94 protein-coding genes, 1 tRNA gene and 1 pseudogene (2 of these 96 running past the window's edge) are annotated in these 115343 nt (G+C 52.6%); 43 read left to right on the forward strand and 53 right to left on the reverse strand.

What is annotated here, in order from left to right; genetic code table 11:
* On the forward strand, positions 1-273 hold the 3' portion of the coding sequence (locus H4F65_RS03860; protein ID WP_010276841.1) for an FMN-dependent NADH-azoreductase. Its footprint begins 333 nt before the window's first position; 273 of the gene's 606 nt are visible here — the last part of the coding sequence; its start codon lies beyond the left edge, outside the window; its stop codon occupies positions 271-273.
* Between the two features lie 77 nt (positions 274-350).
* Here the strand turns inward: H4F65_RS03860 and H4F65_RS03865 are convergent, their stop codons facing one another.
* Positions 351-584 (reverse strand): YnbE family lipoprotein, encoded by a 234-nt coding sequence (locus H4F65_RS03865; RefSeq protein ID WP_010276838.1) that lies wholly within the window; start codon positions 582-584, stop codon positions 351-353.
* 15 nt (positions 585-599) lie between these two features.
* On the reverse strand, positions 600-3191 hold the full coding sequence (locus H4F65_RS03870) for a YdbH family protein (protein ID WP_010276835.1): 2592 nt from the start codon (positions 3189-3191) through the stop codon (positions 600-602).
* A gap of 372 nt (positions 3192-3563) precedes the next feature.
* On the opposite strand from H4F65_RS03870, the gene H4F65_RS03875 reads away from it, so the two are divergent.
* The 3 genes from H4F65_RS03875 (at position 3564) to H4F65_RS03885 (ending at position 8149) form a co-directional block, all read left to right on the forward strand.
* Entirely contained in the window at positions 3564-5117 is a 1554-nt protein-coding gene (locus H4F65_RS03875) for a methyl-accepting chemotaxis protein (protein ID WP_010276832.1), read from the forward strand.
* A gap of 367 nt (positions 5118-5484) precedes the next feature.
* Positions 5485-7038, forward strand: coding sequence for a methyl-accepting chemotaxis protein (locus H4F65_RS03880; protein ID WP_010276829.1), 1554 nt, complete (start codon positions 5485-5487; stop codon positions 7036-7038).
* A gap of 118 nt (positions 7039-7156) precedes the next feature.
* Positions 7157-8149: a 2-hydroxyacid dehydrogenase gene (locus H4F65_RS03885; RefSeq protein ID WP_010276827.1), complete on the forward strand. Its 993-nt coding sequence runs from the start codon at positions 7157-7159 to the stop codon at positions 8147-8149.
* Positions 8150-8182: 33 nt separating this feature from the next.
* Here H4F65_RS03885 and H4F65_RS03890 read toward each other — a convergent pair whose 3' ends face one another.
* The 4 genes from H4F65_RS03890 to H4F65_RS03905 form a co-directional block, all read right to left on the reverse strand.
* Positions 8183-8473: a putative hemolysin gene (locus H4F65_RS03890; protein ID WP_039319826.1), complete on the reverse strand. Its 291-nt coding sequence runs from the start codon at positions 8471-8473 to the stop codon at positions 8183-8185.
* A 278-nt stretch (positions 8474-8751) separates the two neighbouring features.
* A complete protein-coding gene (locus tag H4F65_RS22215) occupies positions 8752-9567 on the reverse strand; it encodes a lipid II-degrading bacteriocin (RefSeq protein WP_010276821.1) in 816 nt (271 codons plus the stop codon).
* Between the two features lie 978 nt (positions 9568-10545).
* Positions 10546-10818 (reverse strand): colicin immunity domain-containing protein, encoded by a 273-nt coding sequence (locus tag H4F65_RS03900; protein ID WP_010276816.1) that lies wholly within the window; start codon positions 10816-10818, stop codon positions 10546-10548.
* Positions 10815-13199: a colicin-like bacteriocin tRNase domain-containing protein gene (locus H4F65_RS03905; protein WP_010276813.1), complete on the reverse strand. Its 2385-nt coding sequence runs from the start codon at positions 13197-13199 to the stop codon at positions 10815-10817. The genes H4F65_RS03900 and H4F65_RS03905 overlap by 4 nt, the downstream gene beginning before the upstream one ends.
* Before the next feature lie 469 nt (positions 13200-13668).
* Here H4F65_RS03905 and ttcA point away from each other — a divergent pair, with 469 nt between their 5' ends.
* The gene (gene ttcA / locus H4F65_RS03910; RefSeq protein ID WP_010276810.1) at positions 13669-14604 is read left to right on the forward strand and encodes a tRNA 2-thiocytidine(32) synthetase TtcA; all 936 of its coding nucleotides are present in this window, start codon (positions 13669-13671) and stop codon (positions 14602-14604) included.
* A gap of 121 nt (positions 14605-14725) precedes the next feature.
* On the opposite strand, the gene H4F65_RS03915 is transcribed toward ttcA, so the two are convergent.
* From H4F65_RS03915 to H4F65_RS03925, 3 genes are all read right to left on the reverse strand, one after another.
* Complete coding sequence (locus H4F65_RS03915; protein WP_010276808.1) at positions 14726-14902, reverse strand: hypothetical protein; 177 nt, start codon at positions 14900-14902, stop codon at positions 14726-14728.
* Between the two features lie 493 nt (positions 14903-15395).
* Positions 15396-16379, reverse strand: a complete 984-nt coding sequence (gene zntB, locus H4F65_RS03920) for a zinc transporter ZntB (RefSeq protein WP_010276805.1) — start codon at positions 16377-16379, stop codon at positions 15396-15398.
* A 123-nt stretch (positions 16380-16502) separates the two neighbouring features.
* Entirely contained in the window at positions 16503-18119 is a 1617-nt protein-coding gene (locus tag H4F65_RS03925; protein WP_010276801.1) for a peptide ABC transporter substrate-binding protein, read from the reverse strand.
* Between the two features lie 165 nt (positions 18120-18284).
* Between H4F65_RS03925 and mpaA the strand changes: the two genes are divergently transcribed.
* On the forward strand, positions 18285-19004 hold the full coding sequence (mpaA, locus tag H4F65_RS03930; protein ID WP_010276800.1) for a murein tripeptide amidase MpaA: 720 nt from the start codon (positions 18285-18287) through the stop codon (positions 19002-19004).
* Positions 19005-19083: 79 nt separating this feature from the next.
* Complete coding sequence (gene tpx / locus H4F65_RS03935; protein WP_010276796.1) at positions 19084-19587, forward strand: thiol peroxidase; 504 nt, start codon at positions 19084-19086, stop codon at positions 19585-19587.
* Between the two features lie 49 nt (positions 19588-19636).
* On the opposite strand, the gene tyrR is transcribed toward tpx, so the two are convergent.
* The 4 genes from tyrR to H4F65_RS03955 form a co-directional block, all read right to left on the reverse strand.
* The gene (gene tyrR, locus H4F65_RS03940; protein ID WP_010276795.1) at positions 19637-21205 is read right to left on the reverse strand and encodes a transcriptional regulator TyrR; all 1569 of its coding nucleotides are present in this window, start codon (positions 21203-21205) and stop codon (positions 19637-19639) included.
* Positions 21206-21341: 136 nt separating this feature from the next.
* Entirely contained in the window at positions 21342-22886 is a 1545-nt protein-coding gene (locus H4F65_RS03945; protein WP_010276792.1) for a M20/M25/M40 family metallo-hydrolase, read from the reverse strand.
* A gap of 159 nt (positions 22887-23045) precedes the next feature.
* Positions 23046-24089, reverse strand: a complete 1044-nt coding sequence (locus H4F65_RS03950) for a YcjF family protein (RefSeq protein WP_010276789.1) — start codon at positions 24087-24089, stop codon at positions 23046-23048.
* Positions 24086-25483, reverse strand: a complete 1398-nt coding sequence (locus H4F65_RS03955) for a YcjX family GTP-binding protein (RefSeq protein WP_010276784.1) — start codon at positions 25481-25483, stop codon at positions 24086-24088. The genes H4F65_RS03950 and H4F65_RS03955 overlap by 4 nt, the downstream gene beginning before the upstream one ends.
* Positions 25484-25771: 288 nt before the next feature.
* On the opposite strand from H4F65_RS03955, the gene H4F65_RS03960 reads away from it, so the two are divergent.
* From H4F65_RS03960 to H4F65_RS03980, 5 genes are all read left to right on the forward strand, one after another.
* On the forward strand, positions 25772-27514 hold the full coding sequence (locus H4F65_RS03960; RefSeq protein ID WP_010276782.1) for a ShlB/FhaC/HecB family hemolysin secretion/activation protein: 1743 nt from the start codon (positions 25772-25774) through the stop codon (positions 27512-27514).
* Between the two features lie 11 nt (positions 27515-27525).
* Positions 27526-28041 carry a toxin-activating lysine-acyltransferase gene (locus H4F65_RS03965; protein WP_010276778.1) on the forward strand — a complete coding sequence of 172 codons (516 nt, stop codon included), beginning with the start codon at positions 27526-27528 and terminating at the stop codon, positions 28039-28041.
* 27 nt (positions 28042-28068) lie between these two features.
* Positions 28069-35868: a hemagglutinin repeat-containing protein gene (locus H4F65_RS03970; RefSeq protein ID WP_010276773.1), complete on the forward strand. Its 7800-nt coding sequence runs from the start codon at positions 28069-28071 to the stop codon at positions 35866-35868.
* Between the two features lie 12 nt (positions 35869-35880).
* Positions 35881-36363, forward strand: coding sequence for a hypothetical protein (locus tag H4F65_RS03975; RefSeq protein WP_010276770.1), 483 nt, complete (start codon positions 35881-35883; stop codon positions 36361-36363).
* Positions 36364-36506: 143 nt separating this feature from the next.
* Positions 36507-37061 (forward strand): hypothetical protein, encoded by a 555-nt coding sequence (locus tag H4F65_RS03980; RefSeq protein ID WP_235436232.1) that lies wholly within the window; start codon positions 36507-36509, stop codon positions 37059-37061.
* A 92-nt stretch (positions 37062-37153) separates the two neighbouring features.
* Here the strand turns inward: H4F65_RS03980 and pspC are convergent, their stop codons facing one another.
* The 3 genes from pspC to pspA all read right to left on the reverse strand — a co-directional run bounded on the left by pspC (position 37154) and on the right by pspA (position 38489).
* Entirely contained in the window at positions 37154-37519 is a 366-nt protein-coding gene (gene pspC / locus H4F65_RS03985) for an envelope stress response membrane protein PspC (protein ID WP_010276762.1), read from the reverse strand.
* The gene (pspB, locus tag H4F65_RS03990) at positions 37519-37743 is read right to left on the reverse strand and encodes an envelope stress response membrane protein PspB (protein ID WP_010276759.1); all 225 of its coding nucleotides are present in this window, start codon (positions 37741-37743) and stop codon (positions 37519-37521) included. Before pspB ends, pspC begins: the two co-directional genes overlap by 1 nt.
* An 80-nt stretch (positions 37744-37823) precedes the next feature.
* Positions 37824-38489, reverse strand: a complete 666-nt coding sequence (gene pspA / locus H4F65_RS03995) for a phage shock protein PspA (RefSeq protein ID WP_010276756.1) — start codon at positions 38487-38489, stop codon at positions 37824-37826.
* Between the two features lie 225 nt (positions 38490-38714).
* Between pspA and pspF the strand changes: the two genes are divergently transcribed.
* Positions 38715-39704: a phage shock protein operon transcriptional activator gene (gene pspF / locus H4F65_RS04000; protein WP_010276752.1), complete on the forward strand. Its 990-nt coding sequence runs from the start codon at positions 38715-38717 to the stop codon at positions 39702-39704.
* A 71-nt stretch (positions 39705-39775) separates the two neighbouring features.
* On the opposite strand, the gene H4F65_RS04005 is transcribed toward pspF, so the two are convergent.
* The 3 genes from H4F65_RS04005 to parS form a co-directional block, all read right to left on the reverse strand.
* Positions 39776-41293, reverse strand: coding sequence for a cellulase family glycosylhydrolase (locus tag H4F65_RS04005; RefSeq protein WP_039319821.1), 1518 nt, complete (start codon positions 41291-41293; stop codon positions 39776-39778).
* Between the two features lie 382 nt (positions 41294-41675).
* A complete protein-coding gene (locus H4F65_RS04010) occupies positions 41676-42164 on the reverse strand; it encodes an RES family NAD+ phosphorylase (protein ID WP_010276746.1) in 489 nt (162 codons plus the stop codon).
* Complete coding sequence (gene parS / locus H4F65_RS04015; protein ID WP_010276743.1) at positions 42161-42601, reverse strand: type II RES/Xre toxin-antitoxin system antitoxin; 441 nt, start codon at positions 42599-42601, stop codon at positions 42161-42163. The genes H4F65_RS04010 and parS overlap by 4 nt, the downstream gene beginning before the upstream one ends.
* A 171-nt stretch (positions 42602-42772) precedes the next feature.
* Between parS and sapA the strand changes: the two genes are divergently transcribed.
* The 6 genes from sapA (at position 42773) to fabI (ending at position 49105) form a co-directional block, all read left to right on the forward strand.
* Entirely contained in the window at positions 42773-44461 is a 1689-nt protein-coding gene (gene sapA, locus H4F65_RS04020; protein WP_010276740.1) for an ABC transporter substrate-binding protein SapA, read from the forward strand.
* Positions 44458-45423, forward strand: a complete 966-nt coding sequence (gene sapB, locus H4F65_RS04025) for a putrescine export ABC transporter permease SapB (RefSeq protein WP_010276736.1) — start codon at positions 44458-44460, stop codon at positions 45421-45423. Before sapA ends, sapB begins: the two co-directional genes overlap by 4 nt.
* Positions 45410-46300: a putrescine export ABC transporter permease SapC gene (gene sapC / locus H4F65_RS04030; protein WP_010276734.1), complete on the forward strand. Its 891-nt coding sequence runs from the start codon at positions 45410-45412 to the stop codon at positions 46298-46300. The genes sapB and sapC overlap by 14 nt, the downstream gene beginning before the upstream one ends.
* 16 nt (positions 46301-46316) lie before the next feature.
* Positions 46317-47309, forward strand: a complete 993-nt coding sequence (sapD, locus tag H4F65_RS04035) for a putrescine export ABC transporter ATP-binding protein SapD (protein WP_010276732.1) — start codon at positions 46317-46319, stop codon at positions 47307-47309.
* Positions 47309-48124 (forward strand): putrescine export ABC transporter ATP-binding protein SapF, encoded by an 816-nt coding sequence (gene sapF, locus H4F65_RS04040; RefSeq protein WP_010276730.1) that lies wholly within the window; start codon positions 47309-47311, stop codon positions 48122-48124. The genes sapD and sapF overlap by 1 nt, the downstream gene beginning before the upstream one ends.
* Positions 48125-48316: 192 nt before the next feature.
* The gene (gene fabI / locus H4F65_RS04045) at positions 48317-49105 is read left to right on the forward strand and encodes an enoyl-ACP reductase FabI (RefSeq protein ID WP_010276729.1); all 789 of its coding nucleotides are present in this window, start codon (positions 48317-48319) and stop codon (positions 49103-49105) included.
* A gap of 70 nt (positions 49106-49175) precedes the next feature.
* Here the strand turns inward: fabI and H4F65_RS04050 are convergent, their stop codons facing one another.
* The 4 genes from H4F65_RS04050 to H4F65_RS04065 form a co-directional block, all read right to left on the reverse strand.
* A complete protein-coding gene (locus H4F65_RS04050) occupies positions 49176-50159 on the reverse strand; it encodes an FAD:protein FMN transferase (protein WP_010276727.1) in 984 nt (327 codons plus the stop codon).
* A 115-nt stretch (positions 50160-50274) separates the two neighbouring features.
* On the reverse strand, positions 50275-53151 hold the full coding sequence (locus H4F65_RS04055) for a flavocytochrome c (protein ID WP_010276725.1): 2877 nt from the start codon (positions 53149-53151) through the stop codon (positions 50275-50277).
* 345 nt (positions 53152-53496) lie between these two features.
* Positions 53497-55863: a glycoside hydrolase family 31 protein gene (locus tag H4F65_RS04060; RefSeq protein WP_010276722.1), complete on the reverse strand. Its 2367-nt coding sequence runs from the start codon at positions 55861-55863 to the stop codon at positions 53497-53499.
* Between the two features lie 34 nt (positions 55864-55897).
* Positions 55898-57208, reverse strand: coding sequence for an MFS transporter (locus H4F65_RS04065; protein ID WP_010276719.1), 1311 nt, complete (start codon positions 57206-57208; stop codon positions 55898-55900).
* A gap of 320 nt (positions 57209-57528) precedes the next feature.
* Between H4F65_RS04065 and H4F65_RS04070 the strand changes: the two genes are divergently transcribed.
* On the forward strand, positions 57529-58599 hold the full coding sequence (locus H4F65_RS04070; RefSeq protein WP_010276714.1) for a LacI family DNA-binding transcriptional regulator: 1071 nt from the start codon (positions 57529-57531) through the stop codon (positions 58597-58599).
* Here H4F65_RS04070 and H4F65_RS04075 read toward each other — a convergent pair.
* Positions 58590-59492, reverse strand: coding sequence for a LysR family transcriptional regulator (locus H4F65_RS04075; RefSeq protein ID WP_010276710.1), 903 nt, complete (start codon positions 59490-59492; stop codon positions 58590-58592). The genes H4F65_RS04070 and H4F65_RS04075 overlap by 10 nt on opposite strands.
* A gap of 171 nt (positions 59493-59663) precedes the next feature.
* Between H4F65_RS04075 and H4F65_RS04080 the strand changes: the two genes are divergently transcribed.
* From H4F65_RS04080 to H4F65_RS04090, 3 genes are all read left to right on the forward strand, one after another.
* A complete protein-coding gene (locus H4F65_RS04080; protein ID WP_010276708.1) occupies positions 59664-61976 on the forward strand; it encodes an FdhF/YdeP family oxidoreductase in 2313 nt (770 codons plus the stop codon).
* Between the two features lie 347 nt (positions 61977-62323).
* The gene (locus H4F65_RS04085; RefSeq protein ID WP_010276705.1) at positions 62324-64258 is read left to right on the forward strand and encodes an exoribonuclease II; all 1935 of its coding nucleotides are present in this window, start codon (positions 62324-62326) and stop codon (positions 64256-64258) included.
* A gap of 59 nt (positions 64259-64317) precedes the next feature.
* Complete coding sequence (locus H4F65_RS04090; protein WP_010276701.1) at positions 64318-65235, forward strand: aldo/keto reductase; 918 nt, start codon at positions 64318-64320, stop codon at positions 65233-65235.
* A 36-nt stretch (positions 65236-65271) separates the two neighbouring features.
* Here H4F65_RS04090 and H4F65_RS04095 read toward each other — a convergent pair whose 3' ends face one another.
* A complete protein-coding gene (locus H4F65_RS04095; protein ID WP_010276699.1) occupies positions 65272-65775 on the reverse strand; it encodes an Lrp/AsnC family transcriptional regulator in 504 nt (167 codons plus the stop codon).
* Positions 65776-65846: 71 nt separating this feature from the next.
* Between H4F65_RS04095 and H4F65_RS04100 the strand changes: the two genes are divergently transcribed.
* Together H4F65_RS04100 and H4F65_RS04105 are read left to right on the forward strand one after the other, a co-directional pair.
* Positions 65847-67028: an MFS transporter gene (locus tag H4F65_RS04100; RefSeq protein WP_010276697.1), complete on the forward strand. Its 1182-nt coding sequence runs from the start codon at positions 65847-65849 to the stop codon at positions 67026-67028.
* Positions 67029-67354: 326 nt separating this feature from the next.
* On the forward strand, positions 67355-69418 hold the full coding sequence (locus H4F65_RS04105) for a carbon starvation CstA family protein (RefSeq protein ID WP_010276693.1): 2064 nt from the start codon (positions 67355-67357) through the stop codon (positions 69416-69418).
* Positions 69419-69614: 196 nt separating this feature from the next.
* On the opposite strand, the gene araD is transcribed toward H4F65_RS04105, so the two are convergent.
* A complete protein-coding gene (gene araD / locus H4F65_RS04110; protein WP_010276689.1) occupies positions 69615-70310 on the reverse strand; it encodes an L-ribulose-5-phosphate 4-epimerase in 696 nt (231 codons plus the stop codon).
* 334 nt (positions 70311-70644) lie between these two features.
* Here araD and osmB point away from each other — a divergent pair, with 334 nt between their 5' ends.
* Positions 70645-70860 carry an osmotically-inducible lipoprotein OsmB gene (gene osmB, locus H4F65_RS04115; RefSeq protein WP_010276685.1) on the forward strand — a complete coding sequence of 72 codons (216 nt, stop codon included), beginning with the start codon at positions 70645-70647 and terminating at the stop codon, positions 70858-70860.
* Between the two features lie 57 nt (positions 70861-70917).
* Here osmB and yciH read toward each other — a convergent pair whose 3' ends face one another.
* The 4 genes from yciH to H4F65_RS04135 form a co-directional block, all read right to left on the reverse strand.
* A complete protein-coding gene (yciH, locus tag H4F65_RS04120; protein ID WP_010276683.1) occupies positions 70918-71253 on the reverse strand; it encodes a stress response translation initiation inhibitor YciH in 336 nt (111 codons plus the stop codon).
* On the reverse strand, positions 71250-71993 hold the full coding sequence (gene pyrF, locus H4F65_RS04125) for an orotidine-5'-phosphate decarboxylase (protein WP_010276680.1): 744 nt from the start codon (positions 71991-71993) through the stop codon (positions 71250-71252). The genes yciH and pyrF overlap by 4 nt, the downstream gene beginning before the upstream one ends.
* Before the next feature lie 182 nt (positions 71994-72175).
* Positions 72176-73345 carry a lipopolysaccharide assembly protein LapB gene (gene lapB / locus H4F65_RS04130; RefSeq protein WP_010276677.1) on the reverse strand — a complete coding sequence of 390 codons (1170 nt, stop codon included), beginning with the start codon at positions 73343-73345 and terminating at the stop codon, positions 72176-72178.
* Positions 73346-73357: 12 nt separating this feature from the next.
* Positions 73358-73663 carry a LapA family protein gene (locus tag H4F65_RS04135; RefSeq protein ID WP_010276674.1) on the reverse strand — a complete coding sequence of 102 codons (306 nt, stop codon included), beginning with the start codon at positions 73661-73663 and terminating at the stop codon, positions 73358-73360.
* Positions 73664-73914: 251 nt separating this feature from the next.
* Between H4F65_RS04135 and H4F65_RS04140 the strand changes: the two are divergent.
* Positions 73915-74860 (forward strand): annotated as a pseudogene (locus H4F65_RS04140) (sugar-binding transcriptional regulator).
* A gap of 81 nt (positions 74861-74941) precedes the next feature.
* Here H4F65_RS04140 and H4F65_RS04145 read toward each other — a convergent pair.
* The 9 genes from H4F65_RS04145 to pgpB all read right to left on the reverse strand — a co-directional run bounded on the left by H4F65_RS04145 (position 74942) and on the right by pgpB (position 84824).
* Positions 74942-75940, reverse strand: a complete 999-nt coding sequence (locus H4F65_RS04145) for a sugar phosphate isomerase/epimerase family protein (RefSeq protein ID WP_010276669.1) — start codon at positions 75938-75940, stop codon at positions 74942-74944.
* Positions 75941-76039: 99 nt separating this feature from the next.
* Positions 76040-77530, reverse strand: coding sequence for an FGGY-family carbohydrate kinase (locus H4F65_RS04150; protein WP_010276668.1), 1491 nt, complete (start codon positions 77528-77530; stop codon positions 76040-76042).
* 2 nt (positions 77531-77532) lie between these two features.
* Complete coding sequence (locus tag H4F65_RS04155; RefSeq protein WP_010276665.1) at positions 77533-78477, reverse strand: transketolase family protein; 945 nt, start codon at positions 78475-78477, stop codon at positions 77533-77535.
* Positions 78470-79300, reverse strand: coding sequence for a transketolase (locus H4F65_RS04160; protein ID WP_010276663.1), 831 nt, complete (start codon positions 79298-79300; stop codon positions 78470-78472). The genes H4F65_RS04155 and H4F65_RS04160 overlap by 8 nt, the downstream gene beginning before the upstream one ends.
* A 141-nt stretch (positions 79301-79441) precedes the next feature.
* The gene (locus H4F65_RS04165) at positions 79442-80539 is read right to left on the reverse strand and encodes an ABC transporter permease (protein ID WP_010276661.1); all 1098 of its coding nucleotides are present in this window, start codon (positions 80537-80539) and stop codon (positions 79442-79444) included.
* Between the two features lies 1 nt (position 80540).
* The gene (locus H4F65_RS04170; RefSeq protein WP_010276658.1) at positions 80541-82094 is read right to left on the reverse strand and encodes a sugar ABC transporter ATP-binding protein; all 1554 of its coding nucleotides are present in this window, start codon (positions 82092-82094) and stop codon (positions 80541-80543) included.
* The gene (locus H4F65_RS04175) at positions 82094-82726 is read right to left on the reverse strand and encodes a DUF2291 family protein (protein WP_010276656.1); all 633 of its coding nucleotides are present in this window, start codon (positions 82724-82726) and stop codon (positions 82094-82096) included. Before H4F65_RS04175 ends, H4F65_RS04170 begins: the two co-directional genes overlap by 1 nt.
* Before the next feature lie 44 nt (positions 82727-82770).
* A complete protein-coding gene (locus H4F65_RS04180; protein ID WP_010276654.1) occupies positions 82771-83712 on the reverse strand; it encodes a D-ribose ABC transporter substrate-binding protein in 942 nt (313 codons plus the stop codon).
* Between the two features lie 335 nt (positions 83713-84047).
* Positions 84048-84824 carry a phosphatidylglycerophosphatase B gene (gene pgpB / locus H4F65_RS04185; protein WP_010276652.1) on the reverse strand — a complete coding sequence of 259 codons (777 nt, stop codon included), beginning with the start codon at positions 84822-84824 and terminating at the stop codon, positions 84048-84050.
* A gap of 292 nt (positions 84825-85116) precedes the next feature.
* Here pgpB and ribA point away from each other — a divergent pair, with 292 nt between their 5' ends.
* A complete protein-coding gene (gene ribA, locus H4F65_RS04190) occupies positions 85117-85710 on the forward strand; it encodes a GTP cyclohydrolase II (RefSeq protein WP_010276651.1) in 594 nt (197 codons plus the stop codon).
* Positions 85711-85781: 71 nt separating this feature from the next.
* Here the strand turns inward: ribA and H4F65_RS04195 are convergent, their stop codons facing one another.
* A complete protein-coding gene (locus tag H4F65_RS04195; protein WP_010276649.1) occupies positions 85782-87416 on the reverse strand; it encodes an ABC transporter substrate-binding protein in 1635 nt (544 codons plus the stop codon).
* A gap of 295 nt (positions 87417-87711) precedes the next feature.
* Here H4F65_RS04195 and H4F65_RS04200 point away from each other — a divergent pair, with 295 nt between their 5' ends.
* Positions 87712-88242, forward strand: a complete 531-nt coding sequence (locus tag H4F65_RS04200; RefSeq protein ID WP_010276646.1) for a hypothetical protein — start codon at positions 87712-87714, stop codon at positions 88240-88242.
* A 2-nt stretch (positions 88243-88244) separates the two neighbouring features.
* The gene (locus H4F65_RS04205) at positions 88245-88676 is read left to right on the forward strand and encodes a putative T6SS immunity periplasmic lipoprotein (protein ID WP_010276643.1); all 432 of its coding nucleotides are present in this window, start codon (positions 88245-88247) and stop codon (positions 88674-88676) included.
* A gap of 70 nt (positions 88677-88746) precedes the next feature.
* Here the strand turns inward: H4F65_RS04205 and acnA are convergent, their stop codons facing one another.
* Together acnA and H4F65_RS04215 are read right to left on the reverse strand one after the other, a co-directional pair.
* Positions 88747-91419, reverse strand: a complete 2673-nt coding sequence (gene acnA, locus H4F65_RS04210; RefSeq protein WP_010276641.1) for an aconitate hydratase AcnA — start codon at positions 91417-91419, stop codon at positions 88747-88749.
* 296 nt (positions 91420-91715) lie between these two features.
* Positions 91716-93020, reverse strand: a complete 1305-nt coding sequence (locus tag H4F65_RS04215; protein WP_010276638.1) for a dicarboxylate/amino acid:cation symporter — start codon at positions 93018-93020, stop codon at positions 91716-91718.
* Between the two features lie 854 nt (positions 93021-93874).
* Here H4F65_RS04215 and gstA point away from each other — a divergent pair.
* Entirely contained in the window at positions 93875-94483 is a 609-nt protein-coding gene (gene gstA / locus H4F65_RS04220; protein ID WP_010276635.1) for a glutathione transferase GstA, read from the forward strand.
* 38 nt (positions 94484-94521) lie between these two features.
* On the opposite strand, the gene pdxY is transcribed toward gstA, so the two are convergent.
* The 5 genes from pdxY to anmK form a co-directional block, all read right to left on the reverse strand.
* A complete protein-coding gene (pdxY, locus tag H4F65_RS04225; protein ID WP_010276633.1) occupies positions 94522-95382 on the reverse strand; it encodes a pyridoxal kinase PdxY in 861 nt (286 codons plus the stop codon).
* A gap of 84 nt (positions 95383-95466) precedes the next feature.
* On the reverse strand, positions 95467-96744 hold the full coding sequence (tyrS, locus tag H4F65_RS04230) for a tyrosine--tRNA ligase (protein WP_010276628.1): 1278 nt from the start codon (positions 96742-96744) through the stop codon (positions 95467-95469).
* A gap of 234 nt (positions 96745-96978) precedes the next feature.
* Positions 96979-97662 carry a pyridoxamine 5'-phosphate oxidase gene (pdxH, locus tag H4F65_RS04235; protein WP_039315824.1) on the reverse strand — a complete coding sequence of 228 codons (684 nt, stop codon included), beginning with the start codon at positions 97660-97662 and terminating at the stop codon, positions 96979-96981.
* A gap of 107 nt (positions 97663-97769) precedes the next feature.
* Positions 97770-98087, reverse strand: coding sequence for an MliC family protein (locus tag H4F65_RS04240; protein WP_010276620.1), 318 nt, complete (start codon positions 98085-98087; stop codon positions 97770-97772).
* A gap of 97 nt (positions 98088-98184) precedes the next feature.
* Positions 98185-99297, reverse strand: coding sequence for an anhydro-N-acetylmuramic acid kinase (anmK, locus tag H4F65_RS04245; protein ID WP_010276618.1), 1113 nt, complete (start codon positions 99295-99297; stop codon positions 98185-98187).
* A 349-nt stretch (positions 99298-99646) separates the two neighbouring features.
* Here anmK and H4F65_RS04250 point away from each other — a divergent pair, with 349 nt between their 5' ends.
* Positions 99647-100114: an outer membrane lipoprotein gene (locus H4F65_RS04250; protein ID WP_010276614.1), complete on the forward strand. Its 468-nt coding sequence runs from the start codon at positions 99647-99649 to the stop codon at positions 100112-100114.
* A gap of 131 nt (positions 100115-100245) precedes the next feature.
* On the opposite strand, the gene slyA is transcribed toward H4F65_RS04250, so the two are convergent.
* Both slyA and H4F65_RS04260 read right to left on the reverse strand, forming a co-directional pair.
* Positions 100246-100683, reverse strand: a complete 438-nt coding sequence (gene slyA / locus H4F65_RS04255) for a transcriptional regulator SlyA (protein WP_010276609.1) — start codon at positions 100681-100683, stop codon at positions 100246-100248.
* Positions 100684-100910: 227 nt separating this feature from the next.
* Positions 100911-101150 (reverse strand): DUF1289 domain-containing protein, encoded by a 240-nt coding sequence (locus H4F65_RS04260; protein WP_010276604.1) that lies wholly within the window; start codon positions 101148-101150, stop codon positions 100911-100913.
* A gap of 289 nt (positions 101151-101439) precedes the next feature.
* Between H4F65_RS04260 and gloA the strand changes: the two genes are divergently transcribed.
* Both gloA and rnt read left to right on the forward strand, forming a co-directional pair.
* Positions 101440-101847 (forward strand): lactoylglutathione lyase, encoded by a 408-nt coding sequence (gene gloA / locus H4F65_RS04265; protein ID WP_010276601.1) that lies wholly within the window; start codon positions 101440-101442, stop codon positions 101845-101847.
* Positions 101848-101993: 146 nt separating this feature from the next.
* The gene (gene rnt, locus H4F65_RS04270; protein ID WP_010276594.1) at positions 101994-102665 is read left to right on the forward strand and encodes a ribonuclease T; all 672 of its coding nucleotides are present in this window, start codon (positions 101994-101996) and stop codon (positions 102663-102665) included.
* Between the two features lie 103 nt (positions 102666-102768).
* Here the strand turns inward: rnt and H4F65_RS04275 are convergent, their stop codons facing one another.
* Complete coding sequence (locus tag H4F65_RS04275) at positions 102769-103119, reverse strand: Grx4 family monothiol glutaredoxin (RefSeq protein WP_010276591.1); 351 nt, start codon at positions 103117-103119, stop codon at positions 102769-102771.
* Positions 103120-103460: 341 nt separating this feature from the next.
* On the opposite strand from H4F65_RS04275, the gene H4F65_RS04280 reads away from it, so the two are divergent.
* Positions 103461-104312 carry a C40 family peptidase gene (locus H4F65_RS04280; RefSeq protein ID WP_010276589.1) on the forward strand — a complete coding sequence of 284 codons (852 nt, stop codon included), beginning with the start codon at positions 103461-103463 and terminating at the stop codon, positions 104310-104312.
* Between the two features lie 100 nt (positions 104313-104412).
* On the opposite strand, the gene cydH is transcribed toward H4F65_RS04280, so the two are convergent.
* Positions 104413-104502: a cytochrome bd-I oxidase subunit CydH gene (gene cydH / locus H4F65_RS04285; RefSeq protein WP_014915740.1), complete on the reverse strand. Its 90-nt coding sequence runs from the start codon at positions 104500-104502 to the stop codon at positions 104413-104415.
* Positions 104503-104891: 389 nt separating this feature from the next.
* Here cydH and purR point away from each other — a divergent pair, with 389 nt between their 5' ends.
* Positions 104892-105917, forward strand: a complete 1026-nt coding sequence (gene purR / locus H4F65_RS04290) for an HTH-type transcriptional repressor PurR (protein WP_010276588.1) — start codon at positions 104892-104894, stop codon at positions 105915-105917.
* Positions 105918-106245: 328 nt separating this feature from the next.
* The gene (cfa, locus tag H4F65_RS04295; protein WP_010276585.1) at positions 106246-107397 is read left to right on the forward strand and encodes a cyclopropane fatty acyl phospholipid synthase; all 1152 of its coding nucleotides are present in this window, start codon (positions 106246-106248) and stop codon (positions 107395-107397) included.
* 59 nt (positions 107398-107456) lie between these two features.
* Here cfa and H4F65_RS04300 read toward each other — a convergent pair whose 3' ends face one another.
* On the reverse strand, positions 107457-108092 hold the full coding sequence (locus H4F65_RS04300) for a riboflavin synthase (protein ID WP_010276583.1): 636 nt from the start codon (positions 108090-108092) through the stop codon (positions 107457-107459).
* 248 nt (positions 108093-108340) lie between these two features.
* On the opposite strand from H4F65_RS04300, the gene H4F65_RS04305 reads away from it, so the two are divergent.
* The 6 genes from H4F65_RS04305 (at position 108341) to H4F65_RS04330 (ending at position 114678) form a co-directional block, all read left to right on the forward strand.
* Entirely contained in the window at positions 108341-109714 is a 1374-nt protein-coding gene (locus H4F65_RS04305; RefSeq protein ID WP_010276581.1) for an MATE family efflux transporter, read from the forward strand.
* 160 nt (positions 109715-109874) lie between these two features.
* Positions 109875-109951: transfer RNA gene (locus tag H4F65_RS04310), tRNA-Val, on the forward strand.
* A 281-nt stretch (positions 109952-110232) separates the two neighbouring features.
* A complete protein-coding gene (locus H4F65_RS04315; RefSeq protein ID WP_010276578.1) occupies positions 110233-111786 on the forward strand; it encodes an L-lactate permease in 1554 nt (517 codons plus the stop codon).
* 46 nt (positions 111787-111832) lie between these two features.
* Positions 111833-112552 (forward strand): (Fe-S)-binding protein, encoded by a 720-nt coding sequence (locus H4F65_RS04320; RefSeq protein WP_010276574.1) that lies wholly within the window; start codon positions 111833-111835, stop codon positions 112550-112552.
* A 9-nt stretch (positions 112553-112561) separates the two neighbouring features.
* Positions 112562-113983, forward strand: a complete 1422-nt coding sequence (locus H4F65_RS04325; protein WP_039319809.1) for a LutB/LldF family L-lactate oxidation iron-sulfur protein — start codon at positions 112562-112564, stop codon at positions 113981-113983.
* The gene (locus H4F65_RS04330) at positions 113983-114678 is read left to right on the forward strand and encodes a LutC/YkgG family protein (RefSeq protein ID WP_010276568.1); all 696 of its coding nucleotides are present in this window, start codon (positions 113983-113985) and stop codon (positions 114676-114678) included. Before H4F65_RS04325 ends, H4F65_RS04330 begins: the two co-directional genes overlap by 1 nt.
* Positions 114679-114757: 79 nt before the next feature.
* Here the strand turns inward: H4F65_RS04330 and H4F65_RS04335 are convergent, their stop codons facing one another.
* A protein-coding gene (locus tag H4F65_RS04335) for an aspartate/glutamate racemase family protein (RefSeq protein WP_010276564.1) crosses the window boundary here: on the reverse strand, positions 114758-115343 show its 3' portion. It continues 113 nt past the right edge of the window; only the last 586 of its 699 coding nucleotides appear in the window; its start codon lies beyond the right edge, outside the window; the stop codon is at positions 114758-114760.

Here is a 115343-nt window from a genome sequence, read left to right on the forward strand (position 1 = left end):
GTTGCCCGTGCTGGCGTGACGTTCCGCTACACCGAGCAAGGCCCAGAAGGTCTGGTGAAAGGTAAACGCGCTATTGTATTAACCAGTCGTGGCGGCATTCATAAAGGCACACCAACCGACCTGCTGGAACCGTACCTGCGCGTCTTCCTAGGCTTCCTTGGTCTGACCGATCTTGAGTTCGTATTCGCAGAAGGTTACGGCTACGGCCCGGATGTGGCGCAGAAAGCCACCGAAGCGGCGAAAACCCAGCTGTCTCAACTGGTCACCGCATAAAGAATCGTTGTTTATAACGGATGATTGTTTATAACGGATCATTGTTACCGACCTTGCCATTGGTTTACTTGGCTTGATTATTGCGCGCCTTCCGGCGCGCTTTTCTTTATCTCATCGCCAGCCGCATTGTCCGACCTTTCCAGCAACTGCGTCGCCTCTTTATCCGCTTTGATGTGAATCTCATGCTCGATCTTCACGTTCATATTGATGGTGATCGGTTCTTTGGGCGCAGCCACTTCGATACGCGGCACGCACCCCGTCAGGAAAGCGACCGTGCAACCTACCGCCAGCAATGTCTCGCACTTGTCCATTGTTCTACCTTGAATTTATTCATTGGCCTGCTGCTCCAGCGTATCCCGCAAGTTATCGCCAAAACGCAAGCTGCGCCATAGCTGGAAGATATTCTCCTGATGGCGATAGTTAAGAATCACCTGGCGTTTCGCGCTGAGCTGCGGGTTTTTCCCCTGCACCTGCGACGTTAATGTCAATTCGCCCTGATTATTCAGATCAAGCGTGGCATAAGAACGCCCAATCTCCAGATAGCGCAGCCAGCCAATCGCTGCCCCGCCTGCCAGATTTTTACTCGCTAACTCATCAGCCAGTTGGTTATCCAGCCGCAGCGTCAGAAAACCATCATTGGTAATTCGTCCGCCTTCAATCAGCATGGTCGGGTGATTAAAATTCAGTGGAAGCGTACCGCTCACGCGCCCAGACAGGGCAAACTGCTTTTGCTTCAGCACCGTAATGAGTTCGCTGAGATTCACGCTCTTCACGGTGAACAGCGCGGGTTCCCGCTGTGGCCAACGCAGCGTGGACAGGCCAATATGCCCATCTAATACATCCATATCGGCCTGAGACATAACCAGAGGTTGTCGTTCACTGTACGGGTAAAACCCCTGGAGATCGACGCGGATATTGCTCATCCGAAACAGGTTATCCAGCACGTCAATTCGCAGCGCAACAGGCTGTTTGACGCCCAATTGCCAACGCTGATCTTTCAGACGGTAAGGCAGGACAAAGTTGACGCCGCTCACCTCACCATCCTGTAGCCACAACCCGCCGTTTTTCACGACCCAATGTCCGCCCGCGCTGAATCCTTCTTTACGTGCAGCAGAGAATGCCGCCTGCGCGTAAAACTGTCCGGCGCGGATGTTCATTTTTAACAGCGGAGAAAGCAAAGGCTGAAACACTTTAAGCGGCTGTGTAGGCCACCACGCGCCGCCGCGCAATCTCTCCCCATCCCAACGGCCGCGCAGCCTGACCGGCCCGATATCGTCAGCCTGTAGCTGCCCCTGTAGCTGGAAATCATCCGGGCTACGCCCCTGCATCGCCAGCGTTAGCAACGAAGGCGGCAAGTAGCCTCCGTTGCTGAAGTGCGCCCGTTCGGAAGCCAGTTGTAGCGCGCCTTGAAAATGTTCACCTGAACGATCGCGCTGCCACCGGATCGGCTCAGTGATCGTCAGGCGGGGCTGATGCACCGTCACAATGCCATAGCCTAACTGATCCAAACCGCTCGACAACTGGGTGACTTCAATCAGGGTATCCTGCCACTGGCCTCGGCCGGCCACGTCCCACTGACCTTTCAACGGCGGTAGCTGGCCATTGCCCCAATAACGCCATTGCCACTGCCCTTGATCCGGCAAGAAATCCTGTGCCTGACCGTCAAGGTGCAGGCTGAAACGCCCCCAGTATGCTTCCCGCGCCTTCACAATCGCCTGTAGTCGCCCATTCACGCCCGTTGTACTGATTCGGACGCCCGCCAGCGGCCAGCGTGCTTCTTCAAGATAAATTTGCGGCGCAGGCGTTCCCCAGGCACGCAGCAGCGCCCCGGGTAAAAGAGAAAGTTCGGGATTGAGAATAGAGCCCTGCAATACCCCCGGCAGCGTCGCCGTCAGGGAGAGTGCGGGTAAGTTTGCCTGCCCGGTAAGCTGAAAGCGCAATTCGCTGTTGAGCAGGCCGATATTGCCCGGTCCCAGCACCAACACGGCGTTCGCCTTGCCATTATGCCCTTGCGTCAGCATGTTCAACCGCGCGTTAATCGTGGTGGCATCCAATCCTTGCCGCCAGTGCTGTAATGTCATAGCAACCTGCCCGGAGAGCGGCTGATCGGCATAAGGCCAGCGCCAGACGCCGTTAGTCACCTGAATGACCTCATCCGTCAACCGCCACGGCAGCGATATCAGCGGCGTCTCATCATTCGCCGCATGCAGTACCAGCTCACCCGCTTGATGATGCCAGTCCAACAGGAGCGAAAGCGGATCCGGCGTTTGCCCTGAATCCAGTTTTCCGGTGAGCCGTCCCTGCACCGGTGCAGCATCCAGCGTATCGGCCAGTTCCATCTCACCACTGACTTGCAGGCGCACGAACCCTGCCGGCGTGGAGAGCATGCTCTCATGCAGGGTCAGACGTTTCTCGTTCAGTTCTGCCTTAAACGCCAGTTGATCGCCCTGATAATCCAGCGTTTGTTGTCGCTTGCCGTCGCTGCTGAGTCGCAGCTGTCCGGCGTAATCCTGCCAGGGCTGTAGCGTAAACGTCTTCACCTGAATATCGGCAGCAGGCAATCGCTGCTGCCATTGCGCCAACTGCGCCGCTGGCTCAGTGCTGCTGCTTGCTGGCACATATTGCAGGCAGTCGCTGTTTAACGTCACGGCATCAATATCGACATGCCATCGCCAGCTATACCAACGTAGCGTCATATTCCGTACGTCAACGAGCGTGCACTCCCCGGCCATAAGTCTGAACCCTGCGCTATGCAGCCCACCGCCCTGCCAGCCAGGCGTCCCATTCACGGTCAAAGACATCTCCGTCGGGAGCCAAATGTTGGCAAGGCGCGGTAGCCACTGCGGCAATGCTCGCCAGGAAAGGAACAGCAATACGGCGAACAGAAAAGCCATTGAAAGTGCACGTTTTTTAATCATTAGCGCGAGTTAATCATCCTGTTCAATAGCGGTAAAAATTCGTCCTGTATGACTCTGTCGATTATTCATTCACAAATCGCTCTTTTTGTTAACAAACAGTCCCATCTAACTCACATTTACTACTATTGTGCATACGTACTCATTACCCTTTCGTGGTAAAATGTTTAATTGAGGTTATATTTTGTAATAAATCACGTTATCTCATCATGAACAAAGCGTTTACGGGTGGATATCAGGATTATCTCCTTCTGCCCGACCGCCTTAAAAAAAGCAATGAGCGACCTGAACCATTACCGCTATCCGCTGATTTATTGTCGTGGGTATGCCTCATGTTAAATCAGTATTCGGACACAGCATATCAAGGACTGCTTTATGCGTAATAACACCCCTGTAACCGACCGCCAACTCCCTCTTTCTGAAAAAACCAGACTCATGTCGGTCACCACGCCAGAAAGCCACATTACCTACGCAAACAAAGATTTTATTGATGTCAGCGGCTATACCACTGATGAGCTGATGGGGCAGCCCCATAATCTTATCCGACACCCGGATATGCCACCAGCCGCCTTCGCAGATATGTGGAAAACGCTGCGCGCGGGCAATATCTGGACGGGGATTGTGAAAAATCGGTGCAAAAATGGCGACCATTACTGGGTAAAATCCAGCACCACACCGCTGAGAAAAGGCGGTGAAATTGCCGGTTATATGTCCGTACGGACCGCCGCCTCGCCCGAAGAGATTCACCAGGCTGAGGCACTCTATGCCAGTGCAAACGAAGGTAAACTGAAATATCGCACCTTCCATCATGGCCTGCTTATTTATACCGGGCCATTGCGCATACTGAGTCTTTTTAAAACCATGCCGCTACGCTGGCGCATCCGCAGCTATTTTCTGCTCTTTAGCCTGATTCCGCTCATCGCCGCCTATTCCGTGTTGGCGGGAACGGCATTGGCTTCCGTACTCTTCCCGCTGCTTATCGCCTGCTGTTTTGTCAGTGGCGAGCTTCTGGTGCACCATGTTGCCCGTCCTATCGAGCAAATTCTGGCTCAGGCCATGCGTTCCGCCGCCGGGCAGGCGGACAACCTGACGCAGCTTAATCGCGTGGATGAAATTGGCATGTTAATGCGCGCGGTAAATCAGTCCGGTATGAATTTCCGCACCTTCGTAGACGATGTGAACACCAATCTGAGCGAGCTGAAAAACGCCTGTAATGAAATCGCGCAAGGCAACCATACGTTGGCACAGTGCTGCGAGGAAACGGAGGAAAGCCTGCAACAAACCGCCGCCTCCGTGGAACAGTTGACTGCAACAATAAAAAGTAATGCGGAAGCCTCGCTTCAAGCCTCACTCTATACGCAGGATGTGAATCAGGCAGTAAACTCTGGTGAGCAGGCTGTCAGCCAGGTCTCCGATACGATGGAGACGATCACCCGTTCCAGTGAACGGATTACGGATATCGTCAGCGTGATGGATAATCTCGCGTTCCAGACCAATATTCTAGCCGTGAACGCTGCTGTTGAAGCTGCCCATGCCGGAGAACAGGGTAAGAGCTTTGCGGTGGTCGCCAGTGAAGTACGTTCGTTGGCGCAGCGCAGCGCCTCTTCTTCCAGCGATATCTCGACCATTATTGACGAAACGCTGAATAGTATTCGTACCGGCGAACAGCAGGTTTCACACACACATAAATCCATGAGCAATATTCTGCTGCAGGTTCAGCACGTCACCAATTTGATGAATGAGATCAGCCTCGCAACGCAGGAACAATCTCAGGGGTTAGATCAAATTAATGAAGCGGTAAACCGTATCGATGAGCTCACGCATCAGAATACCGCGTTAGCCAGTCAGTCGCATTCGGCCACCGATCATCTGCAACAGCAGATATCAAGCATGGTGCAGGCAGCCTCTGTCTTCAGCCTTTCCCGCTAGCTAATCTCATCTTCACGGGCGCTCACATCAGGGCGTCCGTTTCCCTGTTTACTCGTCATTTTTCCCTTTCTTCAACATCCGTTGGCCACAGTGCAAATTCGCAGAGTCATAATATACTTAACAAATGAATGTTTTTGATCATCGGCGCATGCTCTGGCAGCAAGCTGGGTTAGGCGACGACTTCTCTAAAGAAAAATAACGATTTCCTAAAGAAAAAATAACGGACGAAACTAGTAAGAATATATAAGTCTACTCGCTAAGTATTTCGTGAAGATTGCCGTTAATTAAATAGCACTCATCGCTTTCCGTTAGTTAATGGATCTAAAAACATTACGTTTATGCTTGCTTATACTAAAAGGATCAATAAATGCGTAAGAATTTTCCGGTCAGTGATATTCAGTATTTATTAAATGAAAAAGCCAAGCTGATGTCGGTTACCACCACCGATAGCCATATCACTTATGCCAATGACGATTTTATTGATGCCAGTGGTTACGACTTTGAGGAAATCCTCCACCAACCTCACAATATCGTGCGCCACCCAGACATGCCCCCACAGGCGTTTGCCGACATGTGGGCCACGCTGAAGGCAGGTAAAATCTGGACGGCCGTCGTCAAGAACCGCCGCAAGAATGGCGATTACTACTGGGTAAAAGCCAGTACGACACCACTAATGAAAGAAGGAAAAATAACAGGATATATGTCGGTACGGACCCGAGTTTCACAGGAAGAAATTCGGCAAGCTGAAGCGCTTTACCATCAAATGAATGAGAATAAATTAAAGAACCGCCGACTCTTTCAGGGACTGCTGATTTATAAAGGACCGCTAAAACTTCTTAGCTTATTTAACGTTATTCCCGTACGTTGGCGGATAAGAAGCTACGTATTCCTTTTCATGCTATTCGCACTACTTTTCTTACTCGCTACCCTCCCACTCACTACACCGCTATTAGTTTTTGTTTTGGTGCTACTCACTGGCGCGGTAATAACCAGTGAATTATTAGTTCAACACCTGGCAAAACCACTGGAAAAGATTCTACGCCAAGCTATTAATTCCGCATCTGGACAGGCTGATAATGCGTTTCAACTTAATCGCGTGGATGAAGTTGGCATGTTATTACGGGCCGTCAATCAATCCGGCATGAATTTCCGCACGTTTGTCGATGATGTCAATGGCAAGCTGGCCGAACTGCGCCACGCCTGCGGCGAGATTGCTTCCGGGAATTACACGCTAAGCCAGCGCTGTGAAGATACCGCGCAAAGTTTGCAATCCACCGCGTCATCAATGGAAGAACTGACAGCGACGATTCAAAGCAACGCCTCGGCTTCACAGTTGGCAACACGCTGCGCGAACGATGCCAATCAGGCCGTCGATGCCGGTGAGAAAGCGGTGAGTCAGGTCACGGACACCATGGCGGTCATGACCCGTTCCAGTAAAGAGATTACCGACATCATCAGCGTGTTGGATAATCTGGCGTTCCAGACCAACATTCTGGCGCTCAATGCGGCAGTAGAAGCCGCTCACGCCGGAGAACAGGGCAAGAGCTTCGCCGTGGTCGCGGGAGAAGTCCGTATTCTGGCACAACGTAGCGCCGCTGCCGCCAAAGACATCGCGGCGATTATCGATACCACAATCGCGAACATTCATACCAGCGATAAATTGGTCAACCACACCAGCCAGTCGATGAACAATATATTGACTCAGGTGCAGCAGGTAACGCAGCTTGTGAATCAAATCAGCCTGGCGACACAAGAGCAATCGCAAGGGCTGGGGCAGATTAACTCGGCGGTGAACAACATTGATGAATTGACGCGCCAGAACACCATTTTAGCGACACATTCCAGTTCTGCCATTAACAGCCTGGAACAGCAGATCTCCACAATGTCCGAAGCTGTATCAGTTTTCAGCACGTCTCGCTAACATCGTTCTACGCTATTCTTGCCTCTCAATTTCAAACCGTTATTGTCAGTCAGGTAACGGTTTGTCACCGCACGATTTTCTGATAGCTTAACCTAAGGATTTTTCGGAGAAACTATCAATGAAACTGGCAATTTACAGCACGAAGCAGTATGACCGTAAATATCTGGAACAGGTCAATCAGCAGTTTGGCTATGAGCTAGAGTTTTTTGATTTTATGCTGACATCACGCACCGCAAAAACCGCCGCAGGCTGTCAGGCCGTCTGCATCTTTGTGAACGATGACGGTGGGCGCGAAGTGTTGACCGAACTGGCTGCGTTGGGCATTAAAACGCTGGCGCTGCGCTGTGCAGGCTTTAACAATGTCGATTTGGAAGCCGCTAAGGAGCTGGGTATCAGCGTGGTACGCGTTCCCGCGTATTCCCCCGAAGCCGTCGCCGAACATGCAGTCGGCCTGATGCTGACGCTTAACCGCCGCATTCACCGTGCCTATCAGCGTACTCGCGACGCGAACTTCTCTCTGGAAGGATTGATTGGCTTCAATATGCACAACCGGACGGCGGGCATTATCGGCACCGGAAAAATCGGCATCGCCACCATGCGCATCCTGAAAGGCTTTGGCATGCGACTGCTGGCCTTCGATCCCTACCCAAACCCGCAGGCCTTGGAATTAGGGGCGGAGTACGTCGATCTAAAAACGCTGTATGCCAATGCGGACGTCATCTCCCTGCACTGCCCGCTGACGCCGGAGAATCATCATCTGCTGAATCAGGCGGCCTTTGCACAAATGAAAAACGGCGTCATGATCGTCAATACCAGCCGTGGTGGACTAATCGACTCACAGGCCGCTATCGACGCGTTGAAGCAACAGAAAATTGGCGCGCTGGGTATGGACGTTTATGAAAACGAGCGCGATCTCTTCTTTGCCGATAAATCCAACGATGTGATTCAGGACGATATTTTCCGCCGCTTATCCGCGTGCCACAACGTGCTATTTACCGGGCATCAGGCGTTCCTGACGGAAGAAGCGCTAATCAGCATTTCCCAAACCACGCTACAGAACTTGAAAGACCTCAGCCAGAACGCGCCTTGCGCAAATCTGGTTACCTCTTAAGTTTTCCTGCGGCAGTGCTGACTGCCGCAACACTCACCCTGCCGGGCAACTTCCATTCATCAGCGATTGTTCGCTACAACGCTTACCGTTGGCTAACTGACAGGCTCCCACGCTCGCACCATCAAGCTGCCGGGAGATCGCCATCGTTCCACCAATCAACGTACAGTTAACGTCAACCGGCGAACTGCTTTTCAGCAACACCACGGTGCTCGTGTCATCATTTTGCGTGGCGTTTTGCTGAGTTGCGACAGTGTTCTCACTATGATTACTGCATCCTGCCAGCAGGAGCGCAGCGGCAGTACATAGCCATGGCAATAGTTTCATGTTTTGGCCTCGGATCGGGTGGAGCGAAAGTGCTGATACCACGTTTGGCATCAACACCTGTCGAATAGATTTTTCAGACGAGGACTATATCTATCACAAATCACATCAGTCAACACCTGTTACCGTTGATTCATAGCCAGAACTTCTATAAAAAGTCGATATAAATAATAATGATGTTTTGATAAAAAAACTGAATATTGTAACCATCATCACAATATTCAGTCTATTGATCATCAGAATAGCGATATGATTTTGCTGATTCGTTTTAAATTAAATGATTATTTCTTTCCATTTTCCTTGATCTTCAGTTCACCTGGGATTCTGATTTCATAGGGTGTACCCGATAAATTATTAAGCACACCTGTTGCCCACTCTCCTAATGCACCTCGATGTGTACTTGGATTCGCATCATAAGTGTCATTATATGACCGGATAACGCCTTCATACTGCCATGTTCCGTCGGATTTAACATTAAGAACCCCTTCCGTTCTCATAGTTATATTCCCGAGATATGCAGCCACAGAATAACCATCCAGCGCTGTATTACGAACGAAATCGCTTCCAATATCAAAACGACCCACATTTTTTCCATTTAATAAAGACATGATAGGTGGTATTTGTGACACGTTAATATTAAAACCAACATCATTTATATTTATAGACCTTTCCACGCCATTCCCAAAAAGATAATGGTCAAAAGCCTCAAATGGAGCAGTTACACCGCTTAATATCTCCCCAGAGCGAGGAAGACTATCTTTCAGGTCATTAAAAAATTCCAACCCAGTTTCTGCCAATTCAATTTCAAAATCTTCTAATATTTTATCTTCATAGCCAGTTTCAATGGTGCAATCGCTTTTAGGATAAGAACAACACGTCAAAATGTATTTTTTCTCCTGTTTTTCACTTAGAAACGATCCATCAGATTGGTCTACCTCACCGCTGGAAATTAAAGCAACACAGGAGGAACATGCACCAGCACGGCATGAATAAGGTAAATTAACACCTTGCTTCTCAAATTCATCTAAAATATATTTATCATCAGGAACTTCGATTTCAGCGCCCGTAGTTACATCTTTAACTTTATAAGTAGCCATTTTTATTCCTTTCATTTTTAACAGTTAAAATTATTTAATCGCGTGTGAATCCTCCTTGAGCGCTCACATCTGAACCGCCTTTTATTTGTACAGTAAAAACCAGTATCTTTATTAAATTAATTCATGAACATCGCGAGGGTTTTCGCTCAATAGATGGTGATAGTCACAGCGCGATAAATACATTACGCTTAATAACTTTTCTCTTATTTTAAAGTGATTTACCAATCAGGTAGTTTGTCGATTAGTACAAAAGACTAATCAACCTATATTACTAAGCGAGTGAACAAGAGGAATATAAGACTGTTTTTTATGAAAGCAGTATTACTACCCTTTTAAAAAATCCACCAGATGATTTTATTAAACCCTCATGAATCATTTTAATCTCATTACCTATTATTTACATTCCATTCATTTCTTTTCAGACACTGTTGCTAACAGTCTCTCCTGAAAAATCCACACTGAATATTTTCAGTCACATTGAATTATTTATAACCATCACTCTTTTACTGTGATGTTACCTGCATGCTTAAGAGTTGCAGAAGGTAGGAAATTTCCACGGGAATAACTGGGCATTCTGCGGCGATGATCAGTAATACTAGCAGGAGAAGGCAAACGCTCTACATTGATTTCCAATTAAGCACCAGCCACTGCACCGGGGAATACACAGAAGGTTTTAGGTATCTGCTACTAATCTTGCAGATCATTAAGGTCCGTGCCCCCCCGTTAAATGATTAATATCAACACTCACGTTATTACTCCTGCATGCCTATTTGTCGGATAGACCCGAAAGGGAAAATACGAATCGCTGCCCATGTGAATAAGCGCTTTATTGCTAAAGTGCTTATCGGCACAAACAAAAAAGCCCTCCGAAGAGGGCCGATACCAAATTTGTGGTATAAAAAACCGGAGCAGCTTTTTAAGGCATACTCCGGTATCTTTGGGGAATTTAGCGCGTATCTTTCTTACACGCAAGAGATATCAAAGAAGTTTGAATTTTTCCAACGTGGCTTTTATTTCTTTTCTTAAACTAGCTTCGTCGAATTCGTAATTATCACGATCCGATTCTGGATTATAGCAATCAGCCAAGCAAAAAATACTAGACGACGCTTCATCTACTTCTTTCCCATCGATTGACAACCGATTAGCATCCCTTTCTTCTTTCCACATGAGAATGTAAGAATCTGAGAAATTATCAGCATTAATTTTAGATTCAACAAAATCCCTCGCAAAATCAATAAGTTTACTACTCATCTTAACACCCCATTATTAACGTAGTTTTTATACTGCTGAGAATCAACATCCAACTTCCAACCGGAAATAAATTTATTATCCTTATCCATGACAACAACATTATTCGTCTTCGGGTTAAAGAAAACCCTTGAATCCTTCACAAGTAGATATGTCCCTTTTTCAAAAGTTTCTTTTCCCTCTAAGTGTGTAATAATTGCATCTCTAAATTTAGTCAGTGTTTCACTATTTTTTCTGGTATCAACAATATCAAAATCTTTGGCATGTTTAAGATACTTTTTGTCCAGTTGCTTACGAGTAAACCGATCTGAATCCAAGGGATCGTTAAACACCACATAAATCGGTTCAACTCCGCTGCCATCTGCTGTCGGTGTCCAGATGATATAATCATCGAACTCCACCGGCTCTGCAACTGGTGTTACCGTAACTGTGATTTTATCAACAGGTTTAACATCAACACCAGTATTCAGTAATGCTTTATAGTCAGGTGCAATATTACCCGTATTACCGACATTTCCGGTCGGAGGAAACGCTGGGTTTTCCAGTACAAGGCGAGATGGAACACCATCAATTTCTGCGCTAAAAATACCCGTATTTTTGTCATAACTCCCCGCTACACCTCTGACACTCGAAGGGATTCGCAGACTACCCGCTTTGAATGCCCGAAGAACCCTTTCTCCATTCCCATCAGAAAATGCCAGACGAATGGGAAGATCCAGACTTCCATTTTTCTTGGCTAAATCGTCCAAGTTAGTAGGAGATTTATATCCCGGAATGTCTTTTACTGGGATGGAAAATAAAATATCGACATCCTTCCCAATAATCTTACCGCTGCCAATCATCCCTTGTGGATTATATGAAAAAGAGGCTAATGCCCCAGAAGGAACATTTTGGGAAATAGATGCAGTAGTTCCAGATGTAGCAGCATAAAATGCTGACAACAGTGTACTAAGTTGAGTTTGCACTGTGCCAAATGTTGATACATTAACCCTGTTGCGTTTTATTTCTTTTTCTTCGGCAAGCGTTCGCTCCGTTTCAACCTGAAGCCGATTATTCTCAGCAAGCAATTGCTCAGCCTTAGCCAGATCAGAACGAGCCTGGTTCAGAACTTGACTATCCTGTTCCAATGCATTGTTTACCCTGAAATACGCCTGATGCAAATTATTCATATCCTGCCATAAAGCAAGATAAATAGGATATCCCGGCCCTCCAGTTATACCTGCACTTAACAGTCCCCTATTTTGATTATAAAAATTGTCGCGATTTTTCGCAGCTGTATTCACCTGTTCTTGGTAAACCGCAACAGTTTTGGTTTTTTCGGAAATGGTTTCCGTAGAGCTTTCTTTAAGCTGTTGAGCAAAAGAGAGCACTTGACGGATTTCAGTTAATTTTCGCTCTGCCGCTGCAACAGGATGTCGCAACAACCACTCCTGATCACGGCGTTTAGCTTCTTCAACCTGCTTTTTCTCTTCCTCGGCGGTGACAATTTTTGAAAGAGACACGTACACAGGTTCATGATCGCTGCCAAAATCAATAAATGCATGATGCGTATCAGCTACCGGCGAGGAAAGGAAAGAAGATACCTGAATATCATCTTTTACTTTCGGCGGATTCTGTGCCAAAGCTGGTTTGGTATTATCGACTTTGATTTGGAATGCAGGCTCACCAGCAATAATTTTCGCCGAATACACGCCAGGTACTGCCGTTTTCTCCGCTTTAACCACGGGAATATTCGCGACTGGTGCATTCGTCGTGGGCTGAGTAAGAGCCAGTTGACGCTGGGAAAGTTCGGTATTAATCACACTTTGTGCCAGTAAACTGGCGGGAGCTGTTGGCAATGATTTGATTTCACTGACAGGCAAACTGCTGACGAAACCTGCAGGCATTGCTGTAACGTTATACCCTTTATTTAATACTCCCTGTTGAGCAGCTAACTGGGCTAAAGCCTGCTGATGTGCTTGATTGTATATAGAATCGAGACTACTGGGAGCGGTACTAGAGGGCCACATTCCGGCGGCAGTAACACCAAATACCCGCCCAACGACCGGAAGTGATCTGCCAATCACTGCACTGAGTGCTGCAAGTTTAGTGTTAATTGCTGCTCTGACATTTGCGAGTTCAGTCTCAATTGCCGCCGTATTTATTGTGAACCCTAGCTTTCCATAAAGAGGATAAACCTGCATCGGTATAGCGACTGCCAAATAAGGATTTACGATAGCTTGCTTTTCTGGGTTTTTACTAAAATCAACGGCAGAGCCACCTTTATCATTGTTCCTGTCATTACCCCCCTTGCGGTCATCGTTCGCCGGTGAATCCCAACCACCGCCACCATCAACGGTCATTGTATCTCCATCGTTTGGAGCATATAAACGGTACTTAATCATTGAAGTTCTCCATCAGAAAATCGCATTACTGTTTTTTTATACAGTAATGCAATTATAGAGGCTTCTCTGAACTAGCTAAAGCATTCGCCTAATTTCATAAACACAGTTAATAAACTGATTTTAAAAATCTATTTTATCAATCTGTCCCTGAATGGTCTGCATCATCTGAGCATTCAGCGCGTCAACCTCCCGCGTCGTGTTCTCCATATCCTTTCACAATTCCCTTAGTTAGACCTGCACTGGAAGCGCTTCAATCTCAAATGAAAATCACGGGGAACAAGCGCGCAAAGGTGAGCAAAAAATTAGCTACTCTTTCTCATCCATCGGGTAATTCTGTTACCGCTGTAAAACGATCTGGCATTCGTCGCCGTAATCCGTACCATACACGCCATGATCGTGCAGACCGTGTTGGCGTCTGCGCTGAACCGTTTTCCATCCGCAACGCCTTTTGCAACGAGCACAGATAAAAATGTTAGAAAATCAACAAATTAACCAAAAACAGCAATACAATCTCAACAAATTGCAAAAGCGCCTGCGGCGTAACGTCGGCGAAGCTATCGCTGATTTCAATATGATCGAAGAAGGCGACCGCATCATGGTGTGCCTGTCCGGCGGGAAAGATAGCTTCACCATGCTGGAAATTCTGCGCAATCTGCAACAGAGTGCGCCGATTAACTTTTCTCTGGTTGCGGTGAATCTGGATCAGAAGCAGCCGGGGTTCCCGGAGCACGTTCTGCCGCAATACCTTGATAGCATTGGCGTGGAATACAAGATCGTCGAAGAAAATACCTACGGGATTGTGAAAGACAAGATTCCAGAAGGGAAAACCACCTGCTCACTGTGTTCACGCCTGCGCCGCGGGATTCTGTATCGTACCGCGACGGAGCTCGGCGCAACAAAAATCGCCTTGGGTCACCACCGCGACGATATCCTGCAAACGCTATTCCTGAATATGTTCTACGGCGGGAAACTGAAAGGCATGCCGCCGAAGCTGATGAGCGACGACGGTAAGCATATCGTCATCCGCCCTCTCGCCTACTGCCGTGAAAAAGATATCGAACGCTTTGCTGAAGCCCGTCAATATCCGATTATTCCGTGCAACCTGTGCGGGTCGCAGCCAAATCTGCAACGTCAGGTGATTAAAGACATGCTGCGCGACTGGGACAAACGCTATCCTGGCCGCATTGAGACCATGTTCAGCGCCATGCAGAACGTTGTGCCTTCTCATCTTGCCGATCATGCGCTGTTCGATTTTAAAGGTATTCGTCACGGTAGCGACGTGGTGGACGGTGGCGATCTGGCTTTTGACCGTGAAGAACTGCCGTTGCAGCCCGTTGGCTGGCAGCCGGAAGATGACGACGACGTGCCATCAGTGACCCGCCTTGACGTGCTGGAAATAAAATAAGTGCGACATTCTCGTGAGGGAATGGTATTGCCGTAAAGAATAGAGACACGGTGGTAAGAAGCAGCGGTTGCTGTTTCACCACCGTGTTTTTTATTGCCGTTTTCTGTTACGTAGAGTGCCGTTATCGGTCTTGCGGTGGTTCAATGACAGGTTCGTGTTCCGGCCCTGTCGGTGGCGGGTCAGGAATGGGCGGTGGATCGGGAAGCGGATGCGGTATCGGATCGTTCGGTATAATGGGAATCGGTTCAACCGGAACCGTGTCAGCTTGAAGATAATCCGTCGCGTCTTGAGTGAGCATATTTTCCTCCTCGGTGTTGGATAATGTTAAGGCAAATCCAGCTACTGAAGCAGTACAGACATGCGTTACGGCTGGTCAAACAACGCTAGCGCGTCTCTTTAAGCGTAGTAAGCTAATGAATAAAATGCCAAAGGCATTTTATAACGTCGCTTGCGACGGCCCGAAGGGTATGGCGCGTTAGCCCACCATAATAAAATGCCAAAGGCATTTTACAACGTCGCTTGAAGGGTGACGGAAAAGGTCAGGATCGAGGGGCAAAAAAAAGCCGACAAAACTGTCGGCATGGTGTGAATCAATTGTGCTATGCAGTAATTCAAAAAAGGAAGTAAGACAATATGGAGCGCAACGCCCATCGCTTGACGTTGCATTCACCTGCGGGAATGATAGTGCCGCACAATAGGGTAAAAAATGTTGATATCGCTCAATTTACGCGTGGTTTTTTAGCCGTTCACAACAGTTTGTGATTATCTGCGCATCCACTCACCGTAAGTCGTTATAGCCATTTACTGCGTTTTAACCACCATGCAACGCCGCCTACCAATATCACCAACATCAGGCAGAACGTGAAAAAACCAAACGGTGCATCGCCGCCGGGAATTCCCCCTAAGTTGACGCCAAATAAGCCGGTTAAGAACGTCGTCGGCAGGAAAACCATCGCCAAAAGCGACATCGTATAGGTACGGCGGTTCATCGCTTCGGTCATCAACGCGGTGATTTCATCCGACAGTACCGTGGTGCGCGCAATACTGGCATCCAAATCCTCCAGCCCGCGCCCTAATCGATCGGCAATTTCCTGCATTCTGCGGCGATCGTCATCCTGCATCCAGGGCAGTTTCTCGCCGGAAATCCGCGAGAATACATCGCGCTGTGGCGTCATATAGCGACGTAATACGATAAGCTGTTTACGAATCAGCGCCAGCTCGCCACGCGGCGGAATTTTTTGCTCCAGCAAATCCTCTTCCAGATCGATGATTTTCTCATGCAAATCATCAATAAACTCGCTGGTATGATCGGTCAACGATTCCGCGATAGAGACCAGCCAGCTTCCGCTATCCGTCGGGCCATTGCCTTCTTTCAGGTCGGTGAGAATCTCGTCGATAGCCAGAATCTTACGGCGTCGGGTAGAAATAATCAGTTTGTCGGTAATGAATACCCGAACGGCCACCAGTTGATCCGGCCGCGCATTGGCATTTAGGTTAATGCTGCGCAGCGTGATCAGTGTACCTTCACCCAAACGCGTGACTCTGGGACGAACGCTTTCCCCCGCCAACGCATTGCGTACGCTATCCGGCACCAGCATTGTTTTATTCAACCAGCGCACGCTGGCAGGCAAGGTTGAATCCAGATGTAACCAGCAGGGTTTCTCGCTGTTAACCACATCCTGCTCACCAATCGGAGTCACGCCCCCCTTTCCATCCAACTGATACGCATGAACCGCACCGCTGTGTTGCAACTCTTTTCCTGCCAAGGATTCCACGTCTTGCCTCCAACGGTTTTGCTATCAGTTCTGTTGCTATCAGTGTTGTACTCTGCCAGAAGGAGCGACCATCACGATCGCCCCTACTTTATTGCCACATCATTCGATGTATTACTACAGTACTTAATGCTTTTCGATGTAAAGCATGTGGCTGTATGCCACGTCTTCCGGGTTAGTAATCGGATAGCCCTTCACCCACGGTTTGATCAAGCGCCCGTTGGTGTATTGATAGATCGGCGCAATCGGTGCTTCATCCATCAAAATCTGCTCTGCCCGGTTGTAGTCCGCATTCAACGCCTGCGGGTTAGTCTGATTACCCGCTTCATCCAGGACACGATCGTAATTCGCATTTTTAAAGCGCGCGATATTCCCGCTGTGGTGCGACGCCAGCAACGAAAGGAATGTCGATGGTTCGTTGTAGTCACCGACCCAGGACGCTCGCACGACATCAAAATTGCCGCTGTTGCGGCTGTCGATATAGGTTTGCCACTCTTGGTTGGACAGACGCACGTCTACGCCCAATGTCTTCTTCCACATGGAGGCCACGGCAATCGCGATCTTCTGGTGGCTTTCCGACGTGTTGTACAGCAGCGATAATTTCAGCGGATTATTGGGGCCGTAACCCGCCGCTGCCATCAGCGCTTTTGCCTGCGCGTCCAGTTCATCCTGAGAATACTGCTGCAACAGGCTTTCCGTCGGTTTGAAGCCCGCGGTGACATCCGGCGTAAAGTGCCAGGCCGGCTTTTCCCCCGTGCCCAATACTTTTTCCGCAATCACTTTACGATCGATGGCGTAAGACAGCGCTTTTCGCACTCGTACGTCATTGGTCGGCGCACGCTGCGTGTTAAACGCGTAATAATAGGTGCCAAGCTGATCTGGCGTATAAACCTGGCCGGGCAAGTCTTTCAGCAGCTTCTGGTACAGGTTTTTAGGAAACGACTCAGTGATATCGATATCCCCAGACAGGTAGCGCTTCGTCGCGTTCGATTCCTGATTGATCGGAACAAAGGTCACCTTTGTCAGGCGCGTGTGGGCGTTATCCCAATAATATGGATTCTGCGTGAGCACCAGCTTCTCATTGACGACGCGCTGATCCAGCTTAAACGCGCCATTGCCAATCAGATTGCCCGGTTTCGTCCAGTCGTTGCCGAATTTTTCTATCGTGGCCTGATGCACCGGGAACAGGCTGAAATTTGCCGTCAGGCTGACAAAATAAGGTACGGGCTTGCTGAGCTGCACTTTCAGCGTGTGATCATTGACGGCCGTCACGCCAAGCTGATCGACGGGCAGCTTGCCCGCGAGAATCTGCTCGGCATTCTGAATCCCCGCCAGTCGAGCAAACCAGGCGAACGGCGAGCTGTTTTCAGGGTTGACCAAGCGACGCCAGCTGTAGACAAAATCCTTTGCCGTAACGGGTTCACCGTTAGACCAGCGGGCATTATCACGCAGGGTAAAGATAAACGTGCGGTTATCGGTCGTCTGCCAGCGCAGCGCTACACCCGGGACCAGGTTCCCTTTCGCGTCCTGATTGACCAGCCCTTCAAACAGATCGCGTGCCACCTGAGCTTCGGGCAACCCTACCGCTTTTATCGGATCGAGAGAAGCGGGTTCATCTTTAATGTGACGAACGATTTCTTGCTTCTCAGCCAGAACCGTTCCCGCCGGAACCTGCGCCGCGACGGCATTGCCCGTCATGGCCGCCATCAACGCGGCATAAAATGCAGAATATCCATAGTGCATGATGATTTGACCTGAAAGCTTAATGAATTGATTGAAGAATATAATAGTCAGAAATCAGCGCTATCATCCAGCGATACCCCCGCAATTTGTCAGCCCACATCGCCGTTTGCGTCTCCGGGCCGATTTTTTTATGATGAAATGCATAGGTAACCACAAGGCGACAACATGGAAAACCCGATCATTCCTCTTCAGGCGCGCCAGCAACGAGGCAATTTACCTTCGCTGGGCGAACCGTATGGGAAATCGCTGCTGGGCGCACCGCTGCTGTATTTCCCAGCCGAATTAGCTCCCTCAGAGAGCGGGCTGATTATTGCCGGAACACACGGCGATGAAACCGCAGCAGTCGTGGCGCTTTCCTGCGCGCTGCGTACCCTTTTTTCAGGCCAGCGCCGCCATCACGTGATTCTTGCGGTGAACCCGGATGGCTGTCAGTTGGGCCTGCGTGCCAACGCTAACGGTGTCGATCTCAATCGCAATTTCCCGGCCAGTAACTGGCAACCGGGGAAGACGGTCTACCGCTGGAATAGCACCGCAGATGAACGCGATGTCGAGCTATCCACGGGCGAAACCGCAGGTTCGGAGCCAGAAACAAAAGCCCTTTGCACGCTGATTGAGAAACTTAATCCTCACTGGGTTGTCTCTTTTCATGAGCCACTCGCGTGTATTGAAGATCCACATCATTCCGAACTCGGTCGCTGGTTGGCGCAGCAGTGCGAACTGCCGTTAGTATCGAGTATCGGTTATGACACGCCTGGCTCTTTCGGAAGTTGGTGCGCCGATCGTTCGCTTCATTGCATTACCGCTGAGCTTCCACCAATCTCGGCAGATGCCGCCAGCGAATGCTACCTGAAAGCGATGGTGGCGTTGCTAAGCCAGCAATTTTAATCGTAATTTTTATACCAATGTTGCTAATGTTGCCCTAAACTGAGCAGCGTGTTAATCACCTGTAATTAAGGACGCAAACATGTCACAGAACGTACATTTTCAAGGCAATCCTGTGCCAGTAGCAGGGTCATTCCCAGCCAAAGGAAGCAAAGCCCCAGCATTTACTCTGGTGGCTAAAGATCTGTCCGATACCCCGCTGAGCAACTATGCTGGCAAGCGCAAAATCCTGAACATTTTCCCAAGCATCGATACCGGTGTTTGTGCCGCGTCCGTGCGCAAATTCAACCAACTGGGTTCTGAACTGGATAACACCGTTGTTCTGTGTATCTCTTCCGATCTGCCGTTCGCGCAGTCCCGTTTTTGCGGTGCGGAAGGCCTGAACAACGTCGTTGTGCTGTCTACCCTGCGTGGCGGTGAGTTCAAAGAAAGCTACGGTGTGGCGATTGCCGATGGCGCACTAAAAGGTCTGACTGCTCGTGCGGTTGTTGTACTGGATGAAAACGACAACGTTCTGCATAGTGAACTGGTGAACGAAATCACCACTGAACCAGACTACGACGCAGCACTGGCTGTACTGAAATAAGCTACTGACCTTACATGAAAAACGGCTGCGCAAGCAGCCGTTTTGTTATTTACTCTTCGTCATCCCCTGCCGATTTGCGTTGGCTGAGTCCATATTCCCGCAGTTTGTTGGCTATCGCCGTGTGCGATACGCCTAACCGTTTCGCCAGTTTACGTGTGCTTGGATAAGATTGATAAAGGCGGGTCAGCACAGAACGCTCGAAGCGTTTGTTGATGTCGTCCAGCGAGCCATCAAGCAGGGTTTCATCTTGCGGGGCATCAATCGAAAACGCCGGGAGATCGATGTCCTGCATATGCAGTTCGTTACCTTCCAACCGCGTCAGTGCGCGATAAATGGTATTTCGTAGCTGCCTAACGTTACCCGGCCAGCCGTACTGCGGCAGGAAATGCTCCACATCTGCGGCCAGTTTGGGGCGAGGAATCCCCTGTTCGTCGGCAAAGCGCGCCACGAACAGCTCGGCCAGCGGCATAATATCCGCCGGACGCTCGCGCAGCGGCGGTAACGTCAGCGAGAGTACATTGAGGCGATAATAAAGATCTTCCCGGAACTCACCGCGCTGCACCAGCTCCAACAGGTTTTTCTTGGTCGCGCAAATCACCCGCACGTCGACATGGACTTCATGATCTTCACCGACGCGGCGGAATGTCCCGTCATTCAGGAAACGCAGCAATTTAGTCTGCATCTGTGCCGACATTTCACCGACTTCATCCAGCAGAACCGAACCGCCGTTAGCTTGTTCGAAGAAGCCTTTTTTGCCTTCCTGCGCGTTGAGATACGCGCCGGGCGCATGGCCGAACAGCTCGCTCTCCATCACGTCATCGGGTAACGCCGCGCAGTTCAGCGCCAGGAAAGGATTTTTGCCACGCGGCCCGCGCAGGTGGCAGGCTCGCGCCAGCATATCCTTCCCCGTCCCCGTATCGCCCACAATCAGCAGCGGCGCGTCCAGCATCGCTAATTTGCGCGCCTGCTCAATCACCTGACGCATTTTCGGGCTAACAGCCACGATATGATCGAACTCATGTTCATCATTCACGGCGAGGTTCTGCAACTGGCGGCCCATGCGAGCAGTCGATTTCAGCATCACCAGCGCGCCCGCCGTTGCCACTTTACCGGCATCATCTTCCAGACGGACGGGCGTCATTTCCAGCAAGAAATCCTGACCGCGAATCACTACACGCTCCGCCACGACGGCGCTGCTCTTCTCCAGCCAACTGGCGAAATTGAAACCGGGGATCATGCTGCCAATCGTCAAGTCGCTGATGGTCTCTGCCGATTGTTCAAACAGCGCCAGCGCCGCGGGGTTAAACAGCTCCAGTTTTCCTTTCATATCCAGCGAGAATACGGGTTCAGGCATCGATTCCAGCAGCGCATTCAACGCCCGATGCTCGCGCTCAGACGGCATGAACGCCACGGTACGCACATCGCTGACGCTGTCAATACGGCGGATTTCCGTCATCAGCAGACGGAAATCATCAAAATCGAGAGTGGCAAAATTGAGGTAGATACGACCAATAGACGCAATTTCAATGCCGCGTAAATCAATATTGCGTGACGCAAGTAGATCCAACAGTTCACGGACCATACCAATGCGGTCTTCACAAATCACTTCCAGATGCATCAACGGCTACCTTCTTCAAGAGACACGATATGGCTATTGCTACTGATAATACCCTTTCGTTTGCACCGGATGAAGTAAGGTGGCAGCAAAAGTTGACACATCTGTACGTTTTTTCCACGTCAATGACGAAACGGGGTTAAGACAGTGGCGTCGTCGCCATCGCCACAATGGTTCGAATGCCTTCCAGATAGTTACCGAGGCGTAAATTCTCATCAAAACTATGCTGATTATTATCGGCGTTCACCAGGGGAACGATGACGTAAGGCACTTTCAATACGCTGACCGCGCCGCTCATCGGCAGCGTCCCACCCATCATACGATTCTTCTCCGGTGCGATGCCGCGCGGTGCGGTTGTAGTCGCAACCGCCCAGTGACCCAGCGGGGAATCGATCTCGGTTCTGGCCGCATAGGCGCTGCTCGGATAGGCCGTCAGGCTAAGGGAAATCAGATGCGGATACTGCTCGCGTTCGGCCTGCGTAGGCGCTTCACCGGCAATGATATGAAAGCCTTTGCTGGCGATATACTGGCGTAACAGCGCATACATATCATCCGGCGGCGTCTCCGGCACGGTGCGAATATTCACGCTGGCCGTCGCAGTTGACGGAATGGCGTTCGAAGCCTTTTTGCCCGTGTCGCCCGCTTTAATGCCGAGAATATCCAGCGAAGGATATTGCACCGCCTCTGCCGCATTGCTCGCGACCTTCTCTAACTGAGCAACACCAAAGCGTTTCTCCAGCGAACCCGCGGGCGGTGCGGTCTCTGCGACTTGTTTTTTATCGCTCTCGCTAAGCGTGACGCGGTCATAGTAACCGGGAATCGTGACCTTACCGTCCGCATCTTTCATGCTAGCCAACAGCGTGGCCAAATTTTGCACCGGATTGGGAATGACATTGCCATAACCACCGCTGTGCGCCGCCGCGTTCGCACCGAAAACCGTCATATCGATCTGGATTGACCCACGATTGCCAAAGTTGATGCCAGGGCGATTGCTGGACGGCATTGCACCGTCATAAATCACCATACCATCACTTTTCAGCAACGTCAGATTGTCGGCCATGACCTTTGTCAGGCCGGGCGAACCTTTTTCCTCTTCAGAATCCAGCAGCACTTTGATGTTGACCGCAGGCTCAACGCCTTTATCTTTCATTGCGTCCATGGCGGCAAGAAACATCACGATCGGCCCTTTATCATCGGCCGATGCCCGGGCGAAGAGGCGCCATTCTGGATTGATATCCCCTTTCAGAAGGCGTGACTCAGGCAGCGTCTGCCATTTACCCGCAGCGTCTTTTTCTTTCAGCACGGGCTGCCACGGTGGCGTTTGCCACTCGGACGGATTCACAGGCTGTCCGTCAAAATGCATGTAGAACAAGATGGTTTTACGATCGGCTTTTGGCGTGCCCAGCTCAGCATAGACCAGCGGCTTATCACCATTTGCCAGCTGTTGCGTGGTGAAGCCACGCCTCTGAAAAGCCTTTTCCAGCCAATCGGCATTACGCTGGATATCCGCAGGCACGGCAGCATCATTTGGCAATGTGAGTAGTTCGAGATATTCAGGGAAGCTGTGTTGCGCGTAACGTTCCGCATCGGCGGGTGCCAGTACCAGCTGTGCGCTGGCAGGTAAGCAGAGCATGGCTGCCGACAGCGACAGTGCTGCCAGCGTCAATTTTTTACCGGGAATCATAAAAACGTCCTGTTATACAGAAATGAGGAGTTTTTATCCTACACACGATTTTGTAACAAAGGTACTGTCTGCCAAAATCGCACGCGGCTTGTACTGCATTTCATTGTTAAGCCACGATAAAACGACGATGGCACACTGCCTGTACCATCGTTTTCAGCTCTAACGCCCTTTTTGCAGCGTTTCTTTCACCTGACCAATCAGTTCGCGGCGGAAATCGCCGAGGCGCGGTTTGTCATCCAGCCACGGTAACGGGCGGCACAGTTCCATTGCTTTGATACCCAAGCGCGCGGTCAGCAGCCCTGCACCAATGCCCTGTGCAGCACGAGTTGATAGCCGCGCGGCAAGATCCTGCGACATCCAGTCCATGCCAATTTCCCGCACCAGCTCCGAGGCACCAGCAAACGCGATATTGACCAGCACCAGCCGGAACAGGCGAATGCGGCTGAAATAGCCAAGTTCGATGCCGTACAGCGCGGCAATACGGTTAATCAGGCGCAGATTGCGCCAGGCGATAAATGCCATATCCACCAGCGCCAGCGGGCTGACGGCGATCATCAAGGTGGATTCCGCCGCCGAGCGGCTGATTTCACGCCGCGCCTGCGTATCCAGTACGGGCTGAACCAGACGTGCATAAAGCTCCAGCACTTCACGGTCGTTGTGAGTTTCATGGAGAGAAGCCTGCCAGCGCTGTATGGCTGGATGGCCGCTATCCAGCCCTGCCTGACGTGCCAGCTTTTCACAGAATTCGCGCCCGCGCCCCACGCCGTGGCTATGTAACAGATCGCGAGCCACGTCGCGCTCTTCCGCCCGTTCCCGCAAGCGGTAGAGGCGTCGCCACTCGACAGCCAGCGAACCGACGCCCGCCGCGACAATCAGGCTGCCTGCGGTAATGCCGCCCAGCGCGATCCAATCTTGTTGTACCCAGGCGTTATGCAGTGACTGCACGCCCTGTGCCAGCGCGCTAACACCAAACAGCCCGATTCCCGCCATCACCATACGCCGCCACAGGCTGCGCTTTGGTCGCAGCGCCGCGCTGATCGCTTCTTCCGCCGCACCTTCTTCCGGTACCTCTTCTTCGCGGCTGATCGGGGAAAATGGCGTGCCGCTCTGCTCGTCAAATGCTAACCCGGCACGCAGTTGCGGCTGTGGCTCTTGCGGTGAAACGTCATCGAACGTGACGCGGGGTTTCAGTGGTTCGTTCATCGCAATTTATCCTTTAACAGAAAGTCCATGACCGTATCCAACCGGATATGCGGCAACGGTGTGTCTACCGTCATCTCGCGCGGACGAAATTGATCGAAATGGAAGCCCTGCGTTTGCCAGAATGCCGCGCCCGGCAAGCGTGCTGGCACTTCACCGGGGTAGACCGTCAACGGCTGACCGTCGCTGAGCCGATGCCCTTTCAGCGCCGGAATTTTCTGGCCCTGATGATCGACCACCCCGCTCTGCGTTGACTGGATCGACGCAATGCCTTCACAGCGCATATCGATGCCTTCAAACGCGGCGTTCTGCCACGCTTCCTGCACCAGTTGCTGAAGCAACGACACCAGATTGGCGTGCTGGTCGGCGGTAATGTGATCCGCTTTACTCGCCGCAAACATCAGTTTGTCGATGCAGGGCGAGAACAAGCGCCGGAACAACGTGCGCTTCCCGTAATGAAAACTTTGCATCAGTTGGGTGAGCGCCAGCCGCATATCGTTAAACGCATGAATGCCGCTATTGAGTGGTTGTAGGCAATCGACCAGAACAATCTGCCGGTCGAAGCGCACAAAGTGATCCTTATAAAATCCTTTGACGACCGACTGACAGTAATAATCAAAACGCTTGCGCAGCATGCCGATGTTGGTTTTCTCATCCGCCTGCGCCAGCTTAGCTTCACCGATCTGATTCACCTGCGGCCAGGGGAAGAATTGCAGCACCGGCGCGCCCGCCAGATCGCCCGGCAGCACAAACCGACCCGGTTGAATAAAGTGCAGCCCTTCCTGTTTGCAGCGATGCAGATAGTCGGTGTAAGCCTGCGCCACCTCAGCAAGCTGGTTTTCATCCACCGGAGCCAGCGGATCAATTTTCTCACACAGCGCCAGCCAGGGTTTGGCCCACTCGGTGCGTCCCCCTTGCAGCAAACCACTCATCTGCTGTGACCAGCTCAAATAGGTTTGCTCCAGCAGCGGCAAATCCAGCAGCCATTCGCCGGGGTAATCGACAATTTCCAGGTAGAGCGTCGAGGTATCTTTGAAATGACGCAGCAACGAATCCTTAGAGCGATAGCGCAGCGCCAGACGAATCTCACTCACACCGCGCGTCGGCGTTGGCCAAGCCGGCGGCGAACCATACAGCGCGGCCATACCTTCATCATAAGCAAAACGCGGCACGCCCAGATCGCGCTGCGGCACACGCTTTACTCCCAGCAATCGCTCTTCGCGCACGGGGGAAAACATCGGCAAGTGTGCACCGCTGTGGGTATTCAATAATTGATTGACGAACGCGGTGATAAACGCGGTTTTGCCACTGCGGCTCAACCCGGTGACGGCAATCCGCAGGTGGCGATCTACGCCGCGATTGACCAGTGAGTTAATTTCGTTCTGTAGTCGACTCATAGAATGAACCATCACTCCTTTGGTTGAGAGATATATCGTATCAATATAATAAAATCAGACAAACACATCACGCCGACATAAGTTCAACCACGATCGCCTATCTCATACCGTATTTTTATCGCCAAAATGTAAAGAAACGATAATTTTAAGACAACTCCTAGCAAGCAATAAGACAACTCTTAGCAAACAAATTGTTAACATATATAACCTGAAATTGTACCAAGTAACCAATTGTTTCTTGAAACGAATAGTGTCCCAATAACAATCAATAATTCAGGTTAATTAATTATGCTACGGAATGCGTCATTCACTGACGGGTATCAACCTGCGCGTCTTAGCCAGCTTACGCTATTTATTTTATTGACCACCTCAGCAAACAGTTGGGCGGCAGATAATAATCTGACGCCTCTTGCCGCACCGGACCGGGTGGATGAACAGCTAAATATCAACCAGCAGGATCGCCAGCGTGCGATGCAGCAGCAATTAACACCACAAACGCCCGATGTGCGTTTGCAGCCTCCCTCTTCATTCTTTACTAAGCTGCAATTTCCGCAGGAGCAACAGTGCTTTACTTTGTATCACATCATACTGACCGGCAAAGAAGATTTCCCCTCCTGGCTGCGTATCCCGCTGCAACAGCTGGCCGATCAGGGTAAAGGTCAGTGCCTGGGCGCTCAGGGTGTCAACCTGCTAATGAGCGCACTGCAAAACCGTCTGATCGACCATGGCTACGTCACCGCGCGCGTAATGGCGCCGCCGCAAAACCTGAAAACCGGCACCCTGCATATCACCCTGATTCCGGGCAAAACACGCCAGATCAAACTGACCAAAGAGAGCGATCGCTACGTGAGCCTCTGGAGCGCCCTGCCTGCGCGTGAAGGCGAACTGCTGGATTTGCGTGATATTGAGCAGGGACTGGAAAACCTACAACGCGTGCCCACCGTACAGGCAGAAATGGCGATTGTCCCGGGCGAACAGCCCGGTGAAAGCGACATTGACGTCACCTGGAAACAGGAAAAAATGTGGCGTCTCGGCGCGACGCTCGATGATTCAGGCACCGAAACCACCGGTCGTTATCAGGGCGGCCTGACGCTGTATATCGATAATCCCTTCTCACTCAGCGACCTGTTCTACATTTCCGGCAACCATGACCTTGAATCCGGCAGCGAAAAAGGCAGCAAGAACTACATGCTGCACTACTCCGTGCCGTTCGGTTACTGGATGGCGGGCGTCACCGCCAGCGGCTACGACTACAACCAGAATGTAGCGGGCGCGTATGAAGACTACAACTACAGCGGCAACAGCAAAAACCTTAACTTCCAACTGAGCCGGGTGCTGTACCGCAGCGGCAGTCAGAAAACCTCAATGAGCTATGAAATTCTGACGCGCGAATCGCAGAACTTCGTCAACGACACCGAAGTGGATGTGCAGCGGCGGAAAACCAGCGCCTGGCGTCTGGGTCTGCAGCATCGCCACTACTTCGGTGCCACCACCCTTGATGCCGCAGTGAGCTATCAGCGCGGCACCCGCTGGTTCGGCGCTATTCCGGCGCAGGAAGAGTATTTCGATGAAGGCACCGCACTGGCGAAAATTATCCAACTCAATGCCCAATTGGATATGCCGTTTACAATAGGAAACCAGACCTTCCGCTACAACGTGCAGTATCTGCGCCAGATCAACCATACCAAACTGACGCCACAGGATCAGCTGTCGATTGGTAACCGCTGGACCGTGCGCGGCTTTGATGGTGAACGCACCCTGACGGCCGACAACGGCTGGTTCGTGCGCAACGATCTGGCCTGGCGCACTCCGCTGCCTAACCAGGAACTGTATCTCGGCGCTGACTACGGCGAAGTGGACGGCACACGTGATTACCTCGCCGGAAAACATCTGGCGGGTGGCGTGCTTGGTCTACGCGGTAACGCCTTTAACACCGGCTACGACCTGTTTGTTGGTGTGCCGTTCTCCAAACCGGAAGGTTTCCACACCAGCCCGGTCACCCTCGGTTTCAACCTCAGCTGGCAGTACTAAGGAAGCGCGTGATGAAGATTCCTGTTAATGGCTATCAGTTAACCGCCCCGCTGCTAGGCGGTCAGTTCAGCGAAGCGGAAGCGCTTGGCGCAGCGGTCTGGCTGTGGATGCATTCAGAACAGCACCGCGATATTCCGCTCAGTGTGCTGCCGACGCTGCTGCTGCCCGCGATCAAACATCAGCAGTTTGTTATTGCCAGCCGCGATGACAAGCCCCTGTTTTTCCTCAGTTGGGCGTGGATGGATGAAGAGGCGGAACAGCGCTACCTCACCGGCCCCGGCATTCTGGTGCAGCCACAGGACTGGACCAGCGGCAACCGCCTGTGGTTCCGCGACTGGGTCGCGCCCTTCGGCGATCAGCAGGCATTTCGTCGCATCGTCGGCGGCACGCTGTTTCCCCACTTATGTGGCCGTGCGCTGTACCACAAAGGTGCGGAACGCGGACAACGGGTACTGCAATTCCGTGGCGATGACGTCACCCAGCAACAATTCAGACTCTGGCAGCAGAACACGCCGCTGGTTGCTTAACATCACTTTTAGCAGGGATAACTTTTCGTGAATAAGAACCTCTATCGCATCATTTTCAACAAGGCTCGCGGCCTGTTAATGGTGGTTTCCGAAATCAACCGCGGTCAGGGTAAAAGCGGTGCCAACGGCGTCGGCCATACGCTGAGCCAGCTGATTGGCCGCATGAAGCCCACCGCCTTCCTGACCATGACCGCACTCGGTCTCGTCACGCTCGCGCCACAGACGCTGGCGGCCGGAATTGTCGCCGACAAGAGCGCACCAGGCGGCCAGCAGCCGAATGTGATGCAGAGCGCCAACGGCACGCCGCAGGTCAACATCCAGACGCCGAGCGCCGGTGGTGTTTCGCATAACAAATACACCCAGTTTGACGTCGATAACAAAGGTGCGATTCTTAATAACTCGCACAAACAGGTGCAGACTCAGATGGGCGGCTGGGTGGCGGGTAACCCATGGCTGGCGAAAGGCGAAGCCAAAATCATTCTTAACGAGGTCAACTCGCGCGACCCGAGCAAGCTGAACGGCTATGTCGAAGTGGCAGGCCGTAAGGCGCAGGTGGTCATCGCCAACCCGGCGGGCATCAGCTGCGACGGCTGTGGCTTTATTAACGCCAACCGCGCCACCCTGACCACCGGCACGCCGCAGATGGCCAATGGTGAACTGCGCGGTTACCGCGTGGGCAATGGTGAAATCGTGGTGGAAGGGGCTGGCATGGACAGCAGCCGTCAGGATTACACCGACCTGATTGCCCGCACCGTGAAGGTCAATGCCGGTATTTGGGCGAAAGATGTGGCCGTCACCACCGGTAAAAACGAGGTGGCCGCCGATAACAACACGGCCACAGCCAGCAGCACGACGGGCAGCGACAGCAGCGACGTCAAGCCGACGCTGGCGATCGACGTCGCCCAGTTGGGCGGCATGTATGCCGGTAAAATCCGCCTGGTGGCGACCGAGCAAGGGGTCGGCGTCAGCAACAAAGGGACGCTTGGCAGTCAGGCGGGTGACATCACCATTAACGCCAATGGCGATATCGTCAACAGCGGTACGGTCAATGCCGGTCAGGATCTGCTGCTGGGCGGTAAAAAAGTTGATAATAGCGGCACCCTGTTTGCCCAGCGCGATCAGAGCACTACCGCCAGCGACGAAGTGACGAATACCGGCCTTATCGCCGCCAAAAGCAACACCAGTGTGCGCGGTGCTAGCATCCGCAACAGCAAAGGCGCAGCGATTGCCGCCGGGATGAAAACCGATGGCACCCTAGCCGACAGCGGCAATCTGACACTCGCCAGCGACGGTAAACTGACCAGCCGGGGTCAGGCGCTGGCCGGTGGCAATCTGAACGCCAGCGCCAGCCAGATTGATCTCAGCGGCAGCGATACCGCCGCACATCACGCCACTCTGACCAGCAGCAGCGATATCATCACCGACGACGCACAGCTGCTGGCGAGCGGCGATCTGAAACTCTCCGCCGCCGGTAAACTCAGCAACGATCGCGGCGTGATTAACGCCAATGCACTGCAGGTCAACACGCCGGTTATCAGTAACCGCGGTGGCCAGTTACTGCAGAGCGGTGACAGCGATCTGCAACTCAGCACTAACAGCATTGATAACCAGAATGGCCGCATCGCCGCCAATGCCAAAAAATTCAGCGTACAGAGCGCCAGCCTGAATAACCAGGGCGGCACCATTATGGCGGCCGGTTCCGGCGCGCTGGATGTTGCGGCCAGCAGTGAACTGAATAACCAGAACGGTACGCTGGCCGCCGCCAGCGATCTGGCGATCGCCACGCCGGTGCTCAATAACAACCAAGGACAGATCTCCGCCAATAAGCAGTTGACGCTCGATCAGCAAAACAGCAGCGCCCTCGCCCGCACCGCAGCCACCAGCAGCGATCTGCGTATCAGCAATGAAGGTGGTCGTCTGGTGGCGGGTCAGCAACTGACCTTCCGCGGTCGCGAGATTAATGGCAGCGGTGAAATTCTGTCGCTTGGCGATATGGATCTCAGCTTCTCCGACGGCTTCAGTAACAACAATAAAACGCTGGCAAATGGCGATCTAACGCTGAACGTCAATAACAGCCTGATCAACACGGCGCTGCTTGGCGCAGGCGGTAAGCTGAATGTGCAGGCCAGCAACATCAACAACCAGACCACAGGCGAACTGAGTTCCCAGCAAACCACGCTGAACGCCAGCGATACCTTGAGCAACCGTGGCCTGATCGACGGCGTCCTGACCCGCATCAACGCCAGCACCGTGAATAATATCGGCACCGGCCGTATTTATGGCGACGGTCTGGCGATCGGCGCAGCGACGCTGAATAACCTGGCGGAAAATAACAGCAGCGCCACCATCGCGGCGCGTCAGCGCCTGGATCTGGGCATCGGTACGCTGAATAACCGCGACCACTCCCTGATCTACAGCAATGGTGATATGGCCATCGGCGGCGCGCTGGATGCGGACGCGCTGGCGACCGGCAAGGCAGGCGAAATTAACAACCACAGCTCGACTATCGAATCTGTGGGCAATATGGCGCTGAGCTTCACCGCGCTGAACAATATCAATGACAACTTCGCCACCAGTATGGTGCAGTTATCCCAGAAGCAGAAAGATGAGTACATGGTGGTGGACCTGAATAATGGCGTCCACTACAGCCCTGACGACTACAACATCAGCTTCTACAAAGATGAAGTGCGCCATATCTGTATCGAAGGTGTGGTGTGTGGTCGCGACCATTACTATCAGTACAGCTATACCGAGACCATCAGCGAAGAGCAAATCACCCAGAGCGACCCGGCGAAAATCATCGCGGGTGGTCAGATTTCGCTCTCCGGCGATAAGCTGCTGAACGACAAGAGCCAGATTATTGCCGGTGGCACCCTGCTGACGGCGGTGAAGGAACTGGTGAATACCGAAGTCACTGGCCAGAAACTGACGGAAAAAGTCGGTCAGGTCATCGAATGGGATCGTATCCATAAAAAAGGCAAAGACAGCCAGAAAGCACGCGCTTCGGCCTATACACCGCCAACGGAAATTCAGTCCATCAGCCTCAGCCCGAGCGTGATGAAGGAGAATACCCAGGCAACCAGCAGCGCGCCGACGCTGGTTGAGTATGCCGCACAGCGCGTGGACGTGGCCGGACAGAACACCGATGTGATTCGTTCGATGACGCCGGATGCTTCCCTGCCAACCGGCAGCCTGTTCACTACCCTGCCAGATGCCACCAGCAGCTATCTGATCGAAACCGATCCGCGCTTCACCAATCAGAGAACCTGGCTGAGCTCCGACTATATGCTGCGCCAGTTGCAGACCGACCCGTCGATCGCGCAAAAACGCCTCGGCGATGGTTTCTATGAGCAACGTCTGGTGCGCGAGCAGATTGTTGAGCTGGTCGGCCAGCGCTATCTCGCCGACTATACCAGCGATGAAGAACAGTATAAGGGCCTGATGGAAGCGGGCGTCAGCTTCGCGAAGCAATTCAATCTGGTGCCAGGCGTAGCGCTCACCGCCGAACAGATGAAACAGATCACTCAGGACATGGTGTGGCTGGTGGCGCAGGATGTGAAGATGCCGGATGGCACCACCCAGAACGTGTTGGTACCGCAGGTGTATGCGCAGGTGCAGCAAGGCGATATGGATGGCAGCGGCGCGCTGCTGGCCGGTAAGAACATCAGCATTGGCGTCAGCGGCGGCATGCTGAACAGCGGACGTATCAGCGCCACACAGCTGGTCAGCGTTTCTGGCGACGATATCGTTAACGTCGGCGGCATCATCGCCGGTAAATCCGTGTCGCTGCAGGCGACCAACGATATCACTAACACTGGCGGCACGGTGCGTGCCACCGATACCCTGCTGGCGCAAGCCGGACGCGATATCACCGTTGCCAGCGAGACCAACCACGCAGAAAGTCAGAACGGCAGTAACAACTTCAGCCGCGACAATATCGACCGTGTGGCAGGCATGTATGTGCAGGGTGACGATGGCAAACTGCTGCTGCAGGCAGGCCGTGATGTCAATCTGCAGGCCGCACAGGTGGTCAGCTCCGGTGAAAACAGCCAGACGCAGATCGCGGCTAACCGCGATATCAATATGACCACCGTCACCACCGGCAGCCGCGACAAAGTCGTGTGGGATAAAGATAACCACGTCACGCAGACGCTGACTCAGGTGCAGGGCAGTGACGTCACCAGCGACGGCAATATCTCGCTGAATGCCGGCAATAATATTAACGCCCAGGCGGCGAAGCTGAATGCCGATCGGCAGCTTGCGCTGACCGCCACCAATGATATCAACCTCGGCAGCGCCAGCAGCCAGGAATATCTGGATATGAATTCGAAGGTGAAAGGTTCCGGCTTCCTGTCGAAACGCACCACGACCACCCGCGCCGGCTACGATGCCACGCTGGCGAACGGCAGCAGCCTGGGCGGGGAAAATATCTCCGTCACGGCGGGTAACAACCTGAATATCACCGGTAGCGATGTGGCGGCGGATCAGGCTCTGGCACTGCGTGCTGGTAATGACCTTAACGTCACGGCGGCGGAAGAGAGCCGCGACAGCTGGTCGATGAAGAAAACCACCAAATCGGGCCTGATGAGCAGCGGCGGCATTGGCTTCTTTGTCGGTTCAATCAAAGAGAGTTCGACCTCTGATACTGACGCACTGACTCACAACAACAGTACGTTAGGCAGCGTCAATGGCGATACCAGTCTGGTGGCGGGCAATAATATCGCCGTGCAGGGCTCCGATGTGATCGCCGGTAACGACATCAATATGGTGGCGAACAATATCACCATTGATGCCGCGAATAATCAGAGCACCACCGACACCACCTATGAACGTAAACAGACGGGTCTGACGCTGGCGCTGTCCGGCGCGATCGGCAGCGCGATTAATGCCGCTTACACCAGCGCGAAAGCCGCCGATGAGCAGCAGGATAGCCGTATGGCGTCACTGCAAAAGCTGAAATCCGGTCTGGCAGGCGTACAGGCCGCTCAGGCCGCGGTACTGGCTTCGCAGAATACCGCGGATCAGAATGCCATTGGCGTCAGCCTGTCGCTGAGCACCTCGAAGTCGAAGAGCGAGAGCCACAGCGAAGCGGTTAACGCTTCCGGCAGTACCGTACAGGCGGGCAACAATATCAATCTGGTGGCGACCGGTTCAGAAAATGGCGCAGATGGCGATCTGACCATCGGCGGCAGCCAGCTGAAAGCGGGCAACGATGTGCTGCTGTCGGCAAACCGCGATATCAACCTGCTGTCGGCGCAGAATACCCAGTTGCAGACCGGCAAAAACAGCAGCAGCGGCGGCGGCGTGGGCGTCAGCATCGGCGCTGGACAAGGCGGTGCGGGAATCAGCGTATTTGCTAACGCCAGTAAAGGTTCCGGCAACGAAAATGGCGATGGCCTGACCCACACCGAAACCACTGTCGATGCCGGGAATAAGCTGACGGTTAACAGCGGACGCGACACCACCCTGCGCGGCGCACAGCTGAGTGCCGATCAGGTGGTGGCGAATGTCGGACGTGACCTGACGCTACAGAGTGAACAGGACGTCAATAACTATGACTCGAAGCAGAAGAACAGCTCAGCAGGTGCCAGCTTTACCTTTGGTAGTATGACCGGCAGCGTCAGTGCCAGCGTCGCCAAAGATAAAATCCATAGCACCTATAACAGCGTGCAGGAGCAGACCGGTATCTTCGCCGGTGACGGCGGTTTCGATATCACCGTAGGCAACCACACGCAACTGGATGGCGCAGTGATTGGCAGCACCGCCAGCGAAGATAAAAACCGTCTCAATACCGGCACGCTGGGCTTCAGCAATATCGACAATAGTGCAGAATTTGAAGTATCGCACAGCAGCGTCGGTATCAGCACTGGCGGGCTGGGCGCGCAGGATCTGCTGAAAAATGCCGTACAGAATCTGGCGCCGAATGGTCTCGGAGCGGGTGGCAGCGATGGGAATGCCTCCGGCACCACCTATGCCGCCGTTTCGCCGGGATCGCTGATTATCCGTGACCAGGCGAACCAGCAGCAGGATGTCAGTGAACTGAGCCGCGATGTTGAGCATGCGAATCAAAGCATCAGCCCAATCTTTGATAAGGCGAAGGAACAGCAGCGTCTGAGCCAGTTGCGGTTGATTAGTGACGTGGTGAATCAGGGCGTGGATATCACCCTGAGCCAGGGCCAGATTATGGCGAATAACGCGGGAATTAAAGCGGCTGGTGAGTGGGATGAGACCAAGGAGACACGTCAGGAATATTGGGACCGTGTACAAAATACCGCCGCGTATAAGGACATCAACGATCAATACAAAGCGGGTGGCGAGCTGAATAAAGGTATTCGTGCCGCAGCGGCCGCCATCACTGCGCTGGCGGGGGGTGACCCACTGAAAGCGCTGGCTCAGGGCGCTGCGCCTTATCTATCAAGCACGGTGCGCGATTTAACGCTGCAAAATAGTGACAATCCAACCGCCGGGCAGATCGCGGCAAATGCCATTGGTCACGCCATCGTTGGCGGCGTGGTGGCCGAGCTTTCTGGTTCAAACGCCACTGCGGGTGCAGTCGGTGCGGCGGGGGGTGAACTGGCGGCACGCGCTATCGTCGACTATCTCTATCCGGGTAAAACAGTGGAGTCGCTGAGTGACGCTGAGCGAGCGAAAGTCAGCAATCTGGCTTCTCTGGCGGCGACCATGGCAGCAGGACTGGCAACTGATTCATCCGCAGGCGCTGTGGCGGGACATGATGCAGGTAAAAATGCCGTTGATTATAACCTGCTGTCCAATAAGTACGGTGTTGAGAAACTGAGTAAAGAAGGCCGTGCGCTGTATGAAAAACTAAAAGCCGCGGGTATCGGTGGTATGGATGAACTGCAGGAACGCTTTACTGCCTGTGGCTCTAATGGTAAATGCCAGACTGATATCCGCAATGAGTACCGTAAATTAGAAAAAGAAGCGGGCGAAAAACTGGTCGCGATGTATAAATCTGGGGCAATAACGGCTGATGAGTTCGGCTATCTCGTAACAGATTATGCCAGAACGATGATGTATGGTGCGCGAGACGGCCAGCTAGATTCTGATTACTCTGGATTCATCGGTGACATCTATACGCAGACAGGCATTGACTGGACACCAATGGGCATCGCTGGCAATCCGTATGTCGCCGCCATTAAGGGCAGTGAACAACTTGCCGAATGGAAAGCTCAGGGGCTGAGCGATGAGAAAATCCGTGAGCTGGCACTGAAAAACGATATCATTACCTCAGCGATGACGCCTGTTGATGTCAATGGGATCCTCAGCTTGTACGATAATGGTGCATCGGCGCAGGAAGTTGTAAAGTTTGCTGCTGGCATGGCGTTCAACAAAGTCGTACAAAGAACACAGTCAGGCAACAAGGGTACGTCGGGTACCCTTGGTACTCCTGCGACGACAGCTAAAAATCCGCTAAGTCCCGTTCAGCAACGTGATGTTCATGGCAATGAAATTGTTTATCGAACGATGTCACCTGAGCAATTCAGGCAGTTTGAAAGAACAGGGGTGATGCCAGCGACCACTGAAACATCAGTTTCTCCAGTGCTATCATACTCTTCTAAGTACGATGGCATAACAGTGAAAATCACTGTTAAACCAGGTACCTTCTCCGAACTGGAAAAAATTGGTATTGCCGCAAACAGTGCTGCTGCTAAAGAATTGCCCAACATGTCCACCCAAACGGGTAAATGGATGGAAACAAATACTCGCTTCAAGGTTGAAGGAGGACAGATGACGACACAACTTGGACAAGGCAAAGGAATGGAGATTTTTAATAAAAACATCGTCCATTTTGAACAGGTTAAATAACAGGAAAGCATTATGCTGTTAAATCTTGAAAACTCGAAATACCCTATGAAAATTGTCTATCTTCTTTCAGAAGAACTCAAAGGGGACCCGGAGCAAGTGGCTTTAACGCAGGCTCTGACTCTCGATCCATCAAGGCCAGCCATGGGCTTGAAGGGAGCCAATGGTCTTTTTGGCTCATCCGAGTGGTGGAGTAGCATTGAACAGGGAAAAATGCGTTTACTGCACAGATCTGGCACGATCACAAGAACCTATGTGGCGGGACAAGATCCCTCTCCGGTAGATAACTGTTTCAGTTTGCTGCTGGATGATGGCTCTGTCATTGAAGAAAGCATTTATAGCCATATCGATGATGAAGATAAAAAGCTGTTCCGCCCAGGAGCCAGGGTGGATATCGTTTATGCACTTGATGAACTGAAGAGAACATCAGCCAATGGCGATAAATGCTATTCTGATATCGTGTTGGAAATAGCGATTTCTTTACAACCAATTAAATGATAACGAAATACGCTAATTAAAATAATGACGCCTTTATAATATTGCACTCCCCACCTCTGGTGGGGAGCTTTTAGTCTTAAAATCTGAGCGCAGCGTTACTGTAAAATACCCATTACTTTTCAAACCCATTAGGAATGAAACAAGTGAAAAAGTTACTGCGAAATAATCTGGCAATGATAGCACTCCTCTCTTCAGGCTGTTCTATTATGCCAAACAACTCTTTTTTCATTCCGCCCCATGAAACCAATGACTCCCCGTGGGTACGTATTGTAGATAACACCGAACAGACGAGTATTTACCAAACGCTAAACGGCAAACGCACTGGCGGTCTTATTCGTTCCAGTGAATGGGTTTTACAGAATACCCAGGATCGCGGAATGCCAAAAGTATCTGGAGAAAAATACGATATCGACTACTACGAAACACCATTAGTGCCTGATGTTGAAACAGCGATAGTCAACGTTTATGTTGAAAGCAAATATTCATGCCTTATTACCACTCGCTTTGTTCCGGAAAAAGGCAAAAAATATCAGTTCCAGTTGGAAGCTGATACATTGCACTACCAGTGCCGCGTAAAGGCCAGCGAGATGGTGAAGGACAGTGATGGTCAGTGGAAACTTGTCCCTCTACAAAATGTTCGCTACAGCGCGAAAGAAGGAAATGGCTGGCATCCGATGCACAGTGGGATCGGATCATAGAGATTGCAGCGAAAAAGCAGCGCGACATTATCCACTCTCGACTCAAGTCGTACGGTGGATAATGTCAGCGAAAGAGTATAACCGATGACACATTACAGGTGACGAAAGCGGTTCTGAACGCCAAACGTATCCGAGGTGACATAGCGTTCAATGCTACGCAGGCGCTGTTCGCTGGCCTGCAAGGTCGCATCCGCCTCATTCAGCAGTTGGCTGGGTGTGCGAGCCGTCTTTTCATCCTCAAATCCCATTCCCGATGGAGCCGGATCGAGCATAAAGGTCAGAATGATGTAGGCCACGATGGTGAAAAAGAACAGGCCGAAAAACATCGACAGCACCACGATTATCCGCAGGAGCTTCACCGGCACGTCAAAATAACGCGCTAAACCAGCACAAACTCCTTTCAGCATGCCTTCTTCCGGTATGCGATATAACGTTTTACCTGACCACGTATTTTTCATTACGATTTTCTCCAGTCCGGGTGTTCTGCATCCAGAATGTCTTCCAGCGCCCTGATACGCTCACGCATACGGTTGGACTCTTCCGTTAAACGTGTCAGACGTTGCATATCGTTTTGTCCCAGTTGAGCACTGTTTTTACGCTGACTGTAATGTAGCCAAAGCCATATCGGTGCCACAAACAACATGAAAATGGTCAGCGGAATGGCAAGAAACAACGCACTCATTGTGTCTCCTTAGTTATTATTCACACGCCGGTGGCTGCCGTTTTCTAACGACAGCCCATCCGATGGCGTTTACGCTCTTATTACTCTGCTGGCTTAACTTTAGCCTTAAGTGCTGCCAACTGCGCGCTGATTTCATCGTCCGCTTTCAGTTCGGCAAACTGCTGATCCAGCGATTTTTGTTTGCCCAGCCCGTGGCTTTCAGCTTCGGCTTCCATCGTATCGATACGGCGTTCGAACTGATCGAAACGCGCCATCGCTTCATCCAGTTTACCGCTGTCCAACTGGCGGCGCACATCACGCGACGATGCCGCAGCCTGGTGGCGCAGCGTCAGCGCCTGCTGGCGAGCACGGGTTTCACTCAATTTGTTTTCCAGCTCACCAATTTCACGCTTCATGCGCTCCAGCGTTTCATCCACGCTTTCGGCTTCATGCTGCAACACCGCGATCAGGTCGGTCAGCTTCTGCTTTTCAATCAGCGCCGCACGGGCCAGATCGTCTTTATCTTTACGCAGCGCCAGCTCGGCTTTTTCCTGCCACTGATCTTGCTGACCGTGCGCTTGTTCAATACGACGGGCAATCTGTTTCTTTTCTGCCAACGCCCGCGCCGAGGTTGAACGCACTTCAACCAGCGTATCTTCCATTTCCTGAATCATCAGCCGCACCAATTTCTGCGGATCTTCAGCTTTATCCAGCAATGAATTGATGTTGGCGTTCACGATGTCGGCAAAACGAGAAAAAATACCCATAATTACATCCTCTTCATGATTTCCAGCGTCTGATTACGCCTGATTTATCACCGTGACCAGCCGAGCCAGTCGCGATCTCCCTCTAGGTATATCAATAAGCATGCCAACTTTTAATTCAGCTTAACTAGCTGAAAATTAAAGAATAGATAATTTTGACTATTTTCCCTTTTCCGCTAGATTAGTCAAATAGACTAATAGTTAGTAAAAATAACACGGTGAAACATCATGCTTCAGGAAAAAGAGAACCTGCTGGGCGAAGCCAACAGCTTTCTGGAGGTTCTGGAACAGGTGTCGCAGCTGGCACAGTTAAATAAACCCGTTCTGGTGATTGGCGAACGCGGTACCGGTAAAGAGCTGATCGCCAGCCGTCTGCATTACCTTTCCCCGCGTTGGCAAGGGCCGTTCGTTTCCCTCAACTGTGCGGCGCTCAACGAGAATCTGCTCGACTCCGAGCTATTTGGTCATGAAGCCGGCGCTTTTACCGGCGCGCAGAAGCGCCATCTGGGACGCTTCGAGCGCGCCGACGGCGGAACGCTGTTTTTGGATGAACTGGCTACCGCGCCGATGCTGGTGCAGGAAAAATTACTGCGGGTGATCGAATACGGCATGCTGGAGCGCGTCGGCGGCAGAGATCAGCTACAGGTTGACGTACGTCTGGTGTGCGCGACCAATGACGATCTGCCTGCGCTTGCCGCCAGCGGTAAATTCCGTGCGGACCTGCTCGACCGTCTGGCCTTTGACGTTGTGCAGCTCCCACCGCTGCGTGAACGTCAGCAGGATATCATGCTACTGGCGGATAATTTTGCGATTCAGATGTGCCGTGAATTGCATCTGCCGCTGTTTCCCGGTTTTACGCCTGCCGCGTGCGAAACGCTGCTGAATTACGACTGGCCGGGCAATATTCGTGAGCTGAAAAACGTGGTTGAACGTTCGGTGTATCGTCACGGCGATAGCGAACAGCCTCTTGATGCCATCATTCTGAATCCCTTCCGCCGAACTCCCGCCGTTCAGGAAACGTCGCCGCGTGCGACAACCAGCCAGCCGAATTTACCGCTGGAGATGAAACTGTGGCTATTGGAACAGGAGAAAAGCTTAATCGATCGGGCATTGAATCAGGCCAAGTTTAACCAGCGCAAAGCCGCTGAGCTACTGGGATTAACCTATCACCAACTGCGTGGATTGCTGAAGAAACACGACATTGCGGTAAATGAGTGAGGAACGGGAAAGAAAAAGCGGGCGAATTCACGCCCGCAGGATTAGTAAATTAATAGGTCAGCGGCGTGCTATTACGGCTCCACGCCCCATACCAGCGTACCTTTATCGTGCACGGTGATCTTATCCCAGTTGGCATAGCTCGTGACGTTAGCGCCATATGAATAGTCATTCGTCTCATTCACGTTGCTCCAGTCACCCGCGTGGATACGCACCTGCACTTCACCGGTTTCCGCGCCCGGCTGAAGGGAACCGGCTCCGCTGCTGAAGGTCACCAGAACGTAGCGGTTGGCTTTGTCGGTGCTGGCGGCTGGGGTTCCTGTGCTGGTCACGATGTTGTGAGGGCCAACGTTCGCCCAGTCAACAAAGAGGTTCGCACCCGGTTTGCCATCATCATGGAAGTAGTAGCGCACTTGCAGATCGCTCAGTTTGATCGGCGTACTTCCGGTATTTTTGATGTTGACGGCCATGCGAATGGCATCATCGGACGGGTTGTTATCCACATTACGATATTGCAGCACGACGTCTCCCGTGGTTCCGCTACCTGGATTGGTCGGTTCCGTTGGCGTGGTTGGCGTATCGCCACCGCTTAGATTCGCAGCCGCACGAATCTGTGCTCTGACGAATTTTCCTGACGCCGACAAATTCTGCTCCGTCCAACCACCAGATTTGCTCGCTCCGGACACCAGCGCGGCAGACGTCTCAGACTTATCACTAAGCGACCAGTTTACCCAGCTTATTCCACGGTTATTCAGGAAATCGATCCATGTCTGCGATTCTGGCAGGAACGGTCCGCCGTTACCGGACGCATCGCTGGTGCCCCACTCGCTGACGAAAATCGCCGCGCCACGGCTTTGTGCATAGTCAATGCGGTCGCGCAGGAACTGTCCGTGCGTCCCGGCATAGAAATGCAGCGCGTACATCGTATTCGGATCGGGCAACTGATTATCCGCTGCGTCATGAATATCCTGACTCCAAGTACCTGTACCGACGATAATGAGGTTATCGGGATCTTTACTACGGATGGTGTCAGTCACTTCCAGCGCATAAGGCCGGATTTGCCCGTTCCACGTCACGCCGCCGCTGGGTTCATTGGCGATTTCATAAATCACGTTCGGCGAACTGCCATACAGTGCAGCCATTTCGGCAAAGAAGGTTTTTGCCTGTGTTTTATAAGTATTAGGATCGTTGTCCGACAGGATATGCCAGTCGATGATGATATAAACGCCAAGGCTTTGCGCTGCTGCAACGGCCTCTTTTACCTTATTGGCGAGGGAAGGATTAGAAATGTAACCATTTTCCGCCGTGTACATGGCGACGCGGAATACGTTAATACCCCAATCGTCACGCAGCCACTTCATCGAATCTTTGTTGACATAATCACCAACCCACTGCAATCCATTCGAGCTGATCCCTCTCAGCTGCACCCGTTTCCCCTTTTCATCCACCAGTCGTCCGTTTTCGATGGACAGCTGACCATGCGTTTCTACCGGCGTGGCCGATAATGCTGAAAAGCTGAGCGACATCCCCAGCACCGTTGTTACCACCCCTAACGTCAATTTCCTGACGATTTGATTCCTTCTCATCCACATATTCCTTATCTCCATTGTGAACACCCATGATCTTGGGCACAGGCATGATAAGGGAGATTTTTGTTCCCGCCAACAATTTAGGAAACATCCTAACCATATTGATTTTATTAATTATTTATAGAGAAATAGAAAGCAAGGTAAGTATCTGGCGAGGTCATTTTTCAGGCAAAAAAAAGCCAGCACGTTGGCTGGCTAAAATAATACTGGAAGCAATGTGAGCAATGTCGTGCTCTCCTTCAGTGCCTGCGAGAAGCCACCGTCGAAGTGCGAAAGTGATGATAATAGTTATCAGTATCATCTGTAAAGCACTTTGTTGAGAATTTTTCTCATTACCATACTGACTATAGGGTTCCTGCCAGCTTCATTGCTGTCAATAGCAGGCTTAATGTCCTACCGGGTTAAACAACCTATGACTGTAGAAATCCGGGATCGCCTCAATCAGACGTAGCTGGCTTAACGCGGGATGTAGCGGATTAATCAGCGCATTACGCATGCTGCCAAATGGCTTAACCGTGCTGGTCGGAACCCAGATCACCAGCGATTGCCCTGCGTTCAGGCGGCGCGATCCCAGCGCTTGCACGTCCGGCATAAATGGATAGCGATGCCAGTCTTCAGGCAGCATGTCCAACGTGATGGATTCTTGTGGGACGTCATCTGGCAGTTCATATACGCCCAAACGATAGCTGGCGGGCAGCAACTGCGGCGAAGGAAGATAATTGCCCATTTCCAGCATTGCGACAGCGGGCGTTTCACTGAAATAGAGCACTGGCGTGTTGGGCTGATTGAAACGCGCACCGTGCTGGAAACTTACCCCCGTTTGTCCTGAAAACGCCTCCAGCCAGACCGCTTTAGTAATACGGTAAAGCCTCATATAAATTCGCCGTATTCAATACGATTCAGCGCGTTATCAACCAACTGACGCCCTTTGTGCGTATCCAGCATTTCCGCCGGCGTTTTCCCGCCAAAGGCCGGAATGCCGCTCTCCATCCACAGTTGCGCCTTCGCTTCATCTTCAAACGTCGTCATGGCTTTCAACCACAGACGGAACGTCTCCAGCGCGGCCTCCCCCTGCTCCAGCGTTAAATGCTTACGGCGGAATAAGCGGGATATATTAGACGGATCGACGGACAGTGCCGAACCGATCAGCTTACGGCTTAGCCCGCTGGCATCCGCACCGCGCTTCAGCATCGCGCCGGAGATCCCACCGCGCACGACATTAACGAACATCAACGGGTCATGGAAAACGCCATCAGGCAACTCAGCTTCACGAGCAAAGTTTTCAACTTTAAGACTGATTTCTGCATTCATAGTTATTCCCTCGTCATTATGACTTAACTATAGCATTCATTATGACGTTTTCAATCATTCGTCTGGTGGCTCAAACGGTTGGAAAGTCGCCAGACGCGCATAACAAGAGTGGGGAGGATGCCAAGAGTGCGATACACTCTGTGTATAACCGTCTTGACTGAAAAATCCCGTATGTTCGGAAAAACCTGTTTCGCACTGGCACTCACCTGGCTGGCATTGCCTGCACTGGCCGCACCGTCGTCCGTGCTAACGCCGCCTGCTCCGCTGGAAAATATTCACCAGAGCGGTTTCGTCTATTGCGTCAATGATGTCCTGAACACATTTAACCCGCAGATGGCACGCAGCGGTGTCACCATTGATACGCTGGCGGCACAGCTTTACGATCGCCTGCTGGATGTCGATCCTTATACCTATCGTCTGATGCCAGAACTGGCTCAGCGCTGGGAAGTCTTAGACAACGGTTCGACATACCGCTTCTACCTGCGCCGCGATGTGCCGTTTCAGCACACCGCCTGGTTCAGCCCAACCCGCAATATGAACGCCGACGACGTCATATTCAGCTTCCAGCGCATGCTGGACGAAAAGCACCCGTATCATGATGTCAACGGCGGCGAATATCCCTATTTCGACAGCCTGCAATTCGCCGATTCGGTGCAAAGCATCCGCAAGCTGGGCGAGTACAGTATTGAGATCCGGCTCAACAGCCCGGACGCCTCTTTTCTCTGGCATCTGGCCACGCACTACGCGCCGATTCTGTCCGCAGAATACGCGCAGCGTCTGGCGAAAGAGGACAAAAAGGAACTGCTGGATCGCGAACCGGTCGGTACCGGTCCCTATCTGCTCGACGAATACCGCAACGGGCAATATATTCGCCTGACGCGCAACGGTGACTACTGGCGCGGCCTGCCGCGCATGCGGCAGGTCGTTGTCGATCTCGGCTCCGGCGGGACAGGCCGCTTATCCAAGTTGCTGACCGGTGAATGCGATGTCCTCGCCTATCCGGCGGCCAGCCAGTTGACGATCCTGCGTAACGACCCACGTCTGCGTCTCTCGCTGCGTCCCGGCATGAACGTCGCCTATCTGGCCTTCAACGTGCGTAAGCCGCCGTTGGACGACCGCCGCGTGCGGGAAGCTATCGCACTGGCGATCAATAACGACAGGCTAATGCAGTCAATCTATTACGGCACGGCGGAAACGGCGGCGTCTATTCTGCCCCGTGCGTCGTGGGCGTACGACAATGAATCACAGATTACGGAATATAACCCGCAAAAAGCGCGACAAATCTTGCAGGAACTGGGGCTGACTAACCTCAACCTGCGCCTGTGGGTGCCCAGCGCTTCACAGTCCTACAACCCCAGCCCGCTGAAAACCGCAGAGCTGATACAGGCCGATCTGGCGCAAATTGGCGTCACCGTGACCATCGTTCCGGTAGAAGGCCGTTTTCAGGAAGCGCGGCTGATGGAGCTTAGCCACGATTTAACGCTGGCAGGCTGGGCAACGGACAGTAACGACCCAGACAGCTTTTTCCGACCACTGTTAAGCTGCGCGGCGATACGCTCCCAGAGCAACTACGCGCACTGGTGCGATCCCACGTTTGATGAAGTGCTGCAAAACGCGCTCTCGTCACAGCAGCTTTCTAAGCGGATTGACTATTATCAGCAGGCACAGCGCATTCTGGCAGAACAATTACCCGTTCTGCCGCTGGCGTCGTCATTACGACTGCTGGCCTACCGCTACGACATGAAAGGGCTGGTATTGAGTCCCTTCGGCAACGCCTCGTTCGCGGGCGTCTTCCGCGAAGACCAACAGACGCAGCAGAAGCCTTCTGCACCGGAAACCGTGGAGGAAGCACAGCCGTGATTATCTTTACCTTGCGACGTCTGGTGTTACTAATAGTGACCTTGTCACTGCTGACGCTGGTTGGCTTTAGCCTCAGTTACTACACGCCCAACGCCCCGCTCAACGGCGCAGCGCTGTTTGATGCCTACTACTTTTACCTCACCAGCCTGCTCCAGGGAGATTTCGGTCGCTCCAGCATTAACGGACAGGCCATCAGCGAGTTATTGAAAGAAGTGTTCCCGGCCACGATTGAGCTTTGTCTCTTGGCATTTGCGCTCTCGCTGCTGGTCGGTATTCCGCTGGGCATTACCGCTGGCGTGATGCAGAATCGCGGCGCGGACATTGTGATCAGCACGCTGGCGCTCATCGGCTTCTCCCTGCCGGTGTTCTGGCTGGCGCTGCTGCTGACGCTCTTCTTCTCGCTGCACCTCGGCTGGCTGCCAGTTTCAGGCCGCTTCGACCTGCTCTATCAGGTGAAGACCGTCACCGGATTTGCACTGATTGACGCCTGGCTGTCAGATTCGCCGCATCGCGGTGAAATGATCGTCAGCGCCATCCGCCACCTAATTTTGCCGATTACCGTGCTGGCCGTCGGGCCGACCACCGAAGTGATCCGCCTGATGCGCGTCAGCACCACGGAAATTATCGGCAAAAACTACATTAAAGCGGCAGCGACTCGTGGGCTGTCACGCTTTACGATCATTCGTCGCCACCTGATTCACAACGCGCTGCCGCCGATTATTCCCAAACTAGGGTTACAATTTTCCACCATGTTGACGCTGACGATGATTACCGAAGTGGTCTTTAACTGGCCGGGTATCGGTCGCTGGCTGGTGAACGCCATTCGCCAGCAGGACTTCGCTGCGATTTCTGCGGGCGTAATGGTGGTTGGCGCGATGGTCATCACGGTCAACATCCTGTCCGATATTTGGGGCGCCATGGCAAATCCGTTGAAACATAAGGAATGGTATGCCCTACGATAACGTCTATAGCGAAAAACGGCTGCCTAGCCGACTGGGCGATACCTGGAGAGCATTCCATCAGGATATGCTGGCGATGATCGGGCTGTACGGTTTTCTGATCCTGATCGGCCTGTGTCTGTTCGGCAAATTTCTCGCGCCTTATGAAGTTGACCAGCAATTTTTGGGCTATCAGTTGCTGCCCCCTTCCTGGTCGCATTACGGCGAAGTATCGTTCTTTCTTGGCACCGACGATTTAGGCCGCGATCAGTTAAGCCGCTTGCTGAGTGGTGCAGCGCCAACCGTCGGCGCGTCGCTCATCGTCACCTACGCGGCGGCGCTGTGCGGCATCGTACTGGGCGTCTTTGCGGGCGTCACCCGCGGGCTGCGCTCTGCGATGCTCAACCATATTCTGGATACGCTACTGTCCATTCCGTCGCTGCTGCTGGCAATTGTGGTGATCGCTTTTATCGGGCCCAAACTCGAGCACGCGATGCTCGCCGTCTGGCTCGCGCTGTTGCCACGTATGGTGCGTACCATCTACAACGCCGTGCACGATGAAATGGACAAAGAGTACGTGATTGCCGCCCGCCTCGACGGCGCTTCCACGTTTTATCTGGTGTGGTACGTCGTGCTACCGAACATCGCCGCACTGCTGGTTTCCGAATTTACCCGCGCGCTGTCGATTGCCATTCTGGACATCGCCGCGCTGGGCTTTCTCGATTTGGGCGCGCAGCTGCCGACAACCGAATGGGGTGCCCTGCTTGGCAACTCGCTGGAGCTGGTTTATGCCGCACCGTGGACCGTGATGCTGCCCGGCGCGGCTATCGCGCTGAGCGTGTTAATCGTCAACCTGCTGGGCGATGGCCTCCGCCGTGCGCTCGTCGCAGAAACGGAATAAGAGGCGACGACTCCCTATGCCATTACTTGATATCCGTAACCTGACGATTGAATTTTTGACCGCCGACGGCGCGGTAAAAGCCGTCGACCGCGTCAGTATGACGCTGAGTGAAGGGGAAATTCGCGGGCTGGTCGGCGAATCCGGCTCCGGTAAGAGCCTGATCGCTAAAGCCATCTGTGGGATCACCAAAGAAAACTGGCGCGTGACCGCCGATCGCTTCCGCTTCGATGATATCGACCTGCTGCAACTGTCGTCGCGCGAGCGACGTAAGCTGGTCGGCCATAACGTCTCCATGATTTTTCAGGAGCCGCAATCCTGTCTCGATCCGTCCGAAAGTGTCGGTAAGCAGCTGGTACAGGCGATTCCGGGCTGGACGTACAAAGGCCGCTGGTGGCAGCGGTTTAACTGGCGCAAACGCCGTGCGATCGAACTGCTGCACCGCGTCGGGATTAAAGATCACAAAGATATTATGGGCAGCTATCCCTATGAGCTGAGCGACGGCGAGTGTCAGAAGGTGATGATTGCTATCGCGCTGGCGAACCAGCCGCGTCTGTTGATTGCCGATGAACCGACCAACGCGATGGAATCCACCACGCAGGCGCAGATTTTCCGCTTGCTGTCGCGCCTGAACCAGAACAATAACACGACGATTCTGCTTATCAGCCATGACCTGCAAACCATGAGCAAATGGGCTGACCGGATTAACGTACTCTATTGCGGGCAAACGGTGGAGAGCGCCACCTGTGAAGATTTGATCACCGCGCCGCACCATCCCTATACGCAGGCGCTGATTCGCGCAATGCCCGATTTCGGTCGCTCGTTACCGCACAAAAGCCGACTGAACACCCTGAATGGGGCGATTCCGTCGTTAGAGCACCTGCCGATTGGCTGCCGGCTTGGTCCGCGCTGCCCGTATTCACAAAAGCAGTGTATGCAAACGCCGCCGCTGCTTTCGGTTAAGAACCACTTATATGCCTGCCACTTCCCGCTCAACATGGAGGAACCGTAATGGTTGAGATGCTGCTTGAAGCCCGCAACCTGACCAAGACGTTCCGCTATCGGACCGGGCTATTCCGTCGCCAGCATGTCGAGGCGGTGAAATCCGTCAGCTTTACGCTGCGTGAACGGCAAACGCTCGCCATCATCGGCGAGAACGGATCGGGGAAATCAACGCTGGCTAAAATGCTGTCAGGCATGATCGCGCCGACGTCCGGCGAACTGGTTATCGACGATCATCCCCTGCATTACGGCGATTACCGCTATCGCAGCCAGCGCATCCGTATGATTTTTCAGGATGCGAGCAATGCCCTCAATCCGCGCCAGCGCATCGGGCAACTGCTGGATGTCCCGCTGCGGCTGAATACCGATCTCAGCGCCGAAGCACGTGAAAGAGCGATTAATCAGGCGCTGCATCAGGTCGGGCTACGTCCCGATCACGCCTATTACTATCCGCATGCGCTCGCACCGGGGCAAAAACAGCGCGTCGGTCTGGCGCGGGCACTGATCCTGCAACCGAAAGTGATTGTCGCCGATGAGGCGCTGGCATCACTGGATATGTCTATGCGGTCACAGATTATCAATCTGATGCTGGAGTTACAGGAAAAGCACGGTATCTCTTATATTTACGTGACGCAGCATCTGGGCATGATGAAACACATCAGCGACCAGATTCTGGTGATGCAGGCTGGCGAAGTGGTCGAACGCGGCAGTACCGCCGATGTGTTGTCCGCCCCGCTCCATGACCTGACGAAACGTTTGATTGCCAGCCACTTCGGCGAAGCACTCAGCGCCGACGCCTGGCGACGCGACGGCGCACAACGTTAATCTCCGCGCACCACGGCAGCATCCCACGACAGCCACAGGACTGTGGAAAAAGGCGGATACTGCTCGGAGTACCCCTACCGTTCCCAACATGGTAGAATCGCGCGGTTTATTCATCTCGGTCGTCACTTGCCACGTAGGTTTACGGGTACAAAGGTGGCGATCGCAGCAACAATGATCACAAGGATTACTGCTATGGGTTTTCTTACCGGTAAGCGCATTCTGGTAACAGGTGTTGCCAGCAACCGTTCTATTGCCTACGGTATTGCACAAGCAATGCAGCGCGAAGGTGCCGAACTGGCCTTCACGTATCAGAACGACAAATTGAAAGCACGCGTTGAAGGCTTTGCCAGCGAACTGGGTTCCAGCATCGTTCTGCCGTGTGATGTCGCTGAAGATGCCAGCATCGAAGCACTGTTTACCGAACTGGCTAACGTATGGCCGAACTTTGATGGCTTCGTGCACTCCATTGCTTACGCGCCGGGCGACCAACTGGACGGTGACTACGTGGATGCCGTTACCCGTGAAGGTTTCAGCATTTCTCACGATATCAGCTCTTACAGCTTCGTCGCGATGGCGAAAGCCTGCCGTAAAATGCTGAACCCGAACTCTGCGCTGGTTACCCTGTCCTACCTGGGTGCTGAGCGTGCCATCCCTAACTACAACGTAATGGGTCTGGCAAAAGCGTCTCTGGAAGCGAACGTTCGTTACATGGCGAATGCGATGGGTGCTCAGGGCGTGCGCGTTAACGCCATTTCTGCGGGCCCGATTCGTACACTGGCTGCATCCGGCATCAAAGACTTCAAGAAAATGCTGTCGCATTGCGAAGCCGTTACACCAATCCGCCGTGTCGTTACCATTGAAGACGTGGGCAACTCTGCTGCGTTCCTGTGTTCCGATCTGGCAGCCGGTATCTCCGGTGAAGTTCTGCACGTTGACGGTGGCTTCAGCATCGCTGCAATGAACGAGCTGGAACTGAAGTAAGCGAGTTTTCTGCTTGTCTTATGCCCTGGCCTTGCCGGGGCATATTTTTTCTACCGTCAATACCTGATGATTACGCGGCACAGTTCACAACCTGGACCGAATAATCCTTATCCAGCAATTCAAACCTATAATTCCGCTGCGAAGAGAAAATAATCTCTCGTACTTTTGTCACAAATATCGCTTCGATATCCGGTCGATTTTGTAGAAAATTAATGCCTGCGCTGATGCCCATGCCATAAAGCAGCGTGGTGTAGATATCGCCGTCGAGAGAGTCGTTCGAGATGACCGTGACGCTGTGCAGTTCATTATCCAGCGGATAACCCGTCCGGGGATCGATAATATGATGATAGATACGATCGTCCACGGTAAAAAAGCGTTCATAGACGCCGGATGTCACCACGGATTTGTTCTTCACCTTAATAAGGCCCAGCAGGCTATCGCGATCCGCGAAAGGCTTCTGCAACCCGACGCTCCATAGCCCTTGCTCATCCGTCAGTGCGCTGCCGATAGCCAACACGTTTCCCCCCAGATTGATCAGCGCATCCTGAATCGCATGTTGATGCAGCACGTCCCGGACGATATCGGCAATATAGCCTTTCGCAATCGCGCCCAGGTCGATCTCCATTCCGGCGCTTTCAAGCAACACGGCGCAGTCCTGCTCTCTGAGAATAATACGTTCGGGATGTGTTAATGCCAGCGCCCGTTGTATCGATTCCATGTCAGGCACCGTGCTGCCGCTAAAACCGATTTTCCATAGTTTCACGACGGGGCCAATCGCAACATTAAAGCCGCTGTTTTCAATCAGACTCACCGCTTTGGCGCGTTTAATCAGCTCAAAGACAACCGGGCTGACCGAAACGTACTCTTTTCCCGCCGCATGGTTGATGCTCATCACTTCCGACTGCGCTCGATTAACGGTTAGCCGATCTTCGAGCTGTTTGATGCGTTGGAAAACCTGCCTGACGGCGGTTTCATCATGGACAAACAGTTTGAGCAGAATCGGGCTGCCCATCAGGTGAACGGAATAGGCATAGGCGTTATCGACAGAAGGCATACGGTGACTCCCATGATCGAATGGCGGTACAGAGAGGAAACGGTCGGAAAATCGCGAGCGCCCTTTGAGACGCCCGCCATCAGCCTTACTCTTTTATCACGTTCTTTTCTATCACTTACTCTGCGACCAGTATCGGCTGCTTTTCTGCCGTTTTTGCCGCCGCTTTCGCAAACCTTGCTTTACGAGATTTCGTGGGAAAAACGTCCGCGCGACGCGGTGCCCGCGCATAGGCCGCAGCCTGAACCCCCGCCTGAATGCCGAAGATAATGATATCCGCTACGGCGTTGCCGCCAATGCGGTTCGCCCCGTGAATACCGCCAACCACTTCCCCGGCGGCATAAGCGCCGGAGATCGTCTCTTTATAGCGGTTCAGCACTTCCGCTTTCTCGTTGATGGTGACGCCACCCATCGTGTGGTGCACGCCCGGTGCCACCTTAATCGCGTAGTACGGTGCCTGATTCAGTGGATCGCGCATCCCCGTGGTACGGCCAAAGTCTTCATCGTGTTTGTCGGCGATAAAGGCATTGTAACGTTCGAGCGAGGCGTGCAGCGCAGCTGGCGGCATATCGAGCTTGTCGGCCAGTTCAGCGACGCTGTCCGCGCTGACGGTCAGCCCCTGTGCGACATATTCTTCGACTGCCCGATTGCGATTTCTGACCTGCTCGTCGAACAGGATGTACGCGTACTCTTCCGGCAGGTTGACGATGGCGGACGAGACGTTATCCCGCGTCTCCATTTCGTTAAAGAAACGTTCTCCGCGCTGCGACACCAGAATAGCCCCGCCGCCGCGAATGGATTCGGAGATCAGATAAGACGTCGTCTGCTCAACCGTCGGATGGGTTTGAATTTCCCCCATGTCCACCGTATCTGCACCGATCTGTTCCAGCAGGCGAATGCCGCCGCCCGTTGCGCCTTTATGGTTGGTGGTGACGAAACCTTTCAGGTCCGGGCGGTATGACTCCACCATCGCCTGATTGGCACTAAAACCGCCTGTCGCGACAATCACCGCTTTTGTCGCAATCAGGCTCGCTTCCTGCTCATCATTGACAACTCTCACAGCAGTAACCTTGCCCTTCTCCTGCACAATTTCGGTTACCGACGTTTCCAGCAGCACCTCAATATTGTATTTATTGAGGTTCTTAATCAGCCCGCTGACCAGATAGCCGCCCACCGCTGCGCCGTTGGCAGGCCGATGCGTTCTGTCAACGCTCATACCGCCCGTCGTGGTGATGTCGCTCAGCTCAATATCGTGCTGCGCCAGCCAGTTAATCGCGTCAGACGCATGATCGACGAAGTATTGCACCAGCGCAGGATTGTTCTTCTGTTTGCCACTTTTCAGCGTTTCGTCATAGAACAGCGCTTGGCTATCTTCGATACCTTTATTTTGCTGGAAGACGGTTCCCGCCGCGTTCATACCGGCAGAGGCCTTGATGGTATTGCCGCCGATGACGGGCATCTTTTCAATGACGATAACGCGCGCACCCTCTTCGCTGGCCTGAATCGCCGCTGCGAGCCCTGCGCCGCCGCTGCCAATCACCACCACATCCGCTTCGCGACGTGCGTCTGGGTTGCCGCCGTCGGCAATAATGGCGTCTTTGCTCGATTTGACCATCGCCTTGGTAACGGCTTTTTTAATCGCTTCACTCTGTGCCGTTGCGCCCGTTACGGCATCCACGTGGGGGCTATTGGTATCCAGAATACGTTCGCGGATAATTTCAAAACTGATTTTCAGTGAATCATCAATTTCGCTATTCTCCAGCGCAATGTCGGCGACCCGATTCTGCTCAAAATGAACATGAATTCGCAGCTCGCCACATTCATCCTGAACGTTTTCCTGATAAACCCCAGATTTAAATTTTTTGCCGGTTAAATTCACGTCCCGAATCATGGCTTCAACTAATGAAAAACGCCACAGCGGTTCAGGAATCGTTAATGCTTCACGTTTATCGCTGGCAATATAAAGTTCGAGTTTTTCCTGTTCGGCAATACGATCTGTCCAGTCTGGATAAGCAATACAGGCTCTGCCGACGGCAATCAGGTCATAACCATTTTCCAGCGCTGCATCGGCGTCTGCCTGATTGACAATATCCCCTACGCCAATAACCGGAATCGCCGCTAATGTCGCGGAACGGCGGGCAACATATTTTTTAATCAGCGGCGTCGGGTCGTTTGTCTCGACAATGGACGAGCGCAGAATATTTCCCATAGAGAAATGAACGTAATCCAGCCCGCGCACCGCCAATTTTTCCAGCAAATAGAGTGAATCATCAAAATGAATGCCGGGTTCTTCGATCTCTTCCGGCGAGAAACGATAGCCGATAATAAATGCAGGATCGGCGTATTTATCCGCGACCTCATGAACGATATCCAACACCGCTAGCGGGAAGGCCGCACGATTGTCACGACTGCCGCCCCATTTATCTGAGCGTTGATTAGAGTGTGGAGAATAGAACTGTTGGATCAGGTAGGTATTCGCGCCGTGAATTTCCACGCCATCAAAACCCGCCTGAATGGCACGATGAACGGCATCGCCAAACTTGTCGATCATGGCGTCAACCTCGTCGCCCGACAGCGCGACTGGAACGATGGCACCCGCGCGCGGCGCGGCAATAGCACTCGGGGCAACGGGCGTCGCACCACCGATAAAACGCGGTTCGACCATCCGGCCACCGTGATAAATTTGCAGGATCGCCGTCGAGCCTTTTTCTTTAATCGCCGTCGCAATTTTGGCCAGTCCGGCAATTTTGTCGTCGTTGTCGATTCCTATCGCGCCGGGAAAAGCCAACCCTTTGTCATCAATAAAACAGCACTCCACAATCACGGTGCCGATGCTGCCTGCCCTGGCCTGATAATATTCCACCAGCTCTTTGGTCACGCTCCCATCGTAAAATCCACTACAGGTAGTCATGGGTGCCATCAGCACCCGGTTTTTCAGCGTCGCGCCGTTGGGGAGTGTAAAAGCGGCAAATAGATCATGGTGATTATTCTTCATAGCGAATACTCCACTTAAAATAAAAACTCTGTTCGCGAATGATTCAGAAGCCGCCATGTTTGTTTTTATTAATTTTTCTGGCTGATAATTTGCGAACTTATTACTTACCAAGTATCTATTTTTTTTGATGTTATAAAATGTTTTCTTACTATTTAAACTATTTTGTAGATCCGCTTTTATTAGGGGTATTCGCACAACTCTTTTTTATATTTAATATTCCATTCATTTCATTAACATCTCTTTATCCTGAAGATAACTAATCGGATATTATTGATATTCTGCATAACAAAAAAAACGCCCCGGTAAACAAATAAGACCGGGGCGCAACAGGAAGAAATAAAATGATTATTGGTGTTGATAGGTCTCCGTGTGGACGCCGTTAATGTACAGCTGGCGCTGCTCGCCCGCCGGCAGGCGTAGCGTCGCGTGTCGCCAGGCGGGCTGATACCGCCCTTCTGACGTAAACGTCACGTCAATCCGTTGGCTATCCGTGCGGATTTCCCAGCGCAGCCACAGCGCGTTTCCTTCACGCCATTGCCACGTCTCACCATCATCTTCAAACAGTAGCCCGCTGTCCGTGCCGCCAGCGACAGGTGGGAAGAGCAGGAATTCACGCTGATCATCTTCATGCGAGCTGACGTGTGCCGTTCGTCCCGACAGCGGGATCATCGCGCCCGCCCGGACCAAAAGCGGTAGGCGTTCCAGCGGCGCATCCAGCACGATAGTCTGTCCGCCGCTAAACCACTGGCCGGAATGAAAGTCGTACCAGCCTGACGTATTCGCTGGCAGATACACCGTGCGCTGGCGCTGCCCCGCTTCAACCACGCTGGCGACTAGAATGTCTCGTCCCAGCATGAAATCGTCGGTTTCTGCCAGCGTCGTGCTGTCCTGCTCGTGGTCGAGGAACGTCGGGCGCAGCATCGGCTCATCGTCCGCACTGGCCTGCCACAGCAAGGTGTAAAAATACGGCAGCAGACGGTAACGAAGCTCAATGGCGCTGCGTATCGCAGGCGTTACCGCGGGATACATCCACGGTTCGTTCACCGTATGGTCGTCATTCCAGGAATGAATGGTGAAACGCGGGTGCATCACGCCGTTTTGTACCCAGCGCACAAAAAGCTCGGCGTCCGGCTTATCGCCCGAAAACCCGCCGACATCGTGCCCGACATTAAACAGGCCAGACAGGCTCATCCCGATTCCCATTCGTGTGTTGTAGCGCAGCGTCTGCCAGTTGGTGCGGTTATCGCCGCTCCAGGTCTGCACATAGCGCTGCATTCCCGCACAGCCGGAACGCGAGATCAGATAAGGACGCAGCGTCGGCGCAAAGCGCTGCTGTGCCTCCAGCGAGGCGCGCATCATCAACAGCGGCATCAGCGGGCGAATATGTTTGATCGCCATCGTTTCGCCGAATCCGTGGCATCGGGCTTCGCCATCCCAGACTTCATATTCGTTATTGTCATTCCATGTCGAATCAATCCCTTTCTCCAGCAGCTGCCGGGTGACGTTCTCCTGCCACCACGCCACTGTTGCCGGGTTGGTGAAATCAAGGTGTGAACCTTCATCGTCCCAAAAGCTAGAGCGCTCTGGCACATCGGATTCGGAATCGCGGATAAACAGCCCCTGCGCCGACACCTCTTCATATTTCGGGTGATCTTGCAGTAAACAGGGTTTGATATTGGCAGCCAGTTTGAGGCCCGCATCGTGGAAGGCCTGCGACATCACCTCCGGCTGAGGGACTTTGTCGTAGTTCCAGTTAAACACATAGCGCTTATTGTTAATCGACGTGTAGCCGGACGAAAGTTGGAACGAATCACACGGAATGTTGTGCTCTCGGCACAGCGCGATAAACTTCATCAGCTGCTGCTGTGCATCCGGTGCGTCGGTGTAATGCATAGTGGAACCGCTGTAGCCGAGGCTCCACTTTGGCCCAAAGAGCGTCTTCCCCGTCAGCCGAACGAACGCTTTCGTTACATCCAACACGCGCGGCCCGATGAACAGGTAATAGTCGAGATCGCCCGCCTCCGCCTGATAGCGCCGATAAGCCAGATGATAGTTATCGATTTCATTGCCGAGATCGAGCCAGGTCGTGCTCAGATTATCGTAAAACAGGCCGAAGCTGACATCGTCACGTCGGGTAATGGTAAACGGAACATGCTTATACAGCGGATCGGTGCTCGCCGCGTTGTAGCCCATCGCATCCAGATTGCGGAACTCAAACCGGCGTCCGGTGCGTTCAAGATCGCCAGCCTTCTCACCCAGCCCGTAATAGCGCTCCGTCGCGAAACGGCGCTGATAGTGCGCCACGCCGTCACCGTGTGAGTTCAGCAGATAAGCGCTGGTGGGTCGATCGGCGGCAAACGGCTGCCACTCACCCTGTTCATCGCGGTACTCCCACGCCAGCCATAGCGGCTGATGAATCGTAATGCGCATCCGCGCGGTGCTGATACGCAGCGCATCGTCCAGCTGTTCCAGCGAGAATCCCGGCAGGCTGAAACCATCGCTGCTTTCGCGGTTGCGCCCTTGCCAGGGAACATCCTGCTGCGGTGCGATACTCCAGGTACGATTCAGCTTCAGCTCGCCATGCTGTTTAACTAGCACGCGAGCCAGCATCGGTTCCAGCACGTACAGGCGAAACACATGTTTGTCGTCCACCAGCAGTTCAACATGGTCGGCGCTCTGATGGCGGAACACCCAATTTTTCAACGTTTTCATATAGCATCCTTTTCAGGAGAAAATAAATGAGCCGTTATGCCTGCGACCGCGTTTTCCCACGACGTTCAGCAATAAATGCGATCAGGAAGATGGCACCGATCAGATCGAAGAAGCCCATCGCGACAAACAGCGGGTTAAACCCGATTTTGTCGGCGGTGACGCCAATCAGCAGCGAGAACAGGAAGCTGGCAATCCAGGCAAACGAACCGCGCATCCCGTTCACCGTTGCCATCTGCCCTTTATCAAACGATTCCACGACCAGTGCGCTCAACATGCAGGAAATCACCTGATGACCAAACCCACCGATGGAAATCAGCAGAATCGCCACCCACGGATCTTTACTGATAGCAACCAGCGCCAGCGACAGCATCAAAAACGCCCCCGTAACCGAACTCGCCACAATCGAGTTGACGCGCGAACAGCCGAACCAGCGAACGTAGAGCCGGGTGAGGTAGCCGCTGGCAACGCTGCCGAGATCGGCGGCAAGGAACGGCAGCCACGCGAACATCGCAATTTGTTTCAGATCCATCCCGCGTTCATTCGCCAGATAGAGCGGCACCCAAAAGCTGAGCACGGCCCACGCGGGCTCCGCCATAAAGGCTGGAATCGCGATACCATAAAAGCGTTTGTTTTTTGAGACAGTTTTCAGTGCGGTGAAGAAAGGCAGTTTGACCGGAGGTGCCTCATTGTCCTGACGGATGAAATCCAGCTCCTCTCGGCTTAAATTCGGGTGATCTTCGGGGTTGTGGTAGAACAACCACCACAGCGCCACCCAGAGCAGCGCCAACCCACCGGTGAACATAAACGCACCCTGCCAGCCCAGATAGGCATGCGCCACAACGATAATCGGCGGTGCCAGCATCGCACCGATGGAAAAACCGACACCGGCCCAACCTGCCGCAATCGGGCGTTCCTTTTTAGGGAACCATTCGCCCAGCGTTTTGGCATTCGCCGGTGTCGCCGCCGCTTCTGACGCGCCCATAAAGAAACGCAAGATCGCCAGATGCAGCCAGCTTCCCGCACCCGCGTGGAAGATACACATCAGCGCCCAGATCACCGCGCAGATCATAAAACCCATTTTCAGACCGATGACATCGATCAGCCAACCGCAAATCGGCTGGAAAATGGTATAGGCCAGCTGGAATGCACCTACAATCCAGGAATATTGCTCGGTGGTGATGCCCATACTGGTTTTCAGTTCCGGTGCCAGAATGCCCAGCGAATTACGGGTGATGTAATTCACGGTAACGCCGAGCAGGAACAGGCCCAGCACCCACCAACGCAGGTTTCTGAATGTCCGTTTACCTTTGGTAGCGATGGAGGACGAATTGATATCGAGACTCATGGTGACTCCTTTACAGGAAAGTAGGGTTACATTGGTCTGATATCTCGACGGCATTTTTGTATTTATAGCCTATCGAACAATCAAACCATTTTCATATCATTGTATTTATTGAGTTAAATCCTGTTTTACTGCCTCTAACCACTGAAATTGGTTTACCAAATCGAGAGTAGAACAATTGAAAATCGTGAAACACTCACTTTTTTGAAAACATTTTCATGCTATGGTCAAAATGCAGACAAAAACCTGCCTATCGCGCCTGAAAATAGGTAAAAGACAGCCATGAAAACTTTGTCATTTTCGAAGGTGAACGGGATCACAAAATGAAAGGAAACCTGAAAATACGCGAAATTGCGCAGCGGACGGGCTACTCGATCAGTACGGTCTCACGCGTGCTGTCTGGTCAGTCCAATACCAGCGAGCAGGCAAAAGCAGACATTCTCAACTGCGCCCGCCAGTGCGGCGTACTGGCCGATCTCGCCAACGGCCGCCTGCTGTTGAACGGACTCACTATCTTCGCCCCGCCGCGCGCTTTTGATATTCGGTCCGACATCTTCTACCACAAAGTGGTACAGAGCATCATTGATGCCCTGAAGCCACACGATGTGCGAGTGCGGTACTGTGGACTGGAGGAAAATGACAGCGATGCGGCGCTATTTTTAGACAAAATGCGCGATCCGGCCACGGAGGCGGCGCTGCTGATTGGCATCGACGATCCCTATATTCACGCGCTGGCGGCGGACAGCGGTAAACCCTGCATATTGATTAACTGCATTGACCGTAAGATGCGATTGCCGGGTGTAGCACCCGCACATCGCTTGATAGGCGAGTTCTCCGCCCACTATCTCTTCGAGCAAGGGCACCATACCGTGTTGACGCTGCTGTGCCTGCGTCGCTACACGATGGAATTGCGTCTGGACGGGATTCGGGATGCCTATCAGCACCATAATCTGCCGTTTTCTAGCGAGGACAATTTGCTGGCGTTGGATAATTTCAGCACGGCAGACGCCGAACAGGCGATGACGGCCTTTTTAGCCCGCTGCCCGCGAGATAAATGGCCTACAGCTATTCTCGCAGGCGGTGATTTCATCGCGGTCGGGGTGGTTAATGCTTTGACCAAAGCAGGGCTACGCGTGCCGCAAGATGTCTCAGTGATGAGCATGGATGGCTTCAATCTGTCGGCCATTCACGACGTCCCGCTCACATCGGTGCATGTGCCGCGTGAGGCGCTGGGCGAAGAAGCCGTCAGGCTATTGCAATATCGCCTGATCCGCCCCGATGCCCCGGTTGGCAACCTGTTACTAAACGGTACGCTGGTGGTTCACCAGTCCGTCAGGCGACTGCGTGCCAGTAAATCAGTGGCACCGGTACAGGATGAAAGCCTCTACGACTGAGCCTGCAACCACACCTGCGCCGCGTCAAAGAAGTTCTGCGCCAGCGGCGTCGCTCGGCCAGCCTGCGCGACAACGACAGCCGCGCGGCGGCGCATCGGCGGAAATTGCAGCGGTCGCAGCGTTAATGCCGGCGTCATGTCCGGGATCAGGCTGCCGTGGGGCACAATGCCGCACCCGAGCCCGACATAGGCACTTTGGATCAGTTGGAGAACAGAAGAACTTTCCACCTTGACCCACGGCGAGATGCCCATTTCACGGAAATGGCTATCCAGATAGCGACGGAAATAGCGGCTTGCTTCCGCCAGACAGAGCGGAACCGCGGAAAGCGCAGCGAGAGGCAGCGGCGTCTCTCCTACTAGCTGTGGAAAATGGTGCGGATGGAACAACAGATCAACGCCCTGCTCCGTCAGCGGCGACGCCTGAAAGTGCAGTTCCTGTAGCGTCGAAAACTCAAAAAAGCCGATGCCGACATCCACCGAATGCGCATTCAGCGCTTCCAGTAGCTGATCCGCACTGAACAGCGAGATCTGAAAATCCAGCTGCGGGTAAACCTTGTTCACCGCTGCCAGCAGGCTCGACAGCGCGATACTGCTTTGCGGCACCGCGCCGATGCGTAATACGCCGCTCACACCGCGTTTCAGCGACGCCACTTCCAGCTTTAGTCCCTGATAAACCGAGACGATTTCCCGCGCCCAGGCCAGCACGCGTTCACCTTCGGCGGTAAAGCCTTCAAAATTGTTACCCCGATTGATTAACGCCAGATCCAGCTCTCGCTCCAGATTTTTCAACCGCATGGAGAGCGTTGGCTGACTGACAAAACTGGCTTCCGCTGCCCGGCCAAAATGGCGCTCTTTCTCCAGATTGCACAGGTATTGCAGTTGCTTAATATCCATCGTCAGACTCTGTAGTGGGTAAGCGACAAGTATACTCTGATAAATAGCCTCTATCCCACCATAGCCGCATTTGATTAGACGCGATCGCCGACGGCACCTAAACTTCCCTCAAGAGCAAATATTTAAAATTTTGTTCACATAAAAAAAACATCATCACCTGCGGAACATGTCATGAAATTCAAACCATCCATCAAGCCATACCGCAATGCGGCTGGCGGCTGGGGCTCATTGGAAGCCACCACGCGCTTTGTTCTCGACAGCAAGCAAGCGCTGAAAAATATCCGAAACTTGTTGCGGGTCAATAAATCGAAAGGATTTGATTGCCCCGGCTGTGCCTGGGGGGATGACAACAGCAGCACGTTCAGTTTCTGTGAAAACGGCGCGAAAGCGGTCAGTTGGGAAGCGACGTGCAAAGCGGTCGATCTGGATTTTTTCGCCGCCCACAGCGTCACGACGCTACGCCAGCAGAGCAACTATTTCCTTGAGTATCAGGGCCGTTTAACCCACCCGATGCGCTACGACCGTGCCAGCGATCGCTATGTCCCTATCGACTGGGATGCGGCGTTTGCGCTGATCGCTCACCATATCGGTAACATGGCACACCCTAATCAGGTGGAGCTTTATACGTCTGGCCGTGCCAGCAACGAAGCGTCTTATCTGTATCAGCTTTTTGGCCGCATGCTAGGCACCAACAATTTTCCTGACTGCTCGAACATGTGTCATGAAGCTAGCGGAATCGGTCTGAAACAGAGTATTGGCGTCGGTAAAGGCACTATCCGGCTGGATGATTTCGAACACGCTGACGCGATTTTCGTCTTCGGGCAGAACCCTGGCACAAATCACCCACGTATGCTGCACAGCCTGCGCCATGCCGCCGATCGCGGTGCGCACGTCGTCTCGTTTAATACGCTACGCGAGCGCGGTCTGGAACGTTTTGCCAATCCGCAGAATCCGCTGGAGCTGCTCACGCCGCTGTCTGGCACCATTAGCGAAACCTACCTGCAACCCAATCTGGGTGGCGATATGGCTGCCGTGCGCGGCATGGTCAAAGCGCTGCTGGAAACGCATCGCCAGCGCCTGTCCGCTGGGGAAACGGGCTTATTCGATCAGGATTTCTTGTCCACGCATACCCAACAGGTGGACGAATACCTTGCCGTTGTCGACGCCACCAGTTGGCAGAAAATCGAACAGCAGTCCGGCCTGAGCGAAGCGCAGTTGCGTTATGTCGCGGCGATTTATCAGCAGTCGCCGCGCGTGATTTGCACCTGGGCGATGGGGATTACCCAGCACAAGCATTCCGTCGCCACCGTGCGGGAGATTGTGAACCTGCAACTGCTGTTCGGGCAGCTAGGGAAACCGGGCGCGGGGCTGTGTCCGGTACGCGGTCATAGCAATGTGCAGGGCAACCGCACCATGGGGATCGATGAGAAACCGACGGCTGCGTTTCTCGATCGTCTGGCCGCACATTATGACTTCACACCGCCTTACGCCGCAGGCCACAACACGGTAGAAGCGCTGGAAGCGATGTTGCGTGATGAGATAAAAGTGCTGATCGCGCTGGGCGGTAACCTCGCCGCCGCCGCACCGGATTCGGCACGCACCGAAGAAGCGCTCAGCCGCTGCGATCTAACCGTACATATCAGCACCAAGCTCAACCGCAGCCATCTGGTGACCGGCAAAGTCGATGCATTGATTCTGCCGACGCTCGGTCGTACCGATCTCGATATGCAGGCCAGCGGCGCGCAGTTTATTACCGTCGAGGATTCCTTCAGTATGGTGCACGCCTCGCAGGGTGTCGGGCAGCCGCTTTCACCGTTGCAGCGTTCAGAGACAGCGATTGTTTGCGGTATTGCCAATTCAGTTCTCGGCAATGAAAAGCTCGACTGGTTGGCGCTGGCGGACGATTACTCACGTATCCGTGACCATATCGCCGCGACGATTCCCAACTTTACCGATTTTAATGCCAACTGCGACCTGCCGGGCGGATTCTATCTCGGTAACGCCGCGGCTGAACTGCACTTCAATACCCTCAACGGGAAAGCGCAATTCAGCCATGCCGCACTGCCCGACACGCTGTTTCCGCAGCTACAAGGCAGCGATGTACCCTTTACGCTGCAAACCCTGCGCTCACACGATCAGTACAACACCACGATTTATGGTCTGGATGACCGCTATCGCGGCGTGTACGGACAGCGGGAAGTGCTGTTCATGCACCCGGATGACATCAGCGCGTTAGGGTTGGAAGACGGCGATTTGGTCGATATCGAAACGCTGTGGAACGATGGTATTACGCGTATCGTCAACGGCTTCAAGCTGGTGAGCTACGCGATTCCGCGCGGCAATCTGGCGGCCTATTACCCGGAAACCAACCCGCTAGTGCCGTTGTCCAGCTTCGGGGATGAAACGCATACGCCGACCTCTAAGTCTGTGCCAGTTGTCGTTCGTCGCAGTACGCAGGCGGAATCTCTGTTGCGTATCGCCTAAGAACCTGCTCAGTAGGCTATTTTATTTGCCATTTTGAACCTGGGCAGTGCTCAAAATCCTCACGTACTACGTGTACGCTCCGGTTTTTCCGCGCTGTCCGAGTCCAAACTGGCTGCACCAATAACGCCTACTGAGATAGGTTCTACATCATAACTCGCATTGCAAAACCAATGGCGTGCACGGCAGGTGGACACACTCCAATCAGCGTTGACTTTACTCGGATTTCTCCACGCTTCTACCGCCGTTCGGCACCCACGTTACCCCCGATTATTCTTGCCGCCAGCACCCGATTCGAGTAAAACTGTGAGTTGCTAATTGAGCTACCCACAACCGTATTTCTGGACGCTATGTTTCAAGATAATCCGCTGCTTGCACAGCTAAAACAGCAACTTCACTCTCAGACACCGCGTGTTGAAGGTGTCGTCAAAGGCACCGATAAAGGATTTGGCTTTCTTGAAGCTGACGGACAAAAAAGCTATTTCATTCCCCCTCCGCACATGAAAAAAGTGATGCACGGTGACCGGATTACCGCCACCCTGCATACGGAAAAAGAGCGGGAAATTGTCGAGCCAGAAACGCTGATCGAACCCTTCCTTACCCGATTTGTTGGGCGCATCCATAAAAAAGACGATCGCTTATCCATTACGCCTGACCACCCGCTGCTGAAAGATGCCATCCCTTGCCGCGCCGCGCGTGATGTCACGCACGATTTTCAGGAAGGCGATTGGGCTGTAGCCGAAATGCGCCGTCATCCATTGAAGGGCGACCGTGGATTTCATGCTGAACTGACGCAGTACATCACGACAGGCGATGACCCGCTGGTGCCATGGTGGGTGACGTTGTCACGTCATAATCTGGAGCGCATGGCCCCAGAGGTTGAAGCGACTGAGCGCCATGATGGCGAACTCGTCCGTGAAGATCTCACTGCATTAAGTTTCGTCACTATCGACAGCGCCAGCACTGAAGATATGGACGATGCGCTATACGTGCAGGACAACGGCGATGGCTCGCTGCAATTAACCATCGCGATTGCCGATCCGACCGCGTATGTCGCGGCAGATAGCGAGCTGGACAACATTGCACGCCAGCGCGCCTTTACCAACTATCTGCCTGGCTTCAACATCCCGATGCTGCCACGCCCGCTGTCGGACGATATCTGTTCCTTACGCCCGGACGAGCGTCGCCCTGTCCTCGCTTGCCGCGTGACGATTGCCGCCGACGGTGCGCTGGGTGACGACATTCACTTCTTTGCCGCCTGGATCGAGTCCAAAGCCAAGTTAGCGTATGAAAACGTCTCTGACTGGCTGGAAAATCAAGGCGAATGGCAGCCGCAAAACGACGCGATTGCCGAACAAATTCGTTTGCTGCACCGCCTCTGTCTGGCTCGTAGCGAATGGCGCACCACCCACGCGCTGGTGTTTAAAGATCGCCCGGATTACCGCTTCCTGCTGGGTGAGAAAGGCGATGTGTTGGATATCGTGGTTGAACATCGCCGCATCGCCAACCGTATCGTTGAAGAATCCATGATTACAGCCAACGTCTGTGCGGCCATTGTGCTGCGCGATAAGCTGGGCTTCGGCATCTATAACGTGCATAACGGCTTCGATCCTGCCTCGATCGAACAAGCGGTTGCCGTGCTGGATACCCATGGTGTTCAAGCTGACGCGCAAGCGCTGTTGACGCTGGAAGGATTCTGTACGCTGCGCCGCGAGCTGGATGCACAGCCGACGCAGTTCCTGGACAGCCGCATTCGCCGCTTCCAGTCCTTCGCGGAAGTGAGCACCACGCCGGGGCCGCACTTTGGTCTGGGGCTGGAAGCCTACGCCACCTGGACATCGCCGATCCGTAAATACGGCGACATGGTGAACCACCGTTTGTTGAAAGCGGTTATCACCGGACAAGCCGCAGAAAAACCACAGGACGACGTTACGGTACAGCTGGCAGAACGCCGCCGCCTTAACCGTATGGCTGAGCGTGATGTTGGCGACTGGCTGTACGCCCGCTACCTCAAAGACAAGGCCGGTACGGATAGTCGCTTCAATGCGGAAATCATTGACGTCACACGCGGTGGCCTGCGCGTTCGCCTGCTGGATAACGGCGCAGTGGCGTTTATCCCGTCCTCCTTTATTCACGCCGTACGCGATGAGTTGGTGTGCAGTCAGGAAATGGGCACCCTCTCAGTGAAAGGCGACGTGGTTTATCGTCAGGGTGATACGCTGGACGTGGTTATCGCTGAAGTGCGTCTGGAAACGCGCAGCATCGTGGCAAAACCTGCCGCCTAAGTGCCATGCCGCCGAGACATCTCGGCGGACATGCCCCCCTCATCACAGGAGTGTTCCCGATGAAGAAAATGACAATCGGTACATCCGCGATACAGGCTTCCAACATTGCGTTGGGCTGTATGCGACTGGCGAAGAAAAGCACGAGTGAAGCGGCTGACATCCTCAATGCTTCCGTCGACGCAGGCATCGATTTCTTCGATCACGCCGATATCTATGGCTCAGGGTTGTCAGAAGAGATTTTCGCCGCTGGTTTACAGAAGACCGCCATCCGCCGGGAATCCATTTTTCTGCAATCCAAATGCGGCATTCGTCAGGGCTTTTTTGACTTCTCTAAGGCGCACATTATCGCGTCCGTCGAAGGTAGCCTGAAACGCTTAAAAACGGACTATCTTGATACGCTCCTGCTGCACCGCCCGGACACGCTGTTCGAACCCGATGAAGTCGCGGCCGCTTTCGATGAGCTGGAAAACAGCGGAAAAGTGCGCCATTTCGGCGTCAGCAATCAGAACCCGTTGCAGATTGAGCTACTCAAGCAATCCGTACGCCAGCCACTGATCGCCAACCAGTTGCAGTTCAGCATCATGCACACGGGTATGATTGATGCCGGCTTTAACGTGAATATGACGAACCCGGCATCGGTGAATCACGATGGCGCGATTCTGGAATACAGCCGTCTGAATACCATGACGATTCAGGCCTGGTCGCCCTTCCAGTACGGCTTTTTTGACGGTGTTTTCCTCGATAACGAGAAATTCCCTAAGCTGAACGCCACCCTTGATCGCATCGCTGAGCAACATCGCGTCACCAATACCGCGATTGCCACCGCGTGGATCTTGCGTCACCCTGCCGCGATGCAGGTGATTATCGGCACCATGAGTCCGGAACGTATCCGTGACATCGCAGCGGCGTCTACCCTGTCGCTCAGCCGCGAAGAATGGTACGAAATTTACCGCGCTGCCGGGAACGTTCTGCCTTAAGCGCACAGGCCCTACGTCTCGGGTAACGGGAATGCGTTACAAACTGGGCATAGGGCCGCGTTCAACAAAGGTCGACAGGACAATATAGCTACGTGTGCTGTCGACACCTTCCACTTCCTGTAGCTTACCTAACAGTTCCTCTAAGTCTTCCGTATCTCGGGCACGAACCTTGAGCATGACGCCACAATCTCCGGCAACGGTATGAAATTCTTCAATTTCCGGTAAATCACTCAGTGCCAATAAACGTTTAGTGCTCACGACATTCTTCGTGTTTACCAGCACAAAGGTTAATAAGGTCCGACCGATCTTACAGCCATCAATCTTTGCAACGGTACCCTTGATGACCCCGTCCTTTTTTAGCCGCTTCACTCGCTCATGCACGGATGGCGCTGAAAGATGTAGCGCTTCTCCTAAATCGGCATAGCTTCGACTGCTGTCGGTTGCAAGAAGGGCTAATATCTTTCGGTCCACTTCATCCAGTTTTGCGGGGATATGCTTTTCTTGCCTAAGCACATTCGTTTTTTCTTTTTCATTAGTCATTTTGTTTTCTTACCCTAATGGTATTAGGCATAATTTATCACACTCAAAATTTGTTAGACATAGGGGATATCATGCCTATTGCTTTATGGGCCCTGGTTATTGGTGCTTTTGGTATTGGAACGACAGAATTCATCATCGCGGGTTTGTTGCCCGCAATCGCTACCGATTACGGAGTGACGATCCCTGTGGCGGCATATATGGCCACCAGTTACGCGCTTGGGGTTTTTGTGGGCGCGCCGGTACTTATTATTCTGGGTTCTCGGCTACCCAAAAAAACGATGCTGGTTTTTCTTGCCGGGCTATTTGTGCTGGGTAATCTGGTCACTGCCATCGCACCGTCTATAGGCATAGCGATCGTCGGACGTATTATCACGTCCCTGACACACGGTGCCTTCTTCGGGATTGGCTCTGTTCTCGCCGCTGAGATGGTGCCCAAAGAGAAGCGCGTAAGTGCCATCGCCTTCATGTTCTCCGGCCTGACGGTCGCGAACCTTATCGGCGTGCCAGTGGGAACCTGGATTAGCCATCAGTTTTCCTGGCAAGCGACGTTCTACGCCATCACGGTGATTGGTGTCGCCACTGCGGTCGGCGTACTGGTGCTTATCCCTTCCACCGCTAAACCCAAAGCGCAACATATCGGGCATGAGTTTGCCGCATTCGGCAACTCAAAAGTATTGCTATCCATGGGCATAACTATCCTTGGCCCCGCAGCTTTCTTTACCTCAATTACGTATATCGCGCCCATGATGACGGAAGTGGCCCACTTCTCAGAAGGATCGATTACCTGGCTTTTGATGGTATTTGGTTTGGGCTTGTTCGTTGGAAACTGGCTGGGCGGGCGTTTCGCTGACAAAGCGCTCATGCCGATGTTGTATGTCACGCTGTTTGGGCAGGCTGCTATTTTGTTCATCTTCCATTTGACGGCCAGCAGCCAGATTGCCTCAGTATTGTGCATCTTCCTGATGGCCGCGTTTGGTTTTGCAACTGTCTCTCCCATTCAGAAACTGGTGATGGACAAAGCAAGAGCCGCAGGTGCCCCCACGCTGGCCTCAGCGGTCAATATTGGCCTATTTAATCTTGGTAATGCCCTCGGTGCCTGGGTGGGTGGGAGCGTTATCGCCAGCGGCTTCGGTTTCACTGCGCCAAACTGGGCGGGTGGGATTCTGTCGCTGAGTGCGCTGCTTCTTGCTATCGCGGTTAGTGTGGTCGATAAACGAAGCAGCACGTTGACAGAATCTTTAGAATGCCATTGATCAAATAGACGTCGCATGCAGAAATGCGCGGGTTACATCACCGCGCATTTCTAATGATGATGATGTGCATAGGCTCACGTTCCCCCACCACACGCTAAAGCCGATTATTTATCAGGTAGAGTCCTCTGGTTTTTACCGCACCTATTTTTACCTTTTTTGCCGTTCTCGCACGTTAGCCATTGTTTACCCTTTAAGTTTCTTTACAGAAATTCACGTTCGCTCACATTTTCTCATCCATTCCCTTCTCTTCGCCATTAAACCCACTATTGTTAAATTGCATTAACACCCGCGCTATACCTTTTCTGAATAACGAAGGAGCCGTTGTTATGAGTAACGTAAAGAGCATTGTGATCTGGCTGCTAGTCGGCCTGGCGGGCGCCTTTTCGTTCGCCACGCTAGCGCTAAGCCGCGGTGAACACGTCAATGCCGTGTGGTTGGTTATCGCGGCAGTCTCGTGTTACAGCATCGCCTATCGGTTTTACAGCCTGTTTATCGCCAAAAAAGTGTTTGAGCTCGACGATCGCCGACTGACACCGGCGGAGCGTCATAACGACGGTCTGGATTACGTTCCCACCAATAAATGGGTCCTGTTCGGCCACCACTTCGCCGCTATCGCCGGGGCTGGGCCGCTGGTCGGGCCGATTCTCGCCGCACAGATGGGCTTCCTCCCCGGTACGATCTGGATCTTGGTCGGCGTCATGCTGGCGGGTGCCGTGCAGGATTTTCTGGTGCTGTTTATCTCAACCCGCCGGGACGGTCGTTCTCTGGGTGAGATGGCAAAACAGGAACTGGGCACGTTCGCGGGTATTATCACCATGCTTGGCGCGCTGGGCGTGATGATCATCATTCTCTCGGCGCTGGCGCTGGTCGTCGTTAAAGCGCTGGCAGAAAGCCCGTGGGGTTTATTCACCATTGCCGCCACCATCCCTATCGCGCTCTTCATGGGCGTTTACATGCGCTTTTTACGTCCGGGCAAAATCGCTGAAGTTTCTATCATCGGCTTTGTGCTGATGATGCTGGCGATTGTCTACGGCGGTAACATCGCGGTACACCCTTACTGGGGGCCGTTCTTCACATTGAAAGGGACGTCGCTCACCTGGGTTCTGGTGATTTACGGCTTCGTGGCCTCAGTCCTGCCCGTCTGGCTGCTGCTGGCACCGCGTGATTATCTCTCTACGTTCCTGAAAATCGGGGTCATTGTCGGGTTGGCCTTCGGTATTGTGTTCGCCATGCCGGAAATGAAAATGCCTGCCGTTTCCCGTTTTATTGACGGCACCGGCCCGGTCTTCTCCGGTACGCTGTTCCCCTTCCTGTTTATCACCATCGCCTGCGGCGCGATTTCCGGCTTTCATGCGCTGGTTTCCAGCGGCACCACGCCGAAGCTGGTTGAACGGGAAAGTCATATCCGCTTCATCGGCTATGGTGCAATGTTGATGGAATCCTTCGTGGCGATTATGGCGCTGATTTGTGCCTCGGTTATCGAACCGGGTATCTACTTTGCCATGAACTCACCTGCCGCCTTGATCGGCACCACAGTTGAGAGTGCCTCGTTAGCCATCAATAACTGGGGATTTGTGATTACCCCACAGGAATTGAGCGCCATTGCCAATGACGTTGGTGAAGCCTCTATTCTTTCCCGCGCCGGCGGTGCGCCGACCTTCGCGGTGGGCATGGCCTATATTATTACCGAAATCTTTAACAGCCGGGCGATGATGGCATTCTGGTATCACTTCGCGATTCTGTTTGAAGCCCTGTTCATTCTGACTGCCGTTGACGCCGGAACGCGCGCTTGTCGTTTCATGGTTCAGGATCTGGTCGGGATTGCGATTCCAAGACTGGCTAACAGCCGCTCCTGGCTGGGGAATCTGGCGGGTACAACCGTTGCCGTTTCCGGTTGGGGATTCTTCGTCTATCAAGGCGTGATCGATCCGCTGGGCGGCATCAACACGCTCTGGCCGCTGTTTGGTATCGGTAACCAGATGCTGGCCTCGATGGCATTGATTCTCGGCACCGTGGTGTTGTTTAAGATGAAGAAACAGCGCTATGCGTGGGTGACTATCGTGCCTACCGTCTGGCTATTTATTACGTCGATGACGGCGGGTTGGCAGAAAATCTTCCATGAGAAACCGAGCATCGGCTTTCTGGCTCAGGCAAAACGCTTTGCGGCGGGTATTGAACAGAACACACTAATTGCACCAGCCAAGTCGATTAAAGACATGGAAACCATCGTCTTCAGTAATCAGATCAACGCCGCGCTGTGTGGGTTCTTCATGCTGGTAGCGGTGACAATGCTGATTTCAGCCTTCTTCGTCATTCGTCGTGCAATGAATAGCGATGTCCCAACGGCAAAAGAGAGCCCGATTGTCTTACGAGACGGCGCTCAGCCTTAAAGCCATCGGCGTAACCCTTCGATCCCTCCCTCGCGGAGGGATTTTTTATGGCATGCCATCTCTGGGCAACACCCTTACGGATTTAGCACGGAGCATGTGCCGTTCAGGAGCGAAGTCATCAAGCTCCACAAATAACACTAGCGCCGCATGGGCGGCGCTAGTGGCTTAAAGGGCATGAGGAAGGAACCGCTGCGGTTTATTGTCCGTAATACGCGTTTTTGCCGTGCTTGCGTAAGTAGTGTTTATCCAACAGCGTTTGTTGCATCTCACCCAACTGAGGCGTTAACTGGCGTGAGAAAATCCCCATGTAGGCAAGTTCTTCCAGAACAACCGCGTTGTGCACCGCGTTATCTGCATCTTTCCCCCACGCAAAGGGGCCATGCGAGTTAACCAATACGGCCGGAACATCCACTGGTGAAATGCCACGCTGGCGGAAGGTTTCGACGATCACCGTTCCCGTATCCCACTCATAGCGGCCGTTGATTTCCTCGTCCGTCATCAGGCGTGTGCAGGGAATAGGACCATAAAAATAGTCCGCGTGCGTCGTTCCCCAGGCGGGGATATCTTTGCCCGCTTGCGCCCAGATCGTGGCATGGCGGGAATGGGTATGCACAATGCCGCCGATCTCGGCAAATTCCAGATACAGCACGCGGTGAGTATCGGTATCTGACGACGGTTTCTTCGTCCCTTCCACCACCTTGCCACTTTCCAGCTCAACGACAACCATATCCTCCAGCGTCATGGCCGAATACTCCACGCCGGAAGGTTTGATCACCATCAGGCCGCGTTGCCGATCAACCGCGCTGACATTTCCCCAGGTAAACGTCACCAGATTGTGCTGCGGTAAGGCCAGATTGGCTTCCAACACCTGTTTTTTTAGCGTTTCTAACATATCAGCCTCCCCTCGGCGCGATGACACCATTTTCACGGCCTGACGAGCTGGTCGCTATGGGCTAAATCGCTAAAGACCTAGCGGTGTTCTGCTATGGGAAAAAGAAAGAGACACCCCACAGAATTGGGCAAAAAACAGCCAACTTTATCAATTGTTGCTATCGTTAACATAACGCTGGGGAATTAAGAGTTTTTACCTGTTGCAGTTTTTTCCGATGATTATACTCGTCATCAAGCAGTAGAAGGCCGGTTTCTTTATTTAATACCGTAAAAAGCACGTTGTTCGATATTTTCCTCACAAGAAACGTGAGGCCAAGAGCAGAAAGGGGAATAAAATGAAATTAAACAAACGTTTTGCGACAGCCGCGCTGGCCATTACGCTTGCTGTAACGCTAGCGGGCTGTTCAAACATGTCCAAACGTGACCGTAATACCGCGATTGGTGCCGGTGCGGGTGCAGTCGGTGGGGCTATCTTAACGGATGGCGGAACATTAGGAACGCTGGGCGGAGCAGCTATCGGCGGGTTGATTGGCCGTCAGGTCGATAAATAACGAATTCGTGAGCAGCAGGTTCACGGGAGTAAACCTGCTGCTTTTATTTTATATGCTTTAGCCACCAGCCAGCTTAACCTTCATGCCTTTCGCTTCCAGAAGCTGTTTTAGCAGGTCGCGTTTATCTCCCTGAATTTCGATCACGCCGTCTTTGACCGACCCGCCGCAGCCACATTTCTTCTTTAATTCAGCCGCCAGCTTATCCAGTGCGGCATCGTCAAGATCGAGACCGCTAATCAGGCATACGCCTTTTCCTTTACGTCCACTGGTCTGGCGCTGGATACGCACGATGCCATCACCTTTTGGCCGAACGACATGTTCTTCTTCCGGCTTAATTCGCCCGGTTTCTGTGGAGTAAACCAGTTGGCTATTCTCGTCGCGACGCAGGCTCATGATGCCGCACCGTTTAACAATGAAGCGCGAATCTCCCGCAGCGTCTGTGCCGGATCCGCCGATTGGGTGATCGGACGTCCAATCACCATATAATCGACGCCAGCCTGCTGTGCCTGAACCGGCGTCATGATGCGGCGCTGATCGCCAACGTCGCTGCCAGCCGGACGAATTCCTGGCGTGACCAGCTTAAATGCCTGTCCGCATACCTGCTTCAACCGCTGCGCTTCATGCGCGGAACACACCACGCCATCCAGCCCGCTGTTGTGCGTTAACACTGCCAGTCGTTCCGCCTGCTCCGCCGGACTGACGGTAATGCCGAGCCCGCGCAAATCGTCTTCGTCCATGCTGGTTAACACGGTCACGGCAATCAGCAGCGGTGCATCGTTACCAAACGGCACCAGCGCTTCTTTCGCCGCTGTCATCATGCGCGAGCCACCGCTGGAGTGGACATTCACCATCCACACGCCAAGATCGGCGGCGGCCGCAACGGCGTGAGCGACGGTGTTCGGAATATCGTGGAATTTCAGATCGAGAAACACATCAAAGCCGCGCTGTTGTAGCGTCTGCACGAACTGTGGGCCAAATAAGGTAAACATCTCTTTGCCTACCTTCAAACGGCAATCCTGCGGATCGATACGGTCAACAAACGACAGCGCCGCCTGCTGACTGGCATAGTCCAGCGCGACCACAATCGGGGAGGATACCGTTTGATTCTCTTGCTGTAGATTCTCGTTTTTCATTCGTCACCCAGTTTCTTGCGAAGCCAAAATTCCCGCCGCATTCTACATGCCTCGCCCCTGAAATCCCAGCCGCCTGAAGACCAATGCGGTTAAAGAAGCCAGCTGGCACCGAAATCCTATGCAGCTATTAGTATGTTGTAACTAAATAGCATGAAACAACACTCGCTCGATAGCGTGAAACGCTACTGGCCGTCGAGCCCACGGATCGGCTTGATGCTAGCCCAGGTACGGCAGGAAGGACATTGCCAATAGAGTGATTGCGACGTAAAACCACACTTGCGGCAACTGTAGCGGGGTTTGGTGCGAATCTGTTCGCCGACCATGTCGCGCAATCCCTGAAGATTCTCTTTTGTGCGTCCGTCTTCTGCTTCATGCAGGTGAAAATCCATCAGGCGATGGAACACGCGCATCGTAGGATGGCGTTGAAGCTGGCGGTTAATATAAGCCTGTGCCACCTCGGCTCCCTCTTCTCTTTCGAGAATGTCGGCCAGCATCAATTCCGCCGTCGCACCGGTATTTTCTTCTACGCAGCGTCTGAGGAAATTCTCCCAATCCAAAGGCTTATCTAAATGCTGATAGCACTCTTGCAGCATCGGCAGCGTTTCGCTAACCAGTTCTTTATCCTGCTCGAGAACCTGTCGCAAGGATTCCACGGCGCGTGAATAATCCTGCTGCGCCATGTAGATGCGCCCCATCATGATAGACGCACGGGCGCACTGACTGTCCGCCGTCGCCCCTTTTTTCAGGAGCGTTAGCGCCTTATCCAGATCGTCACTGCCCATCGCCAACAGCGCCAATTCACAGTAAAAATGCGCGATATCCACGCGAAGCTGGTCTTTTCCCATCTTGACCAGTTTTTCAGCCACTTCAATTGCCGTCGGCCAATCGCTGGTCGCCTGATGGATCTGCAAGAGCTGCTGCAAGGCGCTGCGTCGAAAATCTTCTTCATCCACCAACTGGTTGAAACTTTCTTCGGCACGGTCATACAGTCCTGCGGCCATATAGTCACGGCCCAGCTGTTGCACCGCCAGCAGGCGCTGTTCAAAGGTTAACGATGCGCTTTCGGTCAGCGCCTGATGGATGCGAATCGCACGGTCAACTTCACCGCGCGAACGAAACAGGTTGCCGAGCGTGAGGTGGGCTTCAAAGGTGTTGCTATCATCCTTGAGCATGTCGAGGAACAGCTCAACCGCCTTATCCTGCTGGTTGGACAACAAGAAGTTAACCCCGGTGACATACTCTCGGGACAGGCGGTTGGATTCCTGCTCTTTGTCCTGCTGCGCACTTCTGCGCCCCATGTACCAGCCGTACGCGGCGGCCACGGGCAGCAACAGAAACAGCAGTTCTAACATAGAGAGAATTCCTTAGTGGGTGACCGTCTGCACTGGCGCCACGTTCTCCTCGGTGGAGGTAGAAAGCTGTTGTTCCAGACGCTTGATTTTACGTTGTGCACGGCCAAGCGCAATGCGCTGACGCAGATAAAACAGACCACAGATAACCCAGCCAAGGGCAAAACCCAGGGCAAACAGCGTGGCAAGCAGTGTGGAGATACGATACTCCCCCTGTGCCAGCAGGTAGTTAAATGTCACAACCTGATCGTTGTGCGCACCCAGTGTGACAGAAATGATGAATATCGCCAGCACGAGTAAAAAAATCAGCAAATATTTCACATTGTCCTTCCTGTGATATCCAGTAACCGGATGAATTATGCCAAATTTTGGCGACAAACCCTATTAAATTACCATGTCCAACGCGGACAGGGAAATCACGGCGTCAGCCCGATTTTTTGTCGCCGCACTTATCACCACACTTCCACTGTACAAAAGTCAAAAACAAGAACCGTGCTCCGCTGCCGTCTGCGCTTGTTATTTATTCTGTGCTGAATAAAAATGACAGCAGCAAGTCAGCAAGGGGAAAAGTCATGTCAAAGCAGGACGAACAGCGATTATTGGTCAAGATCGCTACGCTCTATTATAGCGAAGGGATGAAACAAGCAGAAATTGCCACCTCACTCCATTTGTCACAGTCTTTTGTCTCCCGCGCTATTACGCGCTGTGTTAAAGAAGGTGTGGTCAAAATCAGCGTAATTCAACCCCCGAACATGTTCATGGGGCTGGAAGCCGCGATTCAGAAGCGCTACGGCATCGATCAGGCTATCGTGGTGGATGTCGCCGATAACGCTACGCTGGCGCAAATCAAGCAGGCAATTGGCTCTGCGCCGCGCACACTATGTTCAAACCAGTATCCGCCCTGACGATCTCGTTGGTATCTCGTCCTGGAGCAGCACGCTCCGGGCGATGGTGGACAGCCTGCATCCGCAAAGCGTCAAGGCTCAGGGCGTCATCCAACTGTTGGGCGGCGTCGGGCCGAATGGCAATGTGCAGGCGACGATCCTGACGCAAACCTTAGCCAATCAGCTCAGTTGCCCCGCTTACCTTTTGCCCGCGCAGAGTATCGAACGGTCGGTGGAAGATCGCGCCCGTTTGGTGACCAGCGATGAGGTTTCCAGCGTGGTTGATAAATTCAGCGAGGTGAGTCTGGCGCTTGTCGGCATCGGCGTGCTGGAGCCCTCACAACTGCTGAAAAATTCCGGTAACTACTATCACGAAGCGATGTTGCAACAGCTGGCCGAACGCGGTGCCGTGGGCGATTTATGCCTGCATTATTACAACGCGGAAGGCGAACCGGTGTTGCAGGACGATGAAGATCCGGTGATTGGTATGGCGCTGCCACAGCTACGTCAGTGTCCGCGCGTAGTGGCGTTAGCGGGCGGCGTCGAGAAAAGTGCCGCGATTCGCGGTGCCTTAACCGGGCACTACGTTGATGTATTGATTACCGATCGATTAACCGCCGAGACGTTGATCTAACGTACTCATCACTCGTGGTGAGCAATAAGAGTAACGTCAGGCGCGGAATGCTTCCCCTGCTCCGCGCCTGACGTGGCGTGATTACTCGTTAACGTTAATGGATGACAGCAACGCATCCTGCACAATCCGCTGCGCCTGTAACGGATTCTGCGCTTCCTGCGCCGCCTGAAGCGCTGGGATATCCAGCTTGTCCAGTGCGCGATAGATGTGTTTCAGGAAACGGATAGATAGCTGCGCCGCCTCAACGTGGTTCTCACGGAACGGGAACTGATCGAGCTGCCAGACACCCTGCCAGTTGTTGATTTTCAACACGTAGAAAAATTCGAAGATCTCGGTCATATGCACGGTGCCGACCACCAGATCGTCATCCCAACCGCGCAGGTTGTCGTTTACATCCATGCCGAACAGACGGCCGCGATCGATAATCAATTGGGCAGAATCGGCCGGTGATTCGCCGCCATACAGCGCATGTCCGAAGTCCAGCAGCACGCCGACGTTATCCAGCCCGATATCTTCAATACCCAGCAGCGTTCGCGCGGCAGAATCCCAGGTCATTTTCACGCGCGGTTCACGCGGCTTGTACTCGATAGCGAATTTCACATCGGGGTTAGCGCCTGCCAGATCGCGCATGCCGTCAACCGCCAGCTTCCACAGGTTTTTATGGCTGACCTGGAACGGATAATCCCAGCCATCCTGACCCGGCCAGACTTTGACATAATTCGCGCCGAGTTCACGCACAATGCCTGCAGATTCGTGCATTAATTCAAACGCTGCCGCTCGGGCCGCTGGATCGGGGTTGGTAAAAGCACCGCGCGACCACTTTTGCAGATAAATTTCCGGCGTGATACCAATCGCCTTCAGTCCCGCATCTTTCAGCGCATCTTTTACTTCGCTGAGCGTCACGCCCGGCGTGAAGGGATAAGGCAAGTCGACATAGGAAAGTTCGCCGACCTCTTTCGCCGCTTTAATCTGATCGATCGTGCTCAATGCGGGGCCGTAGCCGTCCACCGCGTAGCGGTCGATATAATTCGCAAAATGCCACAAACCGGCACCAAATTTAGGGTAGTTATACGTTGCCATAAAAGTCACCTCATTGATTTCTGATGGTATTGAGCTGCTTATCTTTTCTTTCGTATCGGATAGGTTCTTACTACTAACATTTCTTACTGCTAAAAACGGTTATGACTTGGACCGCAAGCGTGCACGCGCTACCGCCGTGCGCCACTGTTGATAGCTCTCCAAAACCCCGTGGTTGGTCGTCGACGGTTCGATGACTTCCACTTCTCTGGGCAGCGCGGCGATCTGTTCGTTGTGCTCCCACCACCCCAGCATTTTCCCGCCCAGATAAGCCGCACCCAGCGCCGACACTTCCGCGTTATGGTTGCGAATCAACGGGCGCTGCAAGAGGTCGGCCTGAAACTGCATCAGCCAGCGATTTTGTGTCGCGCCACCGTCAACGCGTAGCGCGGGTAACGCGGCCTGCGATGCCTGTTCCATCGCGAAAAATACATCGGCAATCTGGTAGGCGATGGCTTCCAGTCCTGCACGGGCGATGATGGCGGGCGTGGTGGCATCACATAATCCACACAGCAGGCCACGCGCTTGCACATCCCAATAGGGCGCGCCCAGCCCGGATAGCGCAGGAACAAAAAAGACGCCCTGATTAGACTCGGCGCTAAGCGCCAGCTCGGTAAGTTGCGTAACAGAAGGGATGCCCAGCATCTGACCAATCCAGGAAAATCCCGAACCCGTGTGGGTAATGTTGCCTTCCAGCGCGTAGCGCAGTTCGCCATCGTGCCAGGCAATCGTGGTGCTAAGCCCTGCGGCCTGTTGATGCGGCGTGTTGATAGTGGTCATCAGCGACGAGCCAGTGCCGTACGTTGCCTTGATTTCACCGCTTTGAGTGATGGCCTGACCGTACAGCGCTGCATGAGAGTCGCCAATCAGTGCCACAATCGGTACGCCAGCGGCAAGCCCGCTGATGCCGGTCACGCCAGTGTGACCGTGTAACGCCGAGGACGGCGTAACGGCAGGCAGGCACACACTGGGAATCCCGAACAGCGCCAGTAAATCCTCATCCCAGCAGCCGCGGTGGATATTGAACAGTTGGGTTCTTGCCGCGTTGGAATAGTCGGTGGAATACGCTAGCCCACCGCTAAACTGCCAGTTAAGCCAGCAATCCACCGTTCCGATGCACAACTCCCCCTGCATCGCCCGGGCGACACCGTCCGGCAGTTCTGCCAGCATGGCGTGCAGTTTGGCGGCGGGAAAAAGCGGATCGACCTGTAGCCCGGTACGGGATTCGATCAGACGCGCCTCTGCACTGTCTTGCAATGTCTGACAGAATTTCTCGGCGCGTCGATCCTGCCAGCTGACCAGCGGCGTCAACGGCTTTCCGGTTCGCCTGTCCCAAATCAGTACCGACTCACGCTGGTTACTGATCGCTACGCCTACCACTTGAGCCCGATGTAATGGCGACAGGCAGGCTTCTGCCGCCTGACAAACCGCATGCCAGATCGCCATCGCATCCTGTTCGGCTCTGCCCGGCTGCGGGTGCGTCACCTGCAAGGCGACTGCCGCCTTAGCCAGAATGCGCCCCCGTTCATCGACGGCAATCGCCTTGGCGTTCGTCGTCCCTTCATCGATTGCCAAAATAACCGGCGTAAACATCATCAGCCTCCCGAGCAAAGACGCAGTGCTGCGTTGACAATGCCCGTCGCGTCCAGCCCGTGATGCGCTCGCATCGCGCTCCGATCGGCGGCAATCGCGTATTGACCATCGGGAATTCCCAACCGCACAAGAGGAATTCCGCTGCCCGCTTCCGCCAGCACTTCCGCGACCAGACTGCCTGCACCGCCGTTGACGTTATGTTCCTCGACTGTGATGACTCGAGGTGTTTCACTCAGAATTTCAAGCAATTGCTGAGTATTGCACGGGCGGATAGAGGAAAGATTAACCACCGTAGCGGAAAGTCCTTTTTCTGCTAATAATTCAGCCGACGTCACAATTTCATGCACGGTCGACCCCAACCCGACCAGCGTGATATCGCGACCTTTGCGCAGCACATCGATCTGCCCCGGCACAAAGCGATACCGCTCATCGTGCAAGGCAGGCAGCGGTTTCCCATCGAGGCGGATATAGACCGGCCCCTGATGTTCAAACGCATAATCGATAATCTGACGGCACTCTTCCGGGCTGGACGGCGCATAGATCTCAATATTGCCAAACCCTCTCAGCACCGCGATGTCGTCAATACTGTGGTGCGTGCTGGCGAGCGGGCCATAGCTACAGCCGGCATTCAGCCCGAATAGCTTGACGTTGCTGTTGTTGTAACAGACGTCGACTTTGAGCTGTTCATTCGCACGGGAGATCAAAAACGGAGCTGCGTTACAGGTCACTGCAATCTTGCCGCCGATGGACAGCCCTACCGCCGTCCCCACCATGGTTTGTTCTGCGATTCCCACGTTGACGATGCGGTCGGGGAAACGCTGTATGAACGGTGAAATCTTCGCCGTAGAGGTCGAATCCGCCAACACCGGAACTAAATCAATCCCCTGTTCGACGGCCTTGATGAACTGCTCGACCATGACGGTTGCCAGATGCTCTGCGTTACTCATCTTTTAATTCCTCCAGCGCCAGTGCAATTTCCTCGCCTTTCGGCACGCGGTGATGCCACTCAGCCCGCCCCTGAATAAACGACACGCCCGCGCCTTTTTCCGTATTCGCAATCACCACATTCGGTTTGCCGTTGCGCGGCAGGTTCTCCAGCGTTTCCACCACCGAGCACATGTCATTACCCGCGCATTCTGTGACCTGTAGGCCAAAAGCCTGCCACTTTTCCGCCAGCGGATCGGTGTTCATGATGGAGCAGGTCGTTCCCGCCAGTTGCAGCTTGTTCTTGTCGTTGATGATGATCAGGTTATCCAGTTGGTAATGCGCCGCTGCCAGCGCCGCTTCCCAGTTACTGCCTTCCGCCAGTTCACCATCCCCCGTCAGGACAAATACCCGACGCGGGCTGTTATCGCGCTTCGCCGCCAGCGCAATGCCGACAGCAACCGGCAGCCCGTGCCCTAGCGCGCCGGTGTTCAGTTCAATCCCCGGCGTTTTATGCTTGACCGGATGCCCCGGCAAATGTGAGTCGGGGTGCTGATAGGTCTCCAGCCACGCTTCTGGGAAATAGCCCGCTTCCGCCAGACAGCAGTAATAGCCGCCGACCGCATGACCTTTTGACTGGATGTAAATATCCCGCTGCGGATCCTGAAGGCGATCCGGTGCGCAGTTCAGAATGCGAAAATACAGCGCTGTCAGTATCTCAACCTGTGACAGGTCGGCGCCCGTGTGCCCGCCAGCCGGGCTATTGGCATTCAGATGAATAATGCGGCGACGAATGGCGCGGGCTTTATGCGTCAGCGCCTCCACCGACAATGCGTACGGATTCATACTTCACCTCGCTTGAATTTTTACCCAAAAACGAATATTTATTCATATCAAATCAAAAAAAATTGCGCTCAAATTGGGCCGCGGTATGACTACCGACATCGCTCTCGCCACAACTCAACGCCCCGTGCTAGTTACTCTTAACTATGTCCCTTCCGCCGCGACCTTCTGTGACACAATGGCGGCCTTGTGCTGCATACGATTTTGCATCTGGTCGATAATCACCGCCACAATGATGACGATGCCTTTAATCACCATCTGCCAGAATTCACTTACGCCCATCATCACCAGCCCGTCGGCAAGAATCCCGATAACAAACGCGCCAATTAGCGTGCCCAGAATCGTGCCACGTCCGCCTGCCAGCGACGTTCCACCGAGCACCACAGCAGCAATCGCGTTCATCTCAAAAGCAGTGCCAGTTGCTGGATGGCTGGCGACCAACTGAGACGACACAACGATGCCCGCGATAGCGGCGCAGAAGCCGGAAATGGTGTAAACCCAGACTTTGACCTGACGCACTTTGACACCGGAAAGTTCAGCGGCACGTTCGTTGTCACCAATCGCATAGACATGGCGGCCGAACGGCAGGCGGCGCGCCACGTAGGCAATCACTACGGCCAGCACCAGCATCAGCCAGATGGCCAGCGGTAATCCCAGGATCGTGGCGGAGCCAATCAGCTCAAAACCCGTGTTGCCCAACTGCGGGTTACCGCCCAGGCTGGGGAACGTTTCCCCTCCGGAAATCAGCATCGATGCCCCACGCACGATGTACATCGTTCCGAGCGTGCAGATAAAGGGCGCAACGTTATACCGCGTGATGATCCAGCCGTTGATGGCACCAATGAGCGCGCCAATCAGCAGCACGACAGGCACGATGACCCACACGCTGGGGAAAATCGCGACGCCGAACATGGGCAGCACAATTCCCTGAGTAATCATGTAGCCCGCCACCATGCCGCACAGCCCTAACGTGGCACCGATTGACAGGTCAATCCCGGCGGTGATGATGACAAACGTGATCCCCAGCGCCAGAAACGCATTGATGGCAATGTGCTTCACCATGATGATCAGGCTGCCTGTGGCCAAAAATCCGGGCACAGTGAAGGCAAAGAACCCCAGAATCAGGAACAGCGCGATAAACGTGCGCAGCCTGAGAATCAACAGCAGGATGCTCTCTCGTGAGCGTACAAACTTACCCGGAGATAGCGCGCCTGACGCCGCCGGAAGGTGAGTCGTTTTCATGTCAGAACCCTTGTGCACTTGCCGAAACCAATGCCGACTCGCTGGCCGACTGACGCACGATATTCGCCGTCAGCTTGCCATTCGACATCACCAAAATACGGTCCGATACCGCCATAATTTCTTTCAGATCCGAGGTGGAAAACAGCACGCCGATGCTCTGTTCCGACAGCCCGACCATCATTTCAAATACGTCGGCTTTGGCACCCACATCGATGCCACGCGTGGGTTCATCCAGCAGCAGGACTTTGGGGCTGGTCAGCAACGAGCGGCCAATCACCACTTTTTGCTGATTGCCGCCGCTGAGCGCCTGAATTTCCACCTCGGGCGAAGAGACTTTGATCGCCAATTGTCCAATCGTGCTGGCAACCACCTCCTGCTCTTGCCGCTGGAAGATCGCCATGCCGTATTTCAGCCGCCGCCACAGGCTGGCGATGGTGAGATTGGAAGCCACCGACGAGAGTGGAAAGATGCCGGTTTTCTTGCGATCTTCCGGCACCAGACTCATGCCCATACGAATGCGCTGCGCGGTAGATAGCCGCGAATTAACCGGTTTGCTATCGAGATAAATTTTGCCCAGATAATCATTCTGAATACCCAGCAGACACTCGAAGAGTTCGGTACGACCCGCCCCCATCAGCCCATAAATGCCGACGATTTCCCCTTCACGCACCATCAGCGACACATCATTGACCACCTGATGCCCGGCATCATTGAGGCAGGTAAGGTGTTCCGCTTCCAGCACGGGCGCACCAAACGTTCTGCCCGGATGCAGAAAACTGGTGACAGGGTCACCGCCGAGCATTTCCCGCACGATCCACGGTACGTCGATGTCGCTAACGGCCGCCTCTGCCTGAAAACACCCGTCGCGCAGGATGGTGATGTAGTCACCAATCGCCATCAGTTCTTCCAGCCGGTGTGAAATGTAGATAATCGACACGTTCTGGCGAGTCAGCTCGCGGATCACACGGAACAGAATCTCTACCTCCGTTTTGCTCAGCGCAGAGGTGGGTTCGTCCAGAATCAGAATGTCAGCCTGATCCGCCAGCGCTTTGGCGATTTCCACCAGTTGCTGCTGACCGACTTTCAGGCTGGCAACCTCGGTACGCGGCGAAATATCCTGATCGAGACGCGCCATCAACTCCGCCGCAATTCGCTCCTGCGCCAGATAGTCGATAGGCGCAACGCCCTTTTGCAGTTCCCGCCCCAGGAAGATATTCTCCGCCACGCTCAGGTTCTCGGACAGGTTGAGTTCCTGATGCACCATGCCGATGCCTTTTGCCGCCGCATCACGCGTATCCGCGATGCGCACCGCTTCGCCATTCAGCAGAATCTGACCGGACGTCGGCTGCTGCACGCCGGCCAAAATCTTCATCAGCGTCGATTTACCCGCCCCGTTCTCACCGATAATCACGTTGACCTTGCCGCGATACACGTTGTAATCGACGTTATCCAGCGCTTTAGTACCGGGAAACAGCATGGTGATGCCGCGGGTCGCCATCACGATATCGGGTCGGTTCACCGCGTTTGATTGCGGAGAAGTGTCTGGTTTTTCCATCACTGCGCCCCTCCGCCACTCGTTTCGGTCAGGTTTAACGTCATCGGCACCGCTTCGCTGATGCCCTGCTTGGTTATCACCAATGCCGCCAGTACGTTAACGGACTTACCCTGCACGTCCGCATCCAGCTCCGGCAATGACGCGAGCGCTTTGTTATTCAGCGCGCGAGCCAGTTGGGCAAACTGAACCTGATTTTTGAAGTCATCAAAGCGAATAAACCCAGCCGCATCGCGAATGGCATTGCCTTTAACGATGGGCCCAAGTTGAAGCGTGACGGCGTCACCTTGCACATCAAGCGTCAATTTTCCTTCGCGACTTTCCCGGTCAATCCCGCTGACCGTGCCCTGAAGCCGTGCGTAGACAGCTTTACGCCCTGAATCCTCCAGCGCAGCCTGCGTTTTCTTCACCTCGTCCCAGGACAACGCCTGCTGCTGCGTGGTTGGGAGCAGCGTTGGCTGCCACAGCGCCGTCGCGATGTTCTCTGGCGTCATGGTGCTATAGCTCGGCGTAGCCGCTGGGTCGATCGGAATGATCGGTTTACCGTTTTCATCCAGATCGACCACCGTACAGGCCGACAGCAGCAAGGCGCAGAGCCCAATCCAGCAGGCGCGGCATCGTTCATCGAACAGCATAACGACTCCTTTATCAGCAGGAGCTGACGCTCCTGTCGCCTTAATTACGGTTTCAACGCAAAGGTGTTCAGTTTGGTCGCGTTAGATTCGTCGATCAGAATGCAGTCCATCAGCTGTTTCTCTTCATGCTGTGCCTTGCCGTTCTTCAGGTAGTAATCTGCCTGTTCGACCGCCATCTGCGCCTGTTGCCAGCCGGGTTGCAGCACCGTGGCCTTGATATTGCCTTTATTGATGATGGAATCGCGCACGTAGTCGCTGCCGTCAAAGCCCACCACAATCACGTCATGACGCCCCGCCGCTTTCAGCGCCGCTTCCGCCCCCAGCGCCATGGTGTCGTTGCCGGAAATCACGCCGGTGATATCCGGATTTGCCTGCAAAATGGCTTCCATGCGGGTAAAGGCTTCAGTCTGGCTCCAGTTCGCCGTTTGTCTGGCGACGCGCTTCATGTCGCTATATTGGTCGATCACATCGTGGTAGCCCTGCGAACGGACGTGCGCATTGGTGTCTGATTCGCGGCCAATCAGCTCGACGTATTTGCCTTTCTGTCCCATTAGCTCGACGAATTTCTCCGCACCGAGCTGTGCGCCCTGATAGTTATTGGAAACGATCTGCGCCACGGCCACGCCGGTTTCATTGATTTCACGATCGATCAGGAAAGCGGGAATACCGGCAGCTTTCGCTTTTTTCAACGGGCCAATGGTCGCATCAGCCCCGGCATTATCCAGAATGATGGCTTTCGCCTTTCGGGCAATGGCGGTTTCAATCAGCTGATTTTGCTTGCTTACATCATCATCATGCGATGCCACCAGCGTGGTGTAGCCCAGTTCGATGGCTTTGGTTCTGGCACCTTCGGCTTCGGCTTTAAAGAATGGGTTATCGTGTGAAGGGGTAATTATGGCGATCAACCCGTTATCTGCGGCGAATGCACCGGCAGAGAAGGAAAACATGACGGCCAGCAGGGAGGATTTCAGACGGTAAGGTTTCATTGTTATTCTCCTGTTTGAATATATATTCAATATTGAATTAACATTCAAATGCAGTTTTGCAACCAACCGAAAAATTGTCCAACAGCAAAAACAGGAATAGCGAAGCAGCTCACAAATTGTTTACATTTTGCGCGAGGAGATAGCGGTGAGAATTGGGAAAAACAGAGACGAGAGGGATAAAAAATTTCCGGGAGCAATTTTTAACGTTGCGTCAGCAACGGCCAGCAGGGTGACGGACAAGGAGTCCGTCATAAAAATGCGGATGACCGAGGTCATCCGCAGGGTACGCACTACAGGGGATTATCTATGGAGTACAACCTACAGCAACTCAAAGGCTACGAGGATTTATTTTCGGCGGCATCCTCCTCCGCCTGTTCTTTAATTTCTTCATATTGGAGCGAGAGCGGTCCGCACCAGCGCTGCGCCATCCAACTGGCGACCACCACCAGCAGCCAGCTAATTAACGTCGCCACCACCAAATCCTGCGGCCAATGCATGCCGAGTACCAGACGGCTACCCATAACGCCGCTGGCCCACAGCATCAGGATCACCACCGTTTTATAATGTCGACGTGCCCACAGCAGCCCAACCCCCAGCAGCGCCCAGGTTGCAGCAAACATGGTGTGCCCGGAGGGGAAAGCAAAGCCCGTTTCAAACTGCCAGTGGCTGCGCAGCCATTGTGGAATCTGCGCCTGGTCCTGCAACTGTGTTTTCACCAGTTCCGAACGCTCATTACGCGGCAGCGAATAGAAATAGCTGTCGTCCACCTGATGATTTTTCTCCAGCCAGACGACATAGGGCCGTGATTCCTGCACCCACTCTTTAATAGCCGATTTGATCCCCTGCCCAATCAGCACCGTAATCGCCATGATGACCAACAGGCCGAGCGCAGGTTTCAGGCGAAAACGCAGACACCAGAGAAACCAGATGCTGAGCACGATGCTGGTCAGAATGCCCCACGGCGATGTCACCGTTTCGGTAATCCAGAAGAGTACGCGTAACCAGAGTCCGTCGTACTCCGGTTGCCACTGCCAACCGCTCATCCAGATAATCATTGGCATAATCAGTAATAGCGCTGCGCCAATAGTTGTTCGTCTGGCAATTTCGTACATAATTTCTTCCCATAATTCAGCATGATGCTATGCAACAAAACTTTCACAATTCTATCAGAAAATCCGACACGAACTGTCAGTATGGCGTAAAATAGCGCTCAGTTCTGTCAACAAACCTGAAACCAGACGGTAGTCAGGCCACGTTGTAATTCAATTTTTGTGATGTTCTTAAACAGGCTTTTTTGCTGGTCAAGCGCGATAGGTCGCAGTAGGATTCGCCTCAGCATTCTTGTTTGTGGACACAGCGTTTTATGGACACAGCTTTTTGGATACAGATTTTTTGGAGAAAAGTATGCAGCTAAAACGGGTGGCGGAAGCCAAGTTGCCCACCCCGTGGGGCGATTTCCTGATGGTAGGTTTCGAAGAGATCGCCACAGGCCACGATCACCTCGCTCTGGTTTATGGTGATATTTCCGGTTCAGTTCCCGTACTCGCCCGCGTGCACTCCGAGTGTCTGACGGGGGATGCCCTGTTTAGCCTGCGCTGCGACTGTGGTTTCCAGCTTGAAGCGGCACTGAGCCACATCGCCGAAGAAGGCCGCGGCGTGCTGCTATACCACCGTCAGGAAGGCCGTAATATTGGGCTGCTCAATAAGATCCGCGCTTATGCGTTGCAGGATCTAGGAGCTGATACGGTGGAAGCCAATCATCAGCTTGGGTTCGCCGCCGACGAGCGCGATTTCACGCTGTGCGCCGACATGTTCAAGCTGCTCGACGTTGATGAAGTTCGCCTGCTGACGAATAACCCGCAGAAAGTGAAAATACTCAACGAAGCAGGCATCAATATCGTTGAGCGCGTGCCATTAATCGTCGGGCGCAACCCGAAGAATGAGAACTATCTGGCAACCAAAGCTGCCAAAATGGGGCACCTGCTGGATATGAAGTAACGATCCTGCTTCACGTCAGGATCGTTTCTTCCATGCTGACAGCCGGTTTTTAGCCGGCTGTTTTATTGGGATCAGTGCTTGAGGATGTACATGTCTTGCGTGTAATAATCACCACGCACATTAGGGGAAAAACCACCGATGTAGGTCTTAACCATCTGTGGCTGGACATAGTAGTAGATGGGCAACAAAGGGACGTTGCTATCTAAAATATCCGAAGCTTGTTGATAAATAGTCTCTTTTTCCTGCTTATCCTTCGCCGTCAGCGCCTTTTTCAACAACGCATCATATTGTGCATTACCGAATTTACCGTTGTTGTTGCTGTCATTCGTTTCCAGCGTATTCAAGAACGTACTGGCTTCGTTGTAATCCCCAGTCCAGGACTGTCTGACCACCTCAAAGTTACCGGTACGTACGGTATCCAGCATCGTTTTCCATTCCTGATTTTGCAATGTCACTTCCGACCCAAGATTTTTCTTCCACATTGAGCTGGCGGCAATTGCCACGCGTAAGTGCGACTCGGAGGTGTTGTAAAGCAGGTTGAATTTCAGCGGATGCTTGTCATCAAACCCAGCCTCTTTCAACAGTTTTTTCGCCTCGTCATTACGCTGCTGCTGCGTCCAGCTTGCCCACTCGGGATCCTTGCGCTGAAAGCCCCCTATATTTTTGGGAATCAAGCTGTAAGCAGGCGTCTGTCCCATACCTAGCACATTGTTTGCGATGATATTTTTATCCAAACTGAGATCCAGTGCGCGACGGACGCGGGGATCGTCAAAAGGGGCTTTTTGCGTATTGAAGCGATAAAAATAGGTTCCGATCTGTGGTGATACCTTCACCTCCTGCGGATACTCTTTTTTCAGCGATGCGAATTGAACGGGCGACAAAATACCCGTGACGTCAATTTCGCCGGATTTATAGCGATTCAGCTCCGCCGCCTGCGAGCTGATCGGCAGATACGTCACTTTGTTAATGACGGTATGCGCATTATCCCAATACTGACTATTGCGCTTGCCGACGATACGTTCGTTAACCACCCATTCGCTCAACGTATAGGGGCCGCTGCTGACGAAATTCCCGACCTGCGTCCAGTTATCAGGGTGTTTTTCAAGCACTGCTTTCGGCAGCGGGACCAGAATATGGTATGCCGACATTTCCAGGAAATACGACAGCGGGTGTTCCAGCGTGACCTCCACCGTGTGGCTGTCCAAGGCTTTCACACCCAGCGAATCCGGCGCTTTCTTGCCCGCCAGAATATCCGCCGCATTCTTCACATACATACTGGCAACGTAGGTGCCGTAAGGCGACAGCGTTTTAGGGTCGCTAAGGCGTCGCCAGCTGTACACCACATCATCCGCGGTAATTGGTGAACCATCGGACCATTTGGCATCAGGCCGCAGGTGGAACGTCCACACCGTGTTGTCTTTATTATCCCAGCGCTCGGCCAGTCGCGGCTGAATGGTGCCGTCATCGCCCACGCGAACCAAATTATCGAAGAAGTCGTTAATAATGTGGCCTTCTACATCGCTTTCCACCTTATGCGGATCCAACGACGCAGGCTCTGAGCCATTACCTCGTACCAGCTCTTGTTTATCCGCCAGTTCCACACCAGCAGGAACCTGAGCAGCAAAAGCCGATGTCATCGCGCCTGTTGCACACAGCGAGAGAAACAGCAGCGAGTGTTTAAAACGTTTTTTGATCAACTCATTCATATAACCTCCTGTTATATCCCCGGCATTCTTCAAGCGGCATTGGCGTCGTATTCGGGGCGTGGCTGGGCAATAGTTTTTACTTATTCCCCATGTAGTTAGCATCACAACAACCTAACCACAATTCGCCAGAGGATTCGAGTCTTTCATGTGGGAAAATGTGCGCTGGTGCGTTAGGGGTACTATAGGCTTTCTAGCCGCAAGGAACCCGCGTTACAGGGCTTGGATTAACGCTTCATTTTTAGCCGTTAATAGTCCAAGCTATAAGCCTACCTGGCTATAACAAATGGAGATTGTTATGGATAATCAAAAAGAGGGAAACTTGCGATTGCTTACGTCTGGTGAAATCAGGCTGGCTAAATCCATTTTTGGCGATTCAATCCACTACCACAAAGTTTGGATTCATCACGGCAGTTACCTTCCTTTCGACCTTCAAGATAAAAATACAGCCATGAGCCCAAATGGGGAACTGTACTTTCGTGCATGGTATAGCAACGATTTTTCCCTCACGAATATGTCCAACCAACACCTCTTTATTCATGAGATGAGCCATGTCTGGCAGCGTGAGCGAGGTATGAATGTCATATTTAGAGGCTTAGTAAGCTGGGCAGTGAGCTATCGCTACAAGCTTGGTCGTCACGCATTAAGATGCTACCCAATGGAGCAGCAGGCACAGATAATCGCTGATTATTTCGTTTTAAAAACCTACGGCTATCAAGCGTGGAAAATGCTGAGAGCGCGTGGAGATGTCACCCTTGATGGCGATATTTCTGAGACAGAAATACGGCAACAGTATCAAAAAGCCATGCAGTTCTTTCCCTGGAATTAACGATGACACTTACCGCAAAATTGCCTGCCTTTCTGCTTATCGCGGCGAGTTTTCTTCTTGTCGGTTGTCCCGGCTCAGGCGATCGATTACAGCCGGACGAATTGACATCAGTCAGACAAGCGGAAAACGATCTCTGTTTTTTAGTTAGCGATGCTCAGGATTATCAACCTACTCTTATCGCTATCAGCACAAGAACCGCTCAGCCACAGGAATGGGCGCTGTATGAAAATCCCAGCATCGTCGTTACACAAGGCGAACTGTGTATTCCTCGTTCTGTTTACCATTTTTTAGACGACAGGACATACGTCGTCAGGTATATCCTGCAATCGAAAAAACACAGCAATTCACGAAGAAGCATCGTCTCTGCGATAGCATTTACGAACGGCAGCGTTCGAAACGTACCGCTGAGGAAGGATGAAGCCGCTTATTATTGATGCACTCGTTCTTCTAGTTGAGCGAATCCACCGAGAGCAAGCCTCCTGCCCTCGGTGATCGGTCATGAAATTACAGCATATTGCGGATAACGTAGTGCAGGATGCCGTCGTTCTGGTAGTAAGTCAGTTCATTACGGGTATCGATACGACAGCGGGTGCTGATGGTCTGCGTGTTACCGCTGGTATCCGTGATGTTGACCTCAACTGTCGCCCCTGGCGTCAGCTGATTTAGCCCCGTAATCGAGATTTGCTCGTCGCCAGTTAATTGCAGCGTCTTACGCGTCACACCGTCAGGAAACTCCAGCGGCAGAATCCCCATCCCGATCAGGTTAGAACGGTGAATACGTTCAAACGATTCAGCAATCACCACGCGGACGCCCAGCAAACGCGGGCCTTTCGCGGCCCAGTCTCGGCTGGAGCCGGAGCCATACTCTTTACCAGCAAACAGTGCCAGCGGGACATTTTCGTCCTTGTAGCGCATCGCCGCATCATAGATCGTCATCTCATTCTGCGACGGGATGTGGCGGGTATAGCCGCCCTCTTTACCGGGCACCATTTCATTACGGATACGAATGTTGGCAAACGTCCCACGCATCATCACTTCGTGGTTACCACGCCGTGACCCGTAAGAGTTGAACTCCGCAGTTTCGACGCCGCGCTCCAGCAAATATTTCCCTGCCGGGCTATCGCGCTTGATATTGCCTGCTGGTGAGATATGGTCAGTTGTCACCGAATCGCCCAGCATCGCCAGAATGCGCGCGTTGTGGATATCCTGAACCGGCTCAGGCTCTTTCCCCATATCCAGGAAGAAAGGCGTCTGGCGAATATAGGTCGATTCTTCCGGCCATTGATAGGTAGGATTGTCGTCGACCTCAATATCTTGCCACTCCTGCGTGCCTTCAAACACGGCAGCATACTGTTTGTGGAACATGCCTGCGCTAACGTTCAATACCGCGTCCGCCACCGCTTTCGTCGACGGCCAAATATCTTTCAGGTAGACGGCTTTCCCGTCACGATCTTCACCCAGCGGTTCTTGCGTCAGATCGACGTTCATATTTCCTGCCAACGCATACGCGACCACCAGCGGCGGCGATGCCAGCCAGTTCGTCTTCACCAGCGGATGAATACGGCCTTCAAAGTTACGGTTGCCTGACAGCACTGCGCCGACCGTCAGATCGCCTTCTTTTATCGCGGCTTCAATCGCATCCGGCAGCGGGCCTGAGTTACCAATACAGGTGGTGCAGCCGTAGCCCACCAGATTGAATCCCAGCTCGTCGAGGAACGGTGTCAATCCCGCTTTAGCATAGTAATCCGTTACGACCCGCGAACCGGGTGCCAGCGAGGTCTTGACCCACGGCTTGGTTTTCAGACCGCGCTCTACGGCATTTTTTGCCAGCAGTCCGGCTGTCATCAGCACGCTCGGGTTAGAGGTATTGGTACAGGAGGTGATCGCGGCGATCACAACGGCTCCCTGCTGTAAACGGTGCGTTTCACCTTCCAGCGTGAATTCTTCATAGTCAGAACGGTTCTTCACCGTGCTGACTTCCAGCTCCCGACTGGCTTTAAAGGCTTCTGGCACGCCCGCTAAAGGCACGCGATCCTGCGGGCGTTTCGGCCCTGCCAGACTGGTTTCCACCGTCGACAAATCCAGCGCAAGCTGGCTGGTAAATACCGGTTCATCACCCGTATTGCGCCACAGCCCCTGCTGCTTACTGTAGGCTTCCACCAGCGCGATCTGTTCTTCCGCGCGGTTGGTCAACCGCATATAGTCGAGCGTGATTTGATCGATGGGGAAAAAGCCGCAGGTCGCACCATATTCCGGTGCCATGTTGGCGATGGTTGCGCGATCCGCCAGCGGCAGCGAATCCAGCCCATCGCCGTAAAATTCCACAAACTTACCGACCACGCCGTGTTTACGCAGCATCTGCGTGACTGTCAGGACCAGATCGGTTGCCGTAATCCCTTCGCGCATCTTGCCGCTTAGCTTGACGCCGACCACGTCAGGGATCAGCATCGACACAGGCTGCCCCAGCATCGCTGCCTCGGCCTCTATCCCGCCGACGCCCCAGCCGAGCACACCTAAACCGTTAATCATCGTGGTATGTGAATCGGTTCCCACCAGCGTATCCGGATAGGTAAACTGTTTGTCGCCCTGCTTTTCATACCAGATGGCCTTGGCGAGATACTCCAGATTCACCTGGTGGCAAATCCCGGTTCCCGGCGGCACGACGCTGAAGTAACTAAAGGCATTTTGCCCCCAGCGTAAAAACTCATAACGCTCACGGTTACGCGCCATTTCCAACTGCGTGTTATCCGTGAGTGCCTGACGATCGCCGAAGTGGTCAACCGTCACCGAGTGGTCAATCACCAGATCGACCGGCGACAGCGGGTTAACCTTATTCACATCGCCGCCCAGCCGTTTCACCGCCGCTCGCATTGCCGCCAGATCGACCACGGCAGGCACGCCGGTAAAGTCCTGCATCAATACACGCGCGGGACGATAGGCGATTTCCCGGTCAACATGGCCCGTCTTCAGCCAGTCAACGACCGCCTGAAGATCGTCCTGCTCTACCGTGTCGCCGTCCTGATGACGCAATAAATTCTCCAGCAGCACTTTGAGCGACTTCGGTAATTTATCGATGTTCCCAAGCGTTTTCGCCGCCTTCGACAGGCTGTAGTAATGGTAAACCTGCTTCTGTACCGTCAGTGTGTCCAGACAAGTGTCGCGAAGGTGTGATGACATGCTTCCTCCCAAATTAACTTGCTATTCGTTATTCTGTATCGGGCGATTAATTAATAACCAGCCTGAGCTTGCGGTCTTATTTAAAGATAACACAAACAAAAAATAACGTTTTTGTAACAATGCGATATGAACGCAGCGATAGCCGTTAGCTATTGAAAAGAAGCAAGTCAGAATAAACGCCAATGGGAACGTGAAGAGGATGGGAAACAGTCACGGCCGCGTACGGAGGAGAGTGAAGGGAAAAGAGAAAAACGGCCCGAAGGCCGCCTGTCTCAGTGTATTAACCTGACGTTAATTTAGACATTCCCGGCTGCCATCACTGGTGCTTCTTCGTCGGAATGCTCATGATCGGGTTCTTCCAGATCGTGGTTTCGCTCGAGCTTGGCCACAACTGCGGTCGCCATGCCGTTACCAATCACATTGGTCGCCGTGCGGCCCATATCCAGGAACTGATCGATACCAATAATCAGCAAAATGCCTGCTTCGGGTAAGCTGAACATCGGCAAGGTGGCTGCCACCACGACGACCGCGGCACGCGCCACGCCAGCCATACCTTTACTGGTGATCATCAGCGTCAACAGAATCAGGGTCTGCTCCGTCAAGCTTAAGTGGATATTGTAAGCCTGTGCGATAAACAGAATGGCAAAAGCCTGATAGATCATGGAACCAACAAGGTTAAAGGAATACCCCAACGGAAGTACAAAGCTGGTGATTTTTTTGGGAACGCCGAATTCACTCAGCGCTTCCATCGTTTTCGGATAGGCCGCTTCGCTGCTGGCCGTGGCAAACGCCAGCATGCTGGGTTCACGCAGCAGTTTGATCAGGCCCCAGGTTGCTTTCTTACCGAGGAACAGCGCACCAGCCCCGAACATGAGCCCCCATAGCAGCGCTAGACCAAGATAGAACTCACCAATGACTTTACCAAAGTCGAGAAGAAGCCCCAGACCTTCGGTCGTAATAGACGACGCCAACGAGGAAAATACGGCCAGAGGTGCTAACCGCATGACATAATCCGTCACCCGGAACATCACTTTCGCCAGTTCCTCTATCATCGATTCCATCGTGACAGCATGTTTATTCTGGCCTTTTACAAAAGCCAGCGCGGAACCGAAGAACATGGAGAACACCAAAATCTGCAATATTTCGTTATTCGCCATCGCTTCGACGATGCTGCGTGGAAATATATGGGCAATGAAACTTTTCAGTGTAAATCCACCGGTATTCACGCCGGTCTCTACCGCTATTGGTGTACTTGGAATGGCGAGATTCATTCCGACGCCTGGCTCGAAGATGTTTGCTAACATCATGCCAATAAAAAGAGAAACCACGGAAGAACAAATAAACCACACCATTGCCTTCAGCCCTATTCGGCCAACGGAAGAAGAGTTCCCCATGCTAGCAAGGCCAGAAACCAATGTGGCGAATACCAATGGCGCAATAATCATTTTTATCAGGCGAAGAAAAACATCGGTCACTAAATTAAAGTAGGATACGACCTCTTTGGCTTCCTGCTCCGTTAATAAAGAATGACAGGCGCCGCCGACAATAATCCCGAGAAGAATAGCCAAGGCTATAAAAAATAATAACCGGTTCTTTTTCATAGTAACCTCATGATAATGAATCGAATCAGACAATACGCACCATTAGCAAACATGAGCCGTCTAACGCATAGGCTACAGCATCCGATTTTTATCGGCGTATTCTCTGTGTCTTGATGTGGTGATAATAGTTACTCGGGGAGCGTATTTGTTTTTCCATCACTGATAGAAAAAATTTCGACGAGATATAACGTATTATTGGAAACGTCGCGGTTAATTAATATTGCACGCGCGCTACGAAAACCATTGGACATAACTACCCCTCATTTATTACATGCGATAAATAAAGGGGTATTCTAATCAACGTCACTTTTAAATAGTTCCCCTTCATATCTTTCCCTATTTATGTTTTTGAATATCCATTAGACGCTCACCATGGGGAAATAACTTAAATCGACGGTATCATGAAAAATACGAAACCTGTCACTAATGAAATTTTTCTTATCAACAGATTTAGTAATAATTAATTAACCGCTATAAATCATGCGTCGAAAAACGCCGCCCAAATCCCCCCTTTCTCCCATCTGCCTATCGCGATCTTGCCAACCCAGAAGTCGCCCTCACAATCCGTAATACTGCGGTTTCTGTCCCAGACAAAAGTGGCCTCTGTCACACGCGATGTGGCTTTACCGATCGCCGCCGTTAGCCTCCCTAAGATCGCCCCAGAATAACGTATTAATATTTGATTTCTCGTCGCAAAAATCGCCCAAATTTCACGCAAAAATCATACATAAGGAGTATTTTGCAAGAGGCCTCACACTCTCCCATTACGTTTTGTTGTAAAAAAACGACATGTCGTTATTCAACAATCATCAGCGCATGTGTTGATGGAAAAATAATAATAGGAAGGGGTTTCCATGAAACTGTTTTACAAAGCTGAAAGCAGTTCTCTTTTTACACACATTGTTTTGATCGAGTCTAAATTGGAATTCAAGCTGGAGAAGGTCAATCTGCGCACGAAAAAGACCGAGCGTGGAACCGACTATACGTTTATCAACCCGAAAGGGATGGTGCCAGCGTTAGAGCTGGATGATGGGTCTGTCCTGACTGAAGGTGTCGCTATTGCCGAGTACATTGCCGATCTGGTTCCGCACTGTAACCTTATCGCTCCGACTGGCAGTATGGCGCGCTACCATACGCTCGAGTGGCTGAATTATATTTCTGCTGAGCTGCACAAGACGTTTACGCCACTCTTCCGTCCCGGCACGCCGGAAACGTATAAAGAGCTGTTGATGGAGTATTTGCAGGTCAAATTCCGCTATATCAATCTGGTGTTGAGTGAACAGAACTATCTGGTCGCCAACCGCTTTAGTATCGCCGATGCGTATCTGTTTACCGTGATGCGTTGGGCGCAGTCGCTAAAACTGGATATGTTCCGCTACCCTGCTCTGGCGGCTTACCTCGACCATATTGCCGAACGCCCTTCCGTCGTTACCGCGCTTAAGGTTGAAAGGTTAAAAGGTTAGCATGCAATAACGCCCCGGTATTCGGGGCGTTATACGTTTTACGACAGGCGAATCGCCTGGAAGTGATGACGCGGATTAGCAATCCCATCCTGAGCCGCAACTAGTTGCAACTCATACTCGTTCATCTCTTTCGTCACCAGCATGACTTCATAGACCGCCGCCGTAGTGTGCTCCAGCGCTTTATCCAACGCCACGCCCTTCAGCAAGTTCACGAGCAGTAATCCACTGGTCAAATCGCCCACGCCGACAGGTTGACGTTCAAACTCTACCAGCGGGCGGCTGATGTGCCAGGCATCCGTCAGCGTCACCAGCAGCATTTCAAAGCTGTCTTCACGCGTAGCTGCGCGACTCAGGTGTTTTACCAGAACGATTTTTGGCCCTTTTGCACACAGGGCACGCGCGGTCTCTACGGCTTCGGCCACGTTATGCACGGTACGACCACCCAGCAGCTCTAGTTCAGGCAGATTCGGCGCGATAATGTCGGCCGCTAGCAGCGACTGCTGGCAGTGGAAATCAGACACACCGGGCGCGACGATACAGCCTTTCTCCGGCGTACCCATCACCGGATCGCAGAAGTACAGCGCATCAGGATTAGCCTCTTTCACCTGACGAACAATGCCCAGAATATGTTCCCCTTGCTCGGCGGAGCCGATATAGCCGCTCAACACCGCATTACAGGTCTTCAGTTTGTCGATGTTCGCAATTCCCTGCACCACCTCGGTCAGGTGGCTGGCGGGCATCACACACCCCGTCCAGTGACCGTATTGGGTATGATTAGAGAACTGCACCGTATTCAACGGCCAAACGTTTGCGCCCATCCGACGCATCGGAAACTCTGCCGCGCTGTTACCGGCATGACCAAAAACGACATGTGACTGGATGGAAAGTATATTTTTCATTAGCTATGACTCAGATCCTTGCCAGCGCCTGTGCGCCTCAACTTACAAGAAGAAAGGGAGCTAACGCTCCCTTATCGGTAATGCTTATGCTTTCCAGCAGATCAGGCAGTAGTGCTTTTTGCCGCGACGCAGCAAGGTGTAGCGATCAAACAGACGGTCGGCATCGCTGAAGGTATATTCAGGGTCAGCCTGTTTTTCGCCGTTAATGGTGACCGCATTCGAAGAGATCATCGTACGAGCCTGACCGCGTGACGGCACTAACTCAGCGCTGACCAATGCCTGTTGCAAATCCGCACCGTTTTCCAGTTCGATAATCGGCATACCATCCTGCGCCAGCTGCGCAAAGTCGTCCTGCGTCATATCCTGCAATGCGCCAGAGAACAGGCTTTGTGTAATACGACGAGCCGCTTCCAGACCTGCTTCGCCGTGAACCATACGGGTCACTTCTTCCGCCAGCACGTACTGCGCGCGTGGAGCTTTGCCACTGTTTTTGTCTTCTTCTTCCAGCGCATCGATATCTTCGAGGCTCATGAACGTGAAGAATTTCAGGAAGCGGTACACATCGGCATCCGCCGTGTTGACCCAGAACTGGTAGAATTTGTAAGGGCTGGTCTTGCTGGCATCCAGCCAGATCGCGCCGCCTTCCGTTTTACCGAATTTCGTCCCATCTGACTTGGTGATCAACGGCACAGTCAAACCGTAAACCTGTTTCTGGTTCATGCGGCGCGTCAAATCGATACCTGACGTGATGTTGCCCCACTGGTCAGAACCACCGATTTGCAGCTCGACATCATGCTGCTTGTTCAGCGAGGCAAAGTCGTACCCCTGCAACAGGTTGTAGGAAAACTCGGTGAACGAAATGCCGACGTCATCACGGTTTAAACGCTGTTTGACGGCTTCTTTGCTAATCATCTGATTAACGGAGAAGTGCTTGCCGATATCACGCAGGAAATCCAGCACATTCATACCGCCGAACCAATCGTAGTTATTGGCCGCGATCGCGCTGTTTTTACCACAGTCAAAATCAAGGAATGGGGAAACCTGACGACGAATCTTCTCTACCCACTCACCCACGGTTTCAGCTGTGTTCAGCTTACGTTCTGTGGCTTTAAAGCTTGGGTCACCGATCAGCCCCGTGGCACCGCCAACCAGCGCCACCGGCTTGTGGCCAGACAGCTGGAAGCGTTTCAGGCAGAGCAGCGGCACCAGATGCCCCAAATGCAAGCTGTCGGCGGTGGGATCAAAGCCGCAATACAGTGCAATTGGCCCTTGCGCCAGCCGCTCTGCTAACGCTTCCTCATCCGTCACCTGGGCAATCAAGCCCCGCTCTTGCAATTGTTTAATCAGGTTACTACTCGCCATCGATAACTCCATTTTTATAAAAATAGGCCGTTGCGTTCCCGTTGGGTTTACGCACAACGCCGTGAGAGATGCGCAGCATACCTGTCTGCTGTCGCATGATGATTTCGCTACTGCATGACTTTATGCAACAGGCTATGAACGCCATATCGCCGCGCAATGCCCAGTCAACGCGAAACTTCATAGGATAAAGTGCCGATGATAGGAGCGCCAGCGTTTAACACGGATATTTCGCGATTAAGGCGCTAAACGATCGATCTGCCAGCCTTCGTCCTGCCGCTGGTAGAAAAATCGATCGTGCAAGCGGTGTTCACCGCCCTGCCAAAACTCGACAGAATCGATAACAACGCGGAAGCCACCCCAGAAGCTCGGCAAAGGCACCTCGCCATTTTGGAATTTTTGCTTCAATTCCAAAAATTTGCTTTCCAGCACGCCACGCGCTGAAATCCGGCTGGACTGCTTAGAGACCCACGCGCCAATCTGGCTGTCTTTCGGGCGGCTGTGGAAATATTTCAGCACCTCAAGCGCCGGCAGCTTCTCTACGCGTCCCAGCACCATGACCTGCCGCTCCAGCATATGCCAAGGGAACAGCAGGCTGACACGTGGATTATTTTCCAGATGATGGGCTTTGCGGCTGCCCATATTGGTATAAAACACCATGCCTTTCTCATCATAGTGTTTCAGCAGAACGATACGCTGGTAAGGTTGCCCGTGCTCATCCACGGTCGCAACGGACATCGCGGTGGGATCGGCCAGTTTTGCGTCGCAGGCCTGCTTTAGCCAGCGTTCAAATAAATCCAGCGGGTTCGCGGGAAGATCGCTACGTCGAAGCCCGCCACGCGTGTATTCACGGCGGATGTCAGCAATATCGGCGGGTTGAATAAGAGGAGAACTGTCAGAAGGGAAGCGTTCCTGAGTCATAATATCCTGCTGTCGCAATGTCGGGCCAGAAGCGGGCGAAAATCCCATTTTGCTCCCGTACCCGAAAAATCGCAATCAGCAGCGACATCACCAGCGTGCGACGTCAGTTACATCGGTGCCAATACGCAGTCATCTACGATAACCCGTTCACCCCGTTGGATAAATGCACGATCGCCTTTGCTCCAGAATGTGTAGGTGTCATTACTGTATTTGACGCCAGAAGCAGACACCACTTGAGGGAGCGTGAGACGTTCACCGTCCAGCAGGAAACTCACCTGCGGAGTCGCTTCACCGCCCTGCTGTAACGTCACGGTTAGCGGCATTGTCCCGCATTGATAATGCAGCGTTTCCACCGTCTGTTTATGACCAAAATAGCTGCATCCGCTCAGCAGAATCAGCGCTGTCCCTGTCAGCAATCGTTTCATTCTTTTCTCCTGTCATTCTTGTCGATGGCGGCAACTGACGCTGCCGCTCATTTAAGTTTAACAAGAGGATAACGATGAACCTCTCGGCAAAATCTGATTAATCCGCGTTGCCCGGATAAATCGCGCCTAATACCGTTTCCTGGCTCGCTCCCGTGACAGACGGCAGATTGCCCGGTAGCCCTGATAGCGTGCGTGACGCCAGCCAGGCAAATGCCAGCGCTTCCATATCATCGCCGCTCACGCCGCACTCATCCGTCGTGCTGACTTCGATACCCGGCAGCAGTGCCGAAAGACGCGCCATAATGAGCGGATTACGCGCGCCACCGCCACAAACCAGCAAGCGTTCGCACCCACCGACCAACATCACCTGTTCAGCAATGCTCACCGCCGTTAACTCAACCAGCGTCGCCTGAACGTCCTGCGGCGCTATCGGCGGTAAGCCAGCCAGCATTCTTTCCAGCCAGCCCAGATTGAAATACTCACGCCCGGTGCTTTTGGGCGCTCGCAACGCAAAATAAGGATCGGTCAGCATCCGGCGTAGCAATAGCGGATTCACCTGACCACTCATCGCCCACGCGGCGTCTTTATCATACGGCTGCGCACAGTGCCGCCAGATCCAGGCATCCAACAGCATATTTCCGGGACCGGTGTCGTAGCCACGCACGGGCGCTCCCGGTACCAACAGCGACAGATTGGCGATGCCTCCGATGTTGAGCACGATACGTCGTTCGACAGGATGCAACAGCAACGCATGATGGAACGATGGCACCAGCGGAGCGCCCTGCCCGCCATACGCCAAATCACGGCGGCGAAAATCCCCTACGGTCGTGATGCCAGTCAAGGCGGCAACGCGGTTATTATCGCCGATCTGCAACGTGCAAGGCGCATCGCCCGTGGGTTCATGCCAGACCGTCTGCCCGTGGCAGCCAATCGCAGTAATATCCTGCGCTCCCAGCGCCGTCTCTTTAAGCAGCGTCAGCACCGCTTCGGCAAACAAGATGCCCAGACGCGTATCCAGCTGTCCCAGCGCCGACAGCGTCACCGCCTGCCCCTGACACATCCCCAGGATGGCCATTTTGATGTCCTGCGGTATCGGGTGACAGTAGCTGGCCTGCTGAGCAACCGTATGTTCGTCAATCGCGGCTAGCACAACATCCACACCATCAAGGCTGGTGCCGGACATTACGCCAATATATCTGCCTGATCTCATTATATAGCCTTTGCCCCTGTGAGATAAAAAGAGAACACCGATAACAACCGTTACGTTGAGAATAAAAGTAGCACGTTAACACGCTGAATTATTAAATTTTTTACGTTTTTGCCACACGGGTTAGGTTTTAACCAAATGTCGATTTTTGATAATATTTGCTACAAAAAAAGCCCTTTCTCGTACTATTTACTTCTCTGTTTATACGCAATTTAAGCGCACTATTATATTCTGAAAAAAAGAGTAAAAAGAGTGGCATGCTACACTGAGCCAGACCATAATTTATTGGTATAACACTGCGTCGGCCGAGGCTGAGCCAGCCCGACATATTCGCTATTAAGGAGTTTGTATTATGATGAAGCGTTTGCTTGTGGTTACCCTTGCCGGTATCACGCTGGCTGGTTGTGCTAATACCAGTACGCTTTCAGGTGATGTGTACAGCGCATCCGAAGCTAAACAGGTGCAGACCGTGACCTACGGTACGATTGTTTCTATGCGCCCGGTTCAAATTCAGGCGGGAGAAGACTCTAACGTGATCGGCGCGCTCGGCGGTGCTGTGTTGGGTGGTTTCCTGGGTAACACTATCGGTGGCGGTTCCGGCCGTAGCCTGGCGACAGCCGCTGGCGCAGTAGCCGGTGGTGTAGCGGGTCAAAGTGCTACGGGTGCGATGAACCGCACACAGGGCGTAGAATTGGAAATTCGTCGTGATGATGGCAGTACCATCATGGTGGTACAGAAACAAGGCGATACGAAATTCAGCGCAGGTCAACGCGTTGCTATGGCTAGCAATGGCCGCAGTATTACCGTTTCCCCACGGTAATGCTGTGTGACGATCGCCGTAGAAAGCGGCGATCGTCACAACGAATAATCAACTCCCGGAATAAATAACCAATAATCGATACCGGTAATATTGCCGGGATTTAATTCTCCCTCTGCGTAACCCAAATTTGGCTACGCTTGATTCTCATGTAATGCCAATATATTTTTCTCAAGACGCGAAACCAGCAGCGCTAATTCATCAACCTGCTCCGGCGTAATACCAAATAAGACTTCACTACGTGTATGGCTAATTACACCATTGACTGCTTGTATGATTGGCTCTGCTGATTCGGTCAGCATAATACGTTTTGCCCGACGATCGTGCGCGCAAACGTGGCGAGTGATTAACCCTTTTTCCTCAAGCTGATCCAGTGTTCGGACTAATGAGGGTTGCTCAATACCTATCGCTTTGGCAAGTTGAATCTGCGACTGCCCAGGGGGTAGATGGTATATGTTATGCAACGTGACCCAATGCGTCTGAGTCAGTTCAAGTGGTTTTAATCGATGATCGACCAGCGCACGCCATACGCGCACCAGACGGGCTAAATCAGATCCTAATGGCAATTCCATCACCCCTCCTTATTGTTAGCACGCTAAGTTATATCCCTGGATTGCAATCAACTCTGATTTATAAGAATAAAAAATGACTTTATTGTTGTAAAAATAGCTCCATATGAAATGGATTCTATCAAATAAAAGTCTTTTAAAAATGATCTCAGGCTTATTTTATTCAATCGAACGCTCCTGCGTTGCTTAAACAAAATTTCACGTAAATAGATCATCTAAGACAAAATAACTTAGAACAACGATGGCTGACGGGACTCTGCTGGTGTTTCGGACTTCTCTGAACGCTGTGAACGTTTCATTCTCTGCCGACACAAACGCAGCACATCCTGTTTCTGCGCATCACTCATTTGGCCCCAACTAAAGCGCTCATTACGACTGCGAAAGCAACCGCGACAATATCCGCCTTCATCCGCCTGACAAATACCACGGCATGGATTAGGGACAACAAAGAGTTCAAGTTGCTCTGGCACAACACCTCCTGCTACAACTCTATTTATTGAAGCCCTGTTCTTTACCGCTGGCAAGCCCAAACGGACAGTCACAATGAAAATAATTAGGTAACCATTGTAATAACTGACGATTTTTTTACACGCCAGGCAGCCTAAAATTGCCCCAACGCGCTATTTACCCCTCCTGATTGTACGTTTTAACACAAACCTCACTGTAGTGTCGCATTTTTAGCATCATCCCAACAGCTTGGACTCGGTAGCGCCACAACGCTATACTTCCCTCTTTGCTGCACTTTTTAACGAGGACACTATGCGCTTACTTCATACCATGCTGCGTGTTGGCGATTTACAACGTTCTATCGATTTCTATACCCAAATCCTGGGCATGCGCGTGTTGCGCACCAGTGAGAATACCGAATACAAATACACGTTGGCTTTCGTCGGTTATACCGAAGAGAGCGAAGGCGCAGTTATCGAACTGACCTACAACTGGGGCGTCGACAGCTATGATTTGGGCAACGCCTATGGCCATATCGCGCTGGGCGTTGACGATGTTGCCGCAACCTGTGAGCGTATCCGCAAAGCGGGTGGCAATGTAACGCGCGAAGCGGGCCCGGTCAAAGGCGGCACAACCGTGATCGCGTTCATCGAAGATCCAGACGGTTATAAAATCGAATTGATCGAAAACGCCCACGCCGGTAACGGTATCGGTCACTAATCCCCCGCATTCTACAGGTGCTGCATCGGCACCTGTTCTCCCCCTCTTCTGCTATCTCCGCCGTTTGAAACAGCAACGGGCATGCTGCATCTCCGGCCAAAATTTGCAATAATGCGCGCTGCGTTTTGCTAACAATTAAGAGAAAAATGGCTGATAAAAGTGATCTGAACGCCCTGAGCGGCCGTTTTCGTGGGTTTTACCCGGTAGTGATTGATGTTGAAACCGCCGGATTTAATGCGAAAACCGATGCCTTGCTGGAAGTTGCGGCGGTAACATTAAAAATGGATCAAGACGGTTGGTTACAGCCAGATGAAACGCTACATTTTCATGTCGAACCTTTTGAAGGCGCGATTCTGGAGCCCGCCGCACTAGCGTTTAACGGCATTGACCCCACCAACCCGCTGCGTGGCGCGGTGAGCGAATATGATGCGTTGCATGAAATTTTCAAAGTCGTGCGTAAAGGCATTAAAGATCAGGGCTGCAACCGCGCGATTATTGTGGCGCATAATGCCACATTCGATCATAGCTTTATGGCCGCGGCAGCCGAGCGCTGTAGCCTGAAACGTAATCCCTTCCACCCTTTTGCCACTTTCGATACTGCAGCACTTAGCGGGCTGGTGTTAGGCCAAACGGTCCTTGCTAAAGCTTGTATTACCGCCGGTATTGCGTTTGATTCCAGTCAGGCGCACTCCGCGCTGTATGACACCAACCAGACGGCACTGCTATTCTGTGAGTTGGTTAACCGCTGGAAACGTCTGGGCGGATGGCCGATTGCACTGGAAGAAAATTCGCTGGAAGGCGCGTCAACCGAAGACTGAAAAGGCTGAGATCAAAAAACGGGTGCCATAAAGGCACCCGTTGGAAGGATTTACGCTCTCAGCGTAACAACAGTTGATATCGTCATTACGCCAGACGAAAACATTACTCTTGATCGGCCTGCTGCGCTTTGTATTTGTCTGCCGTTTCTTTGATCAGTGGTTGCAGTTCACCGCGCTGAAACATTTCAACCACGATATCACAACCGCCAATCAGCTCACCGTCAACCCACAGCTGTGGGAATGTCGGCCAGTTCGCGTATTTAGGCAGCTCAGCACGAATGTCTGGGTTCTGCAAAATATCAACATACGCAAAACGTTCGCCACAGGCAGACAACGCCTGAACAGTCTGTGCGGAAAAGCCGCAGCTTGGCAATTTCGGGGAGCCTTTCATGTACAGCAGAATCGGGTTTTCAGCAATTTGGCGCTGAATTTTTTCAATTGTCGGTGTCGTCATCTTCTTGCTTCCTTAATTCTATAGGATGGCTAACGTCCAAAACGCTAGCCATGAGCCGCCGTCAGAGATGCTACGACAGCGACATTGACTCAGTGATATTGTACCGATGCCACTAGCCACAAAAAAACGCCATTTTTTGTAGGGTTATTTTTTCCTGAACGCATTCATCATTGATGAAATCAACGCCAGAAAACGCTGATAAATCAATCGAAAAAATAACTATTAACGTTTTTTCACTATTCTGTATGAATAAAGCGACCGTGCCCACTTTTTTATGACGCCGTTTTCAGGAATACTGTGCGGATTGAGCGAGTTAAGGATTATGTTCGGTCACTGTTATTATGCGCTTATTTATTACCCTTTTTATATTATTTTTCAGTAATCTATCCCTGAACGTGGTTCAGGCTGCGCCGCATACCCCGCATTCTGCGCCGAAGAAAAGCGCCGTGGTAGAAACGAATAAGAAAAACCGCCAAACAAAGGGTAATGCTAAATCACCGACGCCGATCAAAAGCAAAAAACCAGAACCTACCGCAGTCAGCAATAAAACCAAATCCCGCACCGCGAGCAAAGTGACAGAAAAAAAACCGTCACGGACGCAAAGCAGCACGCCAGCGCTAGTGAAAAAAAATCTTAAAAAGCTGAAGCCTGAAGAAGAGAAACAAACTACCGCACAAGCCAGAGTCAAAACCGGACTGAAGAAGACCGCACTCAAGGGGAAAGCGGATAAAAATCCAGCGCCGACAGAAAAAGGAATGGCGCTAAGCGCAGCGCATAAAAAACGCTATCAGCATGCCAAAACAACCGCAATGAATAAGTTGATGAGCCAGATAGGCAAGCCTTACCACTGGGGCGGTTCGTCTCCTTTTACCGGGTTCGACTGTAGCGGGCTGGTCTATTACGCCTACAAAGATGTCGTTAAGATCCAAATTCCACGTACCGCAAACGAAATGTATCACCTCCGTGACGCCGCTCCGATTAAAAAGAGCGAGCTGGAAAGTGGCGATCTGGTCTTCTTCCGCATCAATAATCGTGGCGCAGCCGATCACGTCGGGGTTTATCTGGGGGAAGGGAAATTTATTCAGTCGCCGCGTACAGGCTCAGATATTCGTATCAGCAAGCTGAGTGAAGATTATTGGCAGGAACACTACGTTGGCGCACGTCGCGTGGTGACGCCGCAGACGATTCGTTAAGTGACAGGTTGTAAAAGCGCTGTGAAGAAAAGCGATTCAGACACGTTTTATGTAACATCAACGTGTCTGAATACCTAACCCGCCCAGAGGCACCGTTCGGTTAGTTCAGCACCGCAATAAAACTAAATGCGATGATCACAGCCAGCGAGCCAACAGTTGTCAGTAAAGACATCTTCAGATCTGTATCCATGAATTACTCCTTATTAACGAACGAATTTTATCTGAAAGCTTCATCTGAAAAGACACCACCATTCACAGCCAAACCCGTTTAGGTAGTAAAAGCCACAAATAATAGGGTTATTACGATTCTTTCATAATTGTAGCGAAAAATCTCGGACGAATGCATCACTAATAGTATAAATTAGCCCTTTCACTTTCATGATAAATCGGACACAATCCGCTGTTTATGAAAGCGCTGCGTATCAGTCGAAAAACGTCAACCCAGATCCCTTCGGTATAACATTCGGCATTCTCCTTCTGAAATCCTGTTTTTTAGCTTAGAAGAAGAACATTAAACGTAGGCAAACGATTAACAATATACTTACGTCTGTAACAGGTAAGTTCAGGAGTCATTTTTAGATGGCAACGATTAAAGATGTGGCAAAACGTGCTGGCGTTTCCACCACAACCGTATCGCACGTGATCAATAAAACACGTTTCGTCGCCGAAGAGACTAAGGCAGCCGTCAGGGCGGCAATCAAAGAATTGCACTATTCGCCCAGCGCCGTCGCGCGCAGCCTCAAAGTTAATCACACTAAATCTATCGGTTTGCTGGCCACGTCCAGCGAAGCCCCCTATTTCGCCGAGATCATTGAGGCCGTAGAAAACAGCTGCTATGCCAAAGGCTATACGCTGGTGCTGTGTAATTCGCATAACGACATTGGTAAACAGCGCGCCTATCTTTCCATGCTGGCGCAAAAACGCGTCGATGGCCTGTTGGTAATGTGCGCTGAATACCCACCAGAGCTGCTGTCGATGTTGGAAGATTATCGCAGCATTCCGATGGTCGTTATGGACTGGGGACAGATGCACAGCGATTTTACCGATACCATTATCGATAACGCCTTTGAAGGCGGTTATATGGCAGGTCGCTACCTGATTGAACGCGGCCATCGGGATATCGGTGCCATCCCCGGCACTCAAGAACGCAACACTGGCAGCGGACGCTACCTCGGCTTTTTGAAAGCGCTGAAGGAAGCTGACATCACCGTACGCGACGAATGGGTGGTTCGAGGCGATTTCGAACCGGAATCCGGCTATAAAGCTATGCATCAGATCCTCGCACAGAAACAGCGGCCAACGGCCGTATTCTGCGGTGGCGATATCATGGCGATGGGTGCTATTTGTGCGGCTGACGAACTGGGTCTGCGCGTGCCGCAGGATATTTCGGTGATCGGTTATGACAACGTGCGCCACGCGCGTTTCTTTACGCCAGCACTGACCACCATCCACCAGCCAAAAGAGCGTCTGGGCCAGTCAGCTTTCGCAATGCTGCTGGATCGCATTACCAGTAAGCGGGAAGATGCACACGTCATTGAAGTGCACCCGACGTTGATTGAACGCCGCTCGGTTGCAGACGGCCCCTATCTCGACTATCGCCGCTAGCCGCAGCCATTCTATACAGACGATTTTCTTATTCCTGCTGCTTCCCCTCTCTGCTTCAGCCAATTCTCTTGTATGCTGGCTGAAGCAGCTCTAAACTGAACACCGCGTTTCACTTTCGCTAATAAAACCCAAAATGGCGATAACAAAGACAGTTAGGTACTAACGCAGTTAGAGACGTATTTTTCTTACAAAGGGAGTGCGTTCGTCCTCTGCTTATTTGCAGATTTCTTCTTTATTTTCTCTGGTGACAGTCGATACATCGGCTGTGGTAAGTGCTGTCTGGGTATGTTTTTCCATACTTTCACACGTGAAAATTTAAGGAGACATGATGGGTACACCCTATGTAAAAAACCGGCATAACCATACCTCCCCCTGGTTTAGCATTATGCAGGAAATACTGGCTACAGCAGATGTCACCATTAACGGTACCCGCCCTTCTGACATCCACGTGACCAACCCCAACTTTTTTAAACGCGTCTTGCAGGAAGGTTCGCTGGGATTAGGTGAAAGCTATATGGACGGGTGGTGGGAGTGCGAGCGACTGGATATGTTTTTCCATCGCGTTATCCGCGCAGGGCTAGAGAATGCATTACCTCGCCGTCTGCACGACCTGACGCGGGTCGCCCTCTCTCGCGTTACGAATTTACAATCCCGTCGACGTGCTCGCGCTGTCGGTAAAGCGCACTACGATTTAGGTAATGACCTCTTTATGCTGATGCTGGATCCTTACATGCAATATTCCTGTGCCTATTGGAAGCAAGCACAAACGCTGGAACAGGCGCAGGAAGCTAAACTGGCCATGATCTGCGAAAAGCTTCAGCTAAAATCAGGAATGACATTACTGGATATTGGCTGCGGCTGGGGTGGGCTTGCTGAGTTCGCCGCGCGTCGCTACGGCGTTTCCGTTTACGGCATCACCATCTCCAGAGAACAGCAGAGGCTGGCACAGCAGCGCTGTCACGATCTGGACGTCACCATTGCACTACAAGACTACCGAGATTTGAACCAGCCATTTGATCGGATCGTTTCTATTGGGATGTTTGAACACGTCGGCCCGCGTAACTATGGCACTTACTTTCGTATGGCTAAACGTTGTCTTAAGCCCGATGGACTGTTCTTGCTGCATACTATAGGAGCCAATAAGACCAACCCGCACATTGATCCCTGGATTCATAAATACATCTTCCCCAATGGCTGTATTCCTTCCATACAGCATATCGCGCAGGCGAGTGAACCTTACATGGTGATGGAAGACTGGCATAATTTCGGCTCCGATTACGATCGCACATTAATGGCGTGGCAAGCACGCTTTCAGCAAAGCTGGCCACAGCTTTCCACGCGCTACTCCGCCCGCTTTCGCAGGATGTTCAGCTACTATCTTAACGCTTGCGCGGGGACATTCAGAGCAAGGGATCTTCAGCTCTGGCAGATCGTATTCAGCATCAATGGGATTGAGGGAGGACTACGTATTTCACGTTGATAGAAAAGAGAGCCGGACGATATTACTCGTCCGGTTTATAAGAATAGGCAACGTAGGAATTACTCTTCCTTGCCGAGCTCGCTCGCCTGCTTGCTAGCCAACACGCGCTCGACCGTATCGACCACGGCCTGTGTCTGCGGGTCGATTTCGATATTAATGCGATTGCCCAGACGTTTCTGCCCCAGAGTGGTACGGTTCAGCGTTTCTGGAATTAAATGCACGCAGAAACGTCCACGGGTCACTTCTCCTACCGTCAGGCTGATACCGTCAATCCCAACAAAGCCTTTATGCAGCACGTATTTCATCAGCGCTTCATCCGCAAGGCGGAACCAGATCTGATGGTTATTCTCTGAAACCTGAATCTTCACCACTTCGGCAGTACACATGATGTGACCTGACATAACGTGCCCACCGATCTCATCACCGAATTTCGCAGCTCGCTCAATATTGACGACATCACCTTCATGAATATCGCCCAGATTCGTTAACCGCAGCGTTTCCTTCATGAGATCAAAACTGACACGATCGCCGTCAATGGCAGTTACCGTCAGGCAGCAGCCATTGTGTGCCACCGATGCACCGGGCACGAGCCCTGGCAGCAACTCGGGCGGGAGCTGGACAATGTGCGTGCGAAAGTTGGATTTTTCTTCAATTGACACCACCGGCGCGGTGCCCTGAACAATACCGGTAAACATGCAGTTTGCCTCTTAAAAACAAAGAAATGACGTTGTGCAGTGTGCCCGATATTCCGCGGAAAACCAAACCGGAATACGGTACGCCAGACGCTATCGAAACCGTTGCGTAACAAAAAGAATATATTCTCTTTCAAGCTGGTTTACTTTTATTAAGTCGTTACAATAACGTTCTCGTTTTATTCTTGACGTTTTTCATATCCAAATTATTCATCCCGCTAGCAAAATTAAGTCATTCAAGGAAGGTATCCGTGCAACAGTATCTGACAGAAGCGCGTAAATTATCGGTGCTTGCTGTTCCTGTCATTATTGCGCAAGTGTCCCAAACGTCGATGGGTGTGGTTGACACCATCATGGCCGGTGCTTATAGCGCCACCGATATGGCCGCCGTCGCCGTGGGAACCTCTATCTGGCTACCCGCCATTCTTTTTGGTCATGGCCTGCTGTTAGCGCTGACGCCCGTTGTCGCACAGCTCAACGGTTCTGGCCGACGCGATCGCATCTCTCATCAGGTGCGACAGTCCTTTTTCCTCGCTGCCATTATTTCTGTGCTTACGATGCTGGTGCTGTATCAGGGGGAATACGCCATTAACCTGATGAGCGACGGTTCGCCGGAGCTGGCAGCGAAAGCCATCGGCTATTTGCATGCGCTGCTGTGGGGCGTTCCCGGCTATCTGTTCTATCAGGTTTTACGCTGCCAGTGTGAAGGGCTATCCAAAACCTACCCCGGCATGATGATTGGATTCATCGGGCTGTTGATCAACATCCCGATCAACTACATCTTTATCCACGGTAAATTTGGCATGCCCGAACTGGGCGGCGTCGGCTGCGGCGTGGCTACCGCCTCGGTTTACTGGATCATGATGCTCTTGATGATGCTTTATACCCGACGCGCTTCCTGGCTACGCGATATCCGCCTGCACCGTCCCGCCTTCCGCCCGGACGTTGCCGTGCTGAAGCGCCTCTTTGGCCTCGGTTTACCTATCGCGCTGGCACTGCTTTTTGAAGTGACACTGTTTGCCGTGGTGGCGCTGTTGGTGTTGCCGCTGGGCGTCGTCGATGTGGCGGGTCACCAGATTGCCCTGAACTTCAGCTCGCTGATGTTCGTTCTTCCGCTCTCGGTCGGTGTCGCCACGACCATTCGCGTCGGGCATCGCTTAGGAGAAGGCTCGGTTGAGAACGCCCGCATTGCCGCGCACACCGGTATCATGGCGGGTGTGGCCTTAGCCTGCTGCACAGCCATTTTCACCACGCTACTGCGTGAACCTATCGCCCTGCTCTACAATCAGGATCCGCTGGTTGTGGCGATGGCTTCTCAGCTCATGTTGCTGGCCGCCGTTTATCAAATTTCCGATGCCGTTCAGGTGATCGGCACTGGCGTTTTGCGCGGCTATAAAGATACCCGTTCAATTTTCTATATTACCTTTGTCGCCTATTGGGTATTAGGATTACCGAGCGGTTACCTGCTGGCGTTGACGGATAGCATCGTACCGCGCATGGGGCCTGCGGGCTTCTGGTGTGGATTTATCATTGGCCTGACGGCAGCGGCCGTGATGATGGTGACGCGGATTCGTTTTCTCCAGCGCCAACCCGCCGCACGGATTTTAGCGCGCGCCGCTCGCTAGATAACGTTTCATCCAGTTTACGTCGAAAAAAACGACAGAATGGATACAACCCCAGCAATCGCACTGGCAAGAGCACAAAATTGCATTTTTCCTCTTGCCAGTTTTCCGCTCGCTCGCTACTATTCGCCTCGCTGTCAGGCAGGCAGTTCGGTATCTCAATGCGTTCATAGCTCAGTTGGTTAGAGCACCACCTTGACATGGTGGGGGTCGTTGGTTCGAGTCCAATTGAACGCACCATTCCTTGTTTTTCCTCCTTCGTTCCTTTTAAGCTACCGTTCATTTTTCACTATTTCATGAAATAAACGCGCTGATTCTCATTCGTTTATGTTCTCTACTTCGCCCATTAAGTAACTAAATTAACTATTAAGTAACTAATTTAACACCCATTTTGCACTTCTTCGTTTCATCTGACCCGATTCAGCTAAAACTATTTAATAACCACCCATTATATAAGTGTATATAGCACCACGTTGGTATCCCTTTTTTACCTCTTAAAATCAGGATGTCAGGACACCGCTATGCACGATTATTTATATTTTTTGCTGGGTAGCTTCCCACTGTTGGTCATGATTGTTCTTATCCTAAAAGTAAAAACGCCTATTCATCACGCGGTACTGATTACGCTGGCGCTCACCGTGATTATCACTGCGATATTCTGGCACACGCCGCTGAAAACGCTGGGGTTAGCAGCAAGCTATGGCGCGCTGAAAGGACTATGGCCCATTATTATCGTTATTCTGGGGGCAATATACAGTTATAACCTGATGCAAAAGACACGCAGTATGGATGTACTACGCGATGTCCTCGCCAGTGTCAGTGATGATAAACGTATTCAGGTATTGCTGATTTCATGGTGCTTTGGGGGCTTTCTCGAAGCCGCAGCGGGTTATGGCACCGCGGTTGCGATCCCCATCGGCATCCTTATTGCACTCGGCTTTAACCCGATGAAAGCGGCCATCGCATCACTGGTCGCCAATACCGTCCCTACCGCTTTCGGTGCTGTCGGCATCCCGGTTTCTATTTTAGCGGAACAGGTCCACCTTCCCGTCACCACATTAAGTGCCACTGTTGTGCTACAACTGGCGTTGTTCAACATCCTCCTGCCCTTTGTCATTGTGGCAATCATCGGTGGCGGCATTAAAGCGATTCGCGGCGTGTTCGCTATTACGCTGGTGTGCGGCGTGACCACGCTGGTGCCGCAGTACATTGTGGCGGTCCACCTCGGTGCCGAACTGCCCGCTTTCGCAGGCAGTTTAGTCAGCCTGATTGCTGTCACGTTAATGGCGAAATACCGCAAGAAAGAAACCGAAGCGGCCTACCTCATCGACAGCGCTCAGCGTGCGTCCTTATCAGGCTATTCTGCCGGCCAGTTACTACGCGCTTGTGCGATTTATATCCTGATTTTTAGCTTTATCCTGCTTTGCTCTCCGCTGTTCCCCGCGATCAAAAGCACCGTCTCTCAGGTGGCCTCCATCATCCCCTTCCACCTGACGGATACACAGGTGCTGAAATTGAAGATCGACTGGATTGCTACTCCCGGCGTTCTGATCATCATCGCCAGTCTGCTAGGCGGTTTTATACAGGGAGCGAATCTGGGAACCATGCTGAATGTCTTTTTTAGCACGGTAATACAGCTCAGGAATTCGATTATCGCGATTACCGCTATCGTCGCCATGGCGACGGTGATGGATGTCAGCGGGCTGATCGCCACGCTGGCACAAACGATGGTAGACGTAACCGGAGGAGGCTATCTGTTTATCGCCCCTGTGATTGGCGCGTTAGGCACCTTTGTCACCGGCAGCGACACCAATTCCAACGTGCTATTTGGCAAGTTGCAAACGATGGCAGCGGAAAAGCTGCATGTCGATCCCGTCTGGCTGGCTGCGGCGAATACCGCCGGTGCCACTGGCGGCAAAATGATATCGCCACAAAGTATCGCCATTGCGGTATCAGCAACGCGCATGGAAGGGCAAGGCAGCGCGATTATGTCAGGCACGCTGAGATATTGCGGTATCTACATCATCATTCTTGGGCTCAAGGTCGGCCTGGTTTACTACCTGTTTATGGCCTGATGTCACTATAAAAAAATCCATCTACATTAAGTAATGGGAGTCTGTCGTGAATGTTAATTTTTTTGTTACCTGTATTGGTGACGCCCTGAAATCCCGTATGGCCCGTGATTCTGTACTGCTACTGGAGCAGTTGGGTTGCACCGTGCATTTTCCCGAAAAACAGTCATGCTGCGGGCAACCCGCCATCAACGGCGGTTATATCAACAGCGCTATTCCGGGTATGAAAAGCGTGATTGCCGCTCTGGAAGATAATGACGACCCGATCATTTCTCCCGCCGGTTCGTGTATGAACGCCATCCGTCACTATCCTGAGTATCTGGTCGGTGAACCCGAATGGGTGCTCCGTGCCGAACGCGTCGCCGAGCGGATGAAAGATCTCACCTCATTCATCGTCAATACGCTTGGCGTGACGGACGTCGGCGCACGTCTGCCAGGCACCGCTGTTTATCATCCTTCCTGTAGCCTGTTTCGCAAGCTGAGTGTGCGCGAAGAACCTGTCACGTTGCTCAACCACGTTCAGGATCTGCATTTGCTGCCGTTTAAAGCAGAAGAGACCTGTTGCGGTTTCGGTGGCACTTTTTCGGTGAAAATGGCAGAAATTTCCGGCGAAATGGTCAAAGAGAAAGTCAGCCATATAATGGATGTCAAACCCGACTACCTGATTGGTGCCGATGTCAGTTGCCTGCTTAATATTGGTGGTCGGATACAGCGTGAAGGGCATCCGGTCAAGGTGATGCACATTGCCGAAGTCCTGATGAGTCGCTAAGGAGAGAATATGAGCCTGAAAACCAGCGATGTTAAATTCAAGGATCGTATTCAAACTCAGATTCACGATCCCATCATGCGTAAGGCCGTTGCTAACGCGCAGGAACGTATCGGCGCGAATCGTCAAAAAATGGTCGATGAGTTAGGCCATTGGGAAGCGTGGCGCGATCACGCCGCCCAGATCCGCGAACATGTGCTTAATAATCTCGATGCTTATCTTTATCAGCTTTCAGAAAAAGTGACAGCCAACGGTGGGCACATCTATTTCGCCAAAACCAAAGAGGATGCCACCCGCTATATCCTTCAGGTTGCCCAGGCTAACCATGCCAAAAAAGTCGTCAAAGCGAAATCAATGGTCACCGAAGAAATTGGCATGAATCACGTCTTGCAGCAGGCAGGGATTGAGGTGATCGAAACCGATTTAGGCGAATATATTTTGCAACTGGATCAAGATCCACCTTCGCATGTCGTCGTTCCCGCCATTCATAAAGATCGCTATCAGATTCGTAAGGTGCTGCACGAAAAACTAGGCTATGACGGGCCGGAAACACCAGAAGCCATGACGCTGTTCATTCGCCAGAAGATACGTGAGGATTTTCTCAGCGCGGAAATCGGCATCACCGGCTGTAATTTCGCCGTGGCGGAAACCGGTTCGGTGTGTCTGGTCACTAATGAAGGTAATGCGCGAATGTGCACTACACTGCCAAAAACGCATATTGCGGTGATGGGCATGGAGCGCATTGCACCGACCTTTGAAGAAGTGGACGTCTTGATCACCATGCTGGCGCGTAGTGCCGTCGGCGCGCGCCTAACGGGTTACAACACCTGGCTGACCGGGCCACGGGAAGCAGGACACGTTGATGGGCCGCAGGAATTTCATCTGGTGATCGTCGATAACGGGCGATCGCAAATTCTCGGCTCCGCCTTCCGCGACATTCTGCGCTGTATCCGCTGTGGTGCCTGTATCAACACCTGCCCGGCCTATCGTCACATTGGTGGACACGGCTACGGTTCCATTTATCCTGGCCCGATTGGCGCCGTTATTTCTCCCCTGCTGGGTGGCTATCAGGATTTCAAGGAACTGCCCTACGCCTGCTCGCTCTGTACCGCCTGCGACACCGTGTGCCCCGTCCGCATTCCTTTATCGTCATTGATTCTCAAACATCGGCGCGTCATGGCGGAAAATGGCATAACACCGAAAGCCGAACAGCGTGTGACGAAGCTATTCAGCTACGTCAACAGCCATCCGACAATCTGGAAAGTCGGGATGATCGCCGGAGCCCATGCCGCAGGCTGGTTTATTAAAAACGGTAAAACGCCTATTGAGATAGGAGCGATCGGCGAATGGACGGAAGCGCGGGATCTGCCAGAGGCAGACGGCGAAAGTTTCCGCAGCTGGTTTAAAAAACATCAGGCGAGAGGAAAAAAATAATGGAAAACCGAGATAGCTTTCTGGCTGATATTGCCCGCCAGCTTGGACGCGAAGTGCGCCTCAGCCCCATGCCGCTACCAAGACCAGCCAGCCACCATGCCCAAACTCGCTTAGTCGACCTGACCGCACAGCAGCGTTGTGATGCGTTTATCGATGTCGCGACTAACGTCATGCTGGCGCACTGCGAAGTCGTCCTCGAAGCAGATGCGGCGCAGGCCGCGCAGCGCTTGTGCGATAAATACGGCCATACGCCAGTGATCATCAGCGATGACCCGCGTTTAGAGGCATTAGGGATCACCGCATGCTTGCAGCGAGACTGCCAGGCCACAGTATGGGATCCTCGCAAGGGAGAAGAAAACCTGCGGCTGGCGGAGCAGGCCAAAGTCGGTGTGGTTTACGCGGAATATGGCCTGACCGAATCAGGCGGTGTGGTGCTATTTTCCGCACCAGAGCGAGGACGCGCCGTTAGCCTGCTGCCGGAATCTTCTCTCTTTGTCCTGCGCAAGAGCACCCTGTTGCCACGCGTTGCGCAGTTGGCGCAACACCTGCATCACATGGCGCAACACGGTGAACGTATGCCATCGTGCATTAATATTATTGGCGGCCCAAGCTCTACTGCGGATATTGAACTCATCAAGGTTGTCGGCGTTCACGGGCCGATTAATGCCGCTTATCTGATCGTTGAGGACTGTTGAATTGTTGGGCAGGTGGCCTCGCTTCGCCACCTGCCTGGCTCATAGACAAGGCGTACTCACCGTGGCACGGAGAATTCTATCAATCCTCTGTCAGAATAATGGCCAGCAACCGATCAATATGACTTTGCATCGTATCCAGACCTACTACCGGTAATAGTACGTCACTGAATAATAACGGTAGTTCTGTACAACCCAGAATTACCGCATCAATACCCTTTTCCTTTTTCATGCGCTGCACAATATTGACGAAATCAGCCCGAGTCTCTGGTTTGATGACACCCTGCTCTAATTCGGTTGTTATCTTCTCATCAATCAATGCCATCGTTGCGGTATCCGGTGTGATCACCGTAATTCCACTCTCGCGGAACGGTTTCTTGAAAAAGTCTTCCTCCATCGTGAACCGCGTACCCAGTAGACCCGCCTTCGTAACACCCAACCGCAGGGCATCATCACGGGTAGATTCGATGATGCTGACTAACGGAACAGTGGCCCGCTTTTGTAATTCATCAAATACAATGTGTGGCGTATTTCCAGTTAATGCGACGACATCCACACCAGCAGCGGTCAGATTATTTATGCCATCCATCAGGTAATCGACCAGTGCTGTATAATTCTGATTACGGCATAACGTCAGTACGTCAAACACGTTCAGGCTTTCTATCGTC

Origin of the sequence: Pectobacterium brasiliense, assembly GCF_016950255.1 — a bacterium.
In the GTDB taxonomy this organism is placed as follows: Bacteria; Pseudomonadota; Gammaproteobacteria; order Enterobacterales; family Enterobacteriaceae; genus Pectobacterium; species Pectobacterium brasiliense.

Excerpts from the sequence above, each read along its gene's own strand:
- H4F65_RS04215 (WP_010276638.1), bottom strand. The coding sequence starts at position 93,020 with ATGAAAAAGAACCGGTTATTATTTTTTATAGCCTTGGCTATTCTTCTC.
- H4F65_RS04055 (WP_010276725.1), bottom strand. The coding sequence starts at position 53,151 with ATGAAGAATAATCACCATGATCTATTTGCCGCTTTTACACTCCCCAAC.
- H4F65_RS04080 (WP_010276708.1), top strand. The coding sequence starts at position 59,664 with ATGAAATTCAAACCATCCATCAAGCCATACCGCAATGCGGCTGGCGGC.
- H4F65_RS04170 (WP_010276658.1), bottom strand. The coding sequence starts at position 82,094 with ATGGAAAAACCAGACACTTCTCCGCAATCAAACGCGGTGAACCGACCC.
- cydH (WP_014915740.1), bottom strand. The coding sequence starts at position 104,502 with ATGGATACAGATCTGAAGATGTCTTTACTGACAACTGTTGGCTCGCTG.
- H4F65_RS03900 (WP_010276816.1), bottom strand. The coding sequence starts at position 10,818 with ATGAGTAGTAAACTTATTGATTTTGCGAGGGATTTTGTTGAATCTAAA.
- pgpB (WP_010276652.1), bottom strand. The coding sequence starts at position 84,824 with ATGTACGAAATTGCCAGACGAACAACTATTGGCGCAGCGCTATTACTG.
- H4F65_RS03955 (WP_010276784.1), bottom strand. The coding sequence starts at position 25,483 with ATGAGTCGACTACAGAACGAAATTAACTCACTGGTCAATCGCGGCGTA.
- H4F65_RS03915 (WP_010276808.1), bottom strand. The coding sequence starts at position 14,902 with ATGCTCACTCAAGACGCGACGGATTATCTTCAAGCTGACACGGTTCCG.
- H4F65_RS04315 (WP_010276578.1), top strand. The coding sequence starts at position 110,233 with ATGCACGATTATTTATATTTTTTGCTGGGTAGCTTCCCACTGTTGGTC.
- H4F65_RS04165 (WP_010276661.1), bottom strand. The coding sequence starts at position 80,539 with ATGAAAACGACTCACCTTCCGGCGGCGTCAGGCGCGCTATCTCCGGGT.
- H4F65_RS03960 (WP_010276782.1), top strand. The coding sequence starts at position 25,772 with ATGCTACGGAATGCGTCATTCACTGACGGGTATCAACCTGCGCGTCTT.
- gloA (WP_010276601.1), top strand. The coding sequence starts at position 101,440 with ATGCGCTTACTTCATACCATGCTGCGTGTTGGCGATTTACAACGTTCT.
- sapF (WP_010276730.1), top strand. The coding sequence starts at position 47,309 with ATGGTTGAGATGCTGCTTGAAGCCCGCAACCTGACCAAGACGTTCCGC.
- H4F65_RS04195 (WP_010276649.1), bottom strand. The coding sequence starts at position 87,416 with ATGAATGAGTTGATCAAAAAACGTTTTAAACACTCGCTGCTGTTTCTC.
- H4F65_RS04085 (WP_010276705.1), top strand. The coding sequence starts at position 62,324 with ATGTTTCAAGATAATCCGCTGCTTGCACAGCTAAAACAGCAACTTCAC.
- pspF (WP_010276752.1), top strand. The coding sequence starts at position 38,715 with ATGCTTCAGGAAAAAGAGAACCTGCTGGGCGAAGCCAACAGCTTTCTG.
- H4F65_RS04105 (WP_010276693.1), top strand. The coding sequence starts at position 67,355 with ATGAGTAACGTAAAGAGCATTGTGATCTGGCTGCTAGTCGGCCTGGCG.
- sapA (WP_010276740.1), top strand. The coding sequence starts at position 42,773 with ATGTTCGGAAAAACCTGTTTCGCACTGGCACTCACCTGGCTGGCATTG.
- H4F65_RS04050 (WP_010276727.1), bottom strand. The coding sequence starts at position 50,159 with ATGCCTTCTGTCGATAACGCCTATGCCTATTCCGTTCACCTGATGGGC.
- tyrS (WP_010276628.1), bottom strand. The coding sequence starts at position 96,744 with ATGGCGAGTAGTAACCTGATTAAACAATTGCAAGAGCGGGGCTTGATT.
- H4F65_RS04060 (WP_010276722.1), bottom strand. The coding sequence starts at position 55,863 with ATGAAAACGTTGAAAAATTGGGTGTTCCGCCATCAGAGCGCCGACCAT.
- H4F65_RS04175 (WP_010276656.1), bottom strand. The coding sequence starts at position 82,726 with ATGCTGTTCGATGAACGATGCCGCGCCTGCTGGATTGGGCTCTGCGCC.
- H4F65_RS03965 (WP_010276778.1), top strand. The coding sequence starts at position 27,526 with ATGAAGATTCCTGTTAATGGCTATCAGTTAACCGCCCCGCTGCTAGGC.
- pyrF (WP_010276680.1), bottom strand. The coding sequence starts at position 71,993 with ATGAAAAACGAGAATCTACAGCAAGAGAATCAAACGGTATCCTCCCCG.
- H4F65_RS03880 (WP_010276829.1), top strand. The coding sequence starts at position 5,485 with ATGCGTAAGAATTTTCCGGTCAGTGATATTCAGTATTTATTAAATGAA.
- H4F65_RS04155 (WP_010276665.1), bottom strand. The coding sequence starts at position 78,477 with ATGAGTAACGCAGAGCATCTGGCAACCGTCATGGTCGAGCAGTTCATC.
- lapB (WP_010276677.1), bottom strand. The coding sequence starts at position 73,345 with ATGTTAGAACTGCTGTTTCTGTTGCTGCCCGTGGCCGCCGCGTACGGC.
- H4F65_RS03950 (WP_010276789.1), bottom strand. The coding sequence starts at position 24,089 with ATGAACGAACCACTGAAACCCCGCGTCACGTTCGATGACGTTTCACCG.
- tyrR (WP_010276795.1), bottom strand. The coding sequence starts at position 21,205 with ATGCATCTGGAAGTGATTTGTGAAGACCGCATTGGTATGGTCCGTGAA.
- H4F65_RS04205 (WP_010276643.1), top strand. The coding sequence starts at position 88,245 with ATGACACTTACCGCAAAATTGCCTGCCTTTCTGCTTATCGCGGCGAGT.
- anmK (WP_010276618.1), bottom strand. The coding sequence starts at position 99,297 with ATGAGATCAGGCAGATATATTGGCGTAATGTCCGGCACCAGCCTTGAT.
- H4F65_RS04150 (WP_010276668.1), bottom strand. The coding sequence starts at position 77,530 with ATGTTTACGCCGGTTATTTTGGCAATCGATGAAGGGACGACGAACGCC.
- acnA (WP_010276641.1), bottom strand. The coding sequence starts at position 91,419 with ATGTCATCACACCTTCGCGACACTTGTCTGGACACACTGACGGTACAG.
- H4F65_RS04010 (WP_010276746.1), bottom strand. The coding sequence starts at position 42,164 with ATGAGGCTTTACCGTATTACTAAAGCGGTCTGGCTGGAGGCGTTTTCA.
- yciH (WP_010276683.1), bottom strand. The coding sequence starts at position 71,253 with ATGAGCCTGCGTCGCGACGAGAATAGCCAACTGGTTTACTCCACAGAA.
- pdxY (WP_010276633.1), bottom strand. The coding sequence starts at position 95,382 with ATGAAAAATATACTTTCCATCCAGTCACATGTCGTTTTTGGTCATGCC.
- pspC (WP_010276762.1), bottom strand. The coding sequence starts at position 37,519 with ATGAAAAATACGTGGTCAGGTAAAACGTTATATCGCATACCGGAAGAA.
- H4F65_RS03925 (WP_010276801.1), bottom strand. The coding sequence starts at position 18,119 with ATGCACTATGGATATTCTGCATTTTATGCCGCGTTGATGGCGGCCATG.
- slyA (WP_010276609.1), bottom strand. The coding sequence starts at position 100,683 with ATGGAATTGCCATTAGGATCTGATTTAGCCCGTCTGGTGCGCGTATGG.
- H4F65_RS04075 (WP_010276710.1), bottom strand. The coding sequence starts at position 59,492 with ATGGATATTAAGCAACTGCAATACCTGTGCAATCTGGAGAAAGAGCGC.
- tpx (WP_010276796.1), top strand. The coding sequence starts at position 19,084 with ATGTCACAGAACGTACATTTTCAAGGCAATCCTGTGCCAGTAGCAGGG.
- araD (WP_010276689.1), bottom strand. The coding sequence starts at position 70,310 with ATGTTAGAAACGCTAAAAAAACAGGTGTTGGAAGCCAATCTGGCCTTA.
- pdxH (WP_039315824.1), bottom strand. The coding sequence starts at position 97,662 with ATGACTCAGGAACGCTTCCCTTCTGACAGTTCTCCTCTTATTCAACCC.
- gstA (WP_010276635.1), top strand. The coding sequence starts at position 93,875 with ATGAAACTGTTTTACAAAGCTGAAAGCAGTTCTCTTTTTACACACATT.
- H4F65_RS04325 (WP_039319809.1), top strand. The coding sequence starts at position 112,562 with ATGAGCCTGAAAACCAGCGATGTTAAATTCAAGGATCGTATTCAAACT.
- pspB (WP_010276759.1), bottom strand. The coding sequence starts at position 37,743 with ATGAGTGCGTTGTTTCTTGCCATTCCGCTGACCATTTTCATGTTGTTT.
- H4F65_RS04200 (WP_010276646.1), top strand. The coding sequence starts at position 87,712 with ATGGATAATCAAAAAGAGGGAAACTTGCGATTGCTTACGTCTGGTGAA.
- osmB (WP_010276685.1), top strand. The coding sequence starts at position 70,645 with ATGAAATTAAACAAACGTTTTGCGACAGCCGCGCTGGCCATTACGCTT.
- cfa (WP_010276585.1), top strand. The coding sequence starts at position 106,246 with ATGGGTACACCCTATGTAAAAAACCGGCATAACCATACCTCCCCCTGG.
- H4F65_RS03905 (WP_010276813.1), bottom strand. The coding sequence starts at position 13,199 with ATGATTAAGTACCGTTTATATGCTCCAAACGATGGAGATACAATGACC.
- H4F65_RS04100 (WP_010276697.1), top strand. The coding sequence starts at position 65,847 with ATGCCTATTGCTTTATGGGCCCTGGTTATTGGTGCTTTTGGTATTGGA.
- H4F65_RS04280 (WP_010276589.1), top strand. The coding sequence starts at position 103,461 with ATGCGCTTATTTATTACCCTTTTTATATTATTTTTCAGTAATCTATCC.
- H4F65_RS03865 (WP_010276838.1), bottom strand. The coding sequence starts at position 584 with ATGGACAAGTGCGAGACATTGCTGGCGGTAGGTTGCACGGTCGCTTTC.
- H4F65_RS04160 (WP_010276663.1), bottom strand. The coding sequence starts at position 79,300 with ATGAATCCGTACGCATTGTCGGTGGAGGCGCTGACGCATAAAGCCCGC.
- H4F65_RS04240 (WP_010276620.1), bottom strand. The coding sequence starts at position 98,087 with ATGAAACGATTGCTGACAGGGACAGCGCTGATTCTGCTGAGCGGATGC.
- rnt (WP_010276594.1), top strand. The coding sequence starts at position 101,994 with ATGGCTGATAAAAGTGATCTGAACGCCCTGAGCGGCCGTTTTCGTGGG.
- H4F65_RS22215 (WP_010276821.1), bottom strand. The coding sequence starts at position 9,567 with ATGGCTACTTATAAAGTTAAAGATGTAACTACGGGCGCTGAAATCGAA.
- H4F65_RS03945 (WP_010276792.1), bottom strand. The coding sequence starts at position 22,886 with ATGATTCCCGGTAAAAAATTGACGCTGGCAGCACTGTCGCTGTCGGCA.
- mpaA (WP_010276800.1), top strand. The coding sequence starts at position 18,285 with ATGGAAAACCCGATCATTCCTCTTCAGGCGCGCCAGCAACGAGGCAAT.
- H4F65_RS03890 (WP_039319826.1), bottom strand. The coding sequence starts at position 8,473 with ATGAAACTATTGCCATGGCTATGTACTGCCGCTGCGCTCCTGCTGGCA.
- parS (WP_010276743.1), bottom strand. The coding sequence starts at position 42,601 with ATGAATGCAGAAATCAGTCTTAAAGTTGAAAACTTTGCTCGTGAAGCT.
- H4F65_RS04180 (WP_010276654.1), bottom strand. The coding sequence starts at position 83,712 with ATGAAACCTTACCGTCTGAAATCCTCCCTGCTGGCCGTCATGTTTTCC.
- H4F65_RS04330 (WP_010276568.1), top strand. The coding sequence starts at position 113,983 with ATGGAAAACCGAGATAGCTTTCTGGCTGATATTGCCCGCCAGCTTGGA.
- sapD (WP_010276732.1), top strand. The coding sequence starts at position 46,317 with ATGCCATTACTTGATATCCGTAACCTGACGATTGAATTTTTGACCGCC.
- H4F65_RS04145 (WP_010276669.1), bottom strand. The coding sequence starts at position 75,940 with ATGGCAACGTATAACTACCCTAAATTTGGTGCCGGTTTGTGGCATTTT.
- fabI (WP_010276729.1), top strand. The coding sequence starts at position 48,317 with ATGGGTTTTCTTACCGGTAAGCGCATTCTGGTAACAGGTGTTGCCAGC.
- H4F65_RS04095 (WP_010276699.1), bottom strand. The coding sequence starts at position 65,775 with ATGACTAATGAAAAAGAAAAAACGAATGTGCTTAGGCAAGAAAAGCAT.
- H4F65_RS03875 (WP_010276832.1), top strand. The coding sequence starts at position 3,564 with ATGCGTAATAACACCCCTGTAACCGACCGCCAACTCCCTCTTTCTGAA.
- sapC (WP_010276734.1), top strand. The coding sequence starts at position 45,410 with ATGCCCTACGATAACGTCTATAGCGAAAAACGGCTGCCTAGCCGACTG.
- H4F65_RS04005 (WP_039319821.1), bottom strand. The coding sequence starts at position 41,293 with ATGTGGATGAGAAGGAATCAAATCGTCAGGAAATTGACGTTAGGGGTG.
- ribA (WP_010276651.1), top strand. The coding sequence starts at position 85,117 with ATGCAGCTAAAACGGGTGGCGGAAGCCAAGTTGCCCACCCCGTGGGGC.
- H4F65_RS04300 (WP_010276583.1), bottom strand. The coding sequence starts at position 108,092 with ATGTTTACCGGTATTGTTCAGGGCACCGCGCCGGTGGTGTCAATTGAA.
- pspA (WP_010276756.1), bottom strand. The coding sequence starts at position 38,489 with ATGGGTATTTTTTCTCGTTTTGCCGACATCGTGAACGCCAACATCAAT.
- ttcA (WP_010276810.1), top strand. The coding sequence starts at position 13,669 with ATGTTAGAAAATCAACAAATTAACCAAAAACAGCAATACAATCTCAAC.
- H4F65_RS04070 (WP_010276714.1), top strand. The coding sequence starts at position 57,529 with ATGAAAGGAAACCTGAAAATACGCGAAATTGCGCAGCGGACGGGCTAC.
- purR (WP_010276588.1), top strand. The coding sequence starts at position 104,892 with ATGGCAACGATTAAAGATGTGGCAAAACGTGCTGGCGTTTCCACCACA.
- H4F65_RS03870 (WP_010276835.1), bottom strand. The coding sequence starts at position 3,191 with ATGATTAAAAAACGTGCACTTTCAATGGCTTTTCTGTTCGCCGTATTG.
- H4F65_RS04250 (WP_010276614.1), top strand. The coding sequence starts at position 99,647 with ATGATGAAGCGTTTGCTTGTGGTTACCCTTGCCGGTATCACGCTGGCT.
- H4F65_RS04275 (WP_010276591.1), bottom strand. The coding sequence starts at position 103,119 with ATGACGACACCGACAATTGAAAAAATTCAGCGCCAAATTGCTGAAAAC.
- H4F65_RS03975 (WP_010276770.1), top strand. The coding sequence starts at position 35,881 with ATGCTGTTAAATCTTGAAAACTCGAAATACCCTATGAAAATTGTCTAT.
- H4F65_RS04090 (WP_010276701.1), top strand. The coding sequence starts at position 64,318 with ATGAAGAAAATGACAATCGGTACATCCGCGATACAGGCTTCCAACATT.
- H4F65_RS03885 (WP_010276827.1), top strand. The coding sequence starts at position 7,157 with ATGAAACTGGCAATTTACAGCACGAAGCAGTATGACCGTAAATATCTG.
- H4F65_RS04065 (WP_010276719.1), bottom strand. The coding sequence starts at position 57,208 with ATGAGTCTCGATATCAATTCGTCCTCCATCGCTACCAAAGGTAAACGG.